111 protein-coding genes and 7 pseudogenes are annotated in these 114,838 nt (G+C 41.1%); 55 read left to right on the top strand and 63 right to left on the bottom strand.

The features are described 5' to 3' along the window. The first annotated feature begins 153 nt into the window (after positions 1-153). A complete protein-coding gene (locus JUI58_RS21500; RefSeq protein WP_204105880.1) occupies positions 154-1,560 on the top strand; it encodes a serine/threonine-protein kinase in 1,407 nt (468 codons plus the stop codon). A 90-nt stretch (positions 1,561-1,650) separates the two neighbouring features. Here the strand turns inward: JUI58_RS21500 and gap are convergent, their stop codons facing one another. Then, the gene (gene gap / locus JUI58_RS21495) at positions 1,651-2,676 is read right to left on the bottom strand and encodes a type I glyceraldehyde-3-phosphate dehydrogenase (protein WP_204105879.1); all 1,026 of its coding nucleotides are present in this window, start codon (positions 2,674-2,676) and stop codon (positions 1,651-1,653) included. Between the two features lie 183 nt (positions 2,677-2,859). On the opposite strand from gap, the gene JUI58_RS21490 reads away from it, so the two are divergent. Together JUI58_RS21490 and JUI58_RS21485 are read left to right on the top strand one after the other, a co-directional pair. After that, positions 2,860-3,153 (top strand): hypothetical protein, encoded by a 294-nt coding sequence (locus JUI58_RS21490; RefSeq protein ID WP_204105878.1) that lies wholly within the window; start codon positions 2,860-2,862, stop codon positions 3,151-3,153. A gap of 77 nt (positions 3,154-3,230) precedes the next feature. After that, on the top strand, positions 3,231-3,473 hold the full coding sequence (locus JUI58_RS21485) for a hypothetical protein (RefSeq protein WP_204105877.1): 243 nt from the start codon (positions 3,231-3,233) through the stop codon (positions 3,471-3,473). Positions 3,474-3,483: 10 nt separating this feature from the next. Here the strand turns inward: JUI58_RS21485 and smpB are convergent, their stop codons facing one another. The 3 genes from smpB to JUI58_RS21470 all read right to left on the bottom strand — a co-directional run bounded on the left by smpB (position 3,484) and on the right by JUI58_RS21470 (position 6,308). Next, positions 3,484-3,951 carry an SsrA-binding protein SmpB gene (gene smpB / locus JUI58_RS21480; protein WP_204105876.1) on the bottom strand — a complete coding sequence of 156 codons (468 nt, stop codon included), beginning with the start codon at positions 3,949-3,951 and terminating at the stop codon, positions 3,484-3,486. A gap of 155 nt (positions 3,952-4,106) precedes the next feature. Further along, positions 4,107-5,219, bottom strand: coding sequence for a patatin-like phospholipase family protein (locus tag JUI58_RS21475; RefSeq protein ID WP_204105875.1), 1,113 nt, complete (start codon positions 5,217-5,219; stop codon positions 4,107-4,109). 78 nt (positions 5,220-5,297) lie between these two features. After that, positions 5,298-6,308, bottom strand: coding sequence for a ribonuclease III domain-containing protein (locus tag JUI58_RS21470; protein WP_204105874.1), 1,011 nt, complete (start codon positions 6,306-6,308; stop codon positions 5,298-5,300). A gap of 337 nt (positions 6,309-6,645) precedes the next feature. On the opposite strand from JUI58_RS21470, the gene JUI58_RS21465 reads away from it, so the two are divergent. Both JUI58_RS21465 and JUI58_RS21460 read left to right on the top strand, forming a co-directional pair. Further along, complete coding sequence (locus JUI58_RS21465) at positions 6,646-8,487, top strand: ABC transporter ATP-binding protein (protein ID WP_204105873.1); 1,842 nt, start codon at positions 6,646-6,648, stop codon at positions 8,485-8,487. 160 nt (positions 8,488-8,647) lie between these two features. Further along, a complete protein-coding gene (locus tag JUI58_RS21460) occupies positions 8,648-9,043 on the top strand; it encodes a hypothetical protein (protein ID WP_204105871.1) in 396 nt (131 codons plus the stop codon). A gap of 73 nt (positions 9,044-9,116) precedes the next feature. On the opposite strand, the gene JUI58_RS21455 is transcribed toward JUI58_RS21460, so the two are convergent. Beyond that, on the bottom strand, positions 9,117-10,394 hold the full coding sequence (locus tag JUI58_RS21455; RefSeq protein ID WP_204105869.1) for an adenylate/guanylate cyclase domain-containing protein: 1,278 nt from the start codon (positions 10,392-10,394) through the stop codon (positions 9,117-9,119). 52 nt (positions 10,395-10,446) lie between these two features. Further along, complete coding sequence (locus JUI58_RS21450; RefSeq protein WP_204105868.1) at positions 10,447-11,397, bottom strand: MoxR family ATPase; 951 nt, start codon at positions 11,395-11,397, stop codon at positions 10,447-10,449. Positions 11,398-11,481: 84 nt separating this feature from the next. Between JUI58_RS21450 and JUI58_RS21445 the strand changes: the two genes are divergently transcribed. The 8 genes and pseudogenes from JUI58_RS21445 (at position 11,482) to JUI58_RS21410 (ending at position 16,295) form a co-directional block, all read left to right on the top strand. Then, positions 11,482-12,075: a PAP/fibrillin family protein gene (locus JUI58_RS21445; protein WP_204105866.1), complete on the top strand. Its 594-nt coding sequence runs from the start codon at positions 11,482-11,484 to the stop codon at positions 12,073-12,075. 446 nt (positions 12,076-12,521) lie between these two features. Beyond that, a complete protein-coding gene (locus JUI58_RS21440) occupies positions 12,522-13,703 on the top strand; it encodes an AAA family ATPase (protein ID WP_204105865.1) in 1,182 nt (393 codons plus the stop codon). After that, a pseudogene (locus JUI58_RS21435) lies at positions 13,703-14,047 on the top strand (DUF4276 family protein); the annotation flags it as partial. The gene JUI58_RS21440 and the pseudogene JUI58_RS21435, both read left to right, overlap by 1 nt. A 202-nt stretch (positions 14,048-14,249) precedes the next feature. Beyond that, on the top strand, positions 14,250-14,492 hold the full coding sequence (locus tag JUI58_RS21430) for a hypothetical protein (protein ID WP_204105861.1): 243 nt from the start codon (positions 14,250-14,252) through the stop codon (positions 14,490-14,492). Between the two features lie 188 nt (positions 14,493-14,680). Next, complete coding sequence (locus tag JUI58_RS21425; RefSeq protein ID WP_204105859.1) at positions 14,681-15,025, top strand: hypothetical protein; 345 nt, start codon at positions 14,681-14,683, stop codon at positions 15,023-15,025. Between the two features lie 204 nt (positions 15,026-15,229). Then, entirely contained in the window at positions 15,230-15,688 is a 459-nt protein-coding gene (locus JUI58_RS21420; RefSeq protein WP_204105858.1) for a type II toxin-antitoxin system antitoxin SocA domain-containing protein, read from the top strand. Then, complete coding sequence (locus JUI58_RS21415; RefSeq protein ID WP_204105857.1) at positions 15,681-15,851, top strand: hypothetical protein; 171 nt, start codon at positions 15,681-15,683, stop codon at positions 15,849-15,851. Before JUI58_RS21420 ends, JUI58_RS21415 begins: the two co-directional genes overlap by 8 nt. A 108-nt stretch (positions 15,852-15,959) precedes the next feature. Then, on the top strand, positions 15,960-16,295 hold the full coding sequence (locus JUI58_RS21410) for a hypothetical protein (RefSeq protein WP_204105855.1): 336 nt from the start codon (positions 15,960-15,962) through the stop codon (positions 16,293-16,295). Between the two features lie 80 nt (positions 16,296-16,375). Here the strand turns inward: JUI58_RS21410 and JUI58_RS21405 are convergent, their stop codons facing one another. From JUI58_RS21405 to JUI58_RS21380, 6 genes are all read right to left on the bottom strand, one after another. Continuing rightward, positions 16,376-16,990 (bottom strand): Uma2 family endonuclease, encoded by a 615-nt coding sequence (locus tag JUI58_RS21405; protein ID WP_204105853.1) that lies wholly within the window; start codon positions 16,988-16,990, stop codon positions 16,376-16,378. A 100-nt stretch (positions 16,991-17,090) separates the two neighbouring features. Further along, positions 17,091-18,080 carry an ABC transporter ATP-binding protein gene (locus JUI58_RS21400; RefSeq protein WP_204105852.1) on the bottom strand — a complete coding sequence of 330 codons (990 nt, stop codon included), beginning with the start codon at positions 18,078-18,080 and terminating at the stop codon, positions 17,091-17,093. 144 nt (positions 18,081-18,224) lie between these two features. Further along, on the bottom strand, positions 18,225-19,214 hold the full coding sequence (locus tag JUI58_RS21395) for an ABC transporter ATP-binding protein (protein WP_204105850.1): 990 nt from the start codon (positions 19,212-19,214) through the stop codon (positions 18,225-18,227). Next, complete coding sequence (locus JUI58_RS21390; RefSeq protein ID WP_204105849.1) at positions 19,211-20,056, bottom strand: ABC transporter permease; 846 nt, start codon at positions 20,054-20,056, stop codon at positions 19,211-19,213. The genes JUI58_RS21395 and JUI58_RS21390 overlap by 4 nt, the downstream gene beginning before the upstream one ends. A 56-nt stretch (positions 20,057-20,112) precedes the next feature. Beyond that, positions 20,113-21,135, bottom strand: a complete 1,023-nt coding sequence (locus JUI58_RS21385) for an ABC transporter permease (RefSeq protein WP_204105848.1) — start codon at positions 21,133-21,135, stop codon at positions 20,113-20,115. Between the two features lie 228 nt (positions 21,136-21,363). Then, positions 21,364-23,034 (bottom strand): ABC transporter substrate-binding protein, encoded by a 1,671-nt coding sequence (locus JUI58_RS21380; RefSeq protein WP_204105847.1) that lies wholly within the window; start codon positions 23,032-23,034, stop codon positions 21,364-21,366. Positions 23,035-23,196: 162 nt separating this feature from the next. Here JUI58_RS21380 and JUI58_RS21375 point away from each other — a divergent pair, with 162 nt between their 5' ends. Then, entirely contained in the window at positions 23,197-24,930 is a 1,734-nt protein-coding gene (locus JUI58_RS21375; RefSeq protein WP_204105846.1) for a CHASE domain-containing protein, read from the top strand. 43 nt (positions 24,931-24,973) lie between these two features. On the opposite strand, the pseudogene JUI58_RS27905 reads toward JUI58_RS21375, so the two are convergent. The 6 genes and pseudogenes from JUI58_RS27905 to hydA all read right to left on the bottom strand — a co-directional run. Next, positions 24,974-25,054 (bottom strand): annotated as a pseudogene (locus tag JUI58_RS27905) (glyoxalase); the annotation flags it as partial. Positions 25,055-25,138: 84 nt separating this feature from the next. Beyond that, positions 25,139-25,714, bottom strand: coding sequence for a dihydrofolate reductase family protein (locus JUI58_RS21370; RefSeq protein WP_204105845.1), 576 nt, complete (start codon positions 25,712-25,714; stop codon positions 25,139-25,141). A gap of 92 nt (positions 25,715-25,806) precedes the next feature. Beyond that, entirely contained in the window at positions 25,807-26,481 is a 675-nt protein-coding gene (locus tag JUI58_RS21365) for a response regulator transcription factor (RefSeq protein ID WP_204105844.1), read from the bottom strand. A gap of 173 nt (positions 26,482-26,654) precedes the next feature. Beyond that, a pseudogene (locus tag JUI58_RS21360) lies at positions 26,655-26,955 on the bottom strand (type II toxin-antitoxin system RelE/ParE family toxin). Beyond that, on the bottom strand, positions 26,952-27,200 hold the full coding sequence (locus JUI58_RS21355; protein WP_348539949.1) for an addiction module protein: 249 nt from the start codon (positions 27,198-27,200) through the stop codon (positions 26,952-26,954). Before JUI58_RS21355 ends, JUI58_RS21360 begins: the two are co-directional and overlap by 4 nt. A 44-nt stretch (positions 27,201-27,244) precedes the next feature. Beyond that, the gene (gene hydA / locus JUI58_RS21350) at positions 27,245-28,657 is read right to left on the bottom strand and encodes a dihydropyrimidinase (protein ID WP_204105839.1); all 1,413 of its coding nucleotides are present in this window, start codon (positions 28,655-28,657) and stop codon (positions 27,245-27,247) included. 200 nt (positions 28,658-28,857) lie between these two features. Between hydA and JUI58_RS21345 the strand changes: the two genes are divergently transcribed. Then, on the top strand, positions 28,858-30,387 hold the full coding sequence (locus tag JUI58_RS21345; protein ID WP_348539948.1) for a phosphomannomutase/phosphoglucomutase: 1,530 nt from the start codon (positions 28,858-28,860) through the stop codon (positions 30,385-30,387). A gap of 31 nt (positions 30,388-30,418) precedes the next feature. Here the strand turns inward: JUI58_RS21345 and JUI58_RS21340 are convergent, their stop codons facing one another. The 8 genes from JUI58_RS21340 to JUI58_RS21305 form a co-directional block, all read right to left on the bottom strand. Next, entirely contained in the window at positions 30,419-30,694 is a 276-nt protein-coding gene (locus JUI58_RS21340; RefSeq protein WP_204105836.1) for a hypothetical protein, read from the bottom strand. Positions 30,695-30,788: 94 nt separating this feature from the next. After that, a complete protein-coding gene (locus JUI58_RS21335) occupies positions 30,789-31,571 on the bottom strand; it encodes a hypothetical protein (RefSeq protein ID WP_204105834.1) in 783 nt (260 codons plus the stop codon). A gap of 93 nt (positions 31,572-31,664) precedes the next feature. Beyond that, positions 31,665-31,955, bottom strand: a complete 291-nt coding sequence (locus tag JUI58_RS21330; RefSeq protein ID WP_204105833.1) for a DUF2288 domain-containing protein — start codon at positions 31,953-31,955, stop codon at positions 31,665-31,667. A gap of 224 nt (positions 31,956-32,179) precedes the next feature. Then, positions 32,180-33,469, bottom strand: coding sequence for a dihydrolipoamide acetyltransferase family protein (locus tag JUI58_RS21325; protein ID WP_204105832.1), 1,290 nt, complete (start codon positions 33,467-33,469; stop codon positions 32,180-32,182). A gap of 106 nt (positions 33,470-33,575) precedes the next feature. Next, positions 33,576-34,214 carry a DUF1822 family protein gene (locus JUI58_RS21320; RefSeq protein ID WP_204105831.1) on the bottom strand — a complete coding sequence of 213 codons (639 nt, stop codon included), beginning with the start codon at positions 34,212-34,214 and terminating at the stop codon, positions 33,576-33,578. Between the two features lie 196 nt (positions 34,215-34,410). Continuing rightward, positions 34,411-35,151: a hypothetical protein gene (locus JUI58_RS21315; RefSeq protein ID WP_204105830.1), complete on the bottom strand. Its 741-nt coding sequence runs from the start codon at positions 35,149-35,151 to the stop codon at positions 34,411-34,413. Between the two features lie 480 nt (positions 35,152-35,631). Then, on the bottom strand, positions 35,632-36,546 hold the full coding sequence (locus tag JUI58_RS21310) for a BadF/BadG/BcrA/BcrD ATPase family protein (RefSeq protein ID WP_204105829.1): 915 nt from the start codon (positions 36,544-36,546) through the stop codon (positions 35,632-35,634). Between the two features lie 470 nt (positions 36,547-37,016). Next, positions 37,017-37,304, bottom strand: coding sequence for a hypothetical protein (locus tag JUI58_RS21305; RefSeq protein WP_204105828.1), 288 nt, complete (start codon positions 37,302-37,304; stop codon positions 37,017-37,019). A gap of 64 nt (positions 37,305-37,368) precedes the next feature. On the opposite strand from JUI58_RS21305, the gene JUI58_RS21300 reads away from it, so the two are divergent. The 14 genes from JUI58_RS21300 (at position 37,369) to cbiM (ending at position 50,005) form a co-directional block, all read left to right on the top strand. Next, positions 37,369-39,042 carry a hypothetical protein gene (locus JUI58_RS21300; RefSeq protein ID WP_204105827.1) on the top strand — a complete coding sequence of 558 codons (1,674 nt, stop codon included), beginning with the start codon at positions 37,369-37,371 and terminating at the stop codon, positions 39,040-39,042. Further along, positions 39,039-39,962 (top strand): transketolase C-terminal domain-containing protein, encoded by a 924-nt coding sequence (locus tag JUI58_RS21295; protein WP_204105826.1) that lies wholly within the window; start codon positions 39,039-39,041, stop codon positions 39,960-39,962. Before JUI58_RS21300 ends, JUI58_RS21295 begins: the two co-directional genes overlap by 4 nt. Before the next feature lie 78 nt (positions 39,963-40,040). After that, complete coding sequence (locus tag JUI58_RS21290; RefSeq protein ID WP_204105825.1) at positions 40,041-40,610, top strand: Uma2 family endonuclease; 570 nt, start codon at positions 40,041-40,043, stop codon at positions 40,608-40,610. Between the two features lie 16 nt (positions 40,611-40,626). Then, positions 40,627-41,256: a restriction endonuclease subunit R gene (locus JUI58_RS21285; RefSeq protein ID WP_204105824.1), complete on the top strand. Its 630-nt coding sequence runs from the start codon at positions 40,627-40,629 to the stop codon at positions 41,254-41,256. An 18-nt stretch (positions 41,257-41,274) separates the two neighbouring features. Beyond that, the gene (locus JUI58_RS21280) at positions 41,275-41,976 is read left to right on the top strand and encodes a glycosyltransferase (protein WP_204105823.1); all 702 of its coding nucleotides are present in this window, start codon (positions 41,275-41,277) and stop codon (positions 41,974-41,976) included. Continuing rightward, positions 41,973-43,154 (top strand): DUF4915 domain-containing protein, encoded by a 1,182-nt coding sequence (locus JUI58_RS21275; protein WP_204105822.1) that lies wholly within the window; start codon positions 41,973-41,975, stop codon positions 43,152-43,154. Before JUI58_RS21280 ends, JUI58_RS21275 begins: the two co-directional genes overlap by 4 nt. 48 nt (positions 43,155-43,202) lie before the next feature. Continuing rightward, positions 43,203-44,126: a sulfotransferase gene (locus tag JUI58_RS21270; RefSeq protein WP_204105821.1), complete on the top strand. Its 924-nt coding sequence runs from the start codon at positions 43,203-43,205 to the stop codon at positions 44,124-44,126. 71 nt (positions 44,127-44,197) lie between these two features. After that, positions 44,198-45,646, top strand: coding sequence for a hypothetical protein (locus JUI58_RS21265; protein ID WP_204105820.1), 1,449 nt, complete (start codon positions 44,198-44,200; stop codon positions 45,644-45,646). Positions 45,647-45,707: 61 nt separating this feature from the next. After that, positions 45,708-46,085 carry a hypothetical protein gene (locus JUI58_RS21260; RefSeq protein WP_204105819.1) on the top strand — a complete coding sequence of 126 codons (378 nt, stop codon included), beginning with the start codon at positions 45,708-45,710 and terminating at the stop codon, positions 46,083-46,085. A gap of 54 nt (positions 46,086-46,139) precedes the next feature. After that, entirely contained in the window at positions 46,140-47,075 is a 936-nt protein-coding gene (locus JUI58_RS21255; protein WP_204105818.1) for an NAD-dependent epimerase/dehydratase family protein, read from the top strand. A 3-nt stretch (positions 47,076-47,078) separates the two neighbouring features. Beyond that, the gene (locus JUI58_RS21250; RefSeq protein WP_204105817.1) at positions 47,079-47,870 is read left to right on the top strand and encodes a transketolase; all 792 of its coding nucleotides are present in this window, start codon (positions 47,079-47,081) and stop codon (positions 47,868-47,870) included. A 131-nt stretch (positions 47,871-48,001) separates the two neighbouring features. Then, complete coding sequence (locus tag JUI58_RS21245) at positions 48,002-48,868, top strand: hypothetical protein (protein ID WP_204105816.1); 867 nt, start codon at positions 48,002-48,004, stop codon at positions 48,866-48,868. 32 nt (positions 48,869-48,900) lie between these two features. Then, positions 48,901-49,374 carry a carboxypeptidase-like regulatory domain-containing protein gene (locus tag JUI58_RS21240; RefSeq protein ID WP_204105815.1) on the top strand — a complete coding sequence of 158 codons (474 nt, stop codon included), beginning with the start codon at positions 48,901-48,903 and terminating at the stop codon, positions 49,372-49,374. Continuing rightward, positions 49,361-50,005: a cobalt transporter CbiM gene (cbiM, locus tag JUI58_RS21235; protein WP_204105814.1), complete on the top strand. Its 645-nt coding sequence runs from the start codon at positions 49,361-49,363 to the stop codon at positions 50,003-50,005. The genes JUI58_RS21240 and cbiM overlap by 14 nt, the downstream gene beginning before the upstream one ends. Positions 50,006-50,118: 113 nt before the next feature. Here cbiM and JUI58_RS21230 read toward each other — a convergent pair whose 3' ends face one another. Next, positions 50,119-50,481: a hypothetical protein gene (locus JUI58_RS21230; RefSeq protein WP_204105813.1), complete on the bottom strand. Its 363-nt coding sequence runs from the start codon at positions 50,479-50,481 to the stop codon at positions 50,119-50,121. 51 nt (positions 50,482-50,532) lie between these two features. Here JUI58_RS21230 and JUI58_RS21225 point away from each other — a divergent pair, with 51 nt between their 5' ends. Continuing rightward, entirely contained in the window at positions 50,533-50,808 is a 276-nt protein-coding gene (locus tag JUI58_RS21225) for a DUF6439 family protein (protein WP_204105812.1), read from the top strand. Between the two features lie 25 nt (positions 50,809-50,833). Here JUI58_RS21225 and JUI58_RS21220 read toward each other — a convergent pair whose 3' ends face one another. Continuing rightward, the gene (locus JUI58_RS21220) at positions 50,834-51,277 is read right to left on the bottom strand and encodes an anti-sigma regulatory factor (protein WP_204105811.1); all 444 of its coding nucleotides are present in this window, start codon (positions 51,275-51,277) and stop codon (positions 50,834-50,836) included. A 344-nt stretch (positions 51,278-51,621) separates the two neighbouring features. Then, positions 51,622-52,998 (bottom strand): 23S rRNA (uracil(1939)-C(5))-methyltransferase RlmD, encoded by a 1,377-nt coding sequence (rlmD, locus tag JUI58_RS21215; protein WP_204105810.1) that lies wholly within the window; start codon positions 52,996-52,998, stop codon positions 51,622-51,624. A 151-nt stretch (positions 52,999-53,149) separates the two neighbouring features. On the opposite strand from rlmD, the gene apcD reads away from it, so the two are divergent. Next, positions 53,150-53,635: an allophycocyanin subunit alpha-B gene (gene apcD / locus JUI58_RS21210; protein ID WP_204105809.1), complete on the top strand. Its 486-nt coding sequence runs from the start codon at positions 53,150-53,152 to the stop codon at positions 53,633-53,635. 97 nt (positions 53,636-53,732) lie between these two features. Beyond that, the gene (locus tag JUI58_RS21205) at positions 53,733-54,170 is read left to right on the top strand and encodes a hypothetical protein (protein ID WP_204105808.1); all 438 of its coding nucleotides are present in this window, start codon (positions 53,733-53,735) and stop codon (positions 54,168-54,170) included. Here the strand turns inward: JUI58_RS21205 and JUI58_RS21200 are convergent. Further along, positions 54,153-54,959, bottom strand: coding sequence for a hypothetical protein (locus JUI58_RS21200; protein ID WP_204105807.1), 807 nt, complete (start codon positions 54,957-54,959; stop codon positions 54,153-54,155). The two genes, JUI58_RS21205 and JUI58_RS21200, sit on opposite strands and share 18 nt — an antisense overlap. 95 nt (positions 54,960-55,054) lie before the next feature. On the opposite strand from JUI58_RS21200, the gene JUI58_RS21195 reads away from it, so the two are divergent. Then, entirely contained in the window at positions 55,055-55,537 is a 483-nt protein-coding gene (locus JUI58_RS21195) for a tetratricopeptide repeat protein (RefSeq protein WP_204105806.1), read from the top strand. Between the two features lie 58 nt (positions 55,538-55,595). After that, positions 55,596-59,387 carry an FkbM family methyltransferase gene (locus JUI58_RS21190; RefSeq protein ID WP_204105805.1) on the top strand — a complete coding sequence of 1,264 codons (3,792 nt, stop codon included), beginning with the start codon at positions 55,596-55,598 and terminating at the stop codon, positions 59,385-59,387. Between the two features lie 56 nt (positions 59,388-59,443). Here the strand turns inward: JUI58_RS21190 and JUI58_RS21185 are convergent, their stop codons facing one another. The 3 genes from JUI58_RS21185 to JUI58_RS21175 form a co-directional block, all read right to left on the bottom strand. Then, entirely contained in the window at positions 59,444-61,732 is a 2,289-nt protein-coding gene (locus JUI58_RS21185) for a tetratricopeptide repeat protein (protein WP_348539945.1), read from the bottom strand. A 90-nt stretch (positions 61,733-61,822) separates the two neighbouring features. Beyond that, the gene (locus JUI58_RS21180) at positions 61,823-62,482 is read right to left on the bottom strand and encodes a type IV pilin-like G/H family protein (RefSeq protein ID WP_204105804.1); all 660 of its coding nucleotides are present in this window, start codon (positions 62,480-62,482) and stop codon (positions 61,823-61,825) included. Between the two features lie 105 nt (positions 62,483-62,587). Then, the gene (locus tag JUI58_RS21175; RefSeq protein ID WP_204105803.1) at positions 62,588-63,919 is read right to left on the bottom strand and encodes a class I SAM-dependent methyltransferase; all 1,332 of its coding nucleotides are present in this window, start codon (positions 63,917-63,919) and stop codon (positions 62,588-62,590) included. A 594-nt stretch (positions 63,920-64,513) separates the two neighbouring features. Between JUI58_RS21175 and JUI58_RS21170 the strand changes: the two genes are divergently transcribed. From JUI58_RS21170 to JUI58_RS21160, 3 genes are all read left to right on the top strand, one after another. Continuing rightward, positions 64,514-64,804, top strand: a complete 291-nt coding sequence (locus JUI58_RS21170; protein WP_204105802.1) for a hypothetical protein — start codon at positions 64,514-64,516, stop codon at positions 64,802-64,804. 102 nt (positions 64,805-64,906) lie between these two features. Further along, on the top strand, positions 64,907-65,428 hold the full coding sequence (locus tag JUI58_RS21165; protein ID WP_204105887.1) for an inorganic diphosphatase: 522 nt from the start codon (positions 64,907-64,909) through the stop codon (positions 65,426-65,428). Positions 65,429-65,881: 453 nt separating this feature from the next. Beyond that, positions 65,882-66,868 (top strand): MBL fold metallo-hydrolase, encoded by a 987-nt coding sequence (locus JUI58_RS21160; RefSeq protein WP_239121624.1) that lies wholly within the window; start codon positions 65,882-65,884, stop codon positions 66,866-66,868. Here the strand turns inward: JUI58_RS21160 and JUI58_RS21155 are convergent. The 3 genes from JUI58_RS21155 to JUI58_RS21145 form a co-directional block, all read right to left on the bottom strand. Then, on the bottom strand, positions 66,860-67,468 hold the full coding sequence (locus tag JUI58_RS21155) for an alpha/beta hydrolase (protein ID WP_204105801.1): 609 nt from the start codon (positions 67,466-67,468) through the stop codon (positions 66,860-66,862). The two genes, JUI58_RS21160 and JUI58_RS21155, sit on opposite strands and share 9 nt — an antisense overlap. A 175-nt stretch (positions 67,469-67,643) precedes the next feature. Further along, positions 67,644-68,504 (bottom strand): GNAT family N-acetyltransferase, encoded by an 861-nt coding sequence (locus JUI58_RS21150; protein ID WP_204105800.1) that lies wholly within the window; start codon positions 68,502-68,504, stop codon positions 67,644-67,646. Then, the gene (locus tag JUI58_RS21145; RefSeq protein ID WP_204105799.1) at positions 68,497-69,765 is read right to left on the bottom strand and encodes an ATP-binding protein; all 1,269 of its coding nucleotides are present in this window, start codon (positions 69,763-69,765) and stop codon (positions 68,497-68,499) included. Before JUI58_RS21145 ends, JUI58_RS21150 begins: the two co-directional genes overlap by 8 nt. A gap of 271 nt (positions 69,766-70,036) precedes the next feature. On the opposite strand from JUI58_RS21145, the gene JUI58_RS21140 reads away from it, so the two are divergent. The 5 genes from JUI58_RS21140 to JUI58_RS21120 all read left to right on the top strand — a co-directional run bounded on the left by JUI58_RS21140 (position 70,037) and on the right by JUI58_RS21120 (position 74,242). Continuing rightward, on the top strand, positions 70,037-70,831 hold the full coding sequence (locus JUI58_RS21140) for a DUF4058 family protein (protein ID WP_204105798.1): 795 nt from the start codon (positions 70,037-70,039) through the stop codon (positions 70,829-70,831). 117 nt (positions 70,832-70,948) lie between these two features. Then, entirely contained in the window at positions 70,949-72,052 is a 1,104-nt protein-coding gene (locus JUI58_RS21135; RefSeq protein WP_204105797.1) for a hypothetical protein, read from the top strand. Positions 72,053-72,074: 22 nt separating this feature from the next. Next, positions 72,075-72,560 carry a phosphohistidine phosphatase SixA gene (sixA, locus tag JUI58_RS21130; RefSeq protein WP_204105796.1) on the top strand — a complete coding sequence of 162 codons (486 nt, stop codon included), beginning with the start codon at positions 72,075-72,077 and terminating at the stop codon, positions 72,558-72,560. Positions 72,561-72,712: 152 nt separating this feature from the next. Continuing rightward, positions 72,713-73,888: a citrate synthase gene (locus JUI58_RS21125; RefSeq protein ID WP_204105795.1), complete on the top strand. Its 1,176-nt coding sequence runs from the start codon at positions 72,713-72,715 to the stop codon at positions 73,886-73,888. A gap of 234 nt (positions 73,889-74,122) precedes the next feature. Continuing rightward, entirely contained in the window at positions 74,123-74,242 is a 120-nt protein-coding gene (locus JUI58_RS21120; RefSeq protein WP_323226971.1) for a photosystem II protein Y, read from the top strand. Positions 74,243-74,328: 86 nt separating this feature from the next. Here JUI58_RS21120 and JUI58_RS27900 read toward each other — a convergent pair. The 4 genes and pseudogenes from JUI58_RS27900 to JUI58_RS21095 form a co-directional block, all read right to left on the bottom strand. Further along, positions 74,329-75,023 (bottom strand): annotated as a pseudogene (locus JUI58_RS27900) (PD-(D/E)XK nuclease family transposase). A gap of 8 nt (positions 75,024-75,031) precedes the next feature. After that, positions 75,032-76,000, bottom strand: a complete 969-nt coding sequence (gene mdh / locus JUI58_RS21105; protein WP_204105792.1) for a malate dehydrogenase — start codon at positions 75,998-76,000, stop codon at positions 75,032-75,034. 54 nt (positions 76,001-76,054) lie between these two features. Continuing rightward, positions 76,055-76,273, bottom strand: coding sequence for an NAD(P)H-quinone oxidoreductase subunit O (locus JUI58_RS21100; protein ID WP_204105791.1), 219 nt, complete (start codon positions 76,271-76,273; stop codon positions 76,055-76,057). A gap of 202 nt (positions 76,274-76,475) precedes the next feature. Continuing rightward, positions 76,476-76,892 carry a hypothetical protein gene (locus JUI58_RS21095; RefSeq protein ID WP_204105790.1) on the bottom strand — a complete coding sequence of 139 codons (417 nt, stop codon included), beginning with the start codon at positions 76,890-76,892 and terminating at the stop codon, positions 76,476-76,478. A gap of 56 nt (positions 76,893-76,948) precedes the next feature. Between JUI58_RS21095 and wecB the strand changes: the two genes are divergently transcribed. Next, entirely contained in the window at positions 76,949-78,064 is a 1,116-nt protein-coding gene (gene wecB, locus JUI58_RS21090) for a UDP-N-acetylglucosamine 2-epimerase (non-hydrolyzing) (RefSeq protein ID WP_204105789.1), read from the top strand. A gap of 92 nt (positions 78,065-78,156) precedes the next feature. On the opposite strand, the gene JUI58_RS21085 is transcribed toward wecB, so the two are convergent. Further along, positions 78,157-79,995 carry an ABC transporter ATP-binding protein gene (locus JUI58_RS21085; RefSeq protein ID WP_204105788.1) on the bottom strand — a complete coding sequence of 613 codons (1,839 nt, stop codon included), beginning with the start codon at positions 79,993-79,995 and terminating at the stop codon, positions 78,157-78,159. Positions 79,996-80,149: 154 nt separating this feature from the next. Here JUI58_RS21085 and trpD point away from each other — a divergent pair, with 154 nt between their 5' ends. Then, complete coding sequence (trpD, locus tag JUI58_RS21080) at positions 80,150-81,202, top strand: anthranilate phosphoribosyltransferase (protein WP_204105787.1); 1,053 nt, start codon at positions 80,150-80,152, stop codon at positions 81,200-81,202. A 129-nt stretch (positions 81,203-81,331) separates the two neighbouring features. On the opposite strand, the gene JUI58_RS21075 is transcribed toward trpD, so the two are convergent. Next, positions 81,332-81,709 (bottom strand): ectoine synthase, encoded by a 378-nt coding sequence (locus tag JUI58_RS21075; protein ID WP_204105786.1) that lies wholly within the window; start codon positions 81,707-81,709, stop codon positions 81,332-81,334. A gap of 78 nt (positions 81,710-81,787) precedes the next feature. Beyond that, complete coding sequence (locus tag JUI58_RS21070; protein ID WP_204105785.1) at positions 81,788-82,786, bottom strand: DMT family transporter; 999 nt, start codon at positions 82,784-82,786, stop codon at positions 81,788-81,790. A gap of 329 nt (positions 82,787-83,115) precedes the next feature. On the opposite strand from JUI58_RS21070, the pseudogene JUI58_RS27895 reads away from it, so the two are divergent. The 3 genes and pseudogenes from JUI58_RS27895 to gpmI form a co-directional block, all read left to right on the top strand. After that, a pseudogene (locus JUI58_RS27895) lies at positions 83,116-83,244 on the top strand (anthranilate phosphoribosyltransferase); the annotation flags it as partial. A gap of 43 nt (positions 83,245-83,287) precedes the next feature. Continuing rightward, positions 83,288-85,348, top strand: a complete 2,061-nt coding sequence (locus tag JUI58_RS21060) for a DUF262 domain-containing protein (protein WP_204105783.1) — start codon at positions 83,288-83,290, stop codon at positions 85,346-85,348. Positions 85,349-85,650: 302 nt separating this feature from the next. After that, entirely contained in the window at positions 85,651-87,261 is a 1,611-nt protein-coding gene (gpmI, locus tag JUI58_RS21055; protein WP_204105782.1) for a 2,3-bisphosphoglycerate-independent phosphoglycerate mutase, read from the top strand. Positions 87,262-87,280: 19 nt separating this feature from the next. Here gpmI and JUI58_RS21050 read toward each other — a convergent pair whose 3' ends face one another. Then, positions 87,281-87,703 carry a hypothetical protein gene (locus JUI58_RS21050; RefSeq protein ID WP_204105781.1) on the bottom strand — a complete coding sequence of 141 codons (423 nt, stop codon included), beginning with the start codon at positions 87,701-87,703 and terminating at the stop codon, positions 87,281-87,283. 131 nt (positions 87,704-87,834) lie between these two features. Between JUI58_RS21050 and JUI58_RS21045 the strand changes: the two genes are divergently transcribed. The 3 genes from JUI58_RS21045 to JUI58_RS21035 all read left to right on the top strand — a co-directional run bounded on the left by JUI58_RS21045 (position 87,835) and on the right by JUI58_RS21035 (position 89,855). Further along, a complete protein-coding gene (locus tag JUI58_RS21045; RefSeq protein ID WP_239121622.1) occupies positions 87,835-88,698 on the top strand; it encodes an alpha/beta fold hydrolase in 864 nt (287 codons plus the stop codon). A gap of 125 nt (positions 88,699-88,823) precedes the next feature. Continuing rightward, positions 88,824-89,429, top strand: a complete 606-nt coding sequence (locus JUI58_RS21040; RefSeq protein WP_204105780.1) for a DNA N-6-adenine-methyltransferase — start codon at positions 88,824-88,826, stop codon at positions 89,427-89,429. A 21-nt stretch (positions 89,430-89,450) separates the two neighbouring features. Beyond that, complete coding sequence (locus tag JUI58_RS21035; RefSeq protein ID WP_204105779.1) at positions 89,451-89,855, top strand: transcriptional regulator; 405 nt, start codon at positions 89,451-89,453, stop codon at positions 89,853-89,855. A 10-nt stretch (positions 89,856-89,865) separates the two neighbouring features. Here the strand turns inward: JUI58_RS21035 and JUI58_RS21030 are convergent, their stop codons facing one another. The 3 genes from JUI58_RS21030 to JUI58_RS21020 all read right to left on the bottom strand — a co-directional run bounded on the left by JUI58_RS21030 (position 89,866) and on the right by JUI58_RS21020 (position 91,235). After that, positions 89,866-90,249, bottom strand: a complete 384-nt coding sequence (locus JUI58_RS21030) for a hypothetical protein (RefSeq protein WP_204105778.1) — start codon at positions 90,247-90,249, stop codon at positions 89,866-89,868. A gap of 115 nt (positions 90,250-90,364) precedes the next feature. Then, complete coding sequence (locus tag JUI58_RS21025) at positions 90,365-90,526, bottom strand: hypothetical protein (protein WP_204105777.1); 162 nt, start codon at positions 90,524-90,526, stop codon at positions 90,365-90,367. Beyond that, positions 90,519-91,235 (bottom strand): Uma2 family endonuclease, encoded by a 717-nt coding sequence (locus JUI58_RS21020; RefSeq protein WP_204105776.1) that lies wholly within the window; start codon positions 91,233-91,235, stop codon positions 90,519-90,521. Before JUI58_RS21020 ends, JUI58_RS21025 begins: the two co-directional genes overlap by 8 nt. A 151-nt stretch (positions 91,236-91,386) precedes the next feature. On the opposite strand from JUI58_RS21020, the gene JUI58_RS21015 reads away from it, so the two are divergent. Further along, positions 91,387-91,677: a type II toxin-antitoxin system Phd/YefM family antitoxin gene (locus tag JUI58_RS21015; protein WP_204105775.1), complete on the top strand. Its 291-nt coding sequence runs from the start codon at positions 91,387-91,389 to the stop codon at positions 91,675-91,677. Positions 91,678-91,783: 106 nt separating this feature from the next. Here JUI58_RS21015 and JUI58_RS21010 read toward each other — a convergent pair whose 3' ends face one another. Both JUI58_RS21010 and JUI58_RS21005 read right to left on the bottom strand, forming a co-directional pair. Next, positions 91,784-93,013 (bottom strand): pentapeptide repeat-containing protein, encoded by a 1,230-nt coding sequence (locus tag JUI58_RS21010; protein ID WP_204105774.1) that lies wholly within the window; start codon positions 93,011-93,013, stop codon positions 91,784-91,786. 104 nt (positions 93,014-93,117) lie between these two features. Continuing rightward, the gene (locus JUI58_RS21005) at positions 93,118-93,258 is read right to left on the bottom strand and encodes a hypothetical protein (RefSeq protein ID WP_204105773.1); all 141 of its coding nucleotides are present in this window, start codon (positions 93,256-93,258) and stop codon (positions 93,118-93,120) included. Positions 93,259-93,330: 72 nt separating this feature from the next. Between JUI58_RS21005 and JUI58_RS21000 the strand changes: the two genes are divergently transcribed. Further along, positions 93,331-93,702 carry a diacylglycerol kinase gene (locus tag JUI58_RS21000; RefSeq protein WP_204105772.1) on the top strand — a complete coding sequence of 124 codons (372 nt, stop codon included), beginning with the start codon at positions 93,331-93,333 and terminating at the stop codon, positions 93,700-93,702. Between the two features lie 19 nt (positions 93,703-93,721). Here the strand turns inward: JUI58_RS21000 and JUI58_RS20995 are convergent, their stop codons facing one another. After that, positions 93,722-95,023: a homoserine dehydrogenase gene (locus JUI58_RS20995; protein WP_348539944.1), complete on the bottom strand. Its 1,302-nt coding sequence runs from the start codon at positions 95,021-95,023 to the stop codon at positions 93,722-93,724. A gap of 155 nt (positions 95,024-95,178) precedes the next feature. Between JUI58_RS20995 and JUI58_RS20990 the strand changes: the two are divergent. Both JUI58_RS20990 and JUI58_RS20985 read left to right on the top strand, forming a co-directional pair. Continuing rightward, a pseudogene (locus JUI58_RS20990) lies at positions 95,179-96,330 on the top strand (NAD-dependent epimerase/dehydratase family protein); the annotation flags it as partial. 173 nt (positions 96,331-96,503) lie between these two features. Then, a complete protein-coding gene (locus tag JUI58_RS20985; RefSeq protein ID WP_204105770.1) occupies positions 96,504-97,097 on the top strand; it encodes a DUF4291 domain-containing protein in 594 nt (197 codons plus the stop codon). A 172-nt stretch (positions 97,098-97,269) separates the two neighbouring features. Here the strand turns inward: JUI58_RS20985 and JUI58_RS20980 are convergent, their stop codons facing one another. The 5 genes from JUI58_RS20980 to JUI58_RS20960 form a co-directional block, all read right to left on the bottom strand. After that, positions 97,270-97,977: an RloB family protein gene (locus JUI58_RS20980; RefSeq protein ID WP_204105769.1), complete on the bottom strand. Its 708-nt coding sequence runs from the start codon at positions 97,975-97,977 to the stop codon at positions 97,270-97,272. A 6-nt stretch (positions 97,978-97,983) separates the two neighbouring features. Beyond that, positions 97,984-99,285, bottom strand: coding sequence for an ATP-binding protein (locus JUI58_RS20975; RefSeq protein ID WP_204105768.1), 1,302 nt, complete (start codon positions 99,283-99,285; stop codon positions 97,984-97,986). 243 nt (positions 99,286-99,528) lie between these two features. Continuing rightward, entirely contained in the window at positions 99,529-100,842 is a 1,314-nt protein-coding gene (locus tag JUI58_RS20970; RefSeq protein WP_348539947.1) for a hypothetical protein, read from the bottom strand. 218 nt (positions 100,843-101,060) lie between these two features. After that, positions 101,061-102,254: a HEAT repeat domain-containing protein gene (locus JUI58_RS20965; RefSeq protein ID WP_204105767.1), complete on the bottom strand. Its 1,194-nt coding sequence runs from the start codon at positions 102,252-102,254 to the stop codon at positions 101,061-101,063. A gap of 216 nt (positions 102,255-102,470) precedes the next feature. After that, on the bottom strand, positions 102,471-102,989 hold the full coding sequence (locus tag JUI58_RS20960; RefSeq protein ID WP_204105766.1) for an NYN domain-containing protein: 519 nt from the start codon (positions 102,987-102,989) through the stop codon (positions 102,471-102,473). 812 nt (positions 102,990-103,801) lie between these two features. Between JUI58_RS20960 and carB the strand changes: the two genes are divergently transcribed. Further along, positions 103,802-107,038, top strand: coding sequence for a carbamoyl-phosphate synthase large subunit (gene carB / locus JUI58_RS20955; RefSeq protein ID WP_204105765.1), 3,237 nt, complete (start codon positions 103,802-103,804; stop codon positions 107,036-107,038). A 104-nt stretch (positions 107,039-107,142) separates the two neighbouring features. On the opposite strand, the gene JUI58_RS20950 is transcribed toward carB, so the two are convergent. The 8 genes and pseudogenes from JUI58_RS20950 to ndhM form a co-directional block, all read right to left on the bottom strand. Then, positions 107,143-107,511: a response regulator gene (locus JUI58_RS20950; RefSeq protein ID WP_204105764.1), complete on the bottom strand. Its 369-nt coding sequence runs from the start codon at positions 107,509-107,511 to the stop codon at positions 107,143-107,145. Between the two features lie 434 nt (positions 107,512-107,945). Continuing rightward, positions 107,946-108,830: a chemotaxis protein CheW gene (locus JUI58_RS20945; RefSeq protein ID WP_204105763.1), complete on the bottom strand. Its 885-nt coding sequence runs from the start codon at positions 108,828-108,830 to the stop codon at positions 107,946-107,948. 1,058 nt (positions 108,831-109,888) lie between these two features. Beyond that, on the bottom strand, positions 109,889-110,734 hold the full coding sequence (murI, locus tag JUI58_RS20940; RefSeq protein WP_204105762.1) for a glutamate racemase: 846 nt from the start codon (positions 110,732-110,734) through the stop codon (positions 109,889-109,891). A gap of 32 nt (positions 110,735-110,766) precedes the next feature. Then, entirely contained in the window at positions 110,767-112,632 is a 1,866-nt protein-coding gene (locus tag JUI58_RS20935; protein WP_239121621.1) for an N-acetylmuramoyl-L-alanine amidase, read from the bottom strand. Positions 112,633-112,700: 68 nt separating this feature from the next. Next, entirely contained in the window at positions 112,701-114,110 is a 1,410-nt protein-coding gene (locus JUI58_RS20930) for a cation:proton antiporter (protein WP_204105761.1), read from the bottom strand. Beyond that, positions 114,100-114,318, bottom strand: coding sequence for a hypothetical protein (locus JUI58_RS20925; RefSeq protein WP_204105760.1), 219 nt, complete (start codon positions 114,316-114,318; stop codon positions 114,100-114,102). Before JUI58_RS20925 ends, JUI58_RS20930 begins: the two co-directional genes overlap by 11 nt. Then, positions 114,284-114,544 (bottom strand): annotated as a pseudogene (locus tag JUI58_RS27890) (DUF6737 family protein). The gene JUI58_RS20925 and the pseudogene JUI58_RS27890 overlap by 35 nt, the downstream one beginning before the upstream one ends. Continuing rightward, the coding region (gene ndhM / locus JUI58_RS20920; RefSeq protein WP_204105563.1) for an NAD(P)H-quinone oxidoreductase subunit M at positions 114,531-114,838 on the bottom strand (308 nt) is incomplete at its 5' end. The pseudogene JUI58_RS27890 and the gene ndhM, both read right to left, overlap by 14 nt.

The raw sequence follows: 114,838 nt of genomic DNA, 5'->3' as shown, positions 1-114,838 counted from the left end.
GTTTGGTCTCCAAACCCTCTTGTTCTTACGCAATTCAATAATATTCCGCGTTTGGTCTCCAAACCCTCTTGTTCTTACGCAATTCAATAATATTCCGTCCCCTCGTAGGTGTTTGGTCTCCAAACCCTCTTGTTCCTTAAATGAGTAATTCAAATGAGTAATTCGATTATTAATGGGCGCTATGAACTCAAAAAACGCTTGAGTAACAAGGGTTCTCGAAAAACCTTTTTAGCCCTAGATACCGAGACAAAAAAACCCGTTGTGGTGAAGATTCTCCTCTTCGATCGCGATTTCCAATGGCAAGATCACAAACTTTTTGAACGGGGTGCAAATGCCTTGCAATCTCTCTCTCATCCTCATATTCCCCGCTATTTGGATTATTTCGATCTCAATACCGAAAAAGCCAAAGGATTTGTCCAAATTCAAAGTTATGTTCCTTCTCCATCTCTTCAGCAACATCTCGATGCGGGACGGACTTTTAGTGAAGGAGAAATGCAACAACTTGCGAAAGAGATATTAGAGATTTTAATTTATTTGCATAACCGTCAACCTGCTGTTATTCATCGCGATATTAAACCCAGTAATATTCTTATCGGCGATCGCTCGGGCAACCATATCGGTACAGTTTTTCTAGTAGATTTTGATTCCGTACAAACCCACGGTTCCGCACAACCTGGAAGCACCATGACAATTGTGGGTACTTATGGTTATATGCCCCCTGAACAATTTGGTGGGAAAGCATATCCCGCTTCAGATTTGTATAGCTTAGGAGCAACTTTAATCGCGATCGCAACAGGAAAACATCCCTCAGATTTACCACAAAAAGATTTACGCATTGAATTTGAAACAGAAACTAACCTGAGTCCAGATTTTACCTATTGGTTAAAATGGCTCGTAGAACCTAGTCGTGATTTACGCTTATCCTCTGCACTAGAGGCACTAGAAGCATTAGAAAAACCCTGTTTGCCCCCCAAACCTATCCCCACAAATCTTGCTAGGATCGGTAAACCAAATGAGAGTAAAATCATTCTGCGCCAACAACAAAATAGCTTACATCTCATCATTCCTGCTTCCGGATTCAGTCAACATAATTTCTCAAAAAAAGTTACTTATTTTGTTCTTTTTCTCGTTGGTTTTTCCCTATTTTCCTCTTTCATTTTCCCCTTTATTTTCTCCTTTATTTTTATCATTTTTGCTATCTTACAAGGAGAATTTTTAGCATTATGGCTCCTTATCTTTTCGGCGATTACTACCGGCATTGGTTTTATGTTTATGTGGCCTTTTCTGAAAGGTTTGTTCTGGGAAACACACTTAGAAATTGATTCGGTCAATATTTTGATGTATAATAAGATGCTGATAAAAGTCAACAAAAAAAGGGCATCCAGACGCGATTTTTTAGCATTAAGATCGAGATCCAAAAAGGGCATATATTCTCATCCTAGATTGCTCCTCACCACTCGTAATCAAATCTTTGATATTCCCAATCTCAATGCGGAGGAGAAAGACTGGTTAGCCGAACAAATTAGTCAATGGTTACAAGTTCCTATTGATGCAAATTAATTTTCCTCCCTCCCCTTGGTCTTAAAAAGCCAAAAAAAGAGGGGCAACCAAAAGCGCTTGCCCCGGATAGGGATAAAGAAATCGATCTTTCTAGAGAATTCCTTCTTTTTCTGCCATAAGTACCATCAGATCGATAACACGACAAGAATAGCCCCATTCATTGTCATACCAAGATATGACCTTAAAGAAATTAGAGTTTAACTCAATTCCCGCCCCAGCATCAAAAATACTAGAATTAGGATCTCCCTTAAAATCCATCGAAACAACACATTCATCGGTATAACCAAGAATGCCTTTTAAATCATTCTCAGAAGCCGCCTTCATCGCCTTGCAAATCTCTTCATAACTGGTGGCTTTTTCGGTTTTAAACGTTAGATCCACCACAGAAACATCAGGAGTAGGAACTCGCAAGGCCATCCCCGTTAATTTGCCTTTTAAAGCCGGTAAAACAAGCGTCACCGCTTTTGCTGCACCCGTAGAAGCTGGGATAATATTTTGCGTTGCACCCCGTCCCCCGCGCCAATCTTTTTTACTGGGTCCATCAACAGTGGGTTGAGTTGCAGTCATGGCGTGTACGGTGGTCATTAAGCCTTCAGACAAGCCAAAACTATCATCAATGACCTTTGTAATGGGAGCTAAACAATTGGTCGTACAGCTTGCATTAGAGACAATGGTATCAGTGGCAGGATCGAAAGTCTCCTGATTGACTCCGAGAACTATTGTTTTGATTTTGTCGGGTTCCTTGGTGGGTGCAGACAGGATGACCCGCTTGGCTCCTGCTTGAATGTGCTTGTTTGCGCCATCGTAATTGGTAAATAGTCCCGTTGCGTCTACCACATAATCAACCTGGCGATCGCCCCAAGGGAGTTCGCTAGGGTCTCGCAAAGCTGTACAGGGGATAAAATGACCGTCGATGGATATCCCTTCTGAATTGCCCTCTACAGTCCCAGGAAAGGTGCCGTGGGTTGAGTCGTACTTGAACATATAAGCAAGTTGTTCCGGGGGAAAGAGGTCGTTAATACCGACAAATTCTATGTTGGGATTTTTGACTCCCGATCGCACGACTAAGCGACCGATCCGACCGAAACCGTTAATCGCAACTTTTAATTTAGCCATTGAGCAAACTCCTTCCACAGACTGAATTGTTCTGGGTCAACTTCTCCGCGATCTAGCGCGAAGAGATCACCATCCTCAAACTTAACGACAAATGCCAACTGTATCGAGGAATTTTCTATTCTTTTAACAGAACTCGCGATTGATTTATGATTACAGTGATTCTTGCTAATTCATCCAAAGACTATGCAACCCATTCGACAAGGGGATGTCCTCCTCCAACCCGTCCCCAAAGCAACAGGAGAAAAACTTACTCATCTCACTCTCGCAGAGGGGGAAGTGACAGGACATTCTCACCGTATCAGCAACGGTGAGGCGGAATTATACGAACGAGAAGGAACTCTGTTTCTGCGAGTTTTGTCCGATACTGCCACTTTAACCCACGAAGAACACCAGGCGATCGCAGTACCGCAAGGGGACTGGCTAGTGCAAATTCAACGGGAATACGAACCCGAGGGATGGCGCTATATTACAGATTGATCGCTGTTATCCTTGGGTGGCGATTCTCGAAAAATCGTGTTATGCTACAGAAGTAACACAATTAAGGAGCGATCGCCATGAGACTGAAGCGATGGGAGTCCCCTCGTCGTCAAGGACGCAACCATAAAGGCAAGGGTGGCTCTGCACGACACCGACAACTGAAAAAACAACAGCAAATGATGCGGAAAAAGCTCAAAGGAGAACCAATTCAAAGTCAAAAACAAAAAGACCAGCGAAAGGATAATCAAAACAACAATAAAAACCAACAAGAAGGAAAAGATACTTATTCTTTTCCTTCTTCTTTTTTAAGTATTTTTTAATTAATACGAATTAATAACGCTTCATTGCCCGTTGCATATCCCGCTTATCATCACGTTGTTTAATAGACTCGCGTTTATCGTGAAGTTTTTTCCCGCGTCCTAACCCGAGCAGAACTTTAACCCAACTGCCTTTAAAATACATTTTCAAAGGCACGAGAGTTAAACCGTCTTTTTCGACTTTACCAATTAACTTATTAATTTCCTTCCGTTTGAGTAATAACTTGCGAGTTCGTCGGGGATCGTGGTTAAAATATTGACTACTGGCCTCATAAGGAGAAATATGCACATTAATTAAGACAGCTTCACTGTTACGAATCAGCCCATAACCATCCCGTAAATTGATTCTCCCCGCGCGAATGGACTTAACCTCCGTCCCCACTAATTCAATCCCCGCTTCGTAGGTTTCGAGAATTTCGTAGAGATAGCGTGCCTGACGATTATCGGCAATAACTTTAATACCGTTGCTTTTCTCGCCCATATTACCCTTAAACTGTTCTAATTTGAGACTACTTTTTTTGACCTAGTTTACCATTATAGCTTGTTCTGATGGATTTTTTCAAAGGCTATCTTGCGGCCCTTGGCGATCGCAATTTTGTCCTAATGGGATTAAAAGTGGCCGCGATCGTCAGCAATTTAAGCATTAGTCTCCAGAAAATTCTTGATTTGGGTTTTAATACTAACCAATCTTTTGCGCCCTTCTTTGTTCCTAATACTAACAGTTGCGTTGTGAAAATATCCCTCAGCAAGGGCAGAGAGAACCTCGATATTAAACGAACTAGCATCGTCAATATCTTCGATAACTCTTGGTTTTTTCCCTTTTATTTTTTCTGCTAATTTCCCTCTTAATTCTGCATCGAGAACGCGATCTAAATACTCATTAGAAAGTTCTGGTTGCAAGCGCAAATAGCGATCGCTATCTTCCTCATTTTGCAAAATAATTTTTCGAGAAATATATTCATCAATATCTAAAGGTGCATCCATCAAAATATCAACAATTCGCAGTCCCCATTGTGTCAGTCCCCAATGCCTAGTTTCTTCGTAGGGATAACCTTTGGTTGCTTCTCCTGTACCGATAGAAAGAATGCAAATATCCTCCAATTTATTCCCCAAATTAATTGCCGAGGCGATCGCGCAAGCGGCAGGATTATTAGCCCCAACTCCTCCATCAACCATTGAATAAGTTATACCTCTGTAATTGAGAGGATAAGCAGGGAAAAAAGTAGGTGCAGAAGCAGAACAAACACAAGCCTCCCAAATCTCAATATCTTTATACCATTCTTGATTTCTCCAAGTTTTAAAGAAAATAGGAGTACGACTGAAAGTATCATAAGCTGGAATTAAAAGTTTAGGTGCTTTACTGTTTTGATGAATTTCAGCTAATGTTGCAGACCCTAATGCTTCTTGTAAAACTTTTTGTAAACCTGCGTGGGAAAATTTGGGTGCAGAAAGACCACTTTGTATAATTAAAGGTATTCTTTGGGGGAAAAAATAGCCTTTTCCTCCCCAATAGGGAAAAATCCTGCGGCCTTGTTCTCGATAAAGCTGTACTAATTGTTCTCCCGTTTTACCGATCGCAACTCCTGCGGCCAAAATCGATCCGGTAGAAGTTCCGGCAACAAATTGAAAGTATTCTTGTAAAGTTTGACCTGTTAGAATATTAATTTCCCGTTCGATGAGAGAAAGCAGTTTTGCAGAGAGAATTCCTCGCATCCCACCCCCATCAAGGCTTAAAATTCTATAAACCATCTTACCAATTATCAATTACAATTATCAATTACAATTATCAATTACAATTATCAATGGAGAAAGGGGTAATAAATAAATTCACTCTTCTTCGTTCTTTGGGATTTCATCTTCATTTTTTACGATTTCATCTTCATTTTCCCCTGTTTCTTCTTTACCTTTTCCTTTTTCATCCATTAATTCGTGAAAGCGATCGCGTCCTGCATCATAGTCTTTACTGGCATAACCTAACACGGTGCGAACGATCCATTTCTGCGGTTTCCCAGCTTTGAGAAGTTGCGCGATCGCATTGCGTAAAAAGTCTTCTTCATTGACAAATTCTTGTTGAAACCAGTCTCGCATTTGATTGAAAGCCGTGCGATTATTGCTCTCATTTCCTTCCAGATATTTTTCTCCCAAAAACTCCTTAAATCCTTTGCCCGAATCATTGCCCAAATCTTGAGAATGCTTTTTATATTCTGTTACTCTGGTTTTACCCGTCAATTCTCGATAAAAAGAATTCAGGGTTTTCACTTCGACTCCAGGTAGAGAAGAATAAACAATATCCGTGGCGATCGCCCCTAATAAAACATTGCCCAAAAACTTCACTTGTGTGATCGGTTCGACGCGATCGGAAATACTTTGCAGGCGACTCGATAACAATGGTGAGATTGCCCGTTTAATCAGCCAATTTCTCCCTTGAGCAAAACCGCGATCGCAGTGCATAGCACCAACAAGAGCTAGAAAAGCTGATCCAAAAGGATTATTTCTTTTTTGACGTAGCACCGCCCGGTCTTCTTTTAGTGCTAAAAAGGGATAAGATTCCCCTAAACCCAAGCGAAACCAAGTTTTAGTTAGTTGCTCTCCCCCAACCAGTTTTTGCAGTAAGCCTTTATACTTGTCCACGGGAAGATAAGGACAATTGTAGTAAAGATAATGGGTTAAGGTGAGTTTATAGATCGCTTCCCCTAAAAACGCCAATCGTTCGTTATTGGCTTCAGGATCTCCAAATTCTTTGGCATAAGATGCGTGACTCAACGCTAAAAATAAAAGGTCCGGCTGTTTGAAGTTAAACTCAATTTTTTGTTCGATCGGGGTATGATTCCAATTCATCAGAAAAATGGGTAGAAACCCCGTCCTGATCGCCATAGCGGAGGACGGCTTTATATTAGTCTCGTTACCGCCTTGGATTAGTCTGGTCAGAATGGCTTGCTAGATTTTTCTTTCAAGCCTCACGCCTAAAGGCTGAGGTTTCTGACCTTACAGATGCGTAGGGGGTTTATACCTACAATAACGCACTCCCTGCACGATCGGGCTATTTCTTCGGCGATCGCGATTTTTTCAGTGTGAAAACGCGATCGCCTTCCCCTTCTGCGCTAATTTTACTTTTTCGATACAATCTGATTAGTCTTTTTAGACTCTATTTCTGCGATCGCCTTTCGTTAATTTCATGACTACCTCTTCAACCTCCCTGGAAGATTCTCCCCTACCTACTCCACGTCCCAACGATTGGCGGCTGTTTCTGCGACTGGTTCCCTACGCTCGTCGTAATGGTAAACTCTTTCTAATTTCTTTGCTTCTTTTGCTCCCAGTCTCCATTGCAGGGGTGATTCAACCTTTAATTATCGGACAGGCCATCTCGCTTTTACGGGGAGAACCAACTTGGGCAATTTTAACAGGTGTTTCTTTATCCACGGGCATTGGCACTTTAATTAAAATCTTACTGGTTAGCATTGCGATTCGCCTTGCTTTTGTTTCCTTGCAAGGGTATCTCGTACAAAGAGTCGGTCAAGAAATTACGGCCGGAGTGCGGGAAGATTTATTCAATCATGTTTTATCCCTTGCTTCTAGCTTTTTCGATCGCACTCCCGTGGGACGATTAGTAACGCGAATTACTAGCGATGTAGAAGCATTGGGGGATGTCTTTGCGACGGGGGCGATCGGTATTCTCAGTGATATTATTTACATTATTGTTATTGTTTTTACCATTTTTGCGTTGGAATGGAAATTAGCATTAATGTTAGTCTTGATGCTCATTCCCGTCTCAGCTTTAATTATCTTTTTTCAACAACAATATCGCAAGGCAAACTATCGCGCCCGTGAGGAGCTTTCTAAACTCAATTCTATGTTGGCGGAAAACATTTCTGGTATTAATATCGTGCAACTCTTTCGCCGGGAACAATTTAATTCCGAAATGTTTCGTTCTATTAATCAAAAGTATCGCGAAGAAATCGATAAAACAATTTTTCACGATTCGGCGGTTTCAGCGACTTTAGAATGGGTTGCTTTAGTGGCGATCGCCGGAGTTTTATGGTTAGGAGGAGTTTTAGTTTTACAAGATAATTTGACTTTTGGCGCACTTTCTGCATTCATTCTCTATGCTCAACGTTTATTCGATCCTTTGCGAAGATTTGCGGAAAAATTTACCATGATCCAATCAGGATTTACGGCGATCGAACGAATTGGAGAATTAATGGATGAACCTATTGAGATTCGCGATCCGAGTGGAAATACAGAGAGCGAATTTTTAGAGGGACTTGAATGGCGATCGCAGAATAAACCAGGAGAAATTCGCTTTGAAAATGTTTGCTTTGGTTATAAACCCGATGAATACATTCTCCAAGATTTAAACTTTACCATTCGCCCTGGAGAAAAAGTTGCTTTGGTGGGACCCACAGGAGCAGGAAAAAGTTCAATTATTCGCCTTCTCTGTCGTCTTTACGAACCCAGTAAAGGCAGAATTATTGTTGATGGCATTGACATTCGTGATTTTCGTCAGGCACAATTGCGGCGTTATATTGGTGTGATTCTGCAAGAAAGTTTCTTATTTGCTGGGGATGTCAAGCGCAATATTACCTTGGGTGAAAGTTATTCCTTTGAAGAGATCCAAAAAGCGTCTCAAGTTACCAATGTTTCAGACTTTATCGAACAATTACCCCAAAGTTATAACACCCAATTGCGAGAGAGAGGAACAAATCTTTCCGGAGGACAAAAACAATTACTAGCTTTTGCCCGAGTTGCCATTCGCGATCCTCGAATTTTGGTACTAGATGAAGCCACTGCCAGTTTAGATGTTGCAACAGAAAGACTCGTTCAAGAAGCCTTAGACAGGCTATTAGAAGAACGCACAGCAATTATTATTGCTCACCGTCTGTCAACGATTCGTAACGTCGATCGCATTTTAGTCTTGAAACGGGGTCAATTAGTTGAATCTGGAAACCATGATGAATTATTAGCACAAGATGGTTTATATGCTAGTTTATATCAATTGCAAATGCTAGGCACAGAATAATCGTCTTTGAGAATTGGTAAAAAAGTACATTCGATCTTTAAAAAAATATTCCCAAGGATTGGTAATTTTAGAGGTTTTTGATAGAATCGAGGCAGCATCAAAATAGTAGTTATCCTATTTGAAGTAATATCGATACTGTTACCACGAGACTTTTTATGTTATGAAAGCAGCTAGAAAATTTAACAATATATCTCCAAACCCGCCGAAGTCTAGTTCTCAGCCATCTCGTGCCTATCGTTCTCGCCCGAAAAAGCGAAATGCCCATATCGCAAGAGCTAGTGAAACAATTTTAAAACTAGCGATTAATGGTGGTTTATCCGCAGTGGCGATCGCCACTTTGACCAATTTATTTCCCTACTATTGGGGACAGCGAGCCAAAGTACAAGCCGTTCGCATGGAAGTTCGAGAAGCTGAGTACAAAGTTACCCGTTTGCGTGCTAATCTCAATCGCAGTTTCGATCCTTCTCAAGCCTTAAATGTTATGCAAGAACAAAGTGCAATGTTAGCACCCAACCAGCGTCGCATTGTTTTAATGGATGAAGACGAAAATAGATAGGGCGATCGCACCTGGAAATTAAATAGGAAACTTTTGTATTGTAAATCTTTTGTTCTCTATGTTGAAATAATCATCATTTTTTAACCAAAAAATAAACATTCATGATCCCTTTTCCCTTGACTTCGATCGCACCTCGTGCTTCAAAAGTAAACTTATCTTTTAACTGTTCGTAAACCCTTTGGGAAACCTGAATTTTCCCTGGAATGCCGAGAGATTCCATGCGACTTGCTGTATTGACTGCATCCCCCCAAATATCATAAACAAATTTTTTCTCCCCAATGACTCCAGCGATCGCATCTCCAGAATTTAAGCCAATGCGTAAATCAAACTGATAAGCATTTTTAGCGTTTAATTTCTCCATTGCTTCTAGCATCGCCAAGGCTAAATTAGCGGCATTTTCTGCCGGATTTTCTAGAGGTTTGGGTAAACCTGCAACTGCCATATAAGCATCCCCTACAGTTTTGATTTTCTCCATCTGGTAAAGATCGCTCAGGCGATCGAAGCAGGAAAAAACATCATTAAGAAACGATACAACTTCTTGAGGAGAAACTTGGCTAGAAAAGCGTGTAAAATCAACCAAATCGGCAAAAAGAATCGTCACATTTTCATATTTCTCTGCAATTAGTTCGGGTTTATTTTTCAGTTGTTCCGCGATCGCCCGAGGGAGAATATTTAATAATAATCTTTCCGATTTTGCCTGTTCCTCTAGCAAAGCTATTTCTGCTTTTTCTCGCTGTCTAATTTCTACCGTTAAATTAAAATTGTTGCGACGGAGTTCCATTTGCCCGATCGCTTGACGACTGAGGGATTGCAGGGCGTTTAATTGTTCTGGGGTCAATTCTCGAGGTTTACTATCGATCGCGCAGAGAGTCCCCAAAGGCAACCCTTCCGGAGTCACCAAAGGCGCACCAGCATAAAAGCGAATATCGGGATATTGCAGCACCAAAGGATTGCGCTCAAAGCGCTCGTCTTCGAGGGCATCGGGGACAACCATCACTTTGTCGGGTTCGAGGATGGCATGGGCGCAAAACGCGGCATCTCTGGGGGTTTCCTCTGCATCCAGTCCTACCTTCGATTTAAACCATTGGCGATCGCGATCGATCAAACTAATCAAAGCAATGGGAGTGCCGCAAATTTGAGCAGCAATGGCAGTTAAATCATCAAAATCTTGTTCCGGCAGCGTATCGAGAATCTTGTATTCTTGTAGAGCTTTGAGGCGATCGGCTTCATTATTTGGAAGCAGTGCAGGAACCGTGACAGAAGGCAATATCGGGGCAGATTTTACAGATTGTTTCAACCCCAAACGCTTTAAAAAATTGGCGATCGCTTTCACAAAATTATTTAAAAACAAAATTTTCCTAAATTAAAAATCGAAAAATTACAATCTTATCGCGAACCCTCAGTTATCGAGGCACTGGAACTTGTTTGAGCAAAGAGGCAATAATTCCCTCTATTTTTACCCCGTCTAATTGAGCTTCCGGTTTAAGGATAAAACGATGGCGTAACAAAGGAGGCGCGATCGCCTTAATATCATCCGGGGTAACAAAGTCCCTTCCGGATAACCATGCCTGTGCTTTACTGGTTTGCAACCATGCCACAGTCGCCCGTGGAGACGCACCCAAAGCCAAATCGGGAAGTTGGCGGGATTTCTGTACCAATGCTAACAAATAATCTAAAACACGCTCCTCAATTTTAACCTGCTGCATTTCCCCACGGGCTGCGATAATTTCCTCGACTCGCGCGATCGCGTCAACCTTAAGCAGATCGAGACGATGGGCGCGAAACCCCTTCTGCACGTTGAGAAGCATTTGTTTTTCCGCTTGAGGATCGGGGTAGTCAATATGCAGTTTAAACAAGAAACGATCCAATTGCGCCTCGGGGAGGGGATAGGTCCCTTCAAATTCCAACGGGTTTTGCGTCGCAATGACCCAAAATAACTCGGGGAGAGGCAAAGTTTCCCCATCTAGGGTAACTTGTTGTTCTGCCATTGCTTCGAGCAGTGCTGCTTGAGTTTTGGGAGGAGTGCGGTTAATTTCGTCAGCGAGGAGAATTTCTGTAAAAATAGGACCTTTTTTCAAGGTAAAGTTGCGACTGTTGAGATCGAAAATATTGGTTCCTAAAATATCCGAGGGAAGAATATCGGGAGTTAATTGTACCCGACGAAAATCAGCACCGATTAACTTAGCCAATAATTTGACCATCAGGGTTTTCCCCGTCCCCGGTACTCCTTCGATAATAACGTGACCTCCACTTAATAAAGCAACTAGCAATTGCTCTACGGCGGTTTCCTGACCGACAATGAGTTGGGAGAGGGCTTGACTCAGATGGGTAAAAATTGATTTGTCTGGGTTCATAAGAGGCGATCGCGTTAATAGCAGTTAAACCAACCCATATTTTAGTAGAATAGGGCTTCTGTAGAGTAGAAAAAGACTGAAGCAATGGATAAGAAAACCGCATTACTCGGGGCGCTTGCTGGCAAAAATCGAGGGCTTCTCACAAATGAACTCGATAAAATTGCCATTCTCGATGCGATCGCGAAATTAGAAGATGAAAACCCGACTCCTAAACCCGTGAAAGCGACCCATTTACTCGAGGGAGACTGGCGTTTGCTTTATACTACCAGTCGCGAATTGTTGGGATTAGATCGTTTTCCTCTCTTTCAACTCGGACAGATTTATCAATGCTTGCGTCCAGAAACAGCCAAAGTTTACAATCTCGCGGAAGTCATTGGTGTACCGTTTTTGGAGGGTTTGGTCTGCGTAACGGCGACTTTTTCTCCAGCTTCCGAACGTCGTGTTAATGTGAAATTTGAGCGCTCTATTTTTGGCTTACAACGCTTTCTCAGCTATCAGTCTCCCCAGGAAATCATTAAAAAAATTGAATCGGGTCAAAAGTTCCCTCCTCTTGATTTTAGTATTGCCAGCCGCGATCGCCAAGGTTGGCTCGATATTACCTATCTTGATGACAATTTACGCATTAATCGCGGTAATGAAGGGAGTGTTTTTATTTTAACCAAAGACATAAGATTATGATTTTTATTAATCCCAAAACCGACCAAAACTTTATTATTGCTATTTTAGCTTAATTTAAAGCATTCTTCCTGATGGCGATAGAGAACCTCAATTGCCAGGATCATCGGTTTTAGCGGCGATCGCGGCCTTCAGTTTACCAAAAGCGGTTTTTTTTGGCGCGATCGTAATCTACACTAACTGGTTTGCACTAGTGGTCTGTCAAGGATTTTTTGACGGGTAAAGCCGTATCGCGACAACCCTAATCCTTCTCTTGGTCGATTGGATATGCTGAACTAAATTCAGCATCCCTCGACCGCTTTCAATGGATTTTTCGTATGAGACAGCGCTTGGGGGATGCTGAGGTTTCCTCAGCATATCCAACCAAGTAAGAAGGGATTTTCAATCCGATGGCTCTTCGGGCTATACTCTCTGTGCTGCTATCAATCAATAGCTAATGATTTATAAATATGAAAATCGTCTCTATAAAAATCAAAAACTATCGGGTCTTTGAATCCTTAGAAATAAAGAATATCCCAGCTTTTTGCGTCATTATTGGAGCTAATGGCACGGGTAAATCAACCCTATTTGATATTTTTGGCTTTCTCCGCGATGCCCTAAAAAACAATATTCGCCAAGCCTTGCAAGTTCGTGGTGGATTTAACGAAGTCATCACTAGAGGAAAAGAAAAAGAAAATATTGAAATAGAACTTAAATTCCGCATGGAAATCTTGGACATCGAACGTCTAGTCACCTATAAACTCATTGTCGGGCAAGAAAAAAGACGACCTATTATTAAACGAGAAATATTACGCTACAAACGCGGTGAATATGGTTCCCCTTATCATTTTCTTGATTTCCAAAAAGGTAAAGGATATGCCATTACCAATGAAGAGGACTTTAAAAGCGATGAAGAATTAGAGAGAGAAGAACAAAACCTTGAATCGAGTGATATTTTAGCAATTAAAGGTTTGGGGCAATTTCAACGCTTTAAAGCAGCAAATGCCTTTCGTTCTCTAATTGAAAATTGGCATATTTCTGACTTTCATATTAGTGATGCTAGAGGCAGTAAAGACGCACTCTATGCCGAACATCTTTCCCCCACTGGAGATAATATAGCAATAGTTGCCCAGTATATCTATCAAGAACACCCCGAAATATTTAAGCAGGTTATCAAACGAATGCAAGAACGAATCCCCGGTATTTCTAAAGTAGAAGCAAAAAATACTGAGGATGGTAGACTAATTCTAAAGTTTCAAGATCGAGCCTTTAAAGACCCATTTATCGATCGCTATGTCTCTGATGGTACAATGAAAATGTTTGCCTATTTAATATTACTTTTTGATCCAAAACCTCATCCTTTATTATGTGTTGAAGAACCCGAAAATCAACTTTATCCAACTCTCCTAATAGAACTTGCTGAGGAATTTTCCAGCTATGCTTCTAGAGGTGGTCAAGTATTTGTTTCGACCCATTCTCCGGATTTTCTTAATGCTGTACCATTAGAAAGTATTTTCTGGCTCAAAAAAGAACAGGGTATTACAACTATTGCTAAAGCAAGTGAGCATGAAATGCTGAGAAATCTAGTCCAAGCAGGAGATTTACCCGGCTACCTTTGGAGTCAAGGCTGGTTTGAAGGAGTTGCTCCCTAATGAGTTATAATCTAATTTTTTTACTAGAAGAACCTTCCATGAAAAATATTTTAGATTGGCTCTTACCTCAAATTATTCCTGATGAAATTACCCATATTTGTATCCCCCATCAAGGCAAACAAGATTTGTTTCGTTCGATCCCTAAGAAAATCAAAGCCTTTCAAAATAGTCCTGATACAAAATTTATTATCGTCCACGATCAAGATTCCCATGATTGTAAACAACTAAAATCTGAACTTTTAAAACTTTGTCAAGATGCAGGACAACCTACAACCCTAATTCGTATTATTTGCCATGAACTAGAATCTTGGTTTCTCGGCGATCTTGCTGCTGTTGAAAAAGCCTAATGGACGCAAAGACTCAATGGTATAATTGTGATGTGGGCTGTAGCCAGTCTAATTCTATTTAGCGATTGTATTGGTGATAATTATCTCAATAAAGGGTTTATCTAGCATTTGCTTGACAACACACATATTATAATGTTAGACTGCGGGGGTTGAGAAATAGCCTTAGTTTACAATCTCATATTTTGTAAGGAGATTTGTTATGGATGATGTAAAAGTCGCTGGAGCTATTACGGGAGGAGCGGCTAGCCTAGTAGGAGCAGGTTCAGTTACAATAGCAACCATAACTGCACCCGCACCAGGGATTTTAGGTGTGATTGGGTTAACAACTACCACCACTGTGGCTTTACCCGTTGCAGGAGTTGTAGTTGCTGCTGGATTAGTCGGTTTTGGTATTTATAAAGGAGTTCAATTTGCCAAAAACCAATCCCAACCATCTAAGTAATTAAAACGTCTTGTGCTGCTTTTCCACAACTCTTAATTTTCAATATTCCAGACAGTTTTTCTGAAGAGGCTACAAGGCTTACAAAGCAATGATTATTGTGAACGCTGATCTATTTATAGATTAGCGTTCGGGTTTGCTTTGATTAAAATATCTCAATTTAGTATTTTTTACCTAGGAGTGTTTAAAAGGTGGATCAAATTGTAGATAAAATTGCAGCATTAGGAGTACCTGGTCTAGTCCTTCTAGTCGCTATGGCTGTTACAGGTTGGGCTGGCGCGGCAGCAATTACAGCAGCATTGGCTATGCTTGGTGGTCCTTTTGGAATGCTGGGAGGAATTGCTGTACTTGGACTTTTGGGATTAATATCTAAGGGATTAGCCGAATATGGATTTGAAAAAGTTTTTCGGGCCGTTGTAGATGAACTTCGCAAGAAAGGTAAGTCTAAATCAGACATTGAAAGGGAAGTTGCTTCATATCCTATTTCACGAGATCTAAAGTTAAAAATCAAAGATTATCTTCATGAGCTTGATTAGATTTAGTTAAGAAATAACCCCAGAAAGAGCCATTGTCTACCTCAAACCAACAATAAAGAAAAACACCAGTGAAAACGCTATAGTATTGGTATTAGATCGAAAGTGCTTGACAATAGCTGTTGAAGAAAGTTAAAATGTACTTGCCGTCTAATACATAGTTATGGGCTAAAATGTCTTGCAGGAATAACATAAGAGATAAAAAATATGATTTCAGATAACTTGGATAGGGTTCAAAGAACAATCATTAATATTCATCGAATGCTATTTGATGAAAGTCCTTCACCAATGAAATTGCAAAAATTGTGCTACTACGCTCAAAGTTATGCTTTGGCTGAAGGAAATCAATTGTTTGATGAAGATTTTCAAGCGTGGCAACATGGACCTGTTATACGTGGTTTATATGATAGGTATAGAAAATATGAGTGGCGTCAAATCAGCGAAGATATAGGTCAATCAGATGCTTCAATACTTGAATTTATTACTGATATTGTAAGTGCATACGGTAGGTATGATGGCGCTGCATTAAGCACTATGACGCATCGAGAAAGCCCTTGGTTAGATGCTCGCGAGGATTTAGATGAATCTCAAGGAAGCACTGCAATAATTTCCAAGGAATCAATGCGTGAATTCTTCGCTGCAAAATTACGGGTTGCTAATGTCTAATAGATTCGCCAAAATTGCTGAACAAGATGCAAAGGCAGTTAGTAGTGAAAAATTAAAGGTGTCTTTTGAATATATAGACTGGGAAACAGAAGAATTCTTTTTTCATGGACTAGAGCCTAAATATTATGAGAAGTTTTTCGAGTGTATCACTCAGATTCAATAATCTGTAGAAAAAGATATAGTACAACAAACGCACCCTTCCCTAACACCTAAGTCGATATTCAATAAAAATGGAACAAAAAATGAATTTTCTATAAGTGTTGTTGAAAAAGTGGCTGATAAATTATTTTTAGAAACAAGAGATAGAAACTCCGCAAAAAGTGAAGCAGAATCTATAACGATAAAGAGAGCATTTGAGGTCAGAGTTACTAAATCATACGGGAGAATACATGGATTTATTTGGAACAATATATTTCACGTTGTGTGGGTCGATCCAGCACATAATCTTTATCCAAAAAACGAATATGGCGTTCGCAAGCAACAGGATTATGCCACAGTTAAATCATTCTCTGGTGATGAGGTTATAAGGCTTAAAGATGAACTAAAAGCATTACAAGAAAAATATGATGAGTTATTTGCTATATGGGCTTCAAGTGATAACGTATAACAAGGCACTGTACTTAGACGGCAATTACACAATAGAGAAAACACCACCACCGCGATCGCCACCCATCTACAATCTCTATTTCAACCCCAAACCCGACGCATATTTAACACAAAACCAGGTAAAACCTCTTCACCTAATAACTCAGTTGGATTTGACAATATTTCTACTTCCGAACCCAGTCGATAAACCTCTACTTTTCTCTTTTTCGGATCGATTAACCAGCCTAAAACAGCGCCATTTTCCATATATTCCTGCATTTTTTCTTGTAGGGATTTCAGCGTATCGGAAACAGAACGCAATTCCACTACAAAATCAGGGCAAATATTAGCAAACGTTCCCGTTTGTTCAAGAGTTAGTGCATCCCAACGTTCCTGACTCACCCAAGAAGCATCAGGGGAACGAATGGCACTATTGGGTAAAGTAAATCCAGTCGATGATTCAAAAGCCTCTCCCGGTTCCCCTGAATTTCGCCACCAGAGATATAATTCTCCGGAAATACTCCAATTTTGTTTTCCTGTTTCCCAACCTGTCGGTGGATTCACAATTAACTCTCCTCCTGCGGTTCTTTCTAGTCGCAATTCTCGATTGCTGGCAGCTAGGACAGCAAACTGTTCTTGGGTAACATAGAGTTTAAGAGTTTTGGGGTACTCGAGCAATAATGTTTCGGTTTCTAGTTGAGTCGGTGTTTGTACCATCTTGACCTCTCAGATTGTCGAGATTAATGGGGAATTCTCTATCTATTTCCTTCAACTATTCTAGCCGATCGCCAGTATTAAAATTTGGCGATCGCAATCTTTAAATTTCGGGAAAATGACAAGCAACAAAGCGATCGCTTTCTTTTGATTGCAATAAAGGCATGGTTTGATGGCATTGTTTGGCTTCTTTAAAACAGCGTCCGTAGAAGCGACAAACATGGGGATCGGGGTCAATGGGACTTCTCGGTTCCCCTTTAAGATTAACAGCAGAATGGCGAGAATTAGGGTGCGGAATGGCAGCAATGAGGGCTTTGGTATAAGGATGCAAAGGTTGGCGAAAAAGAGCATTTGTGTTGCCCATTTCGACAATTTTACCTAAATACATGACAACAACACGATCGCATAATAAACGCACCACATTGAGGTCGTGAGAAACGAAAAGATAACTCATTCCCAATGTTTCCCGCAAGTCTGCCAAGAGACGCAAAATAATGGCTTGTACGGAAACATCTAAAGCAGATGTGGGTTCATCGAGGATTAAAAGTTTGGGGTTGAGGGCGATCGCGCGGGCAATTCCTACTCTCGCTTTTTGTCCGCCGGAAATTTGGTGAGGAAAGCGAGTGAGAAGTGTTTGGGATAAACCGACGCGATCGGCAAGTTCTTCAACGCGGTTTTGCAGGCGATCGCTTTGGGAAATATTACCTAAGCGCTTGAGAGGTTCTGCTATACTATCAAAGGCGGTAAAGCGTGGATTTAAGCTATCGTGGGGGTCTTGAAAGACTAATTGGATTTGCGATCGCATTCCATGACGGGCAGCTTTTTGAGCGGGAATGCGGGCAATATTTTCCCCTGCAAACCAAATTTCTCCTTCTGTCGGGTCAATTAAGCGAGTAATGAGACGCACGAGGGTTGATTTACCGCATCCCGATTCTCCCACAAGTCCCAAACTTTCCCCGGATGCCAGAGAAAAACTCACATTATCCACTGCATGAAGTAAATGTGAGGGCGGTTTCTTCCCAAACCCATTAAAAACACGATTTTGTGTGGGAAAAAACTTCTTTAAATTGTTAACTTCCAGAATATTATTCATAGTTGATAGTGGATAGTTGATAGTGGATAGTTGATAGTGGATAGTTGATAGTTGATAGTGGATAGTTGATAGTTGATAGTTGACAATAGTTGACAGTTGATAGTTGATAAATTTTCCCCTACTCCCTACTACATCCTGCTACTCTCAAAAATGATTATGACAAGCAACTTGATGATTATTTCCGACTAATTTTCGTTCTAGGGGAACTGTATCGCATTGAGAAGAAGCCCGATCGCAGCGATCGCGAAACCGACAAAAAGGGAGTTCTCCTCGTAAGTCCGGTAAGTTACCAGGAATGGGAATGAGATGCGCTAAATCCTTTTCAGGGTCAGGGGTTGCGGCGATCAATTTGGCGGTGTAAGGATGGCGGGGATGCTGGAATAAGTCCGAAGTTTTTGCCGTTTCGACGATGTGACCTGCGTGCATGACTACGAGGCGATCGCAATATTGGGCGGCGAGTTCGAGATCGTGAGTAATTAAAAGAGTTGCCATGTGAGTTTGTGCTGCCAAGTCCACAATTAAATCCATTACAGCCGCTTGGGTAGTGACATCTAGCCCCGTCGTCGGTTCGTCGGCGATCGCCAACCGGGGAGAACAGGCTAATGCAAGGGCGATCGTCACCCGTTGGCACATCCCCCCGGAAAGTTCGTAAGGATAGGCATTATAGCGCCGTGAGGGGTCGGAAATGCGAACGAGAGAGAGGAGTTCTAAGACTCTTTCTCGACGTTGTTTTGGGGGTAAGTTTGCGTGTGCTTGCAAAACATCTTCAATTTGTCGCCCTATTTTACGAATAGGATTAAGTGCTGCGCGAGGATTTTGGAAAATCATGGACAACTCTTTCCCTCGCTTTTGACGCAATTGCGATCGCTTAATTTGTAGCAGATCGATGTTATCAAAAAGAATCCGTCCCGAGGTTATTTTACCTGCGCGATCGAGTATTCCCATTGTGGCAAAAGCAAGCACGGATTTTCCCGATCCACTTTCGCCGACAATGCCGACAATTTCTCCTGCTTTTAGATCAAAACTGACATTTTCAAGGGCGCGAACTGTTCCTCTGCGCGTGGCAAATTCAACAGAAAGGCGATCGACAGCGAGTAAGGTTTCTTGAGTAGTTTTTGGTTGCATTTCTTTCATGTTTTTTTCCTCGGATCGAATGAATCTCTTAAACCATCTCCAAGGAGATTAAAACAAAACACAGCAAACATTAAAGATAGTCCTGGAAACATTGCCAGCCACCATTCTCCAGAAATAATATAAGTTGCCCCTTCTGCCACCATAATTCCCCATTCTGGAGTCGGTGGACGCACCCCCAAACCAATAAAAGAAAGTCCCGCAGCATTGAGAATAGCCCAACCCATATTAAGGGAAATATGCACCATCATCACGGGCAGTGCATTGGGAAAAAGATATCTGGCCATAATTCGCCAGTCGCCATTTCCAGAGAGTTTTGCTGCTTCAATATAGCCTGCTTTTTTGATAATTAAAACTTCTGAACGAATGACGCGGGCATAGAGAGGAAGGTTAATAATTGCGGTGGCATAAATAATATTTTCCACCGTGTTTCCTAATGCAGCAACAATTCCCATTGCTAAAACAAAGAGAGGAAATGCCATAATTGTATCGATCGCACGACCAACGATATTATCAATCCATCCTCCCCAATATCCTGCCAAAACCCCTAATATACTTCCGATAAAGAAAGAGAGAAAAACCGCCGCGATCGCAATTCCTAAATCTAAGCGAGTTGCCACGATCGCCCGACTTAAAATATCTCTTCCCAGTTGATCTGTACCGAACCAATGTTGTAGGGAAGGGGGAGAAAGCGCGATCGCTGAGTTCGTTTCTAGGGGATCGTAGGGCGCGATCGCATTGCCAAATATTGCCAGAAAAATTAACGAGAGAAACATCAAAAATGCAACTAAAGTTAAAGTATTTTCTTGGAGAATATAGCGAGTCTGTCGAATTGATATAGTCATAATTTAATTCATAATTAATGAATGATATCGGGACATTATCTGCAACTTCCCTACAGTTAAAAACCTGCTCTAGGATCGATAATTCCATAGAGAATATCGATCGCTAAATTCAGAAAAATATAGAGAAAAGCCATTGTTAAAACAAATCCTTGTACTGGGGCATAATCTGAATTAATTAAAGCCTCAACTGCATAAGAACCAATTCCCGGCCAAGCAAACACTTTTTCAACTAAAATATTAGCACCGAGTAGGAATGAGAAAACAACTCCCATTGTTGTGATAATAGGTAGCAAAGCATTGCGAAAAGCATAGGTAAAAAGAATTTTTTCTGGTGATAAACCATTGCTTTTAGCGAGACGAATAAAATCGCTTCCTAATATAGTAATCATCGAAGCTCTAGTTATTCTTGCAAGAGGAGCAAGGGCAAAAATACCTAATGTTATAGCGGGTAAAATGAGATGTTGAAAAGCAATTACAAAAAGATTAAAATCTCCGCGTATTAAACTATCAAGTAAATAAAAACCTGTAAAATGTTCGGGAGGAGAAGATAGTAAATCTAAGCGTCCAACTGGTGCGGGAACAATTCCTAAGAGAAAGTAGAAAATATAAACCAGTAAAAGCCCAGTAAAAAAGGTGGGCAAAGAAACCCCCGCAGTCGTGATAAAACGAGAAAGATGGTCTAACCAAGAATTGGGTTTTAATGCGGCTAAAATGCCCAAAGGAACGGCAATGATAAAAGCAAAAAGGACTCCTGCTAGTGTTAATTCTAAAGAAGCTGGCAAGCGAGTAACGAGATCGTAAATTACTGTTTGTCCTGTCGTTAAAGAAACACCTAAATTTCCTCGGATCAGTTCTCCAATATAGATAAAAAACTGTTCGATCCAGCTTTTATTTAATCCTAATGTTTCTTGTACTTGCGCGATCGCTTCTGGTGTTGCAGATGCACCTGCGAAAAAAGCGGCAGGATCTCCCGGTAGCATTCGGGTCATTATAAAACTAACAATGATGACCCCGATCGCGCTGGGAATTGCTGCTAATAATCGTTGCAGTATAAATTGAGGAGTTGAATGCTTGGACATTTTGAGAATATTATAGGGTTTGATCCCCCTCAGTCCCCCTTAAAAAGGGGGAAGTTAGAGAAAAAGAGGGAAGTTAGAGAAAAAGAGGGAAGTTAGAGAAAAAGAGGGAAGTTAGAGAAAAAGGAAGAAGTTAGAGAAAAAGGGAGAAGTTAGAGAAAAAGAGGGAAGTTAGAGAAAAAGGGGGAAGTTAGAGAATTAGAGAATTATTCGCTATTTTCTCTTAGATAACTAAACTTTCTTTAACTGTCGAAAATCTAATTGACGATGGAACCAATATTGATAACCTTCGATATTTTTTTGCATGGCGATCGAGAGATAAGGTTGAACAATGGGAATGCGAGGAACTTCATCCCATGCCATTTGAATAAACTCTTGCACAGATTTTTCATAATCTTCTTTTCCAGGTTCTGATTTTAAAGCGGTTTCAATCAATTTATCCATTTCTGGATTCTGATAAGAACTGCCGTTAAAGGTGGCATCTTGACCGTGATAAGCATAGAAGAAGAAATAATCAGGATAGTTCAACCAACCACCAAAATTATTAATAATCATGGGGCGACTTTTTTCGACTAAAACCGAACGAAAATTTGCGCTAGGTACTTTTTCTAAGGCCACTTTGATGCCAATTTCAGCCAGAGATTCTTGAATAAGAACAGATAAAGGTTCTGCCCATTCTTTTGTTCCTAAGTCAAAAGCCAACGTTGTTTCAAAACCATCGGGATAATTAGAGAGAGATAATGATGCTTTCGCTTGTTCCATATCAGTCTTATATGGACTCGGTTGTGGCCATTCTGTGCTATTAACTTTTGTTGATTTTGCATCAAATTGTTTGACAGCTTCCCCATAAAGTGCTGTATCAAAGATAGCTTGATATGGCATTGCATAAGCAACAGCTTGTCTGACTTTGACATCAGCAAAAGGATTAGGTTTTCCTGTTAATTCTTCTTTTGTATTCAGATCGACAGAGTAGAGACAATTTTCAATCGGAGTTGAAACGATCGCATATTTTTCGGTTTCTTTGAGTTCTTTTGTATCTTTTTCGGAAAGACTGAAGTTAATATCAACATCCCCTTTTTCTAATAAAGCGCGACGGTTTCCGGCTTCGGGAACATCGAGTAAAATTACTTTTTCAATTTGGGGTAAGGGACCCGATTTCCAGTCATCAAAGCGAGTTAAAACTAATTTTTTTCCTGGTTCAAAAGATTCTAATTCAAATGCACCTCCTCCCGCATCATTATTATTCACCCATTCCATTCCCCAAGGATCGTCCTCAGTGATATGTTCTTTGACCAATTCAGAGTTAATAATTAAAGGAATAGGAACTGCTAAATCGATCGCGGTAAGTTTGTCGGGACGCAGTAATTTAACTTGGAAGGTATAATCATCAATAACCACAAATTGTTCTGGCTTTTCTAATGCACCTGCTTTCATCTGAAAAGTGGGAAATCCGCCAACGGAAACAGCGCGATCGAAAGACCATTTAACATCATTTGCTGTCACGGGTTTCCCATCGTGAAATATAGCATCTTTCCGCAAGGAAAACGTGATTGATTTTCCTTCTTCTGTTTCCCAACTTTCTGCTAATTCCGGTTTTAATTGGGTATAATCGTAAGAAAGAGAGCCATCAGGACGAGTTTTTGTATCGAAGGTCATAAGGCGATCGTATAAGTTCCAAGATGAACCATAACCAGGGCGATTTGTCCCAGGACGATGAAGGTCTAAACTATTAGGAAATCCTCCCCCTTGTACCACTGTTAAAATAACTTCTTCATCTCCAGTTGATGCTGTAGTTGCAGCCTTTTCTGTACCAGAAGGAGAACCGCAACCTTTCAATGCACCTGCTAAAGCAAATCCAGCCGCAAAACTCGTTCCTGTTTTGAATAAATCTCGTCGTTTCATTTTCAGTAAAATTGGTAACTGTTTTCCAGTAAAATGTTAAAATAGCTACAGTTTTTTAGGGATTTAGGTTAAATCTCTGTGCTGTACTTGTTGAGGTGTAGACTAACAGATGAAAGTAAAGAAAATGGGGAGAAAAACGTAAAGAAATCGGGAAGAAGAAAAATGACACGATTTAGGTATTATTTTCCTCTAGGATTGGTGATTGCTATTGGTGTAAGTTTATCGGCGATCGCGGCTTGGTTTGTGGGAGAATGGGAACGATCCGCGCATCAGTTGGAGTTTCAGCGACAGACAGAAAACCTCGCGATCGCACTACAACGGACGTTAAATCGCTATAATGATGTACTTCTTTCGATTGGAGACTTTTATCAGGTTTCAGAAAACGAGGTCTCTCAAGCCGAATTTTCTCTATTTGTGCGGCGATCGATTTCGACTTATCCTGGGATTCAAGCCTTAGAATGGTCGCCTTTAATCTTACATCGCGATCGCCTACTTTACGAAGAATCCATGCAGCAAATTTGGGGTGATAATTTCGCGATCTTTGAAACAGAAAATAATACTTTGAGTGTAGCTAAAGAACGTAGCGAATATTTCCCCGTTACTTATATTGAACCGCTAAGAAACAATGAGGCTGCTTTGGGGTTCGATCTCGCTTCAAATTCCACTCGTCGCGAAGCCTTACAATTAGCGAGAGAAACGGGTCAAATTGTTGCCACGAGGCGCATTAAATTGGTGCAAGAAACAACCAATCAATATGGCTTTCTTGTTTTTATGCCCATTTATTATCCATTTCCTGAAGATACAATTGTCAGTCGGGGCGATAATATTAAAGGTTTTATTTTAGGTGTATTTCGCATTGGTGATGTTATCGAGGAAGCGTTGCAAGGATTGAACGATCGCATTGATTTTTCTTTACGCGATCGCGAAGATTTTTTGGGCTTTTATGATTCAGTGAATCAAGAGGCGATCGGGGAATCTGAAATAAAGAATGCTTTAAAAGAATCTCATTTTTTATGTTCTAAATCTCCTTTTTGTATTCGTTCTTTAAGTATCGGTCAGCGAGAATGGTTAATGGAGTTTTATCCATCTGAAAACTATTTGTTTTCATTACGATGGGGAATGTTATCAACTTTAATCATTGGTTGGCTTTTAACAATTATTATCGCTTTTTATTTATGGAAATGGCAAGTCAAAATACAACAAACTCGGGAAATGAGTAATCTAAAAATGCAGTTTTTTTCTACCACTTCTCACGAGTTTCGCACGCCATTAAGCACAATTTTAATCTCTGCTCAATCTTTAATTGATAATCAGCAAGATTTCTCAGAAGCGAAACGATTGAAAATCTACTATCGTATTCAAAGCGTTACTAAACGCATGACACAACTTTTAAATGATATTTTAACCTTAGCTAGAGCAGAATCAGGAAATTTAGAATTTACACCAGAAATTTTAATTTTAGAGCAATTATGCGGGCAAATTATTGATGAAGTAGAACCCGAAAATATAGAAAAAGCCAGAATTCAGATTGAGAATTGTTATCCCGATCGCCAAGTTTACCTCGATCGCAAACTCATTCGTTCTATCTTGACAAATCTGCTCGGAAATGCTTTAAAATACTCACCGTCCGATAGTTTAGTGCATTTAGAAGTATCGGGAAACTCTCAAGGGTTGGAATTTAAAGTTTGCGATCGCGGAATTGGTATTCCCGAGGAAGCACTAGAAAAGATTTACGAACCCTTTTATCGCGCCAATAATGTTGGTAATATTATTGGGACGGGGTTAGGTTTATCGGTGGTTAAAACTTGCGTTGAGTTGCATGGAGGGACAATTGCGATCGCTTCTCATCAAGAAGGAGGAACAATTTTTATAGTTAAACTTCCCCTTGCTGAGTAGTTTTTTTGGCGATGGCCTGTTGCCAATCAAATCGACTTGCTATACTATAAAACTCCACGGCCTTTTCTACATCTGGTACAGAGATTCCAATATGCGAGAAGTTTCTTGGATAGTTGCTCATGATAATTTCTCATGATAATTTCTCTGAGTGAAAGTTAACTTATAATTGTAACGCATCTGTGTTACAATTATAAGCATGAGATTACATTCACCCTACCCTGTAATAAAGTAACAAAACTCCATTTTCATATATCTTGTGGTCAGTCAACTTTAAAGCAGTTTGATGAATCTCTCCAGAAAAAAGTGGAATGCCTGAACCCATCAAAAATGGGTTTATTTTAAGAATTAGTCGATCGACTAAATGGTTGGCAAAAAGCGTAGTAGCTAAATTTGCGCCGCCACAAAGCCAAATCCCCTTACCTGACTCACTTTTTAGGGATTTAACTAATTCAACGGCATTTGCTGAAACAAGTTCAACATTGTTATCGGGACTTTCTCTTATACTGCGTGAAAAAAGATATTGTTTCATGTGCGAATAAGGGCTTGTAATACCTTCTTTCAAACCGACTTCATAGGTTTTTCGTCCCATGAGAACAACATCAAAACACTTGTTATCACCCCGAACACCCATTGAAGTGCGCCAGTGAGATGGAATAGTCTCAGGAAAAGAGGCACATATATCTGCAAGATATTCGCTATCTTGAGAAAAGCCATTATGTGAACCGTCAGTGTGAGCAATAAATCCATCAATGCTGCAAGCAACATAATATGTAAGTGTTTGCAATTACGCCTCCTTTTAAAGATTTTATACACAAGGTATGTCTGCTGCATTCGTATATAGGGTAGCTCAATGAGTTTCTATTTATCAAGTAGTTTCTAATCTGATTTAAGACGATATCCCAATCCATGTACGGTTTGAATCCAATCTTTAGCCGCACCTGCATCGCGTAATTTTTTTCGCAAACTCTTGATATGAACTTTCACTGTTTCTTCGCCAGGTGAATTTTCTAATGACCAAAGAGATTCGATCATAAAATAGCGATTTAAAACTTGTTTTCCATGACGCAATAATAATTCTAAAATAGCAAATTCTTTTGGGGTTAAACGTAGGAGGCGATCGCGATAAATTACCTCATAAGTACTGGGGTTTAAACTTAAATTTTCCCAACGCAGCACAGGAGTGGGTGCAACTTGTCCTCGACGGATTAAAGCGCGAATTTGCGCTAATAATTCCCCCAGATCGAAGGGTTTTACCATATAAACATCTGCCCCTGCATCTAGCCCCAAAATCTTATCATTAGTCGTATCTCGTGCCGTTAACATGAGAATAGGCAGAGTATGACCTTGCGATCGCAATTGCCGACACAAGCGAATCCCATCGAGTTTCGGTAAAGTAACATCAAGTAATAGCAAATCGTAGGCCAAGGTTTTTAAAAACTGCCAAGCCATTTCGCCATCCGTGGCAATATCAACGCGATCGCTTTTAGTCGATAGTGCTTCGGCTAAAGATTCTGAGAGTTGCAGATCGTCTTCAACGAGGAGAATTTGCATCGACTCGAAATATCGGTGACTTGTGCTTATTTTCTCTGTTTGGTTGAATATAATATTGTGTCGAAAGTTACAAACAATATACAATATTGCTCTTCTTTTTTAAAGAATTCTTCCCGAAGCCGATCGCTTTAAATATTTCCCTTTTCTTGCTTCTCCTAACCAGCGATCGCCACCTAAGTAATTCGTTCTTGCCAATATCCCGGTTTCCGATTGCCGTGCATGACAGCTACAACCAGAATATAATCCTCCTCAATTGTGTATAAAATACCATAGGGAAATTTTCGAGTTAAGCGTTAAGCAGCGACGAACATATTCCTCCACTATAGGCCAACGCAGAGGAAATTTGATAACTTGAAAAATAGTATTTTCTACAGAATTAATAAACTCTTGAGCAACTTCCCTGTTATGTTCTGCATAAAACTCAACAGCCTGAGAATATTCAATTAATGCTGCTGGATGAAAAACATATTTCATGACTCTAAAAGTTGTTGTCTAACTCGGGCGAGTGCTTCCTCTCCTAGAATTGGTTTTACCGAACCGTTTCGGATTTCATCTCGGCGTTTTTTTGCTTCTGTTATCCAGAATCTTTGAATTGTTTCATTAACATTCATTTCACCTTCATTAAGATCTAGACTTTCTACTAACTTCTTTGCTAAAAGCACCCTTGAAGCATTCGGTAAAGCAAGAACCTCATTGAGAATTTCATCAACCGATCGCATAGTTCTATCTCTCCAAAACTTCATTATTGCTATTTTAGCTTAATTTAAAGCATTCTTCCTGAAGCCGATCGCTTTAAATATTTTCCTTTTCCTGCTTCTCCCAACCAGCGATCGCCATCCACAATTAATTCTCCTCGCAGAAATACTTTCTCTACTTTCCCCGTTACTTCTCGCCCTTCAAACAGACTATAATCAACGCGAGAATGATGAGTTTTCGCGCTAATTGTTTGCTTTTTATCGGGATCGAAGAGAACTAAATCTGCATCACTTCCAGGGGCGATCGTGCCTTTTTGGGGGAAAAGTCCAAACATCTTTGCAGGGGCGGTAGAAACAAGCTGTACAAAGCGATTGAGATTAATTTTACCCGTTCTCACTCCCCCATCAAATAATAACACCAAACGCAATTCTACTCCTGGTGCGCCGTTGGGAATTTTAGCAAAATTATCTTGTCCGAGTTGTTTGGAATAATTAATCCCTAATGGCTGTTCATTAAAACAAAAAGGACAGTGATCTGTTGCTACAATTTGCAGGTCATCAAAGCGCAATCCTCGCCAGAGATGGTGTTGACAATGATGCTCTCTTAATGGCGGAGTCATGACGTATTTTGCCGCTTCAAAATCCGGGCGATCGTATTCTTTATTATCCAAAAATAGGTAATGAGGACAGGTTTCAGCAAAGGCAGGAATGCCGCGATCGCGTGCTTCAACGACGTTTTCTAGGGCTTCTGGGGCAGATAAATGGACAATATAAACGGGAACTTCTGCTAATTCTGCGAGGCGAATTGCCCGATGGGTGGCTTCTGCTTCCATTAAGCGAGGACGGGTGAGGGCGTGATATTGGGGAGATGTGTTACCTTGTTCTAGTGCCTCTTCAATTAATACTTGAATCACCGATCCGTTTTCTGCATGAAGATTGACCATTCCGCCGCGATCGCCGACTTTTCGCATTGTCCGAAAAATTGCTGCATCATCTACCATCAAAATTTCTGGATATGCCATAAACATTTTAAAACTGGACACTCCATCGGCTTCAATGAGACTGGGAAGTTCTGTTAAAACGTCTTTATTTACGTCAGTTAAAATGAGGTGAAAACCAAAATCAATACACACTTGAGGTTCCGCTAAAGCAAGGCGATCGTCGAGGGTTTTCTTGGCACTTTCTCCTTTATTTTGATAGGCAAAATCGAGAATGGTGGTGGTTCCTCCAAAGGCTGCGGCGATCGTTCCGGTTGCGTAGGTATCGCTGTTTCTTGCAATCCCTTGCATCGCTTCCATGTGGGTATGAACGTCAATTCCTCCAGGAAATACCAGCAAGCCCGAGGCGTTATATTGTTGGGCATCGGGAATGTCTAATTGTCTACCAATGGTTTCAATTTTGCCATTTTTTACGAAAATATCGCCGATATAGTCATCGACAGCCGTGACAATTCTTCCTCCTTTAATCAAAATTTCGGTCATGGCACAGTTTCCCCATTAGAATTCTCTCTGGAAGTTTAGTATCGGGGATTTGGGGGACGCGATCGCCAAAAAATATGATTTTCTTTAGATTTCTGTAATTACAATTTGAGGGCGATCGCTATATGTTGATTAATATGGGTTTGCGTCTTTTGGTCGTCATGCCCAGATCACAGAAATTTCAGCCGCGATCGTAAATGACTATGCAAAATTTTGACTGGAAAAAGCTCCAAAATGGTTCAGATATTCGTGGAGTTGCCCTCGAAGGGGTACCCGATGAAGCAGTAAATTTAACGCCTGAAATTATTAGTCGTTTAGGGAAGGCTTTTGCAACTTGGCTAACACAAAAACTGGGCAAACAAGCGAATGAGTTAACAATTTCTGTGGGACGCGATAGCCGCATATCGGGACCAGATTTAATGCAGGCTGTAATGACAGGAATGAGCGAATTAGGGTGTCATGTTTATGATTTTGGAATCGCTTCGACTCCAGCTATGTTTATGAGTACGATCGCGCCAGAATTAAACTGCGATGGGGCAATTATGCTCACAGCAAGTCATCTCCCTTTTAATCGCAATGGTTTAAAGTTTTTTACCGATCGCGGTGGTTTAGATAAAAAAGATATTAGCGATATTTTAGCTTTAGCAGCAAACAATAATTTTGTCAATGCGGCTTCAATAGGAACAATTTCTAAATACGATTTTATCTCAGTTTATGCGGCAGGTTTAGTTAAAAAAGTGCGCGATGGTGTGAATCATCCCGAACATTTTCAGCAACCTTTAAAGGGTTTAAAAATTGTTCTTGATGCGGGGAATGGTGCAGGGGGATTTTATTGCGATCGCGTTCTCAAACCTTTGGGTGCAGATACTACAGGAAGTCAGTTTCTTGAACCCGATGGCACATTTCCCAATCATATTCCTAACCCCGAAAATGAGGAAGCAATGGCGGCAATTTGTCAAGCAGTTTTGCAAAATAAAGCAGATTTTGGTATTATTTTCGATACGGATGTCGATCGCGGGGCTGCGGTGGATAGCGAAGGAACAGAACTCAATCGCAATCGTTTAATTGCTCTTATTTCTGCTATTGTTTTACAAGAAAAACCGGGTTCGACGATTGTTACTGATTCAATTACTTCTGATGGCTTGACGCAGTTTATTGAGTCAGAATTGAAAGGAAAACATCATCGTTTTAAACGGGGTTATAAGAATGTTATCAATGAGTCTATCCGTTTAAATCAAGAAGGAGAAGAATCTTGGTTAGCGATTGAAACTTCGGGTCACGGGGCGATGAAAGAAAATCATTTTCTCGATGATGGGGCTTACTTAGTGACTAAATTGTTGATTGAGTTGGCAAAATCTAAATTAGAAGGGAAATATTTATCGGATTTAATTGCTAACTTACAAGAACCCAAAGAAAGCAAGGAATTTCGTCTAAAAATTGAGGTAGAAGATTTTAAATCTTACGGGAATACAGTCATTGAAAAATTGCAAGAATTTGCAGCAACGCGAGAAGGTTGGCAGATTGTTCCTAATAATTACGAAGGGGTGCGAGTTTCTTGTCAATCTGCTGAAGAAAATGGCTGGTTTTTGTTGCGATTATCCCTTCACGATCCGGTTATTCCTTTGAATATTGAGTCTAATGTATCGGGTGGGGTGCAAAAGATTGTGACTCAACTGTTGGAGTTTTTTCCTCCTTTTGAATCCTTAGATTTATCTTCACTGAAAACAATGTAACAGTTGGCGATCGCACTGGAATATCTGAAACTCAATTCTTATCATCATTGCGATCGCGTTCTAAAAATAATTCAATAGCACGTCTTACTTCTGTTTGCATTCCAACTAAAGCGAGGCGATCGCGTTCTGAACGTTCGGCATATTCTGCAAATAGCCTTTCTAGCGATCGCACATCTGCGGTTAATGTAGCGATCGCGCTGGTATTTTGTGCTGCAATTTGCAATGCACCCAATACGATTTCTCGTAGGGCTTCGTTGTCTGTTTCTACAGCAGTAACGCGATTTTCTATGTTTTCAGATGTAGTCATGGGTTCTTGTCCTAAATAATATTATTGTATCAGCAAAAAATTGAAATGCTTGCAAACTGGAATGTTTGCAAGAACAAATCAACATTTCAGGTTTTTACGCTTGTTTGAAAAAGCGGATAATTTCCCGAACGCGATCGAGAAATTCGCTATCCTCACTCAATTGCGCGATCGCATTTTTGGCCTCCCTTGCAATGCGATCGTGATCTGCTTGGTTTTGTGCTTTTAAACCTTCGTGAGAACTCGCCAAATTGGTCAAATCTTGACGAATGGCCTCCAATTGACGCTGTTGAGATGATACAATCGAATCGGCGTTTTTAAAGTTGAGTTGTTTTTGCAATTCTTTGCTAGATGCTTCAACTTGTTTTAAGCGATTCCAAACTTCGACAATATCTTCACGAGGATATTTGAATTCATGACGGATGGAATGCAAACGATGGGCGAGATATTGATAAAATGAAACTGCTGGACGTAAACCTGTAAATAAAAGTGTAGCCGCAGAACTAACATAACCAATGCGACTTACTCCCGTCAGTGCGAGAAGATATAAACCCAATGCTGAAAAAATATGCAATCCGATCGCAACCCATAGCGATCGCTGCATGACAACTCGGACATAATTCAATTTTTCGCTATCAACGGGAATTTCCTTTTTTCGAGAGCGATCGGCATCCACAAGGACTTCTTTTGCACTAAAATGAATATTCCAAGGAATAGTCACGATCGCAATTAACCACCAAATACTGGCTAAACCGACAATCCAATCAATAAAACTACCTGCGGAAATTCCCAACCACTGCAAAATACCAAAAACGAACAGAACCAGAAGAACTAAAACGACAGTAAACCAGGCAAAATTGCCAACTTCTCTTGCATTCATAACGAAATACCAAGTTTGATTAATGCCAATTCTCGGTCGTTTTCTGGTATTTTTACGTCAAGGATGTGGTAAAATCTGAAGTGTCATATTGAATTAAATCGCAGAGATTAAAACAAAAGGCTGTACAATTAATGTCTTAAACATTTTCTCGGGTTGCGCGTTCCAATTACTTAAATCGTCCACAGAAGGTTTACAAATTAACTGTTCGCGGATCCACCGATCGACTACTTGCTTATTATCTTCTGCGATCGCAACCCCCACTGCAACTAAATCTAACAAAGGATTGACCACAATTAAAGCATCTCGACGCGCATGAGGCTGTAAGGCATTCCAATCGATCTCAGCGATTTCTTCTTGCAATTGAGTTTTTAAATCTGTTGTCATTATTTCCTCTCATAATTATCTCATAATCATAAAGCTAGGGTCTCATAATCATAAAGCTAGGGTCTCATAATCATAAAGCTAGGGTCTCATAATCATAAAGCTAGGGTCTCATAATCATAAAGCTAGGGAGCGAGACGCTCCCACTACAATAGCTGATAATTGTAGTGCGGGCATCTTGTCCACCTGCTCCCTATTTTTGTAAAACTGAGATGTACCCATTACAACTACATTGTTAAAGATTGAACATTAGTTTCAATTAACTTTGCCAAATCCTTTAAAAATGCAGCCGCATCAGCCCCATAAATAACCCGGTGATCGCAAGTTAAATTAACCTGCATCTGACGCTTAACGCCTAATAATCCTTCCGGGGTTGCGACAACTTGAGGACGAGAAGCCCCGATCGCCAAAATTGCCCCTTGTCCAGGCGGAAGAATAGCATCAAAGCGATCGACTCCAAACATTCCTAAATTAGAAAGTGTAAAAGTGCCGCTATTGTATTCATCCGGTTGTAATTGTTTGGATCGGGCGCGATCGACTAATCCTTTCCAAGTCCGAGAAAGAGAATAAATATCCTGCTTATCGGCATCTTTTAACACGGGAGTAATTAACCCACCATCGGGCATTGCAACAGCAACAGAAATATTAATTCCACTGGGATAGGCGATCGCATCTTGCACGTAAGCAGCGTTAACAATAGGATGCTTTTGTAAAGCCATCGCTACAGCTTTTGCTAACAATGCCGTCATCGTCACACCCTTGGCTTTAATTTGCTTGTAGAGTTTGTCTAACTCATCCGTTGTAATGGTATAGCCCACGTGAAAATCGGGAACCTCCACACTAGCCAGCATATTTCGTACCACCGCCTTTTGTAGCGTATTCATGGGCTTGGTTTCCCCTGGTGTCGCCGCAGCCGGAACATGAACGGGTTTTGGGGAAGGTGAGGCAGGTTGGCTAACCATTGTGACCGCCGGAGTTGTCGTTAGGGCTGTACTCTCGGCTGCTGTTCCCGTTGCGACTTCTACATCCTCTGCTGTGATGCGTCCATAGGGTCCGCTTCCTTGGATAGTTGCCAAATCAACCTTGAGGGTTTTCGCCAATTTGCGGGCGCGGGGAGAGGCGACAATTCTACCATTATGGTTGCTGGCAGCAGGTGTAGGGGCAGTTGTAGGGGTTTCGCTAACTGTAGGTGTAGGGGGAGTTGAGGGCGCAGATGGGGCTACAGGGGCGGAACTTGGGGAAGTCGGGGCTTTTTGTTTCGCCTGTTCGATTTCGGCCTCAGTTTCAGCGACGAAGGCGATCGCACTGCCGACGGGTGCCTCTTGTCCGGCTTCAACTAAAATGGTAGCCAGATAGCCGCTATAGAACGATTCCACGTCCATATCTGCTTTATCCGACTCCACCACGACGACGGTTTCCCCTTTTTCGACCTTATCGCCAGGGGATTTCACCCAAGAGACGATTTTCCCTTCGGTCATGGTGGAACTAAGCGCGGGCATGAAAATGTCGTGGATCATGGAACAATTATCAATAATTGATTATCAATTTCTTAATTATCAATTATTGATTCCCAATTATCAAGATTTTGGGGTCAGCAGAGGGCGCAATCTTCAGGAGAGTCCCTCAAATTTCAAAATCTTCAGTAATATCAACCCCTTCCCCGATCGCCTGAATTTGGAATCGCGTCCCGCATTTCCCGGCTAATGTCAGAGAAATTGATTCGCTGTTTTGTTCAACGGCGATCGCTTCCATGATTTTTCCGCCATCTGAGAGGAGATACAATTTCAGCCCTTGAGGGAGTTCGGTATCGGGAGGCAGGGGACGCAGGGCGATCTCAATGTCTAGCGTAGAATCACTTTGAGGGCGTAAGCTGACAATTAAAACAATAGTACGCGCTTTCGCAACTTTTCCTAAATCGATCTGCTTACAACGTTCGACAAGTCTCGTTTTGCTGGCAACATTGCTAGAGGAAGCCCCGAGTTTTTGCTGGGGAAATGAAGTAAAAATATCTTCAACTTTTTGCCATTCCGCGATCGCTTCATCTTCCAGCCACTCTCCTAAATTTGTTTGTCCTGAATCTGTTAAATGTTGCGATAAATTTTGTGCTGCTGTTGCTTGCTGCCCCCAATTTTCAAGCCAATCTCCCTCGACGTTATCAATATAGAGATCGATATAATCCGATCCTAAATTCAAACGATCTGCCTGCATTTTTTTGACTTTTTGTAAAGAAGATAAAAGCAGGTCGAGTTTTCCTGAATTCATATTTTTGGTTGCCTTTTTTTGAATTAAAGTGATGATTTTAAACTGAGTCAAATTGAGTAGAACTTACGCCGTTAAGGAGCGAGACGCTCCCACTACTGTGTTCTATAGTGATAGTAGTGCGGGCATCTTGCCCGTTAATGCGTAAGTTTGCCCGTTAATGCGTAAGTTTGCCCGTTAATGCCTAAGTCCTATTGAACTAGAAACTAAAACTTTTGTAACCTTCTGATTTCATGCGATCGCTATTAAAAAGAATTAAATTGCTGGCAGATTGGATAGAATCGGGGAAATTGGCAGGATCTAAGCTAACAAAAAGTCCTCTTTTAATATCCCAACATTTTAATGTCTTTTCCCATAACTTTATTTTTTCTCGCATTTGTTCTGATTCGCCCATTTTTGTGATTTGAACGCACAAACTGGTATTGGACTGACGACCGCTAACAATTAAATCGGTAGACATGGAAAAATCAATGATCTTTCTACATAATACATTCCCTCCCCGCTCTTGAATTTTTTCAACCAATAAATTAAGCTCCGTTGCATCATCGGCACTGTGTTTGCCAGATTTTAGACAATTCTTCCATTGAGAAAATTTGCGATCGCTACTCCTAAACCAAAGGGGAAAAAGTTCAGAATACCAATACGCGAGGGGAGGAGTCATTTCTTGGGCGAGTCTTTGTTGGCATTCCTCATTATATTCCTCATGGGCAGATTGTATTTCATTCTCTTGTAAAGTTAACCATATTTGTGCATCTTCAATGATTTCCGCAAGAAACGCCATTAAAAACTTGCGACTTGTCAGAAATCCCGCCTTCTCTTGTCCAGCCCATCGATCGATTTCCTTCAGGCGATCGGACAGATTTGGTTCGACGGTTGCAGCAATATCTATGAGTTTTTTGAGCATTGGCTCAATGTTTTTCGCATCAATTCGCTCTACCACGCTTCCCTAATTTTAAACTATAAATGATATCTCACTCTATTTCTACCCATTATGACTTAATTTTTGCTTTCGCAAAAATATGAATTTTTGTAAAAAACCGAGCAAAGCTGCATCATTCCCATTTCTTTCTGATGATTTCTGGTTCAACTTCTCTAAACCAACAAACCCCAGAATTTTTTACTTCCGGGGGCTGTCTCTTATTTGCCAATCTTATATAGCGCGATCGGCGTTATTGAATTGTCTTAGATATAACAAAACATCGTGAGGATTTTGTGAAGAAAGAAAACTTATCGAGAAAATTCTTTTAAACCAACGGGTAAACCAATTCCCCTTAACCAACAAACCCCAGAATTTGCATTCCGGGGGCTGTCTCTTATTTGCCGATCTTATATAGTGCGATCAACGTTATTGAATTGTCTTAGGTATAACAAAACATCGTGAGGATTTTGTGAAGAAAGAAAACTTATCGAGAAAATTCTTTTAAACCAACTGACGAAGACGCAAAACCGCCCCTTTTGCCGCATTGTACTGTGGGGGAACCAGGCGCGATCGCAAGTTTTCCCCCAATCTCGGTTCAATAAAAGGGGCTAAACCCCCCAACAAAGCACAAGGAAGAGGTTGACTCGTTTTTGCCGCTAATGCTTCGCCAATGCGATCGATATCCCTTGCAGCCTGTTGCAGCAATTCCACTGCGAGGGGAGTTTCGGCGATCGCCTGTTTGACAACAATAGGGGCAAGTTCAGCAAATTGCGTAGATTTTGCCTGGTTAACCCAAATAATAAACTGAGTCCAATCATCCTGAAAATGCGCCAAAACTGCTTCAATTAAGGGAGAATTATCTCCACGTCCATCTTGCCAGTGTAAGGTTGCCCGGACTGCTTCCAACCCCAACCAAGCACCGCTACCCTCATCTCCTTGAGGAAAACCCCAACCACTCACCCGCGAAACTTTTCCCGCGTCAATTTGATAAGCGACAACCCCTGTCCCAATGGCAATAACCGCCCCATCTTTGCCCCCATGCGCCCCCACACAGGAGATATAGCCATCAGACTCAAGAACCAACTTGCGAAAAGGATGGGGTTGGGCAAGAAATTCCTCACAAGCAGAAGGTACCTGAGTCCCCGCTAACCCAGCACAACAAAAGAAATTGCCTGCGCGGGCATTTAAGATAATTCCCGTGGGTAGAAGGGCTTGTTCGAGGGCAGTGTGAATCGATGTCCATGTATTCTCTACCGAGAGACGAATATTAGAGGTGCCGCTTTTGCCTTCTCCTAAAAGATTGCCGTTTTCGTCCTCAACGCGGACAATAGTTTTTGTTGCACCACCGTCAACACCGATAAAAAAATTGGGGAGTTTGGCATTTTCCATAAGGCGATCGGGAAATAAAAATAGCATTTGTATTATGCTATATTGTCCTGAGTCTAAAAACTGACATAAAAAAATATTTTCATGTTATGCTTTTTTGGTCAATCCTTTAAATAATTACTTTTGTTCTCAAAAGGTATTACAAAAACAATGCAATTCAAATACGGGAATCAAAAATCGAAAAAGAATAGTTTTACTCATGTAAAGCTATTCTTTTTTATTCTAGCAATACTGCCTATTATAAGAATTTTTCATGTCATTGCGACAACTGGTGCAAATAATCCTTCTAATCACGTCACTGAATACATTTCCTTTATCGATCGCGTCTTGACCAATCAATACAATTGGAGCAATTTATTTCAGGACAGTTTTTGGGCAGGCGGCCATCTATACATTACTCATTTTTTATCCAGAATATTTATTGTCTCGATCAGTGAATGGAATATTTATTGGGAGCTTTATACAGGACTATTTTTAGTAGTATCGTTTGCCATTTTAATTTATAAAGCAATAACCTTTAATCTACCTGATTCTTGGAAAAATGGACTTCTCCTCTTATTTTTAAGTAGTTTTCTTTTTTCGCCAATGACTATAGATATATTTACTTCTGACGATATTTCTATTCCCGTTGGTGCAACACTATTTGGACTAGGATTGGGGATTTGGGGCATAACTAGATTTGCGAATAGTTGGTTAGGTGTAATAGTTGGTGCTATTGGTGCAATAATTTCAGCATGGTCTTGGGGAGCAGGTCTAATCTGCTTTCCAACTTTTTTATTAGGACTCATAACACTAAATTATAATAAACTAAAATATTATCTTTTGTCGTTATTTTTTACTATTATTGGCATAATGCCTTATGCTTACTTTATCTTAATCGAGTCTAAAAATTCTACAAAAGAATTCATGTTTCTGAATGCTATTGTTTTTATCAAAGCAATAGGCTATCCCTTTACAAATGGAGAACAGTTAATTGAAATTGGTATTTTAGCTGTCTCAATTACTGGTATTATTTTCTTGGGTGTTAAATTATTTTTAATTAACCAACAAGGTTTATGGAAAGCGGCAACTCCATCATTAATGTTAGTGAACTTTGGGCTATTTAATTCTTGGCAAATTAGTAGTGTTCGCAATGGATTAGTTTCATGGTATTCTCCCACTTTAATAACCTTTTGGTTAGGGTTTATTGGTTTAACCTACTGCTTGTATAATCAAGATAGTACGATTGTGAAGATCGATCGTTTTAAAAAACAATGGATATTCTTGACCTTGGCAATATTAACATTTCTATATGCCATTTCAGGACTAACAACCATAGAAGATAAAGGTTCTTGGCTTTATGCTATAACTCCAGTATCAGCATCCTGTTTGCGACAATATCAAAGTTCTCCAACCTATTGCGAACACTATCCTTTTAGTATGTTTGGACGAGGAGATTTTGAGAGAATGCAAAGCATCGCAGAACCTTTACATCGCCATCGTTTAACAGTATTTTCACATCGGCAAACTCGAACCTTACAAGGAGATTTTGTTTTAAATACGGTACAGATCGAACGATTTCAAGATTCTCAACCTGTTTACTGGAGTTCTAATCGCGGAAAAAATCCTCTTCCTTTTTCCGATTACCGACATCTCAATGCTATCATTCCTACAGGGAATATTATTACTTGGAAAATAACTATTCCTCCCACTACTCAATCGGCAATTTTAAAAACAGCGATCGCACCAGGTCAAAATAACAAATCTCATGCTCTTGATGCTACTCTTTCCTTAAAAGATGAGAGAGGACAAACTATTCCCTTATTCTCCCAATCTTTAGCCAATTTCCGTTGGATACCCATACAAATTCCTCTAAGCGAATATGCAGGACAAACGATTATCTTACAGTTTAGTATCCAATCTGATTTACCCGAGCAGGTAGGAGTTTTTCGTTATCCTCAGATTAAACTACTTTTGGATCGATCTAAAACAGCTAAAACCCCTTTTATTGCTCCAGTTATTGCTCCATCTAATACTGACTTGAATCCTCAATTTATCTCTACCCATGCCAATGATTTCCAGTTTCCTATCCCACAAACCCGACTTGGAAAACTTTCTAATTTAAACCTTTTTCCAGAAAATGAATCAATAGTGACCCATATTTCAGAAGAACAACCCGGAAGTTGGGAATATGATTTAAAAGTTCCACTCCCCTTAATCAACTATAGTCATTTTTACTTCTGTATTGCGGCTTCGGAAACCATTCAACCGCGAATGAGCAGTATTAGCTATCGACTTTCCGGACAATTAGACTTTCCACACAAACAAGTTATTCATGTTCCCTTAATGCCAGATGAGGCAGAACATTGTTATAGTTACGATCTTAAACTTCTAGAACGCGATCGGGTAGAAAAACTAACAGCCTTGCGTTTTGAGCCAATTAATTTGCATAATAACGAATCTACCTCTCCCGATCGCAATACACAGAATTGGATTAAAATAAAACAGTTTCGTCTCGTTAAGGAACACTTGCAATCATCGCCATGAGAAAAACCTTTATTAACACCCTTGTCGAATTAGCAGAAAGCGATCGCCGCATTGTCTTATTAACTGGCGATCTCGGTTATACAGTTATTGAACCGTTTGCGGAGAAATTCCCCGATCGCTTTTTTAATGTTGGAGTCGCGGAACAGAATATGGTGGGGTTGGCGACGGGTTTAGCAGAAGCGGGTTTTATTCCTTTTCTCTATTCTATCGCCACGTTTGCCGTTTTGCGACCTTATGAGTTTATTCGTAATGGTGCCATTTTACATCAGTTTCCCGTGAGAATTTTGGGTATTGGCGGCGGTTTTGAATACGGTCATGCGGGGACGACTCACCATGCTTTAGAAGATGTGGGAGTGATGCGAATTCAGCCTGGTATAACAACAATTGTTCCCGCAGATTATCAACAAGCGCGATCGGCTTTATTGCAAACTTGGGATTTACCGGAACCTATTTATTTTCGCTTAGGGAAAGATGATATTAATACAATTGCAGGATTAAATGGCAATTTTGTTTTAGGACAAACTCAATTAATTGGTGAGGGGACAGATTTTTTGTTTATTACGATGGGCAATATTACTCGAGAAGTGAGTCAAGCAATGGAAACGTTACAAGATGAAGGAATTTCCAGTCAAGTGATGATCGTTTCGAGTTTTAATCCTTCTCCAGTAGAAGACCTTGTGAAGATATTACCGAGGTTTAAAGTTGCGATCGCAGTAGAAGAACATTATATTACTGGCGGTTTGGGTTCTTTTGTAGCGGAAGTAATAGCTGAAGAAAAATTAAACTGTCGCTTACTTCGTTGTGGAATCAAAAATAAACCCACTAGCATATCGGGAAATCGAAATTATTTACTTTCTTTACATAGATTATCTGTAGAATATCTCGTGCAAAGTGCAAAAATAGCACTTCAGAAAAGATAAATAAAATTAACGTAAATCAATAGCTTGATGATATAATTATGATATAATACAGGGTATTATTGAACTCAAGTATTAGTGATGAATACCTTAACATTAAACTTGGAAGCCGTTCGCCTATCCGACGAGCAATTTTATCACATCTGTCAAAATAACCGCGAACTAAACTTTGAACGAACAGCTAAAGGAGAATTAATTATTATGTCACCAGTTGGCGGAGAAAGTGGCAATCGAGAGTCCAATTTAATTGCCGATTTAGTGATCTGGAATCGTCAAACCAATCTCGGTTACACCTTTAGTTCTTCAACAATATTCAAATTACCCAATGGTTCAGATCGTTCTCCTGATGCTGCGTGGGTTGAGAAAGAACGTTGGGAAGCACTCACTCCCGAACAAAGACGCAAATTTCCTCCTATTGCTCCCGATTTTATCATTGAATTAAGATCGGCAACCGATAGTTTAGAATTATTGCGATCGAAGATGCAAGAATACATAGATTCAGGGGTAAAATTAGGATGGTTAATCAATCCCCAACAACAGCAAGTCGAAATTTATTGCCAAGGAAAAGAACAAGAAATTAAAAATCTTTCTGCAATATTATCAGGGGAGAATGTGCTACCCGGATTTAGTTTGAATTTATCCCAATATTAAAAAGGAGAAATTTAAAATGGTACAAACTATTCAAGCTCAAAATGTCGATATGCGCTATGCGATCGATAATTTTGGTATTCATTTCAATAGAGATGAGAATTTCTTCCGAGAATGGCAAGAAAACCTTCCTGAGATTACCAACTTACAGAAGCAACTTCTCGACCAAGTACAGGAGGGATATTTTAATTTACTGGAATATCCTCCCATGTTAGAAGGTGTGGTGAAAATGGCAATTTTAGATCCAATTTTGTTTATTGGAGGGTTTTTTCTCGATCCATTTTATGTAAAATCAGAAAAATCAATTGATATTGCGATTGAAGATGAAGATGTTCTAGTGCGAGGACGCATTGATAGTTTAGTGCTAAAAGAACGATTTTGGGTTATGGTGATTGAATCGAAAAAATTTGCTTTTTCAACAGAGGAAGGTTTACCACAATTGCTGGTTTATATGCTGGCAAATCCCCATCCAGAAAAACCGACTTATGGTATGGTGACAACGGGAGGGAGCTTTTTATTTGTCAAATTATTGAAAACTAATGTACCGCAATATGCAACATCTCGATTATTTGGAATCCGAAATTCTGGGGATTTATATGAAGTTTTGCGAATTTTAAAGAGATTAACCCAAATTATAACGATTGCTTAATTCACCTGCTAATTATTAATGGATAAAATATTAATTTCAATTATTCTTCCTGTTTATAATCAAGCCGATCATATTGGCGCGATCGTGCAAGAATATGAAGAAGCATTAGAGAAAATTCAACACCCTCACGAACTCATTTTAGTGGTGAATAATTGCCGCGATCGCTCCTTGGAAGTTTGTCAAGCATTAGCTAAAGAATATCCATCGGTTCGCATTGTTTACAGTAAAGAAGGGGGTTGGGGACTGGCAGTAAAATTAGGAATTACTGCGGCTAAAGGGGATTTAATTTGTTATACTAATTCTGCCAGAACCAGCGCTAAAGACTTGACATTATTATTATTATATGCAGTAGTTTATCCTCAAGTTATTATTAAAGCCAATCGTAAAATACGCGATAATTGGTTTCGTCGTTTGGGGTCGTTATTGTATAACTTAGAATGTCGTACTTTGTTCGATCTTTCTTATTGGGATATTAACGGAACTCCAAAAATATTTCCCCGACAGTGCGATCGCCTACTCCAATTAACTCGCGATGACGATTTAATTGACGCAGAATTTAATATTATTTGTCGCCAAGAAGGTTATCCTGTCCTAGAAGTACCGATTTTTTCAACTTCTCGTCATAGCGGGCGATCGACGACCAATTTAAAGTCTGCATTTAAGTTATATTGGGGGGCATGGCAAATTTGGCAACAGAAAAAAGGGAAGAAAGAAAGATGAAAAAACAAACTATAGAATTAGCCGAAATTTGGGAACAGCATCATCAAGAATGGCGAGATCATAAGCAAATTACCTCTCAATGGCAAGAAGCTAATGAAACCGATCCCAAACTATTAGAATATGAAGCGAGAGGCGATTGGTGGGATGTTTTAGAACGGTGCAGTATTACCCTATTAATAACGCGAGAATATGAGCATTTATTAATGGGAATGCAAGTAAAAGCAGGAAAACCAAGGATTACTTATACTAGAATGCCTCATCCTTCCGGTTTAACCGTCGATCGCGATCGCGGTATTGTTCATATTGCCAGTACCCGCAATCCTAACCAAATCTATGATTTAATGCCCGTTAGGGATACAATTTCTCGGTTGGATATACCCGAAGAAAAACGAGAAGATCGCCCTCTAATTCCCGTGCGATCGCGTTTTTATCCTGGATGTTTATACATTCACGATTTGGCAATCATTGGGGGAAATTTATATGCCAATGCCGTCGGACAGAATGCGATCGCCTTACTCAAAAATGATGGCACGTATCGGCGCGTTTGGCATCCTCATTGTATTGAAAAAGAGGGAGAACCCATATTCGGACAAAATCATATTCAACTAAACTCTATCGCTGTCGGAGAAACCCTCGAAACTTCCTATTTTTCTGCCTCTTGTGCAGAAGTTTCTACATTACGTCCAGGACATCCAGATTTTCCCGTTGATGGACGAGGAGTTATCTTTTCAGGTAAAACTAGAGAACCCATTGTACGGGGTTTAACACGCCCTCATTCCGCCAGATTATGCAAGAATAAACTTTGGGTAGATAATAGTGGCTATGGAGAATTAGGCATTGTAGAAGATGGTAAATTTGCTCCTATTTCCACCTTACCTGGATGGACGAGAGGACTATGTTTTTATGAGAATATTGCCTTTGTGGGAACATCTCGCGTTATTCCTCGCTTTCGTCAATATGCCCCTGGTTTGGACGTGGAAAAAAGTATTTGCAGTTTGCACGCTGTCGATGTACGATCGGGAAACATTTTAGGCAGTTTAATTTTCCCTTATGGTAATCAAATTTTCGCCCTTGACTGGGTAAACTGTCAGTTTAGTTCCGGGTTTCCTTTCCTGGTTGGAGAGGACTGCGATCGCGATCGCGATACCCGTTTATTTTATTCCTTTATCACCGATTAAAACTGCCCCATTACCCATTACCCATTACCCATTACCCATTACCAAAAAATGCAAGATTTCAAATTTTTAATGTTAGGCGCAATGTACGAAAATGGTGGTAATACAACCCACCGTTTTCTCGATGGACACCCGCAAATGTTTGTCTATCCCTTTGAGTCGCAAATTGGCACAAAATTGGTTAGCGATCGCATGAGTTCTATTTTTCCCGTTAAATATCGCTACCCTGTTTTTTCTCTCGATGCAACATCCTATCAAGATTATAAGGCAATTATTGATGAAGAAGGAAAAGTCAGAGCCAGAACGCCCCACGTGAGCAAATTTCGTCATATAGAGTTTGATTTTAACGACGATGAACGCTGCGAAATTTATCAGAAGTATATCGCAGAAACTGGGCGATCGCGTGCCAATAATGTCGCCGCTTTCTTTAAATCTACTTTTGATGCTTGGAAAGATTATAACCGCACAGGAAAAGAGCAGTTTTATGTAGGATATAGTCCTATTTTTGTTGTTGATGCACCGAAGATTTTAGAAGACTTTCCTAATGCCCATGTTCTTCATGTTGTCCGCAATCCTTGGTCTGCTTATGCCGATACGAAAAAACGACCCGTCCCCCATTCTTTGGCTGATTATATGTTAGGATGGACGCTGAATCAATATTATGCTTTGTTGTATCAAGAAAAGTACCGCGATCGCCTGCATATTGTTCGGGCAGAAGATGTTATGCAAGACCCTTATAATACCTTGGGAAAAGTTTGTGAAAAATTGGGATTAGAACGGGCAGATTCCTTAAAAATACCGAGTTGGAATGGTAAACCTTTAGAGGAAGTTTATCCTTGGGGAACCATTCGCAAAGCGACCCCAGAAGCGAACTTAGCCACAGCGAAAGAATTATCAACTGAAGAAATAGAAGAAATTCGCTTGCGAACTCGGCAATATTTGGAGGTGTTTAACTATCACGATTTTCTCGGTTAAAATTAGTTAAAATTAGTTAAGATATCGATCGTCCCTGCACAAACTACCATTCCCTCTAATCAAGAGAAAAAATGGACAAAAAAAAGGTTGAAAATACTTATCTCCAACAAGTTCTTGAAGAACAGGAAGAGGTCGATCGCCAACTTAAAAAAAGTCGTCCTCGATCCCAAGCATCCATTTCTGTACCGAAAGCCGTGGCCGCAGGTGCAGCCGTTCGACAAATGCCCGTACCTCGAGAAGATAAACATAGGGCTGTAGATTATCGAATTGTTGGTTTTTGGTGGTGGAAAAGCGTTATTGTTCCTCCCAATGTTTATGTCGTTCACACCCGCAGGGGACGCGATCGCCCTGTTCATATTGGAAGAGGGATTTCTTTTCGTTTTAATCCTTTAAGCGATGCTTTTTTAGTGATTCCTTCTGCCGTTCAAACTATTCTAATTAATGCCAGATGTATTTGTTTAGAACGGCAAGGAATTTTAGTACAGGCTTATGTTCAATGGATTATTGAAGATATCGACACCGCTTACTGGAAATTAGATTTTTCCGATCCCGAAGACCCAATGGGAATTGTTAACGTACAACTACGAGAACAAGCAGAAGCCGCGATTAAAGATAAAGTTGCCACCTTAAGTATCGATGAGATTCTCAGCGATAAACAACCGATTATTGAAGAATTAACCTATCGCTTGCGAACCGTTGCAGAAGGAAGTAATGAAACCGAAAATTCACAAGGATTGGGTTTAAAAATTGTCACCGTGCAAATCAAAGAAGCTATTGTTAGTTCTACCCAATTGTGGGAAAATTTACAAGCACCTTTTCGGGCAGATCGAGATAAACTGGCACGTTTAGCGGAACTAGAAAATGCTGGAGAAATTGGCGATCGCGAACGACAAGATCGACTCGCAAGCCAAACCGCAGAATTAAATGTGCAAAGTCAATTAGAACAATTACAAGCAACAAAAGAACGAGCAAAATACGATCGCGAATATACCGAAGAAAATCGCCGTCAACAACTTGCAGAAAATGCTTCCCGTCAGCAGATTACTGAAGAAAATACCACCGCACGAGTTCGCAATGAAGCACAATTAGAACTCGCCCTACAAGGGTTAGAATTAGAGCAGCGTCGCTTAACAGCAGAAATTGAAAATGTGCGCCAACAAATGCAATTAGAAGCAATTCAAGCACAACAAACCCGCGCTACTGTCTCTACCGAATTAGAAATAGCTCAAATGCGTCACCTTGACAATATTGCCGAAACAGAACGAGAATTAGCTTTAGAACAACAACGACGTAATATTGAAAACGATCTTTCTGAAGCGAATATTCAAGCACAACTGATTGCTAAATTACCAGAAATTGCCGAAAATCTTCCCGCCCCACAAGAACAAAAAACAACAATTATTACCACAGATGGACAAGAAACAGCAGCCAATTCACTGTTAAGTTTTTTAGCGACTGCCTTCAGTTTGGGGCAGAATTTCTTTCAGCAGCAAACTTCAGAAAGAAAAGAATCGGAATAGCGATCGCTTATTGAGTAAAATAATGTAAAATCAACATAATCATTAAATTTGAGGGAATTACATGAATAACAAATTAAAATTTATTTCTGTGGCTTTTGCTTTATCAATGGGACTCACAACGGTTCTTATGAAACCGAGTTTTGCTGATTCTACTGCTGATTTACTCTTTATTTTCCAATGTGGTGAATATGAGATTGAAATTTGGCAATCTCGTTTTTTCAATACTTATCTTTATCGATCGCAAAGTCCCAAAGGAAATTTAAGTTTAGATGATGGTTTGGTGCAAAACCAAGAAGGAATTGCTGTTTATAAATTTATCAATGGAAATTATCAATATGTGGTGTGGGGTGCAACATTAGATGATCCCAATACTGGCGTATTGGAGGTGTATCATCGCAATCGGCAAATTCTGCAAAGAACTTGTCAGAAAAAATTATAAATAAGTCAAGAAAAGTATCTTGAAATTGTCCTGCAAAAGTATTAAATTATAATAATGAGTAAAATTCTAATTACTGGTGGAACAGGTTTTGTCGGAGCAAATTTAACAAGGAGACTCCTAAAACAAGGACATGAAATTCATCTTTTTGTCCGTCCTAATTATCAATCTTGGCGCATCCAAGATATCAAAACCGATCTCCGACTTCATACCGTAAATTTAGAAGATGAAGATGCTTTAATACAGCGTGTCGATCGCATCAAACCCGATCGCATTTTTCATTTAGCCGTACATGGTGCCTATTCTTCTCAAAATAATCTTCAAGAAATTATCAACACGAATATCATCGGTACAGTTAATCTTTTACAAGCCTGTATAAGAACAGATTTTGAGGTATTTGTCAATACTGGATCGTCCTCAGAATACGGTTATAAGGACTATCCTCCCACGGAAACTGAATGGTTAGAACCCAACAGTTATTACGCCATAACTAAAGCCTCAGCGACCTTATTTTGTCGCTACATTGCCCAAAATCAAAACCTTCGTATTCCCACCTTGCGCCTCTATTCTGTTTATGGTGCTTATGAAGAACCGACTCGCTTAATGCCAACATTAATCGCACAAGGTTTAAAAGGAGAATTACCCCCATTAGTTAATCCTAAAATTGCTCGCGATTATGTGTATATTGATGATGTTATTGAAGCATATTTATTAGCGGCGATGATGGATACTGGTGAATTAGGTGCAGTCTATAATGTGGGAACGGGAAAACAAACAACCCTACAAGATGTCATAGAAATAGCCCGTAAAGTTCTCAAAATTAAGGCAAAACCAGAATGGGGATCGATGCCCAATCGCCAATGGGATACTAATGTTTGGGTGGCAGATAATCGTAAGATTCAATCTGAATTGGGTTGGACTCCATACTATACCTTTGAAGAAGGGTTTAAAAAAATGGTAAATTGGTATAAACAGCAAAAAGAAGAGGAATAAACGATGAACGGAAATGCGATCGCAAAAATCATTCTCGAACAATCAAAACGCGCCCATGTAGGTCATATTGGGTCTGCCTTATCTATTGCCGATCTTGTTGCTGTATTATACGGAAATATTCTCAATATTCCCTCTCCCGATGATGGCGATCGCGATCGCTTTATTCTCTCCAAAGGTCATGCAGTTCTTGCCATTTATGCAGCATTATTTTTAAAAGGATGGATAAGCGAAGAACAATTGAATACTTATTGTGCTAACGGGAGTTTATTAGGAGTTCATCCCGAACATGAATTAACAGGAATTGACTTCTCTACCGGTTCTTTAGGACAGGGCTTATCTTTAGGAGTTGGTGCCGCATTAGCTGCAAAATTAGACAATTCTTCCCGACGTATCTTTGTTTTGATCAGCGATGCAGAGTGCAATGAAGGGTCGCTTTGGGAGGCAATAATGTTCGCCGCACATCATAAACTATCTAATTTAATTGCTATTATAGACCTCAATGGACAGCAAGCAATTGGTTATACCCAAGACGTTTTAAATCTTTCCCCAATGCGCGATCGCTGGCAAGCAATGGGATGGAATGTAAAAGAAATAAATGGACACGATCGCGCCGAAATTGTTCAAACAATAAACAATTTAGAAACAACTTCAGGAAAACCTCACGTTATCATTGCCAAAACAATTTTTGGTAAAGGTGTATCTTATATGGAAAATCAAATTAAATGGCATTATTTTCCCATGTCTGATGCAGAATATCAACAAGCATTGAATGAAATTGCTACATCGGTGAGTTAATTTACCCTTTCTCATTCCTAAACTTAAAATTAATCTGTAAATTTCTCCCTAAATACCCTCTAGGGGGATTGCATTGTATGAGCAAAACCAGAACAATAATAAAGAACCCATTACCCATTGGATATTCTGGAATGTTTGCTAAAAAATCTTTTATTTCGTTAGTTAGTTTAGTTTTCATAACTCCGATCGCCCTTTCTGGGTGTGCAAGTCCCGAGTCTTCTCAACCAGCAAATACCTCAGAAACAACTGTAGAAACTGCGGCGACAGATGAGACAGGAATATTAAAACTTGTCGCTAATGGCGAAGATTTTGTGCGTCAGGGTTTCATAACAAAAGATGGCTGGCAAATCACCTTTGATAATGTTTTTGTCACCTTAGCTGATGTAATCGCTTATCAAACCGATCCTCCTTACAATCCTGACTCAGATAAGGCGATCGCCAGCAAAACCAAAGTTTTTCTTTTAGAAGGTGACAAAATTATCGATCTTGCAGAAGGTGATATAAACGCAGATCCCCTTGTCATTACCGAAGTTAAAGCCCCTACTGGAATGTATAATGCCCTTGCTTGGAAAGTTGTTCAATCTGACAATGGAGAGAGTGAAGATCAAGCAATTTTGCTGAAAGGAAAAGCGGAAAAAGAGGGAAAAATCCTTGAATTTGCGATCGCTTTTGATAAAGAATTAAATTATTCTTGTGGTGAATTTGTCGGCGATGAACGTAAAGGAATTGTTAAGGATTCAGCAACCGCAGAAATGGAAACAACATTCCATTTCGATCATATTTTTGGCGATGCAGAAGCCCCTACCGATGATGCAATTAACACAGACTCGATTGGTTTCGATCCTTTTATTCCTTTCGCTAAAGATGGCAAAATTACCGTCGATCTCGCTACACTAAAAGAAAACCTCGATCCGGCAACTTACCAAACTTTAGAAAAGGCGATCGCGGGATTAGGCCATGTTGGTGAAGGACATTGTAAAAAGATGAATAATGACTAATCAAACCTAAAAATTAGCATTTCTGAAAATTTATGAAATATTGGCTTTTTTTATTAACAATAGCTGTATCGGGATCGGCTCTGCCTGCATTTTCTCACGGCACTGATCTAAAATATCGTCCTGTTGAAGCCATGCAAATTCAAGCGAATTATGATAGTGGTGAACCCCTGAAAAATGCTCGCGTCACTGTCTATTCGCCGCAGGATTCTGAAACCCCTTGGTTAACCGGAAATACTGATGAAAATGGTTACTTTTTATTCGTTCCCGATCGCTCTCTTGTGGGAAATTGGGATATTAAAGTTCGCCAGTCCGGTCATGGCAAAATTACAACAATTCCCATTAGCGATCGGACAGAATTAGTTAACACACCGCAACAATGGTCATCTCAAGGTGTTTATAGTCCCCTACAAAAAGCAGTCATGGCTATTATGGGAGTTTGGGGATTTATTGGCACTGCTCTTTATTTTTCTGGTAAAAAAAGGACGAAAACTAATGCACGTACCTGATGGTTTATTACCGAATATTGTTTGTTTAAGTGGCTATGGATTAATGGGAGGATTAACTTGGTATTCTCTACGTCAAATTCAGCGCGATAAAAATTCTACTGAAAATATACCAAAAGCCTCGTTACTTACAGCAGCTTTTTTTGTGGCTTCTTTGATTCATATTCCTATTCCTCCCACCAGCGTTCATTTAGTTCTCTGCGGTTTAATGGGCGCTATTTTAGGATATTATTCATTTCCTGCTATTCTTATTGGCCTCTTTTTTCAAGCAATTATGTTTCAACATGGAGGCTTATCGACTTTAGGAATAAATTCTCTTATTTTTGGACTACCTGCGATCGCATCGCATCATTTCTTTACTTTAGGTAAACCGCTAACCGGAGAAAATCCTGTGGGAAGAAAAATTCTCGCCTTTATAACTGGGTTTAGCGGGACAGCATTAGCGGCTTTATTATTTTCGGCGATCGTTGCTTTTAATATTCCTGCCGATCTCGATAGTCCCGTCGAACAAGCTGCAATTTTAGCTTTCCTGATCTCTCATCTCTTTTTAGCGGCGATCGAAGGGGCTTTTATGGTTATGGTGATTTCTTTCTTAGAACGAGTTAAACCCGAATTATTACACGGGAATGGGTAAAAGAAAATGCGATCGCTCGATCGCGTATAATTTAATCCATATAAATCAATCAATGTGATGAATTAAAACAATGGCTTCGCAACCAACTTTTCTAAAAATCAACAAGCACTGTTTTACTGAGAATTAATTACCGATCGCAAAAACAAACCCAGTAAAACCCCCAAACCTCCAAAGCGAACTGCCATCCAAAACGGTTCTTTCAATTGTCCCCAACGAAAAAGATGACTTTCTAAATTCAGTTCGAGTAATTCAATTTGAGTTGCTATTTCGGCAAGTTCTGGGTATAGAGGATGGCGTTTGCGGGGCTTGCGCTTTCCTCGGTTGAGTTCTCGCATTCTTTGCTGGAGTCTAGCTAATTCTTGGCGATCGCCTTTAACTTGACTATAACGCTGTCGCAACTTGGCTAAAGTTTCTTCAGCCTCAATGAGGGCATTTTCAAATTCTTGCTCAAATTGGCGTTCTTCCTCAGCAGACATCTTAAACTAGGTAGAAAGGACTATTTTATCTTTATCATTACCAAAAATCTCATGCCAGAAGTCATCACAACCAACAAAGCAGAACTTCTCCAAGACTTTTCTACCTTAGAACTCGCCCAAGCCCTTGCCGATCGCCTCGCTATTGCCCCTAACGACTGGCATCGCCTCAAAGCCAATCGTAAGGCACAAGCGGGTCAAAATGCGGCTGCGGCAATGGTTTTTCTCCTTAGCGATCGCAAAGAAGATGCGATCGTCAATCTCAAACAGGCAACTGCTTGGTTAGATCGCTCAATTTCTGCCCCACCTTGTCCAACTCACGGAAAATAAGCAAAATATAATCATTAAAAAAGAGTCAACGCCAGATAGTTTGTTCGCGTTTGACTCTTTTAGATAACCTCAATTGAGTCCCTTGCTGATTCCAATGAACTCGATCAAAAATCTGGTGCAGTAAACATAAACCTCGACCTCTTTCCGATTCTTCTGGAGGTAATAAATCTTCAGGCGCATTGGAACAGGAATAATTGGGTTTAAATCCTATTCCTTGATCGGTAATAATCCAAGTATAGAGATTATCTGTTACGGAAAACTGTACGGAAACTTGTTTACTGGGATCGAGATTGTTTCCATGTTTGGCCGCATTCACAAGCGCTTCTTGCAGTCCTAAGCGAATTTCTGGCCGCCACTGGTCCGGAATTTTTGCTAACAAAATATCCAGGACTGGACATAAATAAAGGGTAGAAGCGAAGCTCATCGTCGCCCAGCTTTCTTTCTTAACAGGCAGTGAAATAGAAATCACGAAAATTTACCTCTAGCTCATCTTTAAGGGAAAAAAATGCACCCTATTCCCCAAAATATTTACAATAAATCTCTTCTATTGAAATGTTGGGAAAATATGGCAAAGGCTTGTAATTATGTCATCAGTAGTAAATTCACAAGTAAATTATTGAAATTATTGGCTTCTAACTTTGAATTAGGAATCATTAGGAAATTGCAAGAATTAGCTCGTTTCCCAAGACTTGTTTATTATCTCAGATAATTTGATTCTTGCCTAATTATAGCAAAACAACTTGTAAGATGCTTGTTTGTACGAATTGACAAAATGCTTTTAATATGATATGTTGCCTGCTGATATCGAGTTGCTTAAGGGTGAATAGATTCGAGAAAAGCGACAGATTCAACATGAGCCGTCTGAGGGAAAAAATCGGCAGGTTGGAGATGATTCAAGCGATATCGTCCCGACTGACAAAGAATTTTTAAATCTCGGGCGAGGGTTGCGGGTTTACAACTGAGATAAACAATGCGGGAGGGCTGAAGGCGCACAAGGGCTTCGAGGACGGCGCGATCGCAGCCCTTACGAGGGGGATCGAGGAACACAATGTCAGGAATCTCTGACTGAAGGGGCAGCCAGTCTTCCACCGCAGCAACCTCAAAACGAACATTGGCGATCGCATTGAGGGACGCATTTTCCCGCGCTTGTTCCACGGATGCAGCTTGCACTTCAACCCCTACCACCTCTCGCACTCGTTGAGCAAAAGGCAAGCTAAAGGTGCCGATCCCGCAATAGGCATCGAGGAGGGTTTCCGAGCCGTTTAAATCGAGTCGTTGTAGGATGACTTCTAATATTGCTTCTGCGGCCTCTGTATTGACCTGAAAAAAGGTTTCTGGGCGCAAATGCAACTCCAGTCCAGCAAAGATTTCTCGGAGATAAGGCCGCCCTGCCAAACATTCCGTGCGATCGCCTAAAATCGCATTGGTGGGATGGGGATTGTAATTGAGACAGACTCCCACTAAATTAGGATACATTTGCATCCATCCTCGAGCGATATCCTCGCGATCGCGCAATTGTAAATCCGTCGTAACTAAAGTTAATAAAATTTCTCCCGTATGCCGTCCAATGCGTAAAGAAAGATGGCGCAATTGTCCCTGTTTGCGTTTTTCGTTGTAGATACTCCAACCTTGTACCTCAATATCCAGCTTGATTTCCGCGAGAAAAGGATTTAAACGGGCATCTTGGATCGGGCATTGATTGAGGTTGACAATGTGATGACTGCCTTTGCGGTAATATCCCGCTTGTACGCTCCCGACTTGAGAAGTTCCTAAAGGATAAGTCGCTTTATTACGATATGTTAAAAAATCCAACCCCGAGAGCAATGGAGCAACGGGAGGATCGACAAATTCGCCAATCCGTTGCAGCGCTTGTAGCAACAAATTGCGCTTGATTTCCTGTTGATACGCATCTTGAATGTGTTGCCACTGACAGCCCCCACATTTATCCGCCACAATACAGCGCGGGCGCAGGCGATGGGGAGAAGGGTGGAGGAGTTCAAGGAGCTTGCCATAAGCATATTGAGGCTTAACCCGCAGCAAACGGACCCTAACGCGATCGCCCGTCACCGTATCAGGAACAAAAACAGCGCGATCGTCCCATCGTCCCACTCCATCACCGCGATCGCTCACATCCACAATCTCGAATTCAATAATGTTGCCCTGTTGCCAATTTTCTGCTTGGTTTTTCATCTGCACAATTTAAAGATTTGTATCAATTGAGGGGAAAATGATTAAAAATTACGAAGTCAAGCGCCCCTAACAGTAGATTTCAGACTCAAACGCTTTCTTTCTGACCCTCTGAATCGCTAAACTGACAATTGATATTTATTTTATTGTGATAATGAGCATCGTTAGTGACGTTATCTTAAAAGCCGATGACGAACTCCGCTACCTCAGTAGTGGCGAGTTAACCAGCATCAATAACTTCCTGCAAACGGGAGAACAACGAATGCGGATCGTTGAAACCCTTACAGAAAGCGAGAAAAAAATCGTTGAGAAAGCCAGTAAGGAACTTTGGAAAAAACGCCCCGACTTTATTTCTCCTGGGGGAAATGCCTTTGGACAGAAACAGCGAGCGCTTTGTTTGCGGGACTATGGCTGGTATCTGCGCTTAGTCACCTACGGTATCTTAGCGGGGGACAAAAGCCCGATCGAGCAGATTGGTTTAATTGGGGTGAAAGAGATGTATAACGCCCTTAACGTTCCTGTTGCGGGAATGGTTGAAGCGATTATATGCTTAAAAGAAGCCTCTCTCGGACTTCTTGATACTGAGGATGCCAAAGCAGCCGAACCCTATTTTGACTATATTATTCAGTTCATGTCCTGAGTTGGGCAAGCGCGATCGCCAATCCGCGATCGATAGTATATAGTACATCGATCTCTGAAAGGCGATCGCTCTGTTTTTCATTTTTCCTCGAGAATTCGTGCAATCCCCCATCCGGTTTTTACCTCTTTCCCTCAGCATTTTATTTATTCTGCACCTTGTTTTGGGTTGGTCGGTGGCAGATTCTACAACTCGCGAGTTAATCTGGTTGCTAATCGGCTTTTTACTGCTCCTCACGGCATTAGTATTTACGGCTCCTAGTAGTATAGTTCGCAAGATATTAACCAGTCCTCTCCGTTCGGATTCTCGAGCATTTATTTTGGTCATTCTTATCGCATTTGCAGCAGTTGTCTTAATTACGTGGATTCACCGTTTTGTTCAATTTATTGCCCTATTTGCGGCGGCTTCTTTGGTGAGATTGGAACTCCAAGAAGCAAACTTGGAAGAATGGCAATCTTTTACTTTATTTGCGAGTGTGAGTTTGGCTGGTTTTGGAACAGGCATTTTAGTCCATCAATTATTAGGGATCGGAGGGTAATACAACTTGAAGTTTACCTTCTTCATTTTGAATAATTTTTCCACCTAACTGATAGATATTGGCGATCGCAATTTTTTGGGTTCGTTCATCTTGGGTCTGTTCGAGAACCATCCCCCATGCTGCAACTCTAGTTTTTTCAATACTAGGACGACTGGCCAAAAAGTTAGCAGTATTGCGAGAATTTTCTGCGATCGCTTGACTTTTAGGATCGTCATAGGTGGAAGCCCAATCTGCGGCTTTTGTAAAAGTCTTTTGTGCAGTTTCAATATCCCCCAGAAATAAAATTTCATTGATGCCTTTATTCCGCACGGCATAATAAGAATATTTAGGGACTTGAGGGGTTAATTGTTCAATTCCTCGCGCCATAATTTCATCGGTTTCTTTAGGTTTAGCGGCATAAATTGAGCCACTAGTTCCTAGAAATGTATAAGCTGTGAGAAAACGAGGATCGCGATCGAGAATAATGCGAAAATAATCGGGAACCAGAGAATATCCGGTAATATTACGAGCAGATTCATCACCAAAATACTGCAAAAATTTTAACATTTCCCAATTAGCAAGGAGATTATCAAACCCAAATGCGGGCATTCGCTGCAAAAGCTGTAGGCGAATTCGTTCTAATTCTTCTTCTTGCTGCAATTTTTCTGGGGTCAAGTTATTCTCTCGGTTGGCGATCGCCTCGAGTTGAGGACGTTGTAAAGTAATGACTGCAAATAGAGATAAGGCGATCGCCAGAGAATTCCACAGGAGAGAGGAACGAGCAATCGAAAGTAGATTAGAACGAGACATAAGACAAGGCGATCGTTTAAGATAAGAACTGGGGTAGCTTAAAGTGTAGAGTTATCATCAGTATAGCGATATCGAGGAAAGTTTCTCATCCAATCATGGCTAATCCAATTAAGCGCGTTTTGATTTTTGTTTCTGGTCTTGCTTTTCTCAGTTCGATGGGATTTATGGCAGCCAGTGTATTGAGTAATAATAATACCACGACCCCAAATTCCGAGCAGTCTGGACAAGAAGAAGGCGATCGCGAGTTATTGGCTCGAGAAAGCGGATATGTTGCGGTATTAGACCGAGAACCCGATAATGTTCTTGCCTTACAAGGATTGATCCAAACTCGCCTTGCTCTGCAAAAATGGCAAGAAGTAATAGAACCTCTCGAAACTTTAGCAAAAAAATCTCCCGATAACCCAGAGATTTGGCAAGCACTGGCTGCGGTTCATATCCAATTACAAGACTATAAAGGCGCGATCGCACCAATGGAAAAGTTATCAGAATTAACTCCAGAAAATGAAGAATTAAAGGAACAATTGGAAAAGTTAAAACAGCAAGTTACACAAAATCAGAAAAACAAACCTAATGAATAGGTTCTCGATCTGATAGATTAAAAAATAGTTAAAACAAGCAATGATCTTTATTTGAAAAATGGTAGAATCCCAATTAGATAACTTAATTGCTCCTGAAATCAAAAATGATGAATTTTATGAACTCATTCAAATAATTGCTGAGAATGAAAATATTAAAACTGTTTTAGAAATTGGTTCTTCGTCAGGTCAAGGAAGTACAGAAGCCTTTGTTCAAGGATTAAGGAATAATGCAAATGCTCCTACTTTGTTTTGTATAGAAATTTCTCAAACTAGATTTACAGAACTACAAAAAACTTATCAAGAAGATGATTTTGTTAAATGTTATAATGTCTCATCGATTAGTATTGCAGAGTTTCCCGATCGCGAAGAAATTATAAAATTTTATACCCAAAATCAAACCAATCTCAACCAATATCCTCTTGATACTGTTTTAGGTTGGTTAGAACAAGATTTAGAGTATGTTCGTTCTGCTAAGGTTCCAGAACAAGGAATTCAACAAATAAAACAGGAAAATAATATTGATAATTTCGATGTCGTTTTAATTGACGGGTCAGAATTTACTGGAGAGGTAGAATTTCAATATATATACGGAGCAAACTTTATTCTTTTAGATGATATTAATACATTTAAAAACTATAATAATTATTATAATTTATTAGAAGATAGTAAATATGAGGCGATCGCAGAAAACAAAAATATTCGGAATGGCTATGCAATTTTTAAGAAGAGATTGAACTCAAATAAAACAATAAACTATACCAATTTACAATCATCGATCGGTCACGAACAAAAAGAGCAACGCCTTGTTAAAAACTTAATTGTTCCACGAGTTACGGTTTTTGATGTTGGTGCAAATGTCGGCGATTACTCTATTTTGCTCAGTCAGCTTGTAGGTTATTTTGGTCGAGTTTACGCTTTTGAACCAACAAAAACCTCCTACGAACAACTGAAAAAACGCATACAAGATTACGATCTGCAAAACATTGCTGCAATTCAAAAAGCGGTATATTCTACCAATACAGATATTGAATTCAATGAATTTCCTGAAGAATATTCGGCGTGGAATAGTCTAGGAAAGCCCATAATGCAAGATCCATCGGGAAAACATTCTGTTGTGCCGATTGTTAACATTGAAAAAGTAGAAGCGATTACATTAGATAAATTTTGTGAAACTGAAAACATTGAGCAGATTTATTTTCTTAAAATAGATGTTGAAGGTGCAGAAAGTGATGTTTTAAAAGGATGCCAAAATCTTTTAAGTCAAAAGAAAATTAGATACATTCAATTTGAAATATCGCAAAAAATGCTAGAAGGTTTTAATAGAGAAGCCAAAGAAGTTTTTAAAATATTAATCCAAAATGATTACGAATGTCATGAAATTACTCCAGAAGGTGAAATTGGAGCATTAGTAACTAACTCGACTTCCTTCTACGAAAATTATCTTGCCTTCACATCAATTCCCATCCATTTCTTTACAATTGTGTTAAATGGAGAACCTTTTATTCGCTATCATATTGATATTTTCAAAAAACTTCCCTTTCAATGGCACTGGCATATTGTGGAAGGAGTAGCTGACCTCAAACACGATACAGCTTGGAGTGTTCGTTTAGGAGGAACGATCGCAGATGAATTGCACGATCGCGGTTTAAGTAAAGATGGAACATCTGCTTATTTGGACGAATTGGCAAGCAAGTATCCCGATAATATTACAATTTACCGAAAACCCGAGGGAGAATTTTGGGATGGTAAACGAGAAATGGTGAATGCTCCTTTAGAAAACATCAGAGAAGAATGCTTATTGTGGCAAATTGATGTAGATGAATTATGGACCGAAGAGCAAATCGACACGGTTCGTAAACTGTTTATAACAAACCCTCAAAAAACAGCAGCATTTTATTGGTGTTGGTATTTTGTTAGCGAAAAATTAGTTGTGAGTACGCGAAATTGTTATAGTCAAAATCCTCAACAAGATTGGTTAAGAACTTGGCGATTTCAACCTGGATGTCAATGGGTGGCTCATGAACCTCCTATTTTAGGAAAACCATTACCTAATGGTCAGTGGCAAGATATTGCTAAAGTAAATCCTTTCTTACACGAAGAAACTGAGAAAAAAGGTCTTATTTTTCAACATTTTGCCTATGTATTAGCCGAGCAACTTCAATTTAAAGAAAAATATTATGGCTATCATAATGCTTTAGTACAGTGGCAAAATTTACAGGCAGAACAGAAATTTCCTGTACTCTTGAGAGAATATTTTGCATGGGTTGCAGATGATACAATGATCGATCGCTCGCAATCTTTAGGAATTAGCCCAATTTTACAGCGTCACGAAACAGAATCAGAGTGGAAATTCGTTAAACCTCCTACAACGCAATCCGTTGCTTTCAAAACGCTAGAATCTCCTAAAATTTTAATTGATGGCGTATTTTTTCAATACTACAATACAGGCATTGCCCGAGTCTGGAAAAGTTTATTCCAAGAATGGGTTAAATCTGGTTTTTCTCAACATCTCTTAGTTTTAGATCGAGGGGGAAGCGCTCCTAAAATTCCCGGAATTCGCTATCGAACTATTCCACTTCATAACTATAATAATCTGGACAAAGACCGCGCTCTACTGCAAGACATCTGCGATCGCGAAGGAATAGATGTTTTTATATCAACGTACTATAGTATTCCTCTCTCAACGCCATCTGCTCTTCTGCTATACGATATGATTCCAGAAGTATTAGGAGCAAATTTACAAGAACCAATGTGGCAAGAGAAGCAAGAAGCAATTCAATATGCCTCAACTTATCTAGCTATTTCAGAAAATACGGCACGAGATTGTCAGAAAATATATACCGATATCGAATCGATTACCGTCGCTTCCTGTGGTGTTTCCGATCTGTTTTTCCCTGCACCAGAAGAAGATATCCTTCGCTTTAAATTTAAGTATGGGATTAGCAAACCTTATTTTCTATTAGTTGCCCCTGGAACGGGTTATAAAAACTCACAATTATTTTTTCAAGCCTTCTCTCAATTATGTACTAAACAAGGATTTGAGTTAGTTTGTACGGGCAATCAAGGTCTTTTAGAAGAAAGTTTAAGAAACTTTGTCCCCGGTATTGTCGTTCATACCTTGATTTTAAGCGATGAAGAATTAAGGTTGGCATATTGTGGTGCAGTTGCTTTAGTTTATCCGTCACTTTATGAAGGATTCGGCTTACCAATTTTGGAGGCATTAGCGTCTGGATGTCCGGTCATTACAACACCTAATGCTTCCATTCCAGAAGTCGCAGGAGAAGCGGCAATTTATGCCAATGCGGGGAATATTGACGAGATGATGAATGCACTCTGCGAAGTCCAAAAACCCAATGTCCGAAGTTCTCTAATTACTTTAGGATTGCAACAAGCAGAGAAATTCACTTGGCCAACGATGGCACAAACAGTTAGTCTAGAGTTGATTGAAACCACGTTATTACCGTTAAATTTACAAGAGATAAATTGGATTGTGTTTCCAGATTGGACGCGATCGGAAGAGGTTTTAGGGGATATTTTTAGCGAGTTACTGAAAAAAATTGCAACTCATCGCGATCGCGAGAAAATGACTCTACTACTCTATATGGAAGAAGGGATAGAAGACGATGTAAATCTCTTATTATCGGGAGTGGTGATGAATTTACTGATGATGGAGGATTTGGATGTGAGTGAAGGGATAACCATTAGTTATATTCAACCAATGGCACAAGTTCAGTGGGAGGCATTATTCCCTCGACTCCAACAACGGATTCTTTTACCTGTGGAAAATGGGGAGGCGATCGCAGAAATCAAAGCAGATCGTTTAACCGCTTGTTCTTTAGCAGAATTGTAAATTGTTTCGGCTCTTTTTGAAGGAGATTAATCCGATTTAGCATTTGCCATCAAAATTCAATTCTCCTGCTGATAAATATTCCACATTTTCTGATAGGATTCTTCCATTTCACGAGCAAATTGCTTGCCATTCCAAAGAGGAGAAGTATGGCGAGATTGGCGTAATTTCCATGCTATATTTTGTCGCAATGTTGCATCTTTTCCTAAACGTATTCCCCACTCAATATACTCTTCATCACTCCAAGCAATTCCTTCTGTAATTCCCGCGTTCATCATCATGGAATAACTATTGCGTGCCGAAAATTGTTCGCCAACTCTCGTAACTAAAGGAACACCCATCCAAAGGGTTTCTAATGTTGTTGTTGCACCATTATAGGGATAAGTATCTAAAACTATATCCATTATGCCTAAATTAGCACGATGAATAGATTCTGTCTTATCAACATCCAAAAAACGCAAGCGATCGCCAGCAATTCCTTCTGCTTCTGCAAGAGACAAAAAGATATTTTGCATAGCTTCCTTATCCGAAGTTCCTTTGATACAAAAATAACTTTTTGGGACTTCCTTAATAATTTTTAGTTGTAAGCGCACTGTCTCTAAATGACGTTTATATCCTGTTTGAGTGCTGTAGTAGATGACAGCATCTTCTTCAATATCTAAATCATCGCGTCTTAAGGTTGGTACACCGACTTCAAATCCATCAACAGCAATGTAAGTCTGGGGTAAACGCCAGATTTTTTCTTGATAATACTCTTGAGCATAGTCGGGTAAAACGTAAGGATCGGCAATAAAATAATCAATTGTAGAGAGTCCCGAGGCATCCCATCCCAACCAAGTTATTTGAATGGGAGCCGGTTTGAGAGATGCGATCGCAAAAGTAATATCTACTGTAATACTATCTAAATCTATTAATATATCAATTTTGTCTTCAGCGATTTTGTTAGCAATTTCTGCACTTAAACTAGATTTGTAAAATTCATCAGCTTGAGCCATATACCACTCTTCTAGAGGAGTCGTAAAATCTCGATCGCCAATTAAATATTCATAGATGGCAAATTTTTCGCGATCGTGGTGCTGAATTAACCATCTTGCTAACCACCCGACGGAATGTTCTTTCAAACAAGCAGATAAATAACCTATTTTCAAGCGCTTAGGTAGTTTTCTCTCTCGATCTTGTTGGTGTTTTTGACGATCTTGGTGAAGTTTTTTAATTAATTCTTCATATTGAAAATGCGTGTTTTCTTGACAAACTTCTATAATTTTATTTTGAATAGTACGGTTTTCTCTGGGTAAATCTTGGAAGTAGGGAGCAAAAAAATAACTATTGAATACGCGCAAAATCTGAAGCTGACTTAAATCTTGAGGACGTTGCGCGATCGCCTCTTGAATTAGTTCTTGATGCTTTTGAAAAAGATCGCGAGCTTCATGCCAATGCCCACCAGTATTCATTAAAGCTCTCAAGAGGGTAGAACTCGCAAAAATTTTATCTGCAAGAGACTCAACCAGCAAAACATACTCTCGAGCAACTTCGATCCCCTTTTCATGCTGCTGAGAATCTTGATATAGTCTTGCTAAATGATTCGTTGCCTCCGGATCTTTGGGGTACAATCTCAAGGCAAACTCCGCCAGTTTTGCTGCAATTTTGGGCTGTTGTTGAAAAAAACCAATTTTTATAGAAGATTCTAATAATAGATTGAAAAGGTTAAGCTGTTGGTTGCTATTTTGAACTCTATTTAAAATAGCTTCCGCTAATTCCAAAAATGAGGAATGTAATGGAGTCGTGCCTAAAATTTGTTGTAGTAAAAATATGAGTCGATTGAATTGAATTTCTGCTGGGGATTTTTGTTGTAGAAGTTCAATAATATTAAACGCTTGAATCTCTTCACCGCTATAGTTGCCGAGTTGAATTGCCAGTTCTAAGAGGTGCAAACCATTGTCAAGATCGGTGGGATCGACTTCTTGGATTTGGTTGCGAATTTCCCAAACCAACTGCTTGTTTTTCTGTTGTTCCTGTTTCTGAGCAGCTTGGAGAAGAATTCCTTTCAACTCTTCAGTCCAGCTTTCAACTTGCTCTGAACTGCCCTCAAGCATCCTTAACAACCAAGTCGTCTGTGCCTCATCTGCTTTGCCTTGCAGTAATAACACCAGACCCAACTGCCAATAATAAACCGTTCCCTCTGGCTCTGCTAGAAGTGCTTGTTCGTAACACTCGGCGGCTCGAGCAAAATCGCCCACTTCGTAAGCATTTTCACCGCACTGACCCCAATCAACCTCAAGAGACATACAATAAAAAGTAACTTGAAGGAAAAACAAAGAGTGAGTAGAAGCAACTTGCTTATTACCCACTCACCCTGCCAACAGTAGGAAACTGATTTCTCCCACTAACCCCATCTAAATTAAGATTTTAGATGGGGACTGCGCGGGAGAACTGTTCAATTAACGGCCAAGAGACTTCCAACTTTTGTAGTTACCTCCAGGGGCAGTTATTGCGGTTTTACCATTATTGCCATCAGCTGCATCAGCATTACAGGCTTGGTCTGCGAACGCAGCAGGGGCAACAGCTGGCGGAGCTATTTGAGAGGCTACATCACCTGTACCACTCGGCTTGTTATCAGTTGCAATACCTTGAGACTCACACACAAAACCAATAGCAGCTGCCTCTGTAACGCCGTTTTGAGTTATTTCGGCTGCACCAACGATCCCAACATAAGCCTTCAGAGCCCGAGCATTAGGGCTGCCATTAGCTGCTATAGCGTTAAACTGAGGATCTGTACCTCCTGCTCCCTTGAGTATATAGGTATAATTCACAGTAGCAGTTTGGAGACCAAGACCAAGGCTGATCATACTTGTGGTCAAGAAACCCTTCTCAAGCATGAATGCTTGTTCGGCTCGAACGACTGCGCCGACGTTTTGGCGTGCCTCAGCTTGCTTGCCTTTATTGGCTTGACTCAACAAGGAGGGAAGGGCGATCGCCGCCAAAATCCCGATAATGATGATAACAACCAGCAGTTCGATCAAGGTAAAACCTTCATCGTCTTGCTTATGCTTGTTCAGGTACTGTAGAAATTTTGTTTGAAATTCCGGTTTTAGATTCATGTTTAATGCTCTCCTAGTCATTGTTATAAGACTGTGCGTCCCGTCTTATGGATAACGTACCCATATTTTTCCTGTTTGCGATCGCCTCTCCCAGAAATTTTTCTGTTACGATCGCCCTAAGAAGGCATACCCCAGTGCCTCTAGTCCAGTCAGCGTATTTCGCAAAAGTTGGCTGCTTTCGGCGCGAGTTGTTGGTTCTAGGGTTTCTAAATTGACAGGTCTGAGGAGTTGCCAACGCTCCAGTAGAGTAGAAAAAGGTTGAGGAGACTCGAATAGGGGTGGAAAAAGACAAGAAGCGATGGTTATATCAAGGGAAACCTGCTGTCCTCCTGCAATAGGCACTTTTTGACTTAAGGGTAACAATTGCAAGGTCTGGCGAGCTTCTTCTAGAGCTTCCTGAATAGGTGGCATTTTGGCGATCGGATGTAAATCGACGATCGCCGTTTCCCAATCTTCATCACTCCACTCTTCTATTGACGTGGAAGGACAAGCGCGATCGGAGTGACCGCACCAAAAGTCCAAGAGTCGATAATTGGGATGCAGCAATTCATACAAGTGTAATTTTTCCTCAAGGGTGGCTTCGGGCAAAGCCAATGCCCAAAATACGGGTAAATTATCAGGTTCTTTAAACAGCTTCTCGATATCCCACTGTCGCCAATTCGCCATGCTGATAAATTCTAGATTGGCTTCTCTCAAAAGAGAAAATAATTCGGGAGTTGTAAAGCCGCGATCGCCTTGCAATAGTTGATTGCTTAACAACTCTCCTTGCTGTTCTTTCTCTTCAAATTGCTTTGGCCATGTTTTATTTTTTAGATCGACCCAATCCTGTAACGATTTCATGGTTTCGATTACAGTTTCTATTGCCATTTCTTCTGGATTTTCATCCATCAATCCCATCGCCGCAAATAGTTTTTGGGCGCGAAATAAATTCGTGCGCTGATATTTACTGTGCAAGTTACTGCGAATAATTCCATCAGGCTTTAAAACAGCTTTCATTGCTTGCAAAGCTCGCACAGGCTCAGGAATTAAATACAGCACTTCATCGCAATTAATATAGTCAAACTCCAAACCCAAATTTGGCAGATCGTAGAGAGAAAGCACAAAAAATTCTGCATTCTTAAAATCATAATGTTCTAAACGCTCGCGAGCAAGTTTAATGGATTGCTCGGAGAGATCGACCCCAACAATTTTTGCGCCAGGATTGGCATACGCTAATGCTAATGATTTGTAACCCGTACCGCACCCCGCATCTAAAATTAATTTTCCGGTAGAGTCAATGAGTTGGCGATTTCTGAAGTAGTATGAGGTTGCTAAACTGTGAGTATATAGCACGCCCAAATTATCTTGAGGAGATTTATCCAAGGGAACTTGAGGATAAGGACCAAAATCAAATTGTTGGCGAATTTTATCAATAATTTCTGGGTCTTTTTCTGGCATAAGTCAATCACTCTGACAATTTTTGAGTTTTTGAGTCTTTTAGGACTTACGCATTAGTGGGCAAGATGCCCCCACTACCATAACAAGAGAATACGGGAGTGGGAGCGTCTCGCTCCTTAGCTGCGTAAGTCGTATCTTTTTCAAGATTCCCACTTTTCGGGAACAAATTGAATTTCTTGCTCAATTTCCCAGACAAAAATTCCCAGACAAAAAGCGATGTCTCATCATCAAAGCATAGTCGTTATGAGTTCATACAAGGTGAGGAGATCGAGTCGCTTCCTATCGTCCTTGATATTTTTGGGTTTCGTAAAATCTGTAACATCTGTCCTAGAAAAGGAATTGTAAACTACACCATACCCTCCGATTGCTTATTCTTGATGCCGCCGAAATTTTTCGGTGGCTTCATTTCATCGGTTGAGCGATCGCCGTAATCCCAGCTTGCACAAAGAATTCCCCAGATTTAGTTGCATCCGAAACACTTCCCAGAAAAAATCTCGCTACAATAAGAAAAGAAGTAAGGCATTTAGCGATTGGTTTCTTGTGTCTTTACTTGTGTTTTTACTCGCGACAACAAATCAGAGTTCAAAAGTCTTTATGGAATCCAGCAATACCCCTGTTGAAGCGGCTTCAGACCCCCCCCCTCAAGGATGGGCTGAAGTCTTGGGAATGGCGATCGCAATTTTAACCTTGGTTATTCCCACTTTTGCGATCGCTTATTACTCATCTCCGAGTCCGCAGGATGCCTTATTATTGCCAACTACAGAAAAAACTACAGAAAAAACTACAGAAAAAGCTACAAACTTTCCCTCATCCCCGCAGCAAGTTTATCCTTCTCAACGCCTCGCGATGAAACGTTCTAAACTTTATTCTTCGCCGCAAAAATAACGCAGAGTCCCAATTGCTGGTATCATGCTCGAGGCAACGGCGATCGCGTCACGTTGTCGGTCGTTTTTATCAGCCAATTTCTTCTTTGTGTGGAGTAAGTTTATGGATTTATCGCGGATTTCCCCTCAACCCGAACCAGGTACGATCAACGTCTTAATTGAAATTCCAGCAGGCAGTAAGAATAAATACGAATTTGATAAAGATTTGAATGCTTTTGCCCTCGATCGTGTTTTGTACTCTTCCGTACAGTATCCCTACGATTACGGCTTTATTCCCAATACCCTCGCCGATGATGGCGATCCCCTCGATGGCATGGTACTCATCGATCAGCCGACTTTTCCAGGTTGCGTGATTCCCGCTCGCCCCATTGGTATGCTAGAAATGATCGATGGCGGCGATCGCGACGAAAAAATTATCTGTGTTCCCGTCAAAGATCCGCGCTATTCTCAAGTCAAGTCCTTAGAAAATGTTGCTCAACATCGCCTTGACGAAATTGCCGAGTTTTTCCGCTCCTACAAAAACCTCGAAAATAAGAAAACTGAAATCTTAGGGTGGAAAAATGTTGCCGATGTCCTGACCCTAGTTGAGCGTTGCATTCAAGCTGCTTCATCAGGATCTCATTAGTTGCTCTTATTGTGATTTAACTCACAAGTTAAGTTTTCCCGATCGCGTTAATATGTATGAAATTCGGGCTAAAATTTCCTGAATGCGTCGGGGGTGTCAGTAGAGGTAAAATGGGATGCAAGCCTAAATCATGGTTATATAAGCGTTTATACGAGCATATCAACCATGAGAAGTTCTGGAGTTCTACTCATAGTTCTGTTACCTGGCTTCTCTTGTTGAACTTTCAGCGAACACCGTCTACCACTTTTCTAAAATCTTTCTAGTTTGTTGAGAAAAAATTTTGTTAAGAAATTTTGATTAACAGTTTCATCCGTCTCTCACCCCTTCTTCTCCATCAAACACAATTTCCTGAATGAGATTGCTGAATGAGAAACAAAAAAGTTGAGAAACTGGAAAGACCAAGATATACTTTTCGATAGCTGCTAACCCAAGGCTTAAACCAATCTAATATTTATGCCACCAGATATCCAGCCAGCAGCCGTTAACTTAGCAATGCCGAACACTGATGTCCAGGAGGAAAGCCTTGCTGTGAGCTTTGATGTGCAGTTTTGGGGCGTTAGAGATCAAATCGCGACTCCAGGGAAAAATACCATTCGCTATGGTGGGAATACTTCCTGTGTAGAAATGCGCGTGGGAAAACATAGCCTCATCTTTGATGGTGGCACGGGATTGCGGATTTTGGGGAATCATCTCCTCAGTAGAATGCCGATAGAGTCTCATATCTTCTTTACCCATTGTCACTGGGACAGAATTCAAGGCTTTCCTTTTTTTGTTCCGGCTTTTATTCCCATCAATCACTTTCACATCTATGGTGCGACAGCTTCTAATGGCTCATCTTTTCAGCAACGTCTGAGCAAGCAAATGCTCGGTCCAAATTTTCCAGTTCCCATTCAAGTCATGCAGTCCAAATTGGACTTTTATGATTTAGAAATTGAGGAAAAACAGTGTATTGGCAATGATATTATCATTGAAAATATGCTTCTCAATCATCATCATCGTTCGGTTGGGTATCGTGTCACTTGTCTGAACAAATCAGTTGTTTATGCAATGAGTTCGGACTATTCTTTAGAAAACAATAGTCCCAATACTGAAAAATTATTAAAATTAGCAGATCAAGCGGATTTACTCATCTTGGCATCTCCCAGAACTGTTTATACCAGAACTGTTTATAAAGGAGAAGGAAAAGGAGAGGGAAAAGGAGAAGGAAAAGGAGAAGGAAAAGGAAAAGGAGAAGGAGAGATTGAGCAAATCAATCCAGAATTTGATAAGACGTGGAAGTTTTGTATTTCCCTCGCGAAAGAAGCGGGTGTAAAAGAAGTGATGATCTCTTTGCACAACCCCGATCATTCTGATGACTATCTCGATCGCATTGACAAACAACTCAAGGAAATTTTTCCGAAAGCCTCTCTAGCTAGTGAAGGAATGGTTGTTTCAATATAAATTTTTAAGGAATTTTTTTAGCGTTACCAAAGCTGGATAATCGATCTCATGAGCCATTGCGAATTCACAATATTCAATTGTTACTCCTTGTTTGTTTAATATTTCTTTAACTTCGCGAGCCGCTTGTACGGGAACGACAGGATCGCGATCGCCATGTACGATTAAAGTAGGTGGCGATGTTTTTTTCCCTTGAGGTGGAGCGTGTAAATAGCCGCTAAAACTAGATAATCCCGCAAAAGGTAATTCAAACCCTATATCTAAGGTCATTGCTCCACCTTGAGAAAACCCAAATAATACAGTGCGATCGAAAGGTATTCCCGTTTCTTCTGGTAGCGATCGCAGCCATTCCAATAATAATTGCCGACTTTCAGTTAAGCCTTCGCGTTCTTCCGTTTCTAAAGCGTACCATGCCCGACCTCCCGGAATTTGAAAATGAGGAAAAGGAGCATTGGGAAACAGGAATTGATAATCGGGGAGATCGAGTAAGTCAACCAAACCCGTCAGATCGTTAAAATTAGCACCCCAACCATGCAGCATAACTAAGAGTCGATTGGGCTTTTGACCATTGCGAGGAAGGATAGACTGGCTTTCTAAGGACATGGGAGTGGGGAGTTGGGAGAATGGGAGATTGATAAACTAACCCGAGTTGCTAGTTACAAATAGGATACGTTTCGATCCCCCTAAATCCCCCTTAAAAAGGGGGACTTCCGGATTCTCCCCCCTTATTAAGGGGGGCTGGGGGGGATCAAATTGATAACTAGCAAGTTGAGTTAAACTATTTTAATTGTTTGCCAAACAGTGCATATTGTCGAATGGGTTTCGTGTAGTAGCGACTAATATTATAGGAAGGATTGGCTTTATTCATTAGGGCATGAATGACTCGTTTATAACCCAATTGGGAGGCGATCGCATGACACTTTTCCACCAAAATGCTCCCCAATCCAGCATAATTTTTTTGGGGAAGAATAGCAACAGTTTTGAGAATAACAGTTTCGATCGCACTTCCCCGTTGTGCTTCTAAGGCATCGGGAAGCGCGAATAAGAAGCCTATTGGTTTGTTTTGGTCTTCTTCAGCAATGACAATAAGTTCGGGCTGGATATAGGGCAAAATTGGGCGATAGAGGGAGATAAATTCGGTTTTGGAGATGGGTTGATAGAGGAAATTTTGGCGAAATGCGGCGATCGCGATTTGATAAATTTTTTCCAGTTCTGTTTCTACGTTTTCTCGATTTAAGGGACGAATGGTTATGCCGCGATCGCCTAAGCGTTTTTTAACTGGAATTAAACGGCGATCGCGAATTTTTAAGTCATTACAAAGGGCAGAATAGTAATGAGCAATGGGGAAAAATTCTTGTTCTAAAAAGACTTGATATAAGGAATTGGGAGTATTGGGTTCGAGAAAAAAAGGCGGATAATTTTCCCCTTCCGTCACTAGGCGATAATTATACCATGTATTGCCATCAATGGGGGCGATCGCAAAAGTACATTCTTGCTCTCGCAAATGTTGACAAGCACTTTGAAGTAAAACTGTAGCAGACTCGGTATTATTGCGAGAAAAATTGCCAATATATCCCGTAGAATGTCCTTGATAAGCGATCGTATTTTGCCACCAAATCTTCAACGAATTATTATCCATTCTCAAGGCTCAATTCTGCTTTGAGAAAATCAATAAATTGTCTGGCAGTGCGTCCAGAACGTCCATTATGACGGGTTGCCCATTGTTTAGCACGAAACTCCAAATCTTCCGTTTCGAGCTTAATATTAGCTTCTAGGGCTAAATGATGAATGATTTCTAAATAGGTGTCTTGATTGGCGGGTTCAAAAGTTAAAGTCAAGCCAAAGCGATCGCTAAAAGATAATTTTTCTTGCATTGTATCCCAAGAATGAACCTCATCGCTATCTCTGGGACGAGGGCGATCTTCAAAGAATTCGCGAATTAAATGACGGCGGTTAGAAGTAGCATAAACTAGAACATTATTTGCTTTTGCTGTTACACTTCCTTCTAGGACAACCTTCAGGGATTTAAAGGCTTCATCGTCTTCTTCAAAGGAGAGATCGTCTACAAAAATAATGAATTTTTGACTAATATTTCGCAGTTGTTCTAAAATTGCTGATAAATCGTACAATTCTGACTTACTCACTTCAATTAATCGTAGCCCGCGATCGCCAAATTTTCCCAATAATCCTTTCACTAAAGATGATTTTCCCGAGCCGCGACTGCCATACAGCAAGACGTGCAAAGCGGGATAACCTGCTAATAAGAATTCTGTATTTTTAATTAATGTTGCTTTTTGCATTTCATAGCCAACAATTTCTGTAAGTTGGATAGGATCGGGATGGGAAATTCCCTTTAATTGTCCTTTTTGCCAGCGTAAAGCACGATAGCGAGAAAAAATTCCTGTTCCATTTTGACAATAATGTTCTGCTAATTGCGGTAATACTTCGCTCCAATTGTTATACTGATGAAGAAAATGCGATCGCGTTCCTTCAATATGCCAAACAACGGGTAATTCTTGCATTTTACAGGTTGCCCGCACCCACTTACTCAACTGTTCTTCGCTACAACAATAGAGAAAATTTAAGGCTTGTAGATCGTATTGAACAGCAGCAATTAATGCAGGGGGTAAGGCATCAAGGGAAATCTGTTGAACTTGTCGGCTAAAGGGATTATCATCCCATAAAATTTGCTGAATGAGGTAATCTTGCCAGTTTTTTCCTGTCTCTGCCAAAGTTTTAAACCAACGACCATAAGCCTGCAAACAATGAATTGAATTACCTTCTTTTAGTGTGGAGAGAAGCGATACAAATGCCCGTCCAACATTGTTGTCGAGAACATTTTGATAGAGAAGCAACGAAGCGGCTTGTTGTTGGAGAAAATTGATCGAAGGATTGGACATAGTTGATAGTTGAGAGTTGATAGTTGATAGTTAATAGTTGAGAGTTGAGAGTTGAGAGTTGAGAGTTGATAGTTGATAGTTGATAGTTGATAGTTGATAGCGGGGAAAAGATAGTTGATAGTTGGGAGCGATCGCTTATAATCAATAGAAGTAAGACTTGACTTAAGTTAAGGAGCGAGACACTCCTACTGTATTCTAGCGCTATGGTTGTGCGTACATCCTGCCTGCTGATGCGTAAGTTCTATGAAAGAAAAATTTTGGTTTTGAAATTATGCGATCGCCACTGCCTGGAATGAATCCTTATTTGGAACAACCTCTGTTTTGGTCGGCGTTTCACAGTCGGCTAATTGTGGCGATCGCCGACGCGATCGCTCCCCAAATTCGTCCTCAATATTACGTCGAAATCGAAACCCGTATCTATTTCAGTACAGAAGAAAACGAGGTACTGGTTGGCATTCCCGATGCACTGGTATTTTCCTCTCAATCTTCAATTCCAACTGAGTTAAACCCAATTGATAACAACGCGATCGCTACGACTGCGACAAAAACCCAACCTCAACAAGTGACGGTGCCAATGCCCAAAGAAATTAAGGAAAGATATCTCGAAATTAGGGAAGTTGCTACTGGTGAAGTGGTCACAGTTATTGAAGTGCTTTCCCCTAAAAACAAGCAAGCTGGTGTAGGAAGACATAAATATGAAGAAAAACGTTTAACAATTTTGGCAAGTCTAACCCATTTAGTTGAAATCGATCTCTTGCGGGGAGGGAGAGCTATGAGCCTAGGTGGAAATATTTCCAAAACCCACTACCATATTCTCGTATCTCCCAGCGAAAAACGTCCCCAAGCTATCTTATACGGGTTTTCACTGCGAGAACCGATTCCCAGTTTTCCCCTCCCTCTCAAGGGCAATAATCTTGCTCCTATAGTGGAAATGCAGTCCATTTTTGAGGGGATTTACGAACGAGCAGGTTACGATCTCAGAATTGACTATACGCAACCCACACCTCCTCCTGCATTATCTGAAAGCGATCGCATTTGGTGGCAAAATTGCGTGCAATCCGACTAATCCATTACCGATGACCTGATATCGGGATATACTTTGGCAAGAAGGAAATGCTCGATCGCGCCATTGTTTGCTATTTTCCTTGGAATCACCCTGCGATCGCGATAAACTCAAACAAATATGACCAGTCCGGAATCTTCTCGTCAATCAGATATCGCTCGCTCTCTAGCTCTGCTCGATCGCTATGGGTTCGATACAAAAGGCTATATGAGTACGGAATTAGTGGCTCGTTGGTTGGAAAAATACGAGCCTCACTGGATTCGTCTGGCTGCGATCGAAGCCCTCTATCAGGGTCGCTACAAGGTCATTTCCGTTGAACAAATCCTCACCCTCTGGCATCGTCGCGGCCAGCCAACACCCCATTTTAATAGCGATTTTGAGCGTCTGATTTCTCGCAAATTACCGGATTATTTCCCCACTTATCCTCAACTGGAATATTTAGAAGAAAACGCGATCGCCCAACGTCCAGAAAAGCCATTCCGTCCCATTGAACCCTTTGGTCTATTTTCCAGGATCGAATTACGAAAAAGTGTAGGTATTCGCAGTTGGCAAGTTAATCGCGAAACTGTGCCGGATAAGATCAAACGTTTTAGCGAACCCTCTCCCTTATCTTCTCCTCTACAAATTATCCCCCCAGCATTAGCGGTTATTCGCGCTCATGCGGGGTTAAGTCGCATTTTTTCCATTCTCGAGTCCGGTCTATTTATCGTCCCTCAATTAGCTCTTCCTCCCGTCCTTTCCGCAGAAATAGAGTTGTTGAGGGAGGAAGAAATCCCAGAAAAAGAGTGGATTTTTGAAATTGGTGAACCCGAGCAATTATCAGACCTAGAGTTATCAACAAGGGAAGTTGAAGAGCGCGATCGCCTTAAAATGTCTCTGGAAGAATCTTATCTCCAGACAGCCAATCTTTCTCTAGATGAGTTAGAAAATCTGGAATTGTTAGACGAATTAGAAAAAATTGAGATCGAGAAACCAAAAGTTCAGAAAGAAAAAAAATACACTCAAGACGCTCAAATCTCAGAAGTCAAAAAAACGAGTAAAAAAGCAAAATCTCCGGTTTTACCCAATCCCAATCTGGAAAAACTCTATTTTTTTCGGAGCAATATTATCACTTTTACGCCCAATAAAACTAATAGTTATTTTTTCAATAAACTGAAACGATTTATTCCCATCTCCTCTAACACGATCGCAAATCCCGATCTAGAATTAAATCTCTGGGACTAACAAGGAGTTGCATCTAGACCTCATGTACATTTATTTAATTCGCCACGGTATCGCCGGCGATCGCGCCAAATATTCCAACGATGCCGATCGCCCCCTAACCGATATTGGGCGTAACAAAACTAAAAAAGTCGCGAAACGCCTATTCGATCTCGATCTTCGTTTTGATATTATCCTCACCAGTCCTTTAGTGAGGGCAATGGAGACAGCAAAAATCCTCCAAGAAGTCCAGTTGTGTAAAAAGATAGAAACCTTTGAGCCTCTTTCTCCCAACGGCGATATCAATATCTGGATAAACTGGTATGCCCTCCATAAAAGTTGTAATAGTATCGCCCTCGTCGGACACCAGCCCGATTTGGGGAATTGGGCTGAAATTTTGACCTGGGGCAAAACGCAAGAAAAACTAATTGTTAAAAAAGCAGGGGTGATTGGAGTGAGAATTTCAGAAAACGGCACACCCATTGGTAATAGTGAGATTTTTTTACTGAGTTCACCAAAATGGTTGGTTTAATTGAGGTAGAATTATGATGATTTGTAAATCATTTTAAAGAATTATTATTGATTAATAATCAAATCCAAAGACTTTGGTATCAAAAAGCATCATTCTGGTTTTCGCTTTTAGTTTAGATTATTAGTAAGTTTTTTGCGATATTGCTAGAGATTATGACAGTTTGCGAGTACATTCCGGGTTTAGAAAATATCCCCGCCGCGCGATCGAGCATTAGTTATGTAGATGGAAAGCAGGGAATTCTCGAATATCGAGGCATTCCCATTGAAGAGTTGGCACAGAAAAGCACCTCCCTTGAAACAGCCTATCTTTTGATTTGGGGTCGTTTGCCCTCAAAAGAGGAACTCGCGACCTTTGAAGCAGATATTTACAACCATCGTCGCATCAAATATCGCATTCGCGACATGATGAAGTGCTTCCCAGAAACCGGACACCCGATGGATGCCTTGCAAACATCTGCCGCCGCTTTGGGGTTATTTTATGCCCGCCGTACTCTCAACGATCCCGCTTATATTTGGGATGCTGTGGTGCGTTTGATGGCAAAAATCCCCACAATGGTAGCCGCATTTAAGTTGATGCGGAAAGGAAACGATCCCATTCAACCCCGAGACGATCTTGACTATGCGACCAACTTTTTATATATGCTCACGGAGCAGGTTCCCGATCCCATTGCTGCGCGAATTTTTGATGTTTGTTTAATTCTCCATGCGGAACATACCATTAATGCGTCCACATTTTCAGCGATGGTAACTTCTTCCACTCTGACAGATCCTTATGCGGTAGTTGCATCGGCGGTGGGAACTTTGGCGGGTCCTCTACATGGGGGAGCAAATGAAGAGGTGATCGAGATGTTAAACGAGATTGGTTCTATCGAGAATGTCCGCGCTTATGTTGAAGATTGTGTCACCAACAAGAAAAAAATTATGGGCTTCGGACACCGAGTCTATAAGGTCAAAGACCCTCGGGCAACAATTTTGCAAACTTTAGCAGAACGTTTGTTCGATCAGCGCGGTCGCGATCGCATTTACGATATTGCGGTGGAATTGGAAAAGGTCATAGAGGAGAAATTAGGACACAAGGGAATTTATGCCAATGTAGATTTTTATTCCGGTTTGGTTTACCGCAAGTTAGGCATTCCTACGGATTTATTTACACCCATTTTCGCGATCGCTCGGGTGGCTGGCTGGTTGGCTCACTGGCGGGAGCAAATTAACGAAAATCGGATTTTCCGTCCCACGCAAATTTACCAGGGGGAACACGGTATTCCTTATGTTGCTCTAGGAGATCGGGTGCATCGCGATCCTTTGGTCTCGGTTGCGGACGATCGGTAAGGAATTATCGGGAATTGGAAATTTTTCCCTTTTCTCTAACCCATCGAAGCAAATTTTGGGTGGATAGCGCGATCGCCTATCTGCCCAAAAATACTGAAAAGGCGGGGAAATTATCCCAAAAGCCAAATAATTTGCTCGAGATGTTGAACAAATTATTGTTTATATGGAAGAATGGGAGAAAGTTTAAAATATTTTAAGATTTCTTCAATTTTAGGGAGGATACGAAAAATGGGTATTGATTGGCGGATTGTTGTGGTACTTGCTCCCATCCTTATTGCCGCAGGATGGGCAGGTTTCAATATTTTGGCCGTTGCGTTGGGTCAAGTTCAATCATTCTTGAATAAAGAAGGTTAAACTATCATACATTTGTTCTAATCGCGACACAATTTCCGTGCCGCGATTTTTTGTTGTCATGTTTGTTGTCATGAGGACTGAAACAGCTAGGGAATGAGATGATCTAGCAACCAATTTTCTAAATCCTCGATACGATTAAAATCCAAGAAATCTTCTCCCAAAGTTTCCAAATTTTCAATTGATAAGTCTTTAATCTTGCTACTAATTTCCCCAGGAATCTCTCCAAAACGCTTTTTAAGTTGACGCAAGATTAAGGCGATCGCCTCTTGAAAACGTCCTTCTTGTTGTCCTTCTTGTCTTCCTTCTTGTCGTCCTTCCTGTCTTCCTCTTTCTCGTCCTTCTTGTTGAGCGTAAGTAATTTTTCCTTTCTCATCTTGTAACATCATCCCACGACGATCTACAATTTCAAACTCTTCTACTGTCATATTTGCCTGACTCGCTAAATTTAACGCCAGTTCTATTTCTAATACTTCTTCTAAACTTGCGGGGATACTCTCCAAACTTGTTGCTTCCTTGAGGAAATAAATCCATTTATCGGTTAAATTTTCCAACTCTGGGAGGTTTTTCTTAAACTTTGGTAACTCAACAAAGATTAACTGTAATTCTTCATCGGGATAGGCAAAATTTTTCGTTTTCTCTTGAAAGACAAATCGGCTAATTGTCTCCTCTTCTCTCCCTTATAAATAATTGCATTGAGAAAGCTGATTAAGATATCTTGGCTTTGTTCTGAGCCAAATATTTTCTTAAAGGCATAATCAATTTTAGGGCTGATAAATCTCATTTTTTTGTCTACTCCGCTAATACTTTCAGAGCAATATCCACATTCTTTCGTACTGATTTTGCTGAAGTGTGTAATTCAGCTAATTCTTTATCATTCAGTTCTAGTTCGATAATTTTTTCAATCCCTTTGTTGCCCAAACGACAGGGAACCCCAATAAAAACATCTTTTAAGCCATACTCTCCTTGTAAATAGGCGGCGGCGGGTAATAAATTCGAGCGATCGCGCAAAATCGCGCCGATCATCTGACAAGCAGCAGAAGCAGGGGCGAAATAGGCTCCTCCCTTTTTAAATAATTGTACTAATTCTGCGCCCCCGTTACGAGTTCTCTCCATCAACCGCGCGATCGCCTCTGCATCGAGCAATTCTTTTAAAGGCACCCCTCCCACCGTACAATAGCGAGGTAAGGGAAGCATTAAATCTCCATGACCGCCCAGAACCATCGTACTGACATCTGCGATCGCGACCCCCAATTCCATCGCAATAAAGGTTTGCAGCCTGGTCGCATCTAACACCCCTGCCATGCCCATGACCCGTTCTGACGGCAATTGCGTCGCGTGCCATGCTACATAGGTCATCACATCTAAAGGATTAGTGACCACAATTAAGAGGGCATTGGGAGAATAGGCGATCGCTTTTTGGGCAGCCTCGGCCACGATTTTGGCATTCATGCCGATCAAGTCATCGCGATTCATTCCGGGTTGACGGGGAAATCCTGCTGTGATGACCACAATATCCGCATTAGCTGTCTCGGCATAATCGTTAGTGCCGACAATCTGGCGATCGTGGGCTTCGAGTCCCCGCGCCTGTAATAGATCTAACGCTATCCCTTGAGGAAGCCCGTCAACGACATCCAGTAACACCACATTGGCTAAATTGTTCTCGATAATGCGTTGGGCGAGGGTTGAACCGACTTTTCCTGCACCGATGACGCAAACGCGAGGGGATACAGAGGGTTGAGGGGATAGAGAAGAGGTCATAAAGGCAAAGGAAAAGAAAGAGAAAGAATGAAAGGGGGAGATCGCGATCGGCAATTAATCAGCCAGTTCTAATTGATCCAATTTGAACCAAATACTCGGGGTGGGGACATAGAACTTGACAAAAGCATAATCGCCGTCGATATCCACAATCTCCCCTTTACTGTCAAAAAGATAGGGAGGAAAACGAGAATCGCTGGCTGTTGCTTCCAGGCTATTTTCCAACTGTTCTCGAATGATACGGACTAAAGCGCCTTTTTTAATTTTTGCTGCCATAATCAAAAGTTAACGGGTTTTTAGGGGGTATTTTCGACATCTTCTCATTTTGGCACAGTTTTTTACTGGAATTGTCAGCATTGCTTAAAAATTGATAACGAGAAAGTTTCCTCGTTTTCTATCTCAGTAGAGGCGATCGCCAAACCAGGTTACAACTTGTTATCTAACTTGTTATTATCTAACTGGTTCTCTATTCGTCTGTCTAGCGGGTAACGGGTTTACCATTTAAAGGGATGCTGGGTTCGCGATCGCATAAACTAATATGCGCGTGCCAACGCGAAGGAAAATCTGGATCGATGAAAGTAATTGCAAATCTTCCCCAATGATAGGTCGGTTTACCATTTGCGCCTTCTCTATAAGTATCGCAACGCAGAGAAGAAGAGTTTTGAACCCAATAACCTGTATAAGAGCCTCGATTTGTATATACTCCTGCTAAACCATCTATAAAGATTAATCCATCGCGGCCATAAGACCAAATCGCGGTTCTATTGCGGTCTTCTTGATAGATGACATCATATTCTTCCGTTGACCAAACCTCGTCTCCTAAAGCTCTTTGGGGTATAAAGGGAAAGGTACAAGTTAGGAAGGCGAAGATAAGCAAAAAACTGTTATTTTTCATAGCATTGATCTCGATTTATTTCTGAAAATTTCTGAAAATTAAGGATTGTTCCTTCTATGTCAATTTGTATCATTCTCGGGACGCGACCCGAAGCGATTAAACTCGCCCCGGTTATCCAGCAATTTCGGACTTTTTCGCCGTTAAAAACTTACACGATCCTCACTGGACAACATCGAGAAATGGTGGATCGAGTCATGCAGTTATTTCAGTTGCAAGCCGATCGCGACCTCAATATCATGCAACCTAAACAGAGTTTAACAGATATTACCTGCGGCACGTTGCGGGGACTCGAGGAGATTTTCCTTGAAATCAAACCCAGTCTGGTCTTAGTACAAGGGGATACGACTACTGCTTTTACCTCTGCCTTAGCTGCATTTTATCAACAAATTCCCGTTGCTCATGTTGAAGCTGGATTGCGTACCGACGATTTATTTAATCCCTACCCAGAAGAAGCCAATCGACGCTTAATTTCTCAAATTGGTCAAATTCATTTTGCGCCAACTCTCCTCGCTGTGGAGAATTTAAGGCGATCGGGGGTGACGGGGGCTATTCATCAAACGGGAAATACTGTAATTGACGCACTCTTAAGGGCGGCTAAAGCGCGTCCTGAATGTCCAATTAATGGCTTAGATTGGGACAAATATCGGGTCTTGCTGGCGACTGTCCATCGGCGAGAAAATTGGGGAAAACCTTTAGAGGATATTTTGTCGGGATTCGAGCAAATTTTAGCAGAATTTCCCGATACAGCCTTGCTGTTGCCTTTACATCGCAATCCTACTGTTAGGAATCCTATTCAAAATCGCTTGGGAGAACATCCGAGAGTTTTTCTCACAGAACCTCTTGATTATGCCCAACTGGTGGGGGCGATTCAACGGTGCTATTTACTTCTCACAGATTCGGGAGGATTGCAAGAGGAAGCCCCCAGTTTAGGTAAACCTGTTTTAGTTTTGCGGGAAACAACCGAACGCCCTGAAGCGGTGGAAGCGGGAACGGCTAAATTAGTAGGGACGAATGCTAAGGCGATCGCCGAAGCCGCTTCTGGGCTATTAAAGAATAACTCAGCCTACGAAATCATGGCTAATGCAATTAATCCTTTTGGAGACGGTCATGCTTCCGAACGAATTGTTCAAATTGTCACTGATTATTTAGCTGAAAAAGAAAAGATAAAATAACGTCTAGTCATAGATCGATCGCGGTTTGGCTAAGATAACCCGCTTCAAAATCGGCGATCGCTTTCTTGTCGCAAAACGAGTTAAACCTCCACCTAAAAATCCCCCGTAGGAATAGAGGCAATAAGTTGACGAGTATAATCGGTTTTAGGATTTTCGTAAATCTCATCAGCTTGGTCAATTTCTTCAATTTTGCCACGATTCATGACCATAATGCGATCGCTCATAAATTTAACGACGCTTAAATCGTGAGAAATGAAAATATAGGTCAAACCAAATTCAGTTTGTAACTCTTTTAATAAGTTTAAAACCTGCGCTTGTACAGATACATCTAATGCTGAAACCGACTCATCACAGATAATAAACTTAGGGTTAAGTGCCAAAGCCCTTGCAATACAAACACGCTGTCGTTGTCCTCCAGAAAACTCGTGAGGATAGGACTTCATATTATCAGCAGATAATCCCACTCGTTCTAATAAATAAGCAGCGCGATCGCGGCGATCGCGATCGTTTTTTCCGATTCCATGAACCTGTAACGGTTCCATAATTGCCTTCCCAACACTCAAGCGAGGATTGAGAGAATTATAAGGATTTTGGAAGATAATTTGTATCTCCCTTCGCAAATGACGCAAGCGCTTTTTAGCAATTTTAGTAATCGAATTTCCAGCAAAAACAATCGTTCCTTTTAATTCCGGCGTGAGGCGTAATAATGTTCGTGCTAAGGTTGATTTACCACAGCCAGACTCCCCCACTAATCCCAAGGTTTCTCCTTCATAAACCTTGAAAGAAACGTCATTCACTGCCTTAAAATACTGTTTGGTTAAACCAAAAACACTTTTTAAAGGAAAGCCGACGACTAAGCGATCGACAGAGAGTATCGGTTTTGATATTTGCGGTTTTGATTTTTGAGTTTTTGGGTGGGAAGGTTCAACAATATTGTGTTCCTTTTCTCGGATAATAATTTGACCGTTTTCTCCTGCTTCAACTTCCATAAAATCCGCAACAGTAGGCAAAAAATCCACCTTCATATCCAAGCGAGGACGACAAGCTAATAAACCTTTGGTATAAGGGTGTTGAGGATGATGAAAAATGCGATCGCGATCGCCCTCCTCGACAATTTTCCCCTTATACATGACGGCTATGCGATCGGCGACTTCCACAATTACCCCGAGATCGTGGGTAATAAAAATCATCGACATTTTTCGCGCTTTACACAAGTCTCGCAATAAGTTTAGAATACTAGCCTGTACGGTTACATCAAGCGCCGTTGTGGGTTCGTCAGCAATTAATAAAGTGGGATTACAAGAAATGGCCATGGCGATCGTAACTCGCTGTAATTGTCCTCCTGATAATTCGTGAGGATAGCGCTTGAGAATCCCTCTTTTCCGTTCGTTAACTTCCTTAATTAAATCCCCTTCCCCGATCGCTTCTCTTCCCTGTTCTTTGCGTTCTTCAACAATGGTTTCTTGTAACTCTTCATCAGAAGGTAAAAGGCGAACTTCTTGTAAAGATAAGATCGCCCTTCGTCTTGCTTCGGAAGGAGAAACTTTTTGATGTAGGCGAATAGCTTCTGTGAGTTGAAATCCGATGTTATAGACTGGATTAAGGGCGGACATGGGTTCTTGAAAAATCATGGCGATCGCCCCCCCGCGATATTCTCGCCGTTTCTCCTCGGGTAATGCTTGTAAATCGATCGGATTCTCTCCAGATTCGGGACAAAACCAGATTTCTCCCTCGGTAATTTTGCCTGGATAGGGAATCAAACCGAGAATAGCTAAAGAAGTCACAGATTTTCCCGATCCAGATTCTCCAACAATACCAAGAGTTTGACCGCGATCGATTTTAAAATCAATGCCATCAACAGCAAGAATGGAGTTATCTTCTGTGAAAAATTGAACTTGTAGGTTACGAACGTTAAGAACGGTATCGGTCATGCGATGTTAGGCGTTAGCGCGAAAAAAATTCAGAATGATTTTAACAATTTGGCACCCCAAACCTTGTATCTTAAACAGCAATTATGCCATATCGAGCTTAATAAAAAAGGGTAAAGCCCCATCTCCTATTATCTCAACTTAATTCACACAAAAAATGGTACAAAGCGTGACAACAGAAACAAACTGGCCTGATTTTCTCCAACAACTTCTCGATCGCCAATCTCTCTCTCAAGATCAAGCCTCTCAATTGATGCAAGGTTGGCTCAAAGAAGAGATTCCTGCGGTTCTCTCCGGTGCCATCTTAGCAGCAATTCAAGCCAAAGGGGTATCGGCGGCAGAATTGGCAGGAATGGCACAGGTTTTGCAGGCTCAATCTTTGCAGCAAGAGGCGATCGCCCACGATCGCCCGGTTATCGATACTTGTGGGACGGGGGGAGATGGGGCCCATACCTTTAATATTTCCACAGCCGTGGCCTTTGTTTGTGCGGCTGGGGGGGTTGCCGTGGCGAAACACGGCAATCGTTCCGCTTCGAGTAAGGTGGGGTCTGCGGATGTTTTAGAAGCCCTTGGAGTGCATTTAAAGGCGCATCCAGAGAAGATTCGAGGGGCATTGTCGGAGGTGGGGATTACTTTCTTATTTGCCCCAGGTTGGCACCCTGCTATGAAAGCAGTTGTCCCTTTTCGCAAAACCTTAAAAGTCCGGACGGTCTTTAATTTGTTGGGTCCCTTGGTGAATCCTCTGCGGCCAACGGGGCAAGTTATTGGGGTGTTTGACGGGCAGTTTGTGCCGAGAATGGCAGAAGCATTACAAATGTTGGGAATGTCCAAGGCGATCGTTTTGCACGGACGAGAAAAGCTGGATGAAGCGGGTTTAGGGGATGCAACGGATCTGGCTGTTGTTGCGGATGGGACGATGCGATCGCACATTCTCGATCCTCAGTCTTTGGGCATTACTCGGGCATCTCTGGAACAATTAAGAGGGGGAGAAGTTGCCGAAAATACGGAGATTTTACGCAATGTTTTACAAGGAAAAGGTACTCAAGCACATCAAGATGTGGTGGCTTTAAATGCTTCTTTAGCGTTGCAAGTTGGGGAAGCTGTACCGTTTTTAGATCATGCTAAAGGAGTAGAAAAGGCGCGAGAAATTCTCCAAAGTGGTGCCGCTTGGGACAAAGTTGAAGAGTTGGTTAAGTTTTTGGAGAGTTAGGACGGGAAATTCTGCTTATAATGCGATCGCTATTTTTTATGCTAGAAATTCCATCTAAGCTAAATTGAGCGATCGCCCTACAGATTTGATTAAATGGCAAGGCGATCGGAGAGTGCGCTTTCTGGAAAATCAGTAATTAGAACTCTTTTCTCCATCTAAATTGTGGGCTTCATTTCCCTGCAAAGGAGGTGTAAACATACAAACCAAGCGCATATTGGTTTTTGCCCTGAGATAATGTTTATCATGTTTGTCGAGGGCATAGAGAGAACCAACTTCAATAGGATACACGACCCCATCTGCCTCAATTTCGCCCGATCCTTCGATACAGTAACAAGTCTCTTTATGATTTTTATATTCAAGTAAAGATTCACTGTTGGCGAGAATTGTTGTATCGGTGACGGTATAACCCATACCATCTCGTTCTAATAAAAATCGACGGCTTTGACCATTTCCCCAAGCAACATCTCGATCGGTACCAATTAAATCTGCAAGCGTTTTAACAATCATAATTTTTGGAGCAATAATTTTTGTTCTCTTAATTATTTGATCGTCCGCAGAGAAATCCGTAGATTGTTTATCTTTTCTTTAGTTTGCGATCGCCGATTGTTCTCGAAGTTGTTCTGATTTTTCCACCCCTTCACCTGATTTTGCTAAATAAATTCCTAAAAAGAGGATCGGCAGGGATAACCGATCTAACATCGTCAATTGTTCGGCAAAAATAATCCAAGCAAGAAAGGAACTAATGGAAATATCTAGCATCAGGGCGATCGCGGCAAATCCAGATGTGACTTGTTTGAGACTGTAATAAAATAAAAAATGACCGAGTACTTGAACAATGAAGCCCAAAGATACAACTAAAACCCATCCCGATAGAGAAGTGGGAAAGAGAGAATGCCCATGCAAAACAGCATCAAAAACGGCAAAAGGAAAGGCAAACAAACCCGCAAAAAAACAAACTCCCAGCGTTACAGTTAACGTTGAAAGTTTATCGCGAAGTTTCCCAATAATCAGCAATTCTCCACTGAACAGAATCCCAGAAAATAAAGCAAGACCATCGCCAAATAACGATTCTTGGAGAAATTGTAAATCTTCCAGACTGACGATACTTGCTCCAGTAATTGTTAGGATTAAACCGAGTATAAATTTGCGATCGAAAGATTGGCCAAATAGCAACCAAGCACCAAGAGTAGTAAAAATCGGGTTTTGATAGTGTAGCAAACAAGAATGGGCAATTGTTGTCAGATCGAAAGACAATGCCCAAGTGATTAATGTCCCAGCTAAACACATTCCTGCTCCCATTAAAAGCAACCAATGCTGTAATGTTAACGGCTCTTGTGTTAGTATTTCTTTGCCATTCTTCTTGGCGATCGCGTTTTGGAAACAATAAATACTGCCCAAGGCAACACTGGCAATCCAAAAACGATTAAAAATAATGGCTTCTGGGTGTAATTCTGCCATCAGAGATTTGGTCAAAATTGCTGAGAGAGAAAGAAGCACAACTCCCAAGCTCAAGGCGATAAAAGTAACCTGAGTTCTTTGCGGCCTTATGATTTTGATATCCGTCAATTGCAGGCAAATATTCATCGATTGAATAGTTTTTTAAGATGAGATTAAGAAGGTGTTAAAACTCATGGCAAAGATCGAGTTTACTGGAATTTTGCTCGCTTACTTTCCAGTCATTTTGGCTTGTGTCTTTTTTAGATTTTCTTTATAATCAATTGGGTTTACGCTATCCAGTGTAGTTCTTCTTCCGGCGATCGTCACGCCCTCAGAATACAGAGCGATCGCCTCGACTGGGAAGGAAGGAACGAGTTAAGGTACAATCCAGAAGTGCTTACTTTATCCCAAATACCCGATTAAACGAGCAAGTGAGCAATACGCCCCTAAACCAAACGGCTCATCAAGTGTAAATGTTGGGAATGTCTAAGGCGATCGTTTTACACGGACGGGAAAAGCTGGATGAAGCGGGTTTAGGGGATGCAACGGATCTGGCTGTTGTTGCTGATGGGACGATGCGATCGCACTGGAAAATTTTATCAGAGTCAAATCGACGAAAAGACAATTATTTTTTACTTACAGCTAATTATGAAAGCATCCGAAGAAAAGCTCGATCGATTCTTATCTCAGAATGAAACGCAATTTGTCATTCCCATTTACCAAAGAAATTACGATTGGAAGTATTCAGAATGTGGACAGCTTTTAGATGATATTTTTGAACTAGGAAAAGATGACAATCTGAATGCTCATTTTATTGGCAGTATTGTTTATATTCATGACGATGTTTATTTTGCTGGAGGAATTAGAGAGTTAACCATAATTGATGGACAGCAGCGCTTGACAACTGTAACGTTAATTTATTTAGTTCTCTATAGACTTGCTAAATTACTGGGAAATGACCGTTTGGTAAATCAAATTAATAAAACCTATCTGATTAATGAATTTGCAGATGATGAAGAAAAATTAAAATTAAGACCGACAGATAATAACGATCGTGCTTTAAAGTATCTTCTCCGTGACGATCCTCAAGAAGAATATCATACTTTTTCCCGATTAATCGAGAATTTTAATTACTTTAAAACCAAAATAAATGAGAACAATTATGAATTTGTTCGTAAAGGATTAAAAAAATTAATGTTCGTTAAAATTTCTCTGGAACGAGAAAAAGATGATCCGCAAAGAATTTTTGAAAGTCTTAACTCAACAGGTCTAGCACTATCCCAAGCCGATCTTATCAGAAACTATATTTTAATGAGACTCAATCGAAAGTCTCAAAATCAAATTTATGATAACTACTGGGAATATATAGAACAACTAGCAAAAGATGAATTAAAGAATGAAAGTAGAGTTTCTGACTACATCCGAGACTATCTAACGCTTGAAAATAAGAGGATTCCTAATAAAAATAAAGTTTATCAGGAATTCAAAGATAAGTATCCTATATCGACGATTGAAGAATTAGAAAAAAATCTTAAATCTATCAAGAAATTTGTCATATATTATAATAAGCTATTAAATCCAGCTAAGGAAAATGATAAAGATATTCGACTTCAGCTAGAATTTATTAAGCAGCTAGAGATCAATGTTACTTATCCATTTTTACTTAAAATTTATGATGATTATTCAACGGAATTAATCTCAAAAAAAATATTTATTGGAGTATTAGAAATCATTCAATCTTTTACATGGAGACGGTTTATTATCGGTCTACCACCAAGTGCATTAAATCAAATTTTTATGCGTCTTTATGAAGATGTCAATCATGAAAATTATTTACCTTCAATCCAATTCGCTCTAACCAAGAAAAAAGGAAGTCAAATATTTCCGAGAGATACAGAGGTTCTCCATGCTCTTAAAGAAAAAAATATGTATGATGTTCAATCAAAAAATAGAATTTATTTCCTAAAAAGACTTGAAAACTATGAAAATAAAGAACCTGTTAAAATAGAAGACAATGATAGTCTGACAATAGAACATATTTTTCCTCAAAATCCAGATCCGCAATGGAAAATTGACTTAGGAAAAGAAGAATATAATTTAATTAGAGAAAACTATGTGAATACAATCGCTAATCTTACGCTATCGGGAAATAATGGCAAGCTGGGAAACAAACCTTTTCTGATTAAACGAGATATGAATATTGATGGTAAAGAGCAAGGTTATAAATATAGCCGACTTTGGTTAAATCGCTATCTGACGGAGATAGATCGATGGGGAAAAGAAGAGATTGAGAAGAGATTTGAAATTATTAAAGAAAGATTTTTGAAAATATGGATATTCCCGGAAGTTGAAGTTGAGGAAAAAATAGTTTTTGATGTCAATATTTTTGATGCAGAAGAGCCAACAGGTAAAAAATTAGAATATGCGATCTTTTTCGATCGCAAATTGGATATATCAAGTGTTACAGATTTGTATCTAGAAGTAATGAAAATTTTGTTTAATTTACAACCTGAAACTTTCTTTACTTCGAGTTTAAGCGAATATCTACGAATTACAAAAGACCCACAACAATGCAGTAGACCAAATTCCCTTAATGAAACATATTTTATAGACACAAAGCTAAGTAGCAAACACAAATTTGATCGGCTCAAAAAAACTCTAACTATTTTGGACTGTGAAGATGAACTAATGATTAAGTATAAAGATTAAATGTAGGTTAATTTTTTTGAGCTTAATTAATATATTAATCAACCAAGTTCAAACCGCGATCGCATCTTAATAATCAAGTAATTTCAACCGGCGATCGCAATCTTAACTTTTCGATCGATATTTTCACATCCTTCCCCCGATCGTGTTTTGTCAGCGCGATCGCAAAGAACTAGGAAGGAAGGAGCGAATTAAGGTACAATCTAGAAGTGCTTACTTTATCCCAATACCCGATTAAACGAGCAAGTGAGCAATACGTCCAGAAACCAAACGGCTTAACAAGTGTAGAGGTTAAAAGTCCGAATATGTCTAAAACTTCATCTCTTTCTTCCGTATCTCCTGCGGTACTCGTCATTTTAGATGGCTGGGGTTATCGCGAAGCAAGCGATGGAAACGCGATCGAAGTCGCGAAAACCCCGATTATGGATAGTCTCTGGGAGGCTTATCCTAAAACCTTAATTCGCACATCCGGTAAAGATGTTGGCTTACCCGAGGGTCAAATGGGTAACTCAGAAGTCGGACACCTGAATCTTGGTGCAGGTCGCATTGTACCTCAAGAACTGGTTCGCATTTCTGATGCGGTGGAAGATCGTTCCATTCAGCGAAATCCCGCTTTAGTCGAAATTTGCCAAAAGGTACGCAAAGCCGGAACAAAATTACATTTATTTGGACTTTGTTCTGATGGGGGCGTACACTCTCACCTAAATCATTTAATTGGCTTGCTGGAAATTGCCAAGGCTCAAGATATTGACGATGTTTGTATCCATGCGTTTACCGATGGTCGCGATACTATGACCACAGAAGGCGCAAATTACCTGCAACAGATTGAAGACAGCATTAAAACCATTGGAGTCGGCCGCATCGCCACCATTAGCGGTCGTTACTATGCAATGGATCGCGATCGCCGTTGGGATCGCGTCCGCAAGGCTTATAACATTATTACTGGCGACGGTGATGGTAGTGGATATACTGCCGTAGAAACACTTAAATATTTCTACTTAAAGAAAATCACGGACGAATTTATACCACCAACCCGAATTGCCCCCGGTGCTGTGGAAGCGGGGGATGGAATTATTTTCTTTAACTTCCGTCCCGATCGTTCTCGCCAATTAACCTCTGTTTTTGTTCAACCAGATTTTGATAGTTTTGAACGGAAATTCATTCAACCTCTGCATTTTGCCACTTTTACCCAATACGATCCCCATTTTCCCGTTGCTGTTGCTTTCCCTCCCCAAAACCTGACCAATATTTTAGGGGAAGTCATCGCCGATCGCGGCTTGAAACAATTCCGCACTGCTGAAACGGAAAAATATCCCCACGTTACCTATTTCTTCAATGGTGGCTTAGAAACCCCCGTAGCAGGAGAAGACCGGGAACTGATTCAAAGTCCAATGGTGGCCACCTACGATAAGGCTCCCGCTATGTCCGCCGAATTGGTCACGGATACCGCCTCTGCTGCCCTAGAAAAGGGCATTTACTCCCTCATCGTGATGAACTACGCTAACCCGGATATGGTGGGTCATACGGGCAATATGGAAGCCGCTTTAACGGCGATCGAAACCGTCGATCGCTGTCTCGGTCGTCTCGTGGAAGCCGTTAGCAAAGCCGGAGGAACAATGTTAATTACCGCCGATCACGGTAATGCAGAATATATGTGGGACGAAGACCATAAACCTTGGACAGCGCACACCACCAACCCCGTACCGTTTATTTTAATTGAAGGGGAAAAACTGAAGATTCCCGGTCACGGCACCGATGTACAACTGCGAGACGATGGGCGTTTGTGCGATATTGCTCCTACTATCCTAGAAATTTTAGGCTTACCGCAACCGGAAGAAATGACTGGGCGATCGCTTCTCCAACCCGTCGGTTTTGAGGTTAAACCCAATCGTACCCCCGTTAAAGTTTCCCTTTAACGGCGATCGGTGCAGGGAATTACCCATTCCTAAATAACTCAAAAACCTGACGGCTAAACCCTTTTAACCTCTCCGCGACATCTGTAGCGGGGAGGTATTTTCCTTCAAACTGCCAATTAGCGATAGTGGAGAGTCGCCAGGCTTCCCCTTGATGATTAAAAGCGGCGGTTTCCATACCAATTAACTCATAAGAGTCTTCGAGGGGGTCTTGATAAAAGCGAATTTGTACGAGAATACTGCGACCTTGGAAACGAGGACTCCACCCCGGAAAGTGGAAACCAATATCGATGGAGTCGGGATCTAACCATTCTTGGGTATCTGGGTCATTGCGCCAAGGCTTGAGATCCGCCTTTGCATCGGGAAACTCCGCCTTAAACAAATTCACCACGGCGGCGATTTTGCTGGCAACTTTGACGCTTCTGACCTGTTCTGCTGCGTTCACGCCCTTCCTCCTCGGTTAACGAAACTTAAAGAATGGTTTATCTACTATTTACGAACAAACTTAGCAAATCTGTTCGTTAATTTACGGAATGGGAAAAAATTTGGCGATCGCGATCGCGTATTCTGTCCATAATGTCATCCATTCAGAAAAATAAAAAAAGAGTGTTAATCAAAGATAGTATTGCTGTTGGTTCTCTGGAGTGGTTTTATCGGGAGGAGAAACCCGAAGGAGAAACCGATCGCCTCCCAGTGGTTTTATTGCACGGTATTCCTTCCCAAAGTTATAGTTGGCGGTTTGTGATGCCTCTGCTGTCCGATCGCGGTTATCGGGCGATCGCGCCAGACTGGATCGGTCACGGTTTTTCTGATAAGCCGGAAAAGTGGAATTTTGCCTACACTCCCGATGCTTATATTGCAGTTTTAGGTAAGTTATTTGATGCTTGGAAACTGGATAAAATTCATTTAGTTGTGCAAGGATTTTTAGGCTCTGTGGGCTTACAATATGCTTTGCGAAATCGCGATCGCATCGCCAGTTTATTGATTTTAAATACACCTCTTTCAACCCAAGCCAAACTACCTTGGAAAATGCGAACTTGGGGGATTCCCTACGTGGGGGATATGCTAACCCAAGACCCTCTTTTAATCGATCGCACTCTGGAAGGAGGAAGCGGTTTTGTGATTCAAGATGATGATTTAGATATTTATCGTCGTCCTTTTTTACAGGCATCTGATGTCGGAAGGGCATTAACTGCGACAGTACAGAATCTTCGCCTGGCTAAAGCAATGGAGGAAATTGAAAAGGGTTTAGCAGAATGGGACAAACCCACGCAAATTATTTGGGGAGAAGGTGATCCTTGGTTAACCCTTGATGCAGTGGAGAGTCTTGCTAATACGAATAGCAATATTAAACTGGAAAAATTAGCAGAAGCCAAACATTATCCTCAAGAACATTGGGGGAAAGAAGTTGGCGCGATCGTGACGCGATTTTTGCCTTAACATTGCCTTAACATTGTTGGCGATTTGGTTTTGGAAATGCGATCGCTTTGCAATACTATGATAACGCGATCGCATTTTGTCAAGCCAGTTGGTTGGAAAAATCTGGTTGAAGTACAAGCAATACAATGACAGCAGGCAGAAAAACAAACAGTCAGAATCAACATTGGGGAACACCTAAAATTTATGTTGATGCGGTTAAAAACTTTTTTGGTGGTAAAATTTCTCTCGATCCCTGTTCCAATCAATATTCAATTGTAGGAGCAGAAATAGAATACTTATTGCCCGATCGCGACGGTTTAGAAGAATCATGGAATTATCCAACAATTTATGTTAATCCTCCTTACGGATCGGATAAAAAACGAAAGACAACAATCAAAAACTGGCTGGAAAAATGCGTTATAGCACATCAAAAATATCGCTCTGAAGTCTTAGCATTAGTTCCCGTGGCGACCAATACCGGACATTGGAAAAAGAATGTTTTTAGTAAAGCAACTGCAATCTGTTTTTTGTACGATACGCGCCTGAAATTCTTAGAAAATGGTCAAAATATAGGTAAAGGTGCGCCTATGTCCTGTGCAATGATCTATTGGGGGAAAAAGTATGCTCAATTTTATCAAATTTTTATTAACTATGGTGCAGTGGTTGATATTAGATATTTACAAAATGAGATCATCGGCCCTGAAAGAAAGGAATATCAGTTACCATTATTTGAAACATTAGAAATAGTTTAGCTTTTCTTCAAAATCGGAAAAATGACCCTTACTTTTGATTCTAAAATTTACAGTGATTTACTACTTAAGCATCAGCCTCGAATTATCAAAACAGAGGAAGATAACGAAAAATTTCTCGCAGTCGTGGAGGAGCTTATCTCTCGCTCTCATTTAACACCAGAAGAAGATACTTTTTTGGAACTTTTAGTAAAACTAATTGAAGATTTTGAAGAGAAAAATTATAAACTTAATGTTTCAACACCGCGATCGCGCTTGCTTCATTTGCTGGAGGCTAGAAATTTACAACAATCCGATCTAGCAAGCGTTTTTGGTTCTCGAGAACTTGCTTCTCAAATTATCAGTGGAGAATGTGCGATCGCCCGAGAACAAGCTGAAATTTTAGGTCAATTCCTCCAGGTCGATCCGAGTTTATTTTTGTTGAATTAGGCGATCGTGATCAATCCCTCGTATCGCTTTGAATTTGTTGGAGAAGACTTTGAGAACGCTGAATGGCTGCTTCTAGTTCGAGTTCTGCAAGGCGATCGAGTTCTTGTCGATCGCCATCTGAGAGAGCGTTTCTCGTGGCTGAGGTCTCGTGAAATCGAGCCATTAAATCTTGTAATTTTTTGTGTTGTTGGGACGGGAAAAAGCGATCGCTTTGAGTACGATGCAAGATAATTGCGGTTGCACTATCTCGAACAATTCCAGCATCATTTAATTGTTGTTCGATATTATCCAATGCTTGACCGGGAGTGGAACCGATCGCTTGTTTTTGGCCGCAGATGGCTCGATATTTTGCGGTGCGATCGTCCGATTCTGGAATAATTGCGATCGTTGTCATTTTAGCGTGTTTGACAATACATTGGTTTTAATTATAGCGCGATCGCTTTTCAGTTTGGAGAGTTGAGGCGATCGCAAAACAAAAATCTATGTTTGTCTCGGATCGTTGAGAGTCATCAAGTTGAAATGACTTGCTTGTATTGTTGTGCTAATGACCGTAACTTTTTGAGTAATGTGTGGGAGATCGCTAACCCCAAAGCTGCGATCGGGAAATGGGTGAGATCGCATTGCATAGCTGTTTCATAGCAGTGCGATCGCGGTTGTAAGAGTTTAATCATGGGGGAGTTCGATCCCGTTGTCTATCAATAATTGAGCAAGGCGATCGGCTCTTTCTCGCTCTCGTTCCTCTCCCAAAAGCACCAAATTCTCCTCGGGGTCGTAGAAACGCAGCCAAGAGGCCGTCTCTCGCAATATTGTTCCTTCCCATGTTCCCAACCACAACCCCAGATTGTCACACCACAACCAACCGCGATCGCTTGGCGTTAATGCTTCATAACGTCCGTTTGCACCCAATCGCCACCCTTGTAGGGATTCGGGGTCGAAAGGGTCGTAAACAAAATAATTGCGCGTGCGAAATGTTCTCTCGTAAAGAACTCTTTTTTCTGCTAAATCCGTACTTGCAGTTGAAGGGGATAATAATTCGATAACGACATCGGGATAGCGTCCTTGTTCGTCCCAAATGACCCAACCTTGGCGCTCTCTCGTTCCATCCACATCCAGCACCACAAAGAAATCGGGTCCGCGAAAGTCCTTATTTTTGACCTGCGATCGGCTGAAGTACAGGAACATATTCCCCCCAGCAAAATAATCATCGCGTTCGCGATATGCCTCGTGTAGGGACTCGATTAAAACATTGATGGCGATGCGATGGCGGTTGCTTTCCAAGGGTTCTCCGTCGTCAAATATTAAATTGGTTGGGGGAGGCGAAGGGACAAACTCCTCAATAGATTGGGTTTTTGGATTTTGTTCTTCAACTTTGACAGACATGGCGAGTTTCCCGTGGTTTCTCCCATCCTATCAATTTTGAGGGCGATCGCATCTCGTCCGGCGTTGTCGGGAGTGCGATCGCTTCTTTGCGATTCAATCGACAAAAAAGTTTCAAAGAATTATCATAAAATAATGCGATCCCACAAAAATTATGACTTTCGATCTTCGTAATATTCATCCCCTCTCAGATTTCCAACGAAGTGCTAAATCATTTCTGGCAACCCTTAAAGAATCCCAATCTCCGATCGTGCTTACTGTAAATGGTAAAGCAGCCGTTGTCGTTCAAGAAGCCGAAAGCTATCAACGCTTACTCGAACGCATGGAATTACTCGAATCAATGGTTGGACTTCGCAAAAGTTTGGACGAATTTGAGCAAGGAAAAGGAATGCTTTTAGACGAGGCATTTCAACAATTGCGAGAAAAACATGACATACCAGATTAAAATTTCGCCGACTGCGATCGCTTTAGTACGGAGCCATTCCTATTAATATTTACTGTTGTTCTTATCAACATTTTATATTAATCCCAATCAATCAAAGCACAATCGCTCATTTCTCCTCATTGGTTGATTCTTTCAAAACAATACCCATTTGTTGACAATCGCGATTTGAGGTTGTGCCATCAGGTAGTATTGTTTGACAAAGTAGTGCTTGACTGAGTTGCCCCTTCGTTAAATTTTTTGCATTTCGTAAGTTGGTTTTATATAATTTTGTTCCTTTGAGAATCGCACCTTCTAGATCTGCTTCTTGCAAATCAGCACAATCAATAGCTGCTTGAGTTAAATTAGTCTTTTTAAGATCTGCACCTTGCATTTTAGCAAACCGAAAATCCACATCTGATAGATCTGCATCCCAAAGTTTTGCTTTTACTAAACGAGCTTTGTTAAAACTAGCTTTTTTCGCCCTTGCGCCAACTAACATGGCATCATCAAGGCGAGAATCAACAAAACGACATTCTTCAAGTATAGCCTCAGTTAAAATTCCTCCTTCTATGAAGGAGGAACTCAAATCGGCATTTTTAAGAATAGCTCCATTTAACCTTGATCCTCTCAAATTTGCTGAATTTGCTCTTATCCCTGTTAAATCTCTTCCTTTTGGCGCACAAAAAAAATCAAGATTGGATTTGTCTAGAAAAAAGTTTGTCAGCCCTAATCCTTCAGGTATGTATGCTCCGATTAAATTAACACCAGATAGATTTAATTTTAATTGTGTAAACTCATCCTTAGAAATATGTTTTTGACTCACTAAGTTTGCAATGACTTGCAAACAGACTTGTATATCTTCTTTAGGTCGAGGGGGATTAAAAATCATCTGCCTAATCTTATCCAATTGTTCTTGACTTAAATATTGCTCGTTGGCAGTAGCAAAAACACCACGATTTATGAATTCTGAAGGGCTGTTAACTCTAATGAATGCACAAAGAATCTCTACAATGTTTAAAATATCTCGGTCTGAATCAATTGCAATTCTTTCCAAAGCGTATAAGCCACCAATCCTGACCGATAAATTATCAGATCCAATTTGCTCGACTGCTTTAGAAAGTCGATCAGTAATTTGGCTATCTAATGTTATTTGAAGCTGATTCCAAGTAAAGAATAAACCAATCAGCAGTGCTGATCCCCCCACTACGCTCCCAATTGTCGTAATAAAACTTGCTCTATCTTGAGCAGTTTGAGGCTGAACATAAAACACTTCTACAGCAACAAGAAGTATGCAAAGCAGTATCAAAATTCCAATCGCATATCTAAAAAGGTTTCGATTGAGTGATGACCTGTTCATAGCTTAAATAAGTAAATAATTTTGAATTGTACCAAAATTATTTACTGCCATACAACTAAGAAACGAGTGGTCATCAGAAGCTACACGGTCACACAAACTATTCGTCATTGTTTCTCGCTCTTTTCTTGAACATATTTTTCAATAAATTCCACCACCACCGCATTCATATTTGTCCCTTCCATTTTGCAGCGCGGTGGAAGAACCGATCGCCCTTCTTTGCTAAAACACCCGTAAAATACTGGCAACCTTAACTCCTGGGCGATCGCCGCACAAGAACCGGGTGTAAAATTGGGATATCCTGCCTTTACACCTCAGCCATGTCTAATCGATTTCGTTCGTCAGGCTACCATCCCATCCGGAAGGTTAAAGTAATCTTGTCCGGTCTTCATGTTGCAGTAGCTACTGACTTCAGCGTTGCTTATAAAGTAATTTTATCAGTCCCTGTTTTAGGAATTGCTTTCTTTTTACGGCAATGGGTAGACTTTAGCTTGCTATTATTAGCGATGGGGTTAATGTTGATTTCCGAGCTATATAACAGCGCGATCGAGGTTTTGTGCGATTTTGTGGAGCCTAATTATAACGATCGCATACGAACGATCAAAGATATTGCCGCAGCAGCCGCAGGTCTCAGCATTATAGTCTGGGCAACACTTTTAATCATCGAGAGCATTCGTCTTTTGCAGATATAAAAGCCCATAACTCTATCCATTAAAACACCCGTAAAATACTGGCTACCTTAATATCATCCACAGACTCGAATTGATGAATAGCATCGATCGCCCGATGGAAATTGCCCTCCCGCACATCGTGAGTTACTACCACAACCTCCGCGCGATCGCCTTGAAAGCCAATTTGCACGAGAGATTCCAAACTGACCCCATTATTGCCAAAACAAGTCCCCAAATGCCCCAAAACCCCAGGGCGATCGCCGCACAAAAAGCGGGCGTAAAATTTGGTTTCTAACTCCTCAATCGGCGTAACTGTGGCATAATCTTGATGGAAACAGCCATAAAGGGGATGAACGCCTTTACTCGTATCAATACTTTTCAATAACGCCACAATATTGAGAATATCTGCAACAACCGCACTCGCCGTCGCCCCTTTCCCCGCACCTGGGCCATAAAACATCACCTCTCCCAAAGGATCCCCTTCAACGAAAATGGCGTTATATACCCCATTAACACTCGCGAGGGGGTGCTTATAGGGAACGAGAGTGGGACCCACCCGCACTTGCAAACTGTTGCGAGTATGGCTGTCCTTTTGGGCGATCGCCAGCAATTTAATGGCAAACCCCAGGCGATCGGCATAGGTAATATCGGTGGTGTTAATTTGACGAATGCCCTCCCGTTCGATATCTTCGTAGCGAATGCGATCGCCAAAGGCCAAAGAAGCCAAAATGGAAATCTTATCCGCAGCATCAAAACCATCTACATCTGCCGTAGGATCCGCTTCCGCATAGCCCAACTGTTGCGCTTCAGCCAGAACATCCGCAAAATCCCGCCCCGCTTCCTTCATCTGGGTCAAAATATAATTGGTCGTCCCATTAATAATGCCCGTGATGCGCTGAATGCGGTTAGCACCCAAGGATTGTTTTAAAGGCTGTAGAATGGGGATTCCTCCCCCAACCGCCGCTTCTAGGAGAATGTATACCCCCGCCTTATTCGCCGCCGTGTAAATCTCATCCCCATGACGGGCAATTACCGCCTTATTTGCCGTTACCACGTGCTTACCCGAGGCGATCGCCTTGAGGATCAGCGATCGCGCCGGTTCGATCCCCCCGATCAATTCCACCACAATATCAACTTCGGGATCCTCTATAATACCCTCAACATCCGTCGTCACAATCTCTGGCGGTAGCGCGATCGCCCGAGGTTTATCCAAGGAACGAACCCCCACCCGGTGAATTTCCACCTCCCCCAGTAAAGCATTGCGTCCGGCTGGATTCAACAAAATTTCCGCCGTTCCCGTCCCTACTGTTCCCAAACCCAATAACCCGATCTTAAAAGCCACGATCTTTATTTCTCTAACATTTTCCTTTCTCTAGAGTAGCGAGAATTGGCAGTAGCGGAAAGAGGGAAGAGGAGTTAGCAGGTCAAACTCTTCCAAAGATGTCTCAATACCTGATACATTTACCCAGTATTGGCAAATAAAGTTGAAAAAATAATATGAAAGCTCTGGTTATCGGTGGTGATGGTTATTGCGGTTGGGCAACAGCCCTTCACCTTTCTAATCAAGGATACGAAGTCGGCATTCTCGATAATTTAAGTCGCCGCTACTGGGATACGAAGTTGGGAGTCGATACCCTGACCCCCATCGCCCCCATTCAAAAACGCTTACAACGATGGCAGGAGTTGACGGGGAAAACCATCGATCTGTTTATTGGCGATATTACCGATTATGATTTTTTAAGCAAATCCCTACGGCAATTTGAACCGACTACAATTGTTCACTTTGGGGAACAGCGATCGGCACCTTATTCGATGATCGATCGCGAACACGCTGTTTTTACCCAGGTTAATAATGTGGTAGGAACGTTGAATATCCTTTATGCCATGAAGGAGGATTTTCCCGATTGCCATTTGGTGAAGTTGGGAACGATGGGAGAATACGGTACCCCCAATATTGATATTGAAGAAGGTTATATCGAGATCGAACACAACGGACGCAAAGATACCCTTCCTTATCCCAAACAACCAGGTAGTTTCTATCATCTTTCCAAAGTTCACGATAGCCATAATATTCACTTCGCTTGCAAAATTTGGGGGCTTCGCGCAACGGATCTCAACCAAGGTATTGTTTATGGGGTGAAAACAGAAGAAACGGCGATGGATGAACTTCTCATCAATCGTTTAGATTACGATGGTGTCTTTGGGACGGCATTGAATCGCTTCTGTATTCAAGCGGCGATCGGACATCCTTTAACGGTTTATGGAAAAGGCGGTCAAACGCGGGGTTTGTTGGATATTCGCGATACAGTACGCTGTATGAAATTGGCGATCGATAATCCTGCGGAACCGGGTCAATTCCGTGTCTTTAACCAATTTACGGAACTTTTTAGTGTTGGCGATCTGGCGTTGAAAGTCAAGAAAGCGGCGGCTAAAATGGATTTGGAAGTAAAAATTGACAATCTTCCCAATCCTCGAGTTGAATTGGAAGAACATTATTTTAATGCCAAGAACACGAAACTTCTTGATTTAGGCTTAAAACCTCATCTTCTTGATGAGTCTTTACTCGATTCTTTGCTCAATTTTGCCACAAAGTATCAAAATCGAGTTGATAAACAACAAATCTTGCCTACGGTATCTTGGCATCGACAACAAAAAGAAGAAGTAACTTCTCCAACCAATAATGGTACGGGAAAAAATGGTAGCATTCCGGTTTCTTCTCCTGAACCTGTTGCTGCTAACTGAAGCTAAAGGGCGATCGCGCTAAAGTATATAGGGGTGTTCCTGAGAACATCTCTATATTTTTTGTTTTTTGGTCTTATTGCATGGTTTTTGTTTTAGAATCCTACCGCGATCGCTGCGATCGCTTACCCAAAACAGGGCGACATATCTTGGCACAATACGATGAAGAATCAATTGTTGTCTACCAAGCATATCATCCCGCGATCGGCCATTTTGCAGCAGAACAAGGATATTTTGGGGGTGAGTCCTTTAAGTTTGATCGCATGAGTTGGATCAAAACTAGCTTTCTCTGGATGATGTATCGTTCGGGATGGGGAACAAAACCCGGTCAAGAAGTGATTCTCGCCATTAAACTCAAGCGGACTGCATTTGATGAAATCCTGTCTCTGGCTATACCTTCTCATTTTAGTCCTAAACTATATGCAACTCAAAAAGAATGGAAACAGGCTCTCAAGAGGTCTTTAGTGCGTTTACAATGGGATCCCGATCGCCAACCTAATGGCGATCGTTTAGAACGACGTGCGATTCAATTGGGACTGCGAGGAGAAGTTCTCTCTCGCTATGCCAGAGAATGGATTGTAGAAATAGAAGACATTTCCGATTTTGTTCGAGAACAATATAACCATATTAGAGACGATCGGGAAAATTTACTAATTCCTAGAGAAGAAAACTATTAAAAAGTATAGAATTAATTAAGCTGTTTGTCATTTAAACCGTTCTCATAATCTTTCTATCCGTTTAGACTACTCACAATCATCTTAAGGAGTGACAAGGGACTATCCTTGGTGAACTAATTTCAATTTTTTGGCTCGTCTTCTTTGAAATTGATTCAGAATAATTTTTATTCAGTTAATCACTGTCTTCAAAAATAACTCTATTGAGTGTTTCAACTAATTGAAAAACAGTCGTTGACGGATTCATATTATGTCTTCTTATTTTTTCTTCTACCGATAGATTATCCAAACTATCTGATTTTTCATCTCTAGCATAGCTTTGCCAAAGTTTTTTTGCATTTCTTATTGCATTTTCTTGTTTATCTTTGAGTTTATCATACATATCTTGAGAATTTTTCTTATATTTCTCTCCCAATCTTGTTTTTGTACTTAACATTTCATTTAAGTTGCTTCGATGTGTTGCACTTTCATAATATTCATAATGTAATAAATACCATAATTCAAAAGCATCATTAGAAATTGCTAAATTGATATCATTGTTACTTGCTAATTGAATAGCTTCATTAAAGTTGTGCTGATTTTTATTTTCTGGCTTTGCATCTCTATCAAAAACGCACCAAACTTCATCTTTTTCATAAGTTCTATCTTTTTTCTTCTTCTTTATAGCTTCTTTTACAACTGTTATTCCTACTCCACCTCCTTTGTTACACGCAGTTTGAATTTCAATATCGATCGTGGCTTTTTGCTTATCTCTACCTATTTGTTGAAAATACTTAAAATAGTTAGGTTCAGTTTGCTCTCCTTCGCAAATAATAAGAAATCTTTTTCTAATCTGTCGTCTATTTACTTTTCTTTGTTTAAAATCTCTATTTTTTTTAGACATTTTTAATTAATTATATAAAGGTTTTAAAAGATTACCAATTAAAGGAATTGCTCCATATCTTCCACGAATATAATCTGACTCAAAATCCCGATCTTCTGAAATATCATATTCTACCAAAGAATATAAATCTGTTGCTCCAATGGTATTCTTTTCTGTAAACCAGATTTGATCTCGTCTGAACAGTCTACTTCCAAATAAATCGGGATTGAGTAAATTTATATCATGAGTTGTGAAAATCAGTTGTGCCGATTTCGGATTATAATCATTTGAATTAAATAACTGGATTAGTTTATGCGTAATAATAGGATGCAATCTAGCGTCTAATTCATCTACAATCAGAATTTGACGATTTCTTAAAGCGTTTAAAATAAGAGCGGAAAAGTAAAACAGTTTTTTCGTCCCCTCAGATTCATTTTTTTCAAGATCAAATTTTTCCAATCCAACTATTTCATTATTTTTATCATATTTTTTGTGAGATGTTTGAATCAAAAACTCATTATGTAATGATTTAGAAAACAAAGATTGTACTAAATTTTCTCTAGAACCAAATAGATTTTTAGGAGAAATTTCTTCTTTAGTAATTTCAATATCTTGAATGGATAAATCCAAATTTTTAATTAATTCAATAATTTCTTTTCTCCTTGGAGGATATTCACAAGCTCGCAAGGTAAATTGTTTATATAAGTTATCATATTTCCCTGCTCCAAAAATAGTTCTACAATTTGCAAACCATCTTATAATTTGCGTAGAAACTTTACCATTAAATTGCGAAGAAACAGAAAGAAATAGAGAATTTGGTTTAGTTTTATCATCTAAGTTTATACCTTCCTTAAAAAATTTAGGACTTATTTTAAAACCATTTCTACTTCTTTCAAATAATCTGTATTCTTGAATATTAGGTGTATAGTACAACCACTCTTTTATGATTTTCTTTTGAGATACTTTAAAACCATATCGATAAACTTTTTTATCTAAACAAAAACGAGCTTGAAAAAATGATGCTTTTTGCTCTGTTTCTGTACTTAATCTAAAAGGTTCAACATCAATTTCATCTGTAATTTGCATCTCTTTAGAAGAATTAATCACAAAGTTTTGCATAAAGCTAAATGCTTTGGCGAGATTACTTTTTCCACTTGCATTAGCTCCATAAATAACTGCTGTTTTTAATAAACTTAAGTCTTCTTCAACTGAAAAGACATTATTTTCATCAATATCCGAATCTTTGCTCTTAATTTCAGAGGCAACCATGCTAAAAGTAACGACTTTTTTAAAAGACAAGAAATTGCCAACCTGAAACTCAATTAACATAATTTTAATTCATCCTTATTGTTATTTTCTTGGTTTAAAGTGGAATATGATTTTAGCAGTCATTTTAACGTTTTATTCTATTTTGATTACTTTATTGATTTTTTGATCATGAAAATCTCTTGTTGATTTGTAGCGATCGCTTCATCTAATCTCCAAACAGGGCGCGATCGCTAAGGGATTCAGTTGGATTTGTTTGGGGAATCCCCGTCTCTTTAGAGCGGGGAGGATGTTAATCTAAAATCATCAATTCAAAGAATCTAACTTTTCTTGCAGTTCTTGGGGCGATCGCGGTTGCCAATTTTCTCCCCATAAGCGTCGCAACATTTCTATCGCTTTTTCCCGTGTTTGTCCCGTATTGCCCTCATGTCTGCGCCAAAACGCATCCCACCAGTCCGGGGGTTCAACTTTATTACCATCGTATTCTGTGGGTCGTCCTGTCTCACCATCAACGACTAAACTGCCTACATAGTCTGCATCGGCATAGACGCGATCGATCTGTTCTTTAATCTCTCGCAGATCTTGTTCGGAAACAACCCCGTTACTGGTGGCTTTGTAAAATTGTACCGTGACTCGGATGGGAAAATCTGGATCCCGTTCGATCGCCAAATTGTCAATTTCAGTGAAGGGTCCTTCAATTTCACCGTGACCGATAACGGCAGCCTCAACGTCGCTACGGGCGCTGCTTTCAGGGGCAACTTCAGACATTACCATATTATCGTCCATAGCACCCAATCCGAAGCGCAAGGGCTGTTTCTGTTTGAGGGGAACTTGGATTAACATTACCATATTTAACCCTTCTTCTCCTGCTGCTTCTGGGGTGGGATCTGTTGTTGTATTTTCCGATCCTTCTGCTGTTTGAAAGTCGCTGAGACGTTGACCCGTTAAACTAGCCCGATCGCCGTTTTGGTTGAAAAATAAACGCTGTCCCCAAGTTCCTCCTGCGTCAAAAGCATCTCGTTTATTATCAATAACAGTAACACTTGTGCCTTCCCGTGTCGCTAAAATGGTGAGAACGGCGGGATCTCCCTCATAGGATTGATAATTGAACAAAACGGGATTAAATTCAGCTTTCCCGTCTCGGGGAATGGGGAGAAAACAGGCTTGGGCAGAAACCAGAACATGAGTATCGCGATCGGCGAGTAAGGATGTTTTTCTGCTGTTCCAAGAGTCCGGCTGGTTTAAATAACCGCGCAGATTGCCTAAAAGTTCTCGTAAGGACACTTTTTGTAAGGATTGTCCTTTTTCATTACCTGCGAGGAGAAAGAAGCGATCGAGGGGAATATCGGCGGATTTGTCGGTAAAATTGGGATGCCGAATGACGGGCATTAAGTGCAGTTGATATTCATCTGTGCGGGGATTGTGCTGTTGTACTTGAATGGTCATATCGCTAATATTCGGTCCAACCGCAGAGTTATTGTAGCGTCCTGTATCCTCCCAAGTGACGTTGAGGATATTTAACCCGAATTGCTGGGCTAAGGTCTGCGATCGCGCGTTGGAAACCATGGCGACGGTTTTTTGCACGACCTGCTGATAAAAGGTGTAATCAACATAATTCATCTGTCTGGGGGCTTCTTGCTTAACAATTTGTTTAACAATAGGAGAAGATTCGGGGATGGCGATCGCGCTAGAGGTTAAACTGAGAGGAAGACCCAAAGCAAGGGTAAGGGCAAGATTTCTTAATTGCATGGTTTCATAGGGCATGGTGATGATGCTTTTACCATAAAGTAATTCTTCCCAGCGATCGCCTGAGTTACCGTTTTCGCAACGGCGATCGCCTATTCTAAAGAGGTAATCTGACAGCGATCGAGGGCGGCGATCGCGTGCAGTCGAATGCTGGGAGTATTGTGATCTTGCAAGGGAACTAAAACCTCTCTTGCGTCCGGCTCTCCCAATTGTCCCCATGCTTGAATGAGATACTTTAAAATGTGAGGAGATTTGAGAGCAGGAGATGAAGAAGAGAAAAAATCAAGCAGCACTCGAGTCGCACGAGATTTAAGGTGAGGAGTTTCCATTCGCCCTAAAACGCGAATGGTTTCTAATAGCTTTTCCTCGTCTTCTGAAGAGAGGATTTTGTGTAAGTATTCTAAACTCGCTTCTGTCTCATTCCACGCTAAAGCACGGATGAGGGTAAGTTGTAGGGAAATAGGAGTCGCCCGAGATTGGAAGACGTGAAAGAGAGTTGCGGCTGCTTCGGAGGTTTTCAACTTGCCGATCGCGATCGCCGCTTGTTGACAAATTTCTAAGTTTAAATCGTATAAGCGAGGGGTTAAAAGCGTTAATAAATCTAATTCTGAGGTCAAATCTCGCCACAATCCCAAAGCAATAATTGCTTCTTTTCTCACTTTTATATCCAAGTCGTTTAAGGCTTCGATTAAAACAGGAATAAAACGGCGATCGCGAATCGTTCCCAAGGTTTCAATAACAATAGTGCGAATTTTGGCATCTTCATCCCTGACCACGGTTAATAATGACTCGATCGCTGCGGGATGGCGAATCTGGGAAAGTGCCTGAGTTGCTAATCGACGGGACTCGGGTTGTTGTAGTAAGTGTGCTAAAGTGGCGATCGCGGATTCTCCTAAATTAGCAAGGGCTGATGCAGCAATGGCGGTTAATTCCTCGTCTTCCGATGTTTGCAAACACCCCATCAGCGCCTCGATCGCTAAAGGGCGATCGAATTGCCCTAAAATACTACCAGCAAAGCAGCGTTCCTCCATCTCAATCTCCTCATCCTCAAGAATTTCGATCAGAGGAGGAATAACGCGATCGCCAAATCTGGGGAGAATTTTGGCAATTTCCCACCTTTCCTGAAAATCACCATAGTTCAAAACCGTTAAAGCTAAATTGAGAAACTCCTCATCAAAGGGAGTTTTTCCGTCTTCGGTTAACGGTAATTGCTGTAAGCAATAATTCACCTGCAACCAATCACGATCTTGAGTTGCACTTTTGGCTTTTGCTAAAATCTCCAGCATTTTTGTCAATGAACAATTATCAATGATGCCATTATGACCAATTCTACTTTTTTTAGGTGGTAGAAGTCCAATTCAGTTTCTGGGTATGACCGTTTACCTAGGGCGATCGTGCAATTCTCGCATTGTCTTGTTGCGAAATAAGGATTTCGAGTGCAATTAAACAAGGATTGATAATCATTTCCTTAGAACCTTCTTAGTATATGGCAAAATATGAGATTAATAATCAGATTTTTCAATGCGATCGCGAATATCATTGAGATCGATATAACAATCCGTTGCATTCCGCAATTCTCGGGCGATCATTCCTTCAGTAGAAACAACAGTAATATGTGTATTTTTAGACCGCAATAATTCAATTGCGCGTTCAAAATCACCATCCCCACTAAAGAGAACCACTTGATTATATTGTTCGCAAGTGTTAAACATATCAACGACAATTTCAATATCCAGATTCGCCTTTTGGGAATAGCGTCCAGAATTATCATCGTAATACTCTTTCAATATTTTCGTGCGAACCGTATAACCCAAGCTAATTAAAGCATCCCGGAATCCTCTTTGATCCTGCGGATCTTTTAAACCCGTATACCAAAACGCATTAACCAAAGTCACATTGGGCTGATTTTTGAAATGTTCTAAAACTCGCCTAGGATCGAAGAACCAACCGTTTTTTTGTTGGGCATAGAACATATTATTTCCATCTACAAAAACAGATAGACGATTTTGTGTATAAAGCATAAAAACAAATAACCGAATAAAAATTACCACCGACTTTTCGGTAATTCAAGATGTTAGCGACTCTATTCAGGAAATTGTTACAATTCGCTAAAAATGGATTCCCATTATTTCCTTTTTTACCTACACGCATTTACATCTACGCGCAAGGACAAAATGCACTCGAAAACTTTCAAGATACTAGACAATCTAAAACTGTCAAATATATTGTCCGATAAGGTCTATTTAAATAGAATTTCAATTGCAAGTTTTTATTTGGGGTTGCTCCGATTGTAATTGGTTCAGAAGAAGAATAAATTGATTCAGAAAAAGAACAAATTAGTTCAGAAAAAGAACAATTAAAGCCGGAAAAAGAACAATCCCAAAGGAAAATTAGATTCATGTATGTTTGAATTGGGGTCTATTTTTAATAAATTGTTTCATCCCGATCTAATGTTTGTAGCTGTTTAGCATTTAAAATTAGATATTTAAGTTGGTAACATTCAAGAGTAATATAAGTACGAATTACCGATCCTGAAGCCACCCTAAAATCTTCTCAAAGAATATGGGTTAGAGAAGACCCTAGATCGACTATACATTATGACTATACATCATAAAGGGGTGCAGCTTAATGGCCGCTCCAGGATCTCTGATTGTACAGCCGTTGCCCCAGATCTGCAAGAGAAGATAAGTTCATCTGCTGGAAGTAGATTCTTTTCACGTTTCTTGTTTATTTGTCGGACAATTTACGAAAAACATTCAACAGCAGACAGTCCCAAAGAGAACCTTGCTGTAGAATAGTCTGGATTTAGACACCCTCAGTTCTACAAATTCCTATGCCTCGTCGCGAAGACCTCAAAAAAATCCTTATCCTCGGTTCGGGCCCCATCGTTATCGGTCAAGGCTGCGAATTCGATTACTCAGGAACTCAAGCCTGTAAAACCCTTCGACAAGAGGGTTATGAAGTTATTCTCATTAACTCCAACCCAGCAACGATCATGACGGATCCCGAAACCGCCGATCGCACTTATATCGAACCTCTCGTTCCGGAAATGGTCGCGAAGGTGATCGAAAAAGAACGCCCCGATGCTATTTTACCGACAATGGGGGGACAAACCGCCCTCAACCTTGCTGTGGCTTTGGCCAAAGATGGCACCTTAGAGAAATATAATGTAGAACTCATTGGTGCCAAACTCCCCGCCATTGAAAAAGCCGAAGATCGCCTCTTGTTTAAAGAAGCGATGGAAAAAATCGGTGTAGGGGTTTGTCCCTCGGGTATTGCCAATAACTTAGAAGAAGCCCGGGCGATCGCCAAAGAAATTGGCTCCTATCCTCTCATTATTCGTCCTGCTTTCACCCTCGGGGGTACGGGAGGAGGAATTGCTTACAACCAAGAAGAATACGAGGAAATGGCACAGGGAGGTATTGATGCCTCTCCCATGTCACAAATTCTCGTCGAACGCTCTCTTTTGGGATGGAAAGAGTACGAATTAGAAGTGATGCGGGATATCGCTGATAATGTAGTTATTGTTTGCAGTATCGAAAATTTCGATCCGATGGGGGTACATACCGGAGATTCCATTACCGTTGCTCCTGCCCAAACCCTGACAGATAAAGAATATCAGCGCTTGCGAGACTATTCCATCGCCATCATCCGAGAAATTGGCGTGGAAACCGGAGGCTCTAACATTCAATTTTCCGTTAACCCCATGAATGGGGATGTAATTGTCATTGAAATGAACCCTCGGGTGTCGCGATCGTCTGCCCTCGCGTCGAAAGCAACGGGTTTCCCCATCGCCAAATTTGCCGCTAAACTGGCCGTGGGTTATACTCTGAACGAGATTTCCAACGACATTACCAAGCAAACCCCGGCTTCTTTTGAACCGACGATTGATTATGTCGTCACTAAAATTCCTCGTTTTGCTTTCGAGAAATTCCCTGGCTCTGAACCCACCCTCACTACCCAAATGAAATCTGTTGGGGAAGCGATGGCCATTGGACGCACGTTCCAAGAGTCCTTCCAAAAAGCCCTCCGATCCTTGGAAACGGGACGCTACGGTTTTGGTTGCGATCGCAGCGAACCTTTACCCACTCTCTCGCAAGTTAGCGCTAATTTACGCACCCCCAACCCCGATCGCGTCTTTAGTATTTATCACGCTCTCACTTTAGGCATGACCGTGGAGGAAATCCACAACCTAACGGCGATCGATATTTGGTTTTTGGACAAATTAGCAGACTTACTCAAAACCGAACGCTTCCTCAAGCAAACTCCCTTAAATGAGATTTCTGCGACAGATATGCGGTTCATTAAACAACAAGGATTTTGCGATCGCCAAATTGCTTTTGCGACCAAAACAACAGAAGATGCAGTTCGCAACTCTCGCCAAAAATTAGGGGTTAATCCAGTTTATAAATTAGTCGATACTTGTGCGGCGGAATTTGAGGCTTATACCCCTTATTATTACTCCACCTACGAACCGGAAGAGTCAGAAATTCGCACCTCTGACAAACCAAAAGTGATGATTCTCGGAGGGGGACCCAACCGCATCGGACAGGGGATCGAATTTGACTATTGCTGTTGTCATGCGTCCTTCTCGCTTCGGGATGCAGGATACGAAACCATCATGGTTAATTCCAATCCTGAAACCGTTTCTACGGACTACGATACCAGCGATCGCCTCTATTTTGAGCCTCTTACTAAAGAAGATGTTCTCAATATCATTGAAGCCGAACAACCCGATGGAATTATCGTTCAATTTGGTGGACAAACCCCGCTAAAATTAGCCATTCCCTTACAAAATTATCTCAACCAACATCCAGGCAAAACTAAAATTTGGGGAACTTCTCCAGACTCCATTGATATCGCAGAAGACCGAGAACGATTTGAAAAAATTCTCAACGAACTGGAGATTTTACAGCCTCCCAATGGCATTTCTCGCAGTTACGAAGAATCTCTGGTCATTGCCAATCGAATTGGTTATCCCGTCGTTGTTCGTCCCTCTTATGTTTTAGGGGGTCGGGGCATGGAAATTGTTTACGCAGACTCAGAATTAGAACATTACATGACCTTTGCGGTGCAAGTCGAACCCGATCACCCTATTCTGGTGGATAAATTCCTCGAAAATGCCGTTGAAGTTGATGTTGATTGTGTCACCGATCGCGAAGGAAATGTAACGATTGGCGGCATTATGGAACATATCGAACAAGCTGGGATTCATTCGGGAGACTCTGCTTGTTCTTTGCCCTATACTTCTCTATCCGATACGGCTTTACAAATTATTCGGACATGGACGGTGAAGCTGGCAAAAGTATTAAATGTTATCGGTTTGATGAACATTCAATACGCAGTTCAAGGGGATGTGGTTTACATTTTAGAAGCCAATCCACGGGCTTCTCGGACGGTTCCCTATGTTTCCAAAGCAACGGGAATTCCTCTCGCTAAAATCGCTTCTCTGGTCATGTCTGGTAAAACCTTAAAGGAACTGAATTTCACAGAAGAACCCACCTTTAAGCACGTTGCCGTAAAAGAGGCTGTTTTACCCTTTAAAAAGTTCCCCGGTACCGATACTCTTCTCGGTCCTGAAATGCGTTCTACAGGGGAAGTAATGGGCATTGATTCTGACTTTGGTAAAGCCTTTGCTAAAGCAGAAATGGCAGCAGGAGAACAATTACCGCAAGAAGGAACGGTCTTTATTTCCGTTAGCGATCGCGATAAATCTGCGGCTATTCCCATTATCAAAGAGTTCTTAGATTTGGGTTTCAAAATTATTGCCACTACGGGAACGCATAATGTTCTGCAAGAAAATGGTTTAGAGTCGGAATTAGTGTTAAAACTGCATGAAGGTCGTCCTCATGTTTTAGATGCCATTAAGAACGAGAAAATCAACCTGATTGTCAATACTCCTTCGGGACAAGATGCCCGGGAAGATGGAATGCTAATTCGTCGTTCTTGTTTGGCTTACAAAATTCCTCTCATTACCACTCTTGCGGGGGCAAAAGCAACTGTAGCTGCAATTAAATCCTTGCGATCGCAACCTTTGGAAGTGAAAGCATTGCAAGACTATATTGTTTGAATTTTTGACTAAATCTGTAGGGTGGGACGGGAAACTCTTAATATTTTTCAAGTTCTCCTAGTATCCCTGCCCACCCTACTGAAAAGTATCTCTAGGTTACTTGCTTAATCTAAGTTGAGTAAATGTTGTACTGTAGTGATAAGTTCATGCGCCTTAAACGGTTTGACAAGATATGCGTCTGCACCTTGTTTCAATCCCCAGTAGCGATCGATCTCCGTAGACTTGGAAGAACAGAGAATCACTTGAATATGTTTCGTTGCGGGATGGGACTTGAGTTTGCGGCATAATTCATAGCCATTGAGCTTAGGCATGATAATGTCTAGAATAATTGCATCGGGACGCTCTTTTTTAATCTTCTGAATTGCCTCAACTCCATCTCTAGCCGAAGTCACAGTAAAATTATTGCTTGCAAGCCACTGAGAAATGATATAGCGCTGAGTTTTGCTATCTTCAACAACTAAAATGGTACTCATGGTTTTTGATATGCCATTGGTTTGGGTTTAAGCTATTTTGGGTCGGTTATCCGATGAATTTATTCTAGAATTAAGAGCCGATATCCCCCATGAGGCAGAAGTCTCAGCTTTTTTTTAGGACTCTTTGCTATGTCCTTGAGGACTTCCTTGAGGACTTCCTTTAGGACTTCCTTTAGGACTTCCTTTAGGACTGTAGATGCTTGCAAGATGCTTGAACCATGATTACGCTAAAGAAAAAACCAGCAGATTTTTATTGCAGGTTTTCTCGAGTTACCAAAATTGCTCGATCTCAGACAGATCGAGTTACACAACATTGTAGCAGAAATTCTTCTGAGACTATACACTGGAATTTCTGTTATTAATACTTTACAATACCAATTCGTGTTTTAATTGTTATCGCACCCAAGCCGCTATTTTTGCTTGCTCTCAGCCTGCTAATTAATACGATTCAGGATAGTCTGGGGATTGAGAACAATGCGTCCCGTTTGTTGCAAATACCCAGAAATAAAGTGTTCCAGTCTAGGGGCAAATAAACCAACGGGAGATTGCAATCCTTCCGTAACGAGAGATTCGATTTCGTCAACTCGTTTTACTACTAACCCTAAAACTCGATTCTGAATTTTAGCGACAATTACATTCAGTGAAGTTTCTAGAGAGTCTTGCAAATCTCCTAATCCCAGTTGGCGATCGAGATCGACTAACCATAACATTTCTCCCCGCCAATTATAAATGCCCAAAATAAACTCAGGCATATCAGGAATGGCGAGAATTTGCGCCGGAATAATCTGCAAGATTTCTTGAATATTTTCCACAGGGAATAAAGCTGCATTTTCCATCGCAATTTGCAAACCCAAAAATTTCTCTTCTGGTATGGGTGGAGAAACTGGGCGATCGGGCTGTTCCATCTCCCGATGTGTTTTTTCTTCTGGGGAAAATTCAACAATTGCGTCATCAAGAGAAGATCCCGACTCCAACCAAGAATCTAGATCGATCCCTAATTTGCTACTATCGAATTGTAGGCGATCGCGCCAAGAGGGTTGCGGGCGACCTTGAATATGGCCAATGATTTCTACTCCAGCTAGGGAAGGTATTCGCAATCGTTTTAATCCTTTTTCAATCACCGCTAAGGTAAATTGGCGATCGGGAATCTCTTCCGCTTCTAGGGTGACAAGGAGAATATTGCTTTGCCATGCTACTCGGGCGCTAATGCCCTTGGTTTTGAGCTTATGATTGAAAAACGAGGCGATCGCTTTGGGATTTCCTTCACGCACCAGTTGCAAAATTCGCTTTTGTTCCAATTGTACTTGCTGACTCATCATTTTACGGGAACAATCGTATCCCCTCTAGTTTTAACTCGATCGCGCAGACTTGAAAATAAAAAAATTTTTTCCAAATTTGTCACGAGTGAGATTAGTTGTGTTAATCTTATATTAAGGGTTTCCAAGATTTCCTGCACTCTTTTGCAGTGTTGGGCAATATGAGAAATAAATAATCCATAACTACGTTGGGGAAAGACTATTTCTTGTCTCACCTAAAACAAAATCAAAAAGCAGTAGTTCTTTAAGAGGGATTGGTGAGGAATCTTTATCTCGGCTAAAAGAGTCTGCTAAGATCGTACTTGATTCAATATTCAATAGTTGATTCAGTATAGACATAATAAACATAGCTTAACAGACATAGCTTAAAAGACATAGCTTAACAGAGGAACTTAGATTTTTAATATTAAAGTTCCGTTATAGTTTCCCCTCCTGTTCGCATGAACTCTTGAGGATTATGTTGTTTGAGAAATATGTGAGTAATGGGTTAGCATAATTCAGGCAAAAGCCGAAATTGAAAGGGAGTCTCAATTGTTGAGGGCTACTTTTAGGATCGGAATATTTTTGCAAATCTTGTGTTGAAAACTAATTTTGAGATGTTGGTTTAGGTAAGTTGGTTTATATAAGTTCGCTTATATGATTTCGCCTATCTAAGTAAACAACATCGATTTGGAGGTTTGAAAGGGGAGTAGACTGAAAAAATTATTCAGTTACTCGCTGCTAATTTCTGGCTAGAGTTTTTTGGGCAGAAATCAAAGGGGGTGATGGGATTGCGATCTTTGAAACGGGCAGTATTTGCTTTTGCTTGTTTTTTGCGATGTTAATCGCAATAATTTCAGGATTAAAATTCACGAACTTAAAGTAAACAAACTTAAAAGATTTTTTCGCATGGCGTTGGAGGTTAACTTATGATCATTCTATTTGTGGCGACGGGTTACTTGTTACTGGTTTATTTTTTGTTGGCACTGGCCGGACGGAAGAACAAAACAGAACGGCCAGCACCACACAGAATACAATCCGGGAGTTAAGCATCCCAGATTGTTCGTGTTTTAAATTAAGACTTATAAGTCTACCGCATTCAGAGGCATTGATGCAAGTCGTGTGTCTGAAAGGTAGACTTTTTCGGTATTAGGGGGTTCTGGCAACCACTGTCGGGATAATTGGGAAAAGCGTTGAGGATCGCCGCTAACACAGAAACGGGTATGAGGCAAGCACCTTCCTCCCTGATTATCCAGACTTAATAACTGGAGTTCCCGTGCTGCAGCTTTGGCAACATAGTAAGCTGGGTTGATCAAATGAACTTGGGGTGGCAAAATCGTTTTCAAGACGGGAGCAAGATGGGGATAGTGAGTGCATCCGTAAATTAAAGTATCGATTTGATTCTCCAATAAAGGACGAAGATAATCCATCGCCACTTGACGGGTATAGGGGTCGCGAAGGCGATTTTGTTCGATCAGAGGAACGAATTCCGGACAACCCACCTGCCAGACGTGGACATTGGCATCGATTTCTAGGATTGCCTGACGATAGGCATTGCTGGCTGCTGTAGCGGGGGTGGCGATCGCGCCAATTCGTCGGCCTGTTTTGACCGCAGCCCGCGCCCCTGGTAAAATTAAGCCCAGAATGGGAAAATCAAACTCCGATCGCACTTCATCCAAAGCAAGAGCAGAACTGGTATTACAGGCCATAATAACCATTTTCACCCCGACCTCATTCATCCAAGTTAGAATTTCTCGGACAAACTGGAGAATTTCCGCCTTCGATCGCGTCCCATAGGGCAATCGTGCCGTATCCCCAAAATAAAGAATCGATTCTCTGGGTAACTGTCGGTAAAGTTCATTAAGAACAGTTAACCCCCCAACACCACTATCAAAAACACCAATACGTTTAGTTTGGAATTCGTTCATATCCCATTCTGATTCATTAAAACAATCAAATCTTAGCGCCGAGTTGCCCGAATGTATTCCAGAATTCCTTCGGCGATCGCCTGCGCCATTTGCGATCGGAAAGCAGAGGTCGCCAAGCGCGGTGCATCATCTCGCCCAGTCACAAAACCCACTTCCACTAAGGCCGAGGGCATAGAGGTATTACGAAGCACATAAAATCTTGCTTGTTTAACACCTCGACTGCCAATGCGGATATTTCTCAAAATCCGCGACTGAATAGCGTTCGCCAAACGCTGCCCCGCATAAGAATAGTAAAAAGTTTCCACCCCATTGACATCGGGACGACTCAAACTAATGGCATTGGCATGAATACTCACAAAAGCATCAGCACGAGCGCGATTCGCCATTTCCGCCCGACCTGCCAAGCTGACAAAATAATCGCGATCGCGGGTCATCACCACCTGAACCCCATTTTGTTGCAGAATGCGAGAAACTTCCAAGGAAATGGGCAAAACCACATCTTTTTCCTGCAAACCACCAATACCGATCGCCCCGGGATCTTTGCCGCCATGTCCAGGATCGATGGTAATCAAAACGCGACCGTTAATGGGGCGGGGGGGAGTCGTGGGAGGGGGCGATGGGTTGGAAGGGAACGTATTTCTCGGGGGAGTTGAAACGCGAGGGGGGATGGGACGAGAGGAAATCGGAGTAGAAGATGTCCGCTCTTGATTGAGGGCAAGAGAGAGAAGAGTAGAACTCAGTTGGTTCAATTCTCCCGCCACAATACCACGAACGGTTTTTAAGAGAATTTCTACGGTGTTGGCGCGATCGTGTTGGCGCAAGCGTATTTCAGCAATGGGACCGTTGGTAAGGAGTTGCGGACCGCGAACCCCCTCTGCTAATTGAGCATTGGGAATAGTAATAATGTACGCTTCAGCATCGCTATCCCACCGAATCGACCCTCTTATGCTGCCATTGCCCCGGATATAGAGTTGGTTGCCCAGACCCCAATCTACCGAACGAATAGTAGCGAGGCGATCGCGTTGGGCAATGGGGGTTGTCACCTCAATGGGAGTAATATTATTATCACTAGATTCTGAGGGAACAACAATGCTTTCCGGTGGTGCAGGGGGAGGCGGATTGTCCCGGCGCACCCCTGCACCCTCGATCGGCACGATCGCCAAGCCATTGCGACCCAAGGTAGCATTCCAGTCTGTTTGTTCTCCCGTTGTCTCGAGGGTAATTCTCGCCTTGGGGGGAGAGATGCTGACTTGAGAAAACGCCACCTGTTGCACTCCCAAACGATCCACCGCCAAAGAGCGAGATACTAGATCTTCAGGTAAAACAATCCCTTCGAGATTGATTTCCACTTGGCGGCCATCTACCCCCTGACTAACATTAACGCGACCGGCTTCGGTTGCTTCCAAGCGCAGGTAAAAACCATTTTGGGTGCTTTGAAAGCGTTGGCGATCGCTTTTGTTGAGAGTAGGGGTTGGGGCTGGGGTTGGCTCCGGCGAATAGGCGATCGGGGTCAATTCCGGCGCAACCTCTGCTGCAACAATGCGTTCGGGGTTGGGTAACTGCACCGACCATTGGGTTGCCGATGACCCCTGAAAATTGACTGCTTGGGGATCGATCGTGTAACCCGGGGCGAGTTCAATCACCAAACGCGCCGTACCTGGAGTCACTTGTCCCACCCGAACGCTGGCGATCGCGCCACCAATACGTTGAGGGGTCAAACTATCATCCAACTGTACCCCTGGCAAATCGATCGCCAAGCGCGTCGGATTGTCAATTAAATGGGCGCTTGGCTGCACATCGCTATCCGTGGTAAAAACCAAGCGATTCTGAGAAGAATCGAAGCGCCAAAACAGAAGCCGTGCAGCCTCTGCGGGAGAGCAAGAGAGCAAAACGCTCAATATGCTAAGAAATAACCAATATTTTCTCAAAATCCTCTTTCCTCACCAAGGAACGACGAACAAGGGCATTAGGCTTCAGAAGATTCCCCTGAAACCGCTTGCGGCTCTTTGAAGACGACCCTTAACAAAGGCGGTGCAACAAACGTTGTTGTAATCACCATCATAATGATAGCTGCCTCAGTTGCGGGAGAAAGTGCGCCACTGGCAGCACCCACCCCAGCAAATACCAATCCTACTTCCCCTCGGGGGATCATGCCTACGCCAATCGCTAATTTGTTTAAATTAGGCTGTCCAAAAAGAGTAAATCCTGTCACTACTTTACCCAGAATCGCGACAACAATCAGGAAGGCAGCAATAATTAATCCTTCTCGGTTGGCGGGAATGGCGGGATTAAGCACGCTGAGGTCGGTTCTCGCCCCGACGACTACAAAGAAGATGGGGACGAAAATATCCGCCACAGGGATCACTTGTTCCTCGAGTTCTTTGCGTTTTTCGGTTTCAGCTAAGATTAATCCAGCCGCAAATGCGCCTAAAATGGCTTCAAGTTGAATAGCGGCGGCAATATAGGAAAGGGTGAAAGCAAAAATAAGGGAGACGATCAACAGTTGCCCACGAGTGTTCAAGTTATCTACTAGGGCGGTGTAGAAAGGTTTGAGGAGACGACCGATCAGAATTGCCCCGACGAGAAATGCCCCGGCACTGATGATGAGATAGACAATATTGGTAATTTGAATTTCTCCAGTTTTCACCAAGCTGGCGACTACGGCGAGGACGATAATCCCCAAAACGTCATCGAGGACGGCGGCACCGATAATAATTTGTCCTTCTTTGGAACTCAGTTGTCCGATTTCTGCGAGGACTTTGGCGGTGATCCCGATACTGGTGGCAGTGAGGGCTGCACCGGCGAAAATGGCGGGAATGGCACTAATGCCGAAGATGAACATCAAGCCTGTTGTCCCGGCCACAAAGGGGACGACAACCCCAACTACAGCGACGATCGCCGCTTGAGGTCCAACGCGGATCAGTTCTTGTAGTTCTGATTCCAAACCAATTTCAAAGAGAAGCAGGATCACGCCAATTTCGGAAAGGACGGAAATGACTTCGCTTTGGGTAGTAAAAACGGCTCCTGCGTCCTCGGGGGAGAGATGGTCAGTGAGTTGCAGGAATTGGATAATAAGGGAGTCTCCTGCTTGGGAACCGCCTTCGGGAAAAACGAGGAGATGCAGCGCCGATACGCCAATGACTACCCCCCCTACTAATTCCCCTAAAACGGGGGGTAGGTTAATGCGGGCGCAAAGTTCGCCGCCGATTTTACTGGCTGCATAGATCAGCACCAAACTCAGCAGCACTCCTGCGAGGATGAAGCTACTATCGGCGGCGGCTTCGGCGGTGGCTAAGAAGTGATGAGAAAGCCAAGGGAGAGGTTGGGGGTTAATGAAGGGAGGGGAATTTGCCCAAGTTATTAAATTAGGAGTCATCGAAAAAATGGGTAGAAACCCCGTCCCGATCGCGATCGCGGAGGACGGCTTTACATTTCCCCTTTCGGGGTAGAGGGGCATGGTTGCCCTTCTTCTGATTAACATTCTGCACTCTTGATTGAGGCAGGTTTCCTAGATTATCCCGAGAGGGGGTCACTCTACCGATTCTCTCGCTACAACCTAGGGGGTAAATTTTGGGCTGCGACATTTCCTTGTTCCTTTGTTGCAAGGGATTCTCTCACCATCCTAGGCACAAGAATTAAAAAAAACAGCCACCATAATAAAATCGGTATTGTCACCAAAATAGTGAGCAAAAGCGATCGCAAAAGCAGCTAACTACCCGCGATCGCAACTCCCCCAGTTAATAAAATAGACCAAGGCTGACACCACCAAGGCTTATAATCCCAAAAATTCATGCTTTTAATATTTTCCATCGCTATCGGGACTTTCTAGCCGAGGCAGCCCCATACTATAATTAGTAACGCGACCTTGCAGATTGTAACTAATTTGGCCGCCCTGCAAGAGAGAACGAATCAAATGTTCAAGATCGGAACCAATGCGACGGAGGTTGTATTCCGTCAAATCCTCACCATTATAGGATTCAACGAGATCGTCAAAGGTTCGGTATACTCGTTGCAGAGAATCTTCATTCCAGTTAAATTCATTGTCAGGATCAATATCAAGGGTGAGAACCTTATTGCTCTCAACGAAATCATCATCCTGTAATT

Source organism: Spirulina sp. CCY15215, assembly GCF_016888125.1.
GTDB lineage: Bacteria > Cyanobacteriota > Cyanobacteriia > Cyanobacteriales > Spirulinaceae > CCY15215.
This window is presented reverse-complemented; position numbering and strand designations above follow the sequence as displayed.

Excerpts from the sequence above, each read along its gene's own strand:
- JUI58_RS21500 (WP_204105880.1), top strand. The coding sequence starts at position 154 with ATGAGTAATTCGATTATTAATGGGCGCTATGAACTCAAAAAACGCTTG.
- gap (WP_204105879.1), bottom strand. The coding sequence starts at position 2,676 with ATGGCTAAATTAAAAGTTGCGATTAACGGTTTCGGTCGGATCGGTCGC.
- JUI58_RS21490 (WP_204105878.1), top strand. The coding sequence starts at position 2,860 with ATGCAACCCATTCGACAAGGGGATGTCCTCCTCCAACCCGTCCCCAAA.
- JUI58_RS21485 (WP_204105877.1), top strand. The coding sequence starts at position 3,231 with ATGAGACTGAAGCGATGGGAGTCCCCTCGTCGTCAAGGACGCAACCAT.
- smpB (WP_204105876.1), bottom strand. The coding sequence starts at position 3,951 with ATGGGCGAGAAAAGCAACGGTATTAAAGTTATTGCCGATAATCGTCAG.
- JUI58_RS21475 (WP_204105875.1), bottom strand. The coding sequence starts at position 5,219 with ATGGTTTATAGAATTTTAAGCCTTGATGGGGGTGGGATGCGAGGAATT.
- JUI58_RS21470 (WP_204105874.1), bottom strand. The coding sequence starts at position 6,308 with ATGAATTGGAATCATACCCCGATCGAACAAAAAATTGAGTTTAACTTC.
- JUI58_RS21465 (WP_204105873.1), top strand. The coding sequence starts at position 6,646 with ATGACTACCTCTTCAACCTCCCTGGAAGATTCTCCCCTACCTACTCCA.
- JUI58_RS21460 (WP_204105871.1), top strand. The coding sequence starts at position 8,648 with ATGAAAGCAGCTAGAAAATTTAACAATATATCTCCAAACCCGCCGAAG.
- JUI58_RS21450 (WP_204105868.1), bottom strand. The coding sequence starts at position 11,397 with ATGAACCCAGACAAATCAATTTTTACCCATCTGAGTCAAGCCCTCTCC.
- JUI58_RS21445 (WP_204105866.1), top strand. The coding sequence starts at position 11,482 with ATGGATAAGAAAACCGCATTACTCGGGGCGCTTGCTGGCAAAAATCGA.
- JUI58_RS21440 (WP_204105865.1), top strand. The coding sequence starts at position 12,522 with ATGAAAATCGTCTCTATAAAAATCAAAAACTATCGGGTCTTTGAATCC.
- JUI58_RS21430 (WP_204105861.1), top strand. The coding sequence starts at position 14,250 with ATGGATGATGTAAAAGTCGCTGGAGCTATTACGGGAGGAGCGGCTAGC.
- JUI58_RS21420 (WP_204105858.1), top strand. The coding sequence starts at position 15,230 with ATGATTTCAGATAACTTGGATAGGGTTCAAAGAACAATCATTAATATT.
- JUI58_RS21415 (WP_204105857.1), top strand. The coding sequence starts at position 15,681 with ATGTCTAATAGATTCGCCAAAATTGCTGAACAAGATGCAAAGGCAGTT.
- JUI58_RS21405 (WP_204105853.1), bottom strand. The coding sequence starts at position 16,990 with ATGGTACAAACACCGACTCAACTAGAAACCGAAACATTATTGCTCGAG.
- JUI58_RS21400 (WP_204105852.1), bottom strand. The coding sequence starts at position 18,080 with ATGAATAATATTCTGGAAGTTAACAATTTAAAGAAGTTTTTTCCCACA.
- JUI58_RS21395 (WP_204105850.1), bottom strand. The coding sequence starts at position 19,214 with ATGAAAGAAATGCAACCAAAAACTACTCAAGAAACCTTACTCGCTGTC.
- JUI58_RS21390 (WP_204105849.1), bottom strand. The coding sequence starts at position 20,056 with ATGACTATATCAATTCGACAGACTCGCTATATTCTCCAAGAAAATACT.
- JUI58_RS21385 (WP_204105848.1), bottom strand. The coding sequence starts at position 21,135 with ATGTCCAAGCATTCAACTCCTCAATTTATACTGCAACGATTATTAGCA.
- JUI58_RS21380 (WP_204105847.1), bottom strand. The coding sequence starts at position 23,034 with ATGAAACGACGAGATTTATTCAAAACAGGAACGAGTTTTGCGGCTGGA.
- JUI58_RS21375 (WP_204105846.1), top strand. The coding sequence starts at position 23,197 with ATGACACGATTTAGGTATTATTTTCCTCTAGGATTGGTGATTGCTATT.
- JUI58_RS21365 (WP_204105844.1), bottom strand. The coding sequence starts at position 26,481 with ATGCAAATTCTCCTCGTTGAAGACGATCTGCAACTCTCAGAATCTTTA.
- JUI58_RS21355 (WP_348539949.1), bottom strand. The coding sequence starts at position 27,200 with ATGCGATCGGTTGATGAAATTCTCAATGAGGTTCTTGCTTTACCGAAT.
- hydA (WP_204105839.1), bottom strand. The coding sequence starts at position 28,657 with ATGACCGAAATTTTGATTAAAGGAGGAAGAATTGTCACGGCTGTCGAT.
- JUI58_RS21345 (WP_348539948.1), top strand. The coding sequence starts at position 28,858 with ATGCAAAATTTTGACTGGAAAAAGCTCCAAAATGGTTCAGATATTCGT.
- JUI58_RS21340 (WP_204105836.1), bottom strand. The coding sequence starts at position 30,694 with ATGACTACATCTGAAAACATAGAAAATCGCGTTACTGCTGTAGAAACA.
- JUI58_RS21335 (WP_204105834.1), bottom strand. The coding sequence starts at position 31,571 with ATGAATGCAAGAGAAGTTGGCAATTTTGCCTGGTTTACTGTCGTTTTA.
- JUI58_RS21330 (WP_204105833.1), bottom strand. The coding sequence starts at position 31,955 with ATGACAACAGATTTAAAAACTCAATTGCAAGAAGAAATCGCTGAGATC.
- JUI58_RS21325 (WP_204105832.1), bottom strand. The coding sequence starts at position 33,469 with ATGATCCACGACATTTTCATGCCCGCGCTTAGTTCCACCATGACCGAA.
- JUI58_RS21320 (WP_204105831.1), bottom strand. The coding sequence starts at position 34,214 with ATGAATTCAGGAAAACTCGACCTGCTTTTATCTTCTTTACAAAAAGTC.
- JUI58_RS21310 (WP_204105829.1), bottom strand. The coding sequence starts at position 36,546 with ATGCTATTTTTATTTCCCGATCGCCTTATGGAAAATGCCAAACTCCCC.
- JUI58_RS21305 (WP_204105828.1), bottom strand. The coding sequence starts at position 37,304 with ATGAGTCCTAATAAAAAAGTTGGAAAGCAGATTAGACCTGCTCCCCAA.
- JUI58_RS21300 (WP_204105827.1), top strand. The coding sequence starts at position 37,369 with ATGCCTTATGCTTACTTTATCTTAATCGAGTCTAAAAATTCTACAAAA.
- JUI58_RS21295 (WP_204105826.1), top strand. The coding sequence starts at position 39,039 with ATGAGAAAAACCTTTATTAACACCCTTGTCGAATTAGCAGAAAGCGAT.
- JUI58_RS21290 (WP_204105825.1), top strand. The coding sequence starts at position 40,041 with ATGAATACCTTAACATTAAACTTGGAAGCCGTTCGCCTATCCGACGAG.
- JUI58_RS21285 (WP_204105824.1), top strand. The coding sequence starts at position 40,627 with ATGGTACAAACTATTCAAGCTCAAAATGTCGATATGCGCTATGCGATC.
- JUI58_RS21280 (WP_204105823.1), top strand. The coding sequence starts at position 41,275 with ATGGATAAAATATTAATTTCAATTATTCTTCCTGTTTATAATCAAGCC.
- JUI58_RS21275 (WP_204105822.1), top strand. The coding sequence starts at position 41,973 with ATGAAAAAACAAACTATAGAATTAGCCGAAATTTGGGAACAGCATCAT.
- JUI58_RS21270 (WP_204105821.1), top strand. The coding sequence starts at position 43,203 with ATGCAAGATTTCAAATTTTTAATGTTAGGCGCAATGTACGAAAATGGT.
- JUI58_RS21265 (WP_204105820.1), top strand. The coding sequence starts at position 44,198 with ATGGACAAAAAAAAGGTTGAAAATACTTATCTCCAACAAGTTCTTGAA.
- JUI58_RS21260 (WP_204105819.1), top strand. The coding sequence starts at position 45,708 with ATGAATAACAAATTAAAATTTATTTCTGTGGCTTTTGCTTTATCAATG.
- JUI58_RS21255 (WP_204105818.1), top strand. The coding sequence starts at position 46,140 with ATGAGTAAAATTCTAATTACTGGTGGAACAGGTTTTGTCGGAGCAAAT.
- JUI58_RS21250 (WP_204105817.1), top strand. The coding sequence starts at position 47,079 with ATGAACGGAAATGCGATCGCAAAAATCATTCTCGAACAATCAAAACGC.
- JUI58_RS21245 (WP_204105816.1), top strand. The coding sequence starts at position 48,002 with ATGTTTGCTAAAAAATCTTTTATTTCGTTAGTTAGTTTAGTTTTCATA.
- JUI58_RS21240 (WP_204105815.1), top strand. The coding sequence starts at position 48,901 with ATGAAATATTGGCTTTTTTTATTAACAATAGCTGTATCGGGATCGGCT.
- cbiM (WP_204105814.1), top strand. The coding sequence starts at position 49,361 with ATGCACGTACCTGATGGTTTATTACCGAATATTGTTTGTTTAAGTGGC.
- JUI58_RS21230 (WP_204105813.1), bottom strand. The coding sequence starts at position 50,481 with ATGTCTGCTGAGGAAGAACGCCAATTTGAGCAAGAATTTGAAAATGCC.
- JUI58_RS21225 (WP_204105812.1), top strand. The coding sequence starts at position 50,533 with ATGCCAGAAGTCATCACAACCAACAAAGCAGAACTTCTCCAAGACTTT.
- rlmD (WP_204105810.1), bottom strand. The coding sequence starts at position 52,998 with ATGAAAAACCAAGCAGAAAATTGGCAACAGGGCAACATTATTGAATTC.
- apcD (WP_204105809.1), top strand. The coding sequence starts at position 53,150 with ATGAGCATCGTTAGTGACGTTATCTTAAAAGCCGATGACGAACTCCGC.
- JUI58_RS21200 (WP_204105807.1), bottom strand. The coding sequence starts at position 54,959 with ATGTCTCGTTCTAATCTACTTTCGATTGCTCGTTCCTCTCTCCTGTGG.
- JUI58_RS21195 (WP_204105806.1), top strand. The coding sequence starts at position 55,055 with ATGGCTAATCCAATTAAGCGCGTTTTGATTTTTGTTTCTGGTCTTGCT.
- JUI58_RS21190 (WP_204105805.1), top strand. The coding sequence starts at position 55,596 with ATGGTAGAATCCCAATTAGATAACTTAATTGCTCCTGAAATCAAAAAT.
- JUI58_RS21180 (WP_204105804.1), bottom strand. The coding sequence starts at position 62,482 with ATGAATCTAAAACCGGAATTTCAAACAAAATTTCTACAGTACCTGAAC.
- JUI58_RS21175 (WP_204105803.1), bottom strand. The coding sequence starts at position 63,919 with ATGCCAGAAAAAGACCCAGAAATTATTGATAAAATTCGCCAACAATTT.
- JUI58_RS21170 (WP_204105802.1), top strand. The coding sequence starts at position 64,514 with ATGGAATCCAGCAATACCCCTGTTGAAGCGGCTTCAGACCCCCCCCCT.
- JUI58_RS21165 (WP_204105887.1), top strand. The coding sequence starts at position 64,907 with ATGGATTTATCGCGGATTTCCCCTCAACCCGAACCAGGTACGATCAAC.
- JUI58_RS21160 (WP_239121624.1), top strand. The coding sequence starts at position 65,882 with ATGCCACCAGATATCCAGCCAGCAGCCGTTAACTTAGCAATGCCGAAC.
- JUI58_RS21155 (WP_204105801.1), bottom strand. The coding sequence starts at position 67,468 with ATGTCCTTAGAAAGCCAGTCTATCCTTCCTCGCAATGGTCAAAAGCCC.
- JUI58_RS21150 (WP_204105800.1), bottom strand. The coding sequence starts at position 68,504 with ATGGATAATAATTCGTTGAAGATTTGGTGGCAAAATACGATCGCTTAT.
- JUI58_RS21145 (WP_204105799.1), bottom strand. The coding sequence starts at position 69,765 with ATGTCCAATCCTTCGATCAATTTTCTCCAACAACAAGCCGCTTCGTTG.
- JUI58_RS21140 (WP_204105798.1), top strand. The coding sequence starts at position 70,037 with ATGCGATCGCCACTGCCTGGAATGAATCCTTATTTGGAACAACCTCTG.
- JUI58_RS21135 (WP_204105797.1), top strand. The coding sequence starts at position 70,949 with ATGACCAGTCCGGAATCTTCTCGTCAATCAGATATCGCTCGCTCTCTA.
- sixA (WP_204105796.1), top strand. The coding sequence starts at position 72,075 with ATGTACATTTATTTAATTCGCCACGGTATCGCCGGCGATCGCGCCAAA.
- JUI58_RS21125 (WP_204105795.1), top strand. The coding sequence starts at position 72,713 with ATGACAGTTTGCGAGTACATTCCGGGTTTAGAAAATATCCCCGCCGCG.
- mdh (WP_204105792.1), bottom strand. The coding sequence starts at position 76,000 with ATGACCTCTTCTCTATCCCCTCAACCCTCTGTATCCCCTCGCGTTTGC.
- JUI58_RS21100 (WP_204105791.1), bottom strand. The coding sequence starts at position 76,273 with ATGGCAGCAAAAATTAAAAAAGGCGCTTTAGTCCGTATCATTCGAGAA.
- JUI58_RS21095 (WP_204105790.1), bottom strand. The coding sequence starts at position 76,892 with ATGAAAAATAACAGTTTTTTGCTTATCTTCGCCTTCCTAACTTGTACC.
- wecB (WP_204105789.1), top strand. The coding sequence starts at position 76,949 with ATGTCAATTTGTATCATTCTCGGGACGCGACCCGAAGCGATTAAACTC.
- JUI58_RS21085 (WP_204105788.1), bottom strand. The coding sequence starts at position 79,995 with ATGACCGATACCGTTCTTAACGTTCGTAACCTACAAGTTCAATTTTTC.
- trpD (WP_204105787.1), top strand. The coding sequence starts at position 80,150 with ATGGTACAAAGCGTGACAACAGAAACAAACTGGCCTGATTTTCTCCAA.
- JUI58_RS21075 (WP_204105786.1), bottom strand. The coding sequence starts at position 81,709 with ATGATTGTTAAAACGCTTGCAGATTTAATTGGTACCGATCGAGATGTT.
- JUI58_RS21070 (WP_204105785.1), bottom strand. The coding sequence starts at position 82,786 with ATGAATATTTGCCTGCAATTGACGGATATCAAAATCATAAGGCCGCAA.
- JUI58_RS21060 (WP_204105783.1), top strand. The coding sequence starts at position 83,288 with ATGAAAGCATCCGAAGAAAAGCTCGATCGATTCTTATCTCAGAATGAA.
- gpmI (WP_204105782.1), top strand. The coding sequence starts at position 85,651 with ATGTCTAAAACTTCATCTCTTTCTTCCGTATCTCCTGCGGTACTCGTC.
- JUI58_RS21045 (WP_239121622.1), top strand. The coding sequence starts at position 87,835 with ATGTCATCCATTCAGAAAAATAAAAAAAGAGTGTTAATCAAAGATAGT.
- JUI58_RS21040 (WP_204105780.1), top strand. The coding sequence starts at position 88,824 with ATGACAGCAGGCAGAAAAACAAACAGTCAGAATCAACATTGGGGAACA.
- JUI58_RS21035 (WP_204105779.1), top strand. The coding sequence starts at position 89,451 with ATGACCCTTACTTTTGATTCTAAAATTTACAGTGATTTACTACTTAAG.
- JUI58_RS21030 (WP_204105778.1), bottom strand. The coding sequence starts at position 90,249 with ATGACAACGATCGCAATTATTCCAGAATCGGACGATCGCACCGCAAAA.
- JUI58_RS21025 (WP_204105777.1), bottom strand. The coding sequence starts at position 90,526 with ATGATTAAACTCTTACAACCGCGATCGCACTGCTATGAAACAGCTATG.
- JUI58_RS21020 (WP_204105776.1), bottom strand. The coding sequence starts at position 91,235 with ATGTCTGTCAAAGTTGAAGAACAAAATCCAAAAACCCAATCTATTGAG.
- JUI58_RS21015 (WP_204105775.1), top strand. The coding sequence starts at position 91,387 with ATGACTTTCGATCTTCGTAATATTCATCCCCTCTCAGATTTCCAACGA.
- JUI58_RS21010 (WP_204105774.1), bottom strand. The coding sequence starts at position 93,013 with ATGAACAGGTCATCACTCAATCGAAACCTTTTTAGATATGCGATTGGA.
- JUI58_RS21000 (WP_204105772.1), top strand. The coding sequence starts at position 93,331 with ATGTCTAATCGATTTCGTTCGTCAGGCTACCATCCCATCCGGAAGGTT.
- JUI58_RS20985 (WP_204105770.1), top strand. The coding sequence starts at position 96,504 with ATGGTTTTTGTTTTAGAATCCTACCGCGATCGCTGCGATCGCTTACCC.
- JUI58_RS20980 (WP_204105769.1), bottom strand. The coding sequence starts at position 97,977 with ATGTCTAAAAAAAATAGAGATTTTAAACAAAGAAAAGTAAATAGACGA.
- JUI58_RS20975 (WP_204105768.1), bottom strand. The coding sequence starts at position 99,285 with ATGTTAATTGAGTTTCAGGTTGGCAATTTCTTGTCTTTTAAAAAAGTC.
- JUI58_RS20970 (WP_348539947.1), bottom strand. The coding sequence starts at position 100,842 with ATGAATTATGTTGATTACACCTTTTATCAGCAGGTCGTGCAAAAAACC.
- JUI58_RS20965 (WP_204105767.1), bottom strand. The coding sequence starts at position 102,254 with ATGCTGGAGATTTTAGCAAAAGCCAAAAGTGCAACTCAAGATCGTGAT.
- JUI58_RS20960 (WP_204105766.1), bottom strand. The coding sequence starts at position 102,989 with ATGCTTTATACACAAAATCGTCTATCTGTTTTTGTAGATGGAAATAAT.
- carB (WP_204105765.1), top strand. The coding sequence starts at position 103,802 with ATGCCTCGTCGCGAAGACCTCAAAAAAATCCTTATCCTCGGTTCGGGC.
- JUI58_RS20950 (WP_204105764.1), bottom strand. The coding sequence starts at position 107,511 with ATGAGTACCATTTTAGTTGTTGAAGATAGCAAAACTCAGCGCTATATC.
- JUI58_RS20945 (WP_204105763.1), bottom strand. The coding sequence starts at position 108,830 with ATGATGAGTCAGCAAGTACAATTGGAACAAAAGCGAATTTTGCAACTG.
- murI (WP_204105762.1), bottom strand. The coding sequence starts at position 110,734 with ATGAACGAATTCCAAACTAAACGTATTGGTGTTTTTGATAGTGGTGTT.
- JUI58_RS20930 (WP_204105761.1), bottom strand. The coding sequence starts at position 114,110 with ATGACTCCTAATTTAATAACTTGGGCAAATTCCCCTCCCTTCATTAAC.
- JUI58_RS20925 (WP_204105760.1), bottom strand. The coding sequence starts at position 114,318 with ATGTCGCAGCCCAAAATTTACCCCCTAGGTTGTAGCGAGAGAATCGGT.